At 32.5% G+C, this 94,203-nt stretch carries 91 protein-coding genes, 5 tRNA genes and 1 pseudogene (1 of these 97 only partly in view); 42 read left to right on the top strand and 55 right to left on the bottom strand.

Annotation, left to right across the window (positions count from 1 at the left end; all coding sequences use genetic code 11):
• Nucleotides 1-723 precede the first annotated feature (723 nt).
• The 4 genes from thrS to rplT all read left to right on the top strand — a co-directional run bounded on the left by thrS (nt 724) and on the right by rplT (nt 3,948).
• On the top strand, nt 724-2,658 hold the full coding sequence (gene thrS / locus AC2D6V_RS15310; protein WP_484649918.1) for a threonine--tRNA ligase: 1,935 nt from the start codon (nt 724-726) through the stop codon (nt 2,656-2,658).
• A gap of 37 nt (nt 2,659-2,695) precedes the next feature.
• The gene (infC, locus tag AC2D6V_RS15305; protein ID WP_484649937.1) at nt 2,696-3,235 is read left to right on the top strand and encodes a translation initiation factor IF-3; all 540 of its coding nucleotides are present in this window, start codon (nt 2,696-2,698) and stop codon (nt 3,233-3,235) included.
• Between the two features lie 68 nt (nt 3,236-3,303).
• Nucleotides 3,304-3,501 (top strand): 50S ribosomal protein L35, encoded by a 198-nt coding sequence (rpmI, locus tag AC2D6V_RS15300; protein WP_033955892.1) that lies wholly within the window; start codon nt 3,304-3,306, stop codon nt 3,499-3,501.
• Nucleotides 3,502-3,603: 102 nt separating this feature from the next.
• Entirely contained in the window at nt 3,604-3,948 is a 345-nt protein-coding gene (gene rplT, locus AC2D6V_RS15295) for a 50S ribosomal protein L20 (RefSeq protein WP_139000438.1), read from the top strand.
• Nucleotides 3,949-4,016: 68 nt separating this feature from the next.
• Here the strand turns inward: rplT and AC2D6V_RS15290 are convergent, their stop codons facing one another.
• Nucleotides 4,017-4,439 carry a secondary thiamine-phosphate synthase enzyme YjbQ gene (locus tag AC2D6V_RS15290; protein WP_484649914.1) on the bottom strand — a complete coding sequence of 141 codons (423 nt, stop codon included), beginning with the start codon at nt 4,437-4,439 and terminating at the stop codon, nt 4,017-4,019.
• A gap of 128 nt (nt 4,440-4,567) precedes the next feature.
• On the opposite strand from AC2D6V_RS15290, the gene AC2D6V_RS15285 reads away from it, so the two are divergent.
• Nucleotides 4,568-5,008, top strand: a complete 441-nt coding sequence (locus AC2D6V_RS15285; RefSeq protein WP_484649912.1) for a hypothetical protein — start codon at nt 4,568-4,570, stop codon at nt 5,006-5,008.
• Between the two features lie 10 nt (nt 5,009-5,018).
• Here the strand turns inward: AC2D6V_RS15285 and AC2D6V_RS15280 are convergent, their stop codons facing one another.
• The 6 genes from AC2D6V_RS15280 to tgt form a co-directional block, all read right to left on the bottom strand.
• A complete protein-coding gene (locus tag AC2D6V_RS15280; RefSeq protein WP_484649934.1) occupies nt 5,019-6,203 on the bottom strand; it encodes an asparagine synthetase B in 1,185 nt (394 codons plus the stop codon).
• 214 nt (nt 6,204-6,417) lie between these two features.
• Nucleotides 6,418-7,959 carry a replicative DNA helicase gene (dnaB, locus tag AC2D6V_RS15275; RefSeq protein ID WP_484649910.1) on the bottom strand — a complete coding sequence of 514 codons (1,542 nt, stop codon included), beginning with the start codon at nt 7,957-7,959 and terminating at the stop codon, nt 6,418-6,420.
• Between the two features lie 168 nt (nt 7,960-8,127).
• Nucleotides 8,128-9,081, bottom strand: coding sequence for an acetyl-CoA carboxylase carboxyltransferase subunit alpha (locus tag AC2D6V_RS15270; protein ID WP_484649908.1), 954 nt, complete (start codon nt 9,079-9,081; stop codon nt 8,128-8,130).
• Nucleotides 9,082-9,138: 57 nt separating this feature from the next.
• Complete coding sequence (locus AC2D6V_RS15265) at nt 9,139-10,035, bottom strand: DMT family transporter (protein ID WP_484649905.1); 897 nt, start codon at nt 10,033-10,035, stop codon at nt 9,139-9,141.
• The gene (locus tag AC2D6V_RS15260) at nt 10,022-11,098 is read right to left on the bottom strand and encodes an LptF/LptG family permease (protein ID WP_484649902.1); all 1,077 of its coding nucleotides are present in this window, start codon (nt 11,096-11,098) and stop codon (nt 10,022-10,024) included. The genes AC2D6V_RS15265 and AC2D6V_RS15260 overlap by 14 nt, the downstream gene beginning before the upstream one ends.
• Nucleotides 11,099-12,229, bottom strand: coding sequence for a tRNA guanosine(34) transglycosylase Tgt (gene tgt, locus AC2D6V_RS15255; protein ID WP_484649900.1), 1,131 nt, complete (start codon nt 12,227-12,229; stop codon nt 11,099-11,101). It lies immediately after the preceding gene.
• 169 nt (nt 12,230-12,398) lie between these two features.
• On the opposite strand from tgt, the gene AC2D6V_RS15250 reads away from it, so the two are divergent.
• The 3 genes from AC2D6V_RS15250 to AC2D6V_RS15240 all read left to right on the top strand — a co-directional run bounded on the left by AC2D6V_RS15250 (nt 12,399) and on the right by AC2D6V_RS15240 (nt 15,006).
• The gene (locus AC2D6V_RS15250) at nt 12,399-13,244 is read left to right on the top strand and encodes a transketolase (RefSeq protein WP_484649932.1); all 846 of its coding nucleotides are present in this window, start codon (nt 12,399-12,401) and stop codon (nt 13,242-13,244) included.
• 35 nt (nt 13,245-13,279) lie between these two features.
• On the top strand, nt 13,280-14,233 hold the full coding sequence (locus AC2D6V_RS15245) for a transketolase family protein (protein ID WP_484649898.1): 954 nt from the start codon (nt 13,280-13,282) through the stop codon (nt 14,231-14,233).
• Between the two features lie 227 nt (nt 14,234-14,460).
• Nucleotides 14,461-15,006 carry an outer membrane beta-barrel protein gene (locus AC2D6V_RS15240; protein ID WP_484649930.1) on the top strand — a complete coding sequence of 182 codons (546 nt, stop codon included), beginning with the start codon at nt 14,461-14,463 and terminating at the stop codon, nt 15,004-15,006.
• A gap of 41 nt (nt 15,007-15,047) precedes the next feature.
• On the opposite strand, the gene AC2D6V_RS15235 is transcribed toward AC2D6V_RS15240, so the two are convergent.
• Genes AC2D6V_RS15235 through AC2D6V_RS15225 form a run of 3 tightly spaced genes read right to left on the bottom strand, consistent with a single transcriptional unit; the run spans nt 15,048 to nt 18,389 of the window.
• Nucleotides 15,048-16,748: a sodium:solute symporter family protein gene (locus tag AC2D6V_RS15235; RefSeq protein ID WP_484649928.1), complete on the bottom strand. Its 1,701-nt coding sequence runs from the start codon at nt 16,746-16,748 to the stop codon at nt 15,048-15,050.
• Nucleotides 16,749-16,764: 16 nt separating this feature from the next.
• Entirely contained in the window at nt 16,765-17,022 is a 258-nt protein-coding gene (locus AC2D6V_RS15230; RefSeq protein WP_484649896.1) for a DUF4212 domain-containing protein, read from the bottom strand.
• Nucleotides 17,022-18,389, bottom strand: coding sequence for an alanine/glycine:cation symporter family protein (locus tag AC2D6V_RS15225; protein ID WP_484649894.1), 1,368 nt, complete (start codon nt 18,387-18,389; stop codon nt 17,022-17,024). Before AC2D6V_RS15225 ends, AC2D6V_RS15230 begins: the two co-directional genes overlap by 1 nt.
• An 88-nt stretch (nt 18,390-18,477) precedes the next feature.
• Here AC2D6V_RS15225 and AC2D6V_RS15220 point away from each other — a divergent pair, with 88 nt between their 5' ends.
• The 4 genes from AC2D6V_RS15220 to AC2D6V_RS15205 all read left to right on the top strand — a co-directional run bounded on the left by AC2D6V_RS15220 (nt 18,478) and on the right by AC2D6V_RS15205 (nt 23,661).
• Nucleotides 18,478-19,569 carry a heparan-alpha-glucosaminide N-acetyltransferase domain-containing protein gene (locus tag AC2D6V_RS15220; RefSeq protein ID WP_484649892.1) on the top strand — a complete coding sequence of 364 codons (1,092 nt, stop codon included), beginning with the start codon at nt 18,478-18,480 and terminating at the stop codon, nt 19,567-19,569.
• A 4-nt stretch (nt 19,570-19,573) separates the two neighbouring features.
• The gene (locus AC2D6V_RS15215; RefSeq protein WP_484649890.1) at nt 19,574-19,942 is read left to right on the top strand and encodes a TfoX/Sxy family protein; all 369 of its coding nucleotides are present in this window, start codon (nt 19,574-19,576) and stop codon (nt 19,940-19,942) included.
• Between the two features lie 109 nt (nt 19,943-20,051).
• Nucleotides 20,052-22,409 carry a TonB-dependent receptor gene (locus tag AC2D6V_RS15210; protein ID WP_484649888.1) on the top strand — a complete coding sequence of 786 codons (2,358 nt, stop codon included), beginning with the start codon at nt 20,052-20,054 and terminating at the stop codon, nt 22,407-22,409.
• A gap of 79 nt (nt 22,410-22,488) precedes the next feature.
• Nucleotides 22,489-23,661: an LETM1-related biofilm-associated protein gene (locus AC2D6V_RS15205; protein ID WP_484649885.1), complete on the top strand. Its 1,173-nt coding sequence runs from the start codon at nt 22,489-22,491 to the stop codon at nt 23,659-23,661.
• A gap of 103 nt (nt 23,662-23,764) precedes the next feature.
• On the opposite strand, the gene AC2D6V_RS15200 is transcribed toward AC2D6V_RS15205, so the two are convergent.
• The 9 genes from AC2D6V_RS15200 to AC2D6V_RS15160 form a co-directional block, all read right to left on the bottom strand.
• A complete protein-coding gene (locus AC2D6V_RS15200) occupies nt 23,765-24,520 on the bottom strand; it encodes a LytR/AlgR family response regulator transcription factor (RefSeq protein WP_484649883.1) in 756 nt (251 codons plus the stop codon).
• A 32-nt stretch (nt 24,521-24,552) separates the two neighbouring features.
• Nucleotides 24,553-24,936 carry a 2TM domain-containing protein gene (locus AC2D6V_RS15195; protein WP_484649880.1) on the bottom strand — a complete coding sequence of 128 codons (384 nt, stop codon included), beginning with the start codon at nt 24,934-24,936 and terminating at the stop codon, nt 24,553-24,555.
• Between the two features lie 42 nt (nt 24,937-24,978).
• Nucleotides 24,979-25,215, bottom strand: coding sequence for a 2TM domain-containing protein (locus AC2D6V_RS15190; RefSeq protein ID WP_484649878.1), 237 nt, complete (start codon nt 25,213-25,215; stop codon nt 24,979-24,981).
• 12 nt (nt 25,216-25,227) lie between these two features.
• The gene (locus AC2D6V_RS15185) at nt 25,228-26,568 is read right to left on the bottom strand and encodes a histidine kinase (RefSeq protein ID WP_484649876.1); all 1,341 of its coding nucleotides are present in this window, start codon (nt 26,566-26,568) and stop codon (nt 25,228-25,230) included.
• Between the two features lie 17 nt (nt 26,569-26,585).
• Nucleotides 26,586-27,209, bottom strand: a complete 624-nt coding sequence (locus tag AC2D6V_RS15180) for a hypothetical protein (protein WP_484649872.1) — start codon at nt 27,207-27,209, stop codon at nt 26,586-26,588.
• Between the two features lie 162 nt (nt 27,210-27,371).
• Entirely contained in the window at nt 27,372-28,097 is a 726-nt protein-coding gene (locus AC2D6V_RS15175) for an energy transducer TonB (protein WP_484649870.1), read from the bottom strand.
• A gap of 144 nt (nt 28,098-28,241) precedes the next feature.
• Nucleotides 28,242-30,395 carry a TonB-dependent receptor gene (locus AC2D6V_RS15170; RefSeq protein ID WP_484649868.1) on the bottom strand — a complete coding sequence of 718 codons (2,154 nt, stop codon included), beginning with the start codon at nt 30,393-30,395 and terminating at the stop codon, nt 28,242-28,244.
• Between the two features lie 194 nt (nt 30,396-30,589).
• Nucleotides 30,590-31,036 (bottom strand): hypothetical protein, encoded by a 447-nt coding sequence (locus AC2D6V_RS15165; RefSeq protein ID WP_484649866.1) that lies wholly within the window; start codon nt 31,034-31,036, stop codon nt 30,590-30,592.
• Nucleotides 31,037-31,274: 238 nt separating this feature from the next.
• Nucleotides 31,275-31,628, bottom strand: a complete 354-nt coding sequence (locus tag AC2D6V_RS15160) for a 4Fe-4S dicluster domain-containing protein (RefSeq protein ID WP_484649864.1) — start codon at nt 31,626-31,628, stop codon at nt 31,275-31,277.
• Nucleotides 31,629-31,726: 98 nt separating this feature from the next.
• Here AC2D6V_RS15160 and AC2D6V_RS15155 point away from each other — a divergent pair, with 98 nt between their 5' ends.
• The 8 genes from AC2D6V_RS15155 to AC2D6V_RS15120 all read left to right on the top strand — a co-directional run bounded on the left by AC2D6V_RS15155 (nt 31,727) and on the right by AC2D6V_RS15120 (nt 39,475).
• Nucleotides 31,727-32,785: an acyl-CoA reductase gene (locus AC2D6V_RS15155; protein ID WP_484649862.1), complete on the top strand. Its 1,059-nt coding sequence runs from the start codon at nt 31,727-31,729 to the stop codon at nt 32,783-32,785.
• A gap of 179 nt (nt 32,786-32,964) precedes the next feature.
• Nucleotides 32,965-34,029, top strand: coding sequence for a 3-phosphoserine/phosphohydroxythreonine transaminase (serC, locus tag AC2D6V_RS15150; RefSeq protein WP_484649860.1), 1,065 nt, complete (start codon nt 32,965-32,967; stop codon nt 34,027-34,029).
• Between the two features lie 96 nt (nt 34,030-34,125).
• A complete protein-coding gene (locus tag AC2D6V_RS15145; protein ID WP_484649859.1) occupies nt 34,126-35,076 on the top strand; it encodes a D-2-hydroxyacid dehydrogenase in 951 nt (316 codons plus the stop codon).
• Between the two features lie 141 nt (nt 35,077-35,217).
• Nucleotides 35,218-35,856: a DUF937 domain-containing protein gene (locus tag AC2D6V_RS15140; protein WP_484649858.1), complete on the top strand. Its 639-nt coding sequence runs from the start codon at nt 35,218-35,220 to the stop codon at nt 35,854-35,856.
• Nucleotides 35,857-36,057: 201 nt separating this feature from the next.
• Nucleotides 36,058-36,501, top strand: a complete 444-nt coding sequence (locus AC2D6V_RS15135; protein ID WP_484649856.1) for a DUF6146 family protein — start codon at nt 36,058-36,060, stop codon at nt 36,499-36,501.
• A gap of 36 nt (nt 36,502-36,537) precedes the next feature.
• Nucleotides 36,538-36,840, top strand: coding sequence for a DUF6787 family protein (locus AC2D6V_RS15130; RefSeq protein WP_484649852.1), 303 nt, complete (start codon nt 36,538-36,540; stop codon nt 36,838-36,840).
• The gene (locus AC2D6V_RS15125) at nt 36,840-37,178 is read left to right on the top strand and encodes a hypothetical protein (RefSeq protein ID WP_484649850.1); all 339 of its coding nucleotides are present in this window, start codon (nt 36,840-36,842) and stop codon (nt 37,176-37,178) included. The genes AC2D6V_RS15130 and AC2D6V_RS15125 overlap by 1 nt, the downstream gene beginning before the upstream one ends.
• Nucleotides 37,179-37,264: 86 nt before the next feature.
• The gene (locus AC2D6V_RS15120) at nt 37,265-39,475 is read left to right on the top strand and encodes a TonB-dependent receptor (protein WP_484649847.1); all 2,211 of its coding nucleotides are present in this window, start codon (nt 37,265-37,267) and stop codon (nt 39,473-39,475) included.
• Nucleotides 39,476-39,525: 50 nt separating this feature from the next.
• On the opposite strand, the gene AC2D6V_RS15115 is transcribed toward AC2D6V_RS15120, so the two are convergent.
• Both AC2D6V_RS15115 and folE read right to left on the bottom strand, forming a co-directional pair.
• On the bottom strand, nt 39,526-39,792 hold the full coding sequence (locus AC2D6V_RS15115; RefSeq protein ID WP_484649845.1) for a hypothetical protein: 267 nt from the start codon (nt 39,790-39,792) through the stop codon (nt 39,526-39,528).
• Nucleotides 39,793-39,836: 44 nt separating this feature from the next.
• Complete coding sequence (folE, locus tag AC2D6V_RS15110) at nt 39,837-40,424, bottom strand: GTP cyclohydrolase I FolE (protein ID WP_484649842.1); 588 nt, start codon at nt 40,422-40,424, stop codon at nt 39,837-39,839.
• 133 nt (nt 40,425-40,557) lie between these two features.
• On the opposite strand from folE, the gene AC2D6V_RS15105 reads away from it, so the two are divergent.
• The gene (locus AC2D6V_RS15105) at nt 40,558-41,223 is read left to right on the top strand and encodes an ABC transporter ATP-binding protein (RefSeq protein ID WP_484649840.1); all 666 of its coding nucleotides are present in this window, start codon (nt 40,558-40,560) and stop codon (nt 41,221-41,223) included.
• A gap of 11 nt (nt 41,224-41,234) precedes the next feature.
• Nucleotides 41,235-41,999 carry a TIGR02757 family protein gene (locus AC2D6V_RS15100; RefSeq protein WP_484649838.1) on the top strand — a complete coding sequence of 255 codons (765 nt, stop codon included), beginning with the start codon at nt 41,235-41,237 and terminating at the stop codon, nt 41,997-41,999.
• Nucleotides 42,000-42,021: 22 nt separating this feature from the next.
• Here AC2D6V_RS15100 and AC2D6V_RS15095 read toward each other — a convergent pair whose 3' ends face one another.
• On the bottom strand, nt 42,022-43,917 hold the full coding sequence (locus tag AC2D6V_RS15095; protein WP_484649836.1) for a leucine-rich repeat domain-containing protein: 1,896 nt from the start codon (nt 43,915-43,917) through the stop codon (nt 42,022-42,024).
• 419 nt (nt 43,918-44,336) lie between these two features.
• Here AC2D6V_RS15095 and AC2D6V_RS15090 point away from each other — a divergent pair.
• Both AC2D6V_RS15090 and AC2D6V_RS15085 read left to right on the top strand, forming a co-directional pair.
• Nucleotides 44,337-44,609: pseudogene (locus AC2D6V_RS15090) on the top strand (DUF2400 family protein); the annotation flags it as partial.
• Nucleotides 44,610-44,654: 45 nt separating this feature from the next.
• Nucleotides 44,655-46,142, top strand: a complete 1,488-nt coding sequence (locus AC2D6V_RS15085) for a S10 family peptidase (RefSeq protein ID WP_484649834.1) — start codon at nt 44,655-44,657, stop codon at nt 46,140-46,142.
• Between the two features lie 67 nt (nt 46,143-46,209).
• Here AC2D6V_RS15085 and AC2D6V_RS15080 read toward each other — a convergent pair whose 3' ends face one another.
• On the bottom strand, nt 46,210-48,102 hold the full coding sequence (locus AC2D6V_RS15080; RefSeq protein ID WP_484649832.1) for a M61 family metallopeptidase: 1,893 nt from the start codon (nt 48,100-48,102) through the stop codon (nt 46,210-46,212).
• A gap of 86 nt (nt 48,103-48,188) precedes the next feature.
• Between AC2D6V_RS15080 and AC2D6V_RS15075 the strand changes: the two genes are divergently transcribed.
• The 9 genes from AC2D6V_RS15075 (at nt 48,189) to AC2D6V_RS15035 (ending at nt 57,509) form a co-directional block, all read left to right on the top strand.
• The gene (locus tag AC2D6V_RS15075; protein ID WP_484649830.1) at nt 48,189-49,196 is read left to right on the top strand and encodes a glycosyltransferase family 2 protein; all 1,008 of its coding nucleotides are present in this window, start codon (nt 48,189-48,191) and stop codon (nt 49,194-49,196) included.
• A 76-nt stretch (nt 49,197-49,272) separates the two neighbouring features.
• Complete coding sequence (locus AC2D6V_RS15070; protein WP_484649827.1) at nt 49,273-51,198, top strand: vWA domain-containing protein; 1,926 nt, start codon at nt 49,273-49,275, stop codon at nt 51,196-51,198.
• Nucleotides 51,195-52,448 (top strand): dihydroorotase, encoded by a 1,254-nt coding sequence (locus tag AC2D6V_RS15065; RefSeq protein ID WP_484649823.1) that lies wholly within the window; start codon nt 51,195-51,197, stop codon nt 52,446-52,448. Before AC2D6V_RS15070 ends, AC2D6V_RS15065 begins: the two co-directional genes overlap by 4 nt.
• Before the next feature lie 4 nt (nt 52,449-52,452).
• On the top strand, nt 52,453-52,785 hold the full coding sequence (locus AC2D6V_RS15060; RefSeq protein WP_484649819.1) for a hypothetical protein: 333 nt from the start codon (nt 52,453-52,455) through the stop codon (nt 52,783-52,785).
• Between the two features lie 5 nt (nt 52,786-52,790).
• Nucleotides 52,791-53,447: an alpha/beta hydrolase gene (locus tag AC2D6V_RS15055; protein ID WP_484649814.1), complete on the top strand. Its 657-nt coding sequence runs from the start codon at nt 52,791-52,793 to the stop codon at nt 53,445-53,447.
• 220 nt (nt 53,448-53,667) lie between these two features.
• The gene (locus AC2D6V_RS15050) at nt 53,668-54,300 is read left to right on the top strand and encodes an MOSC domain-containing protein (protein WP_484649812.1); all 633 of its coding nucleotides are present in this window, start codon (nt 53,668-53,670) and stop codon (nt 54,298-54,300) included.
• 64 nt (nt 54,301-54,364) lie between these two features.
• Complete coding sequence (locus AC2D6V_RS15045) at nt 54,365-55,606, top strand: DEAD/DEAH box helicase (RefSeq protein WP_484649810.1); 1,242 nt, start codon at nt 54,365-54,367, stop codon at nt 55,604-55,606.
• Between the two features lie 10 nt (nt 55,607-55,616).
• On the top strand, nt 55,617-56,117 hold the full coding sequence (locus AC2D6V_RS15040) for a cupin domain-containing protein (protein ID WP_484649807.1): 501 nt from the start codon (nt 55,617-55,619) through the stop codon (nt 56,115-56,117).
• Nucleotides 56,118-56,180: 63 nt separating this feature from the next.
• Nucleotides 56,181-57,509, top strand: a complete 1,329-nt coding sequence (locus AC2D6V_RS15035; protein ID WP_484649804.1) for a hypothetical protein — start codon at nt 56,181-56,183, stop codon at nt 57,507-57,509.
• Here the strand turns inward: AC2D6V_RS15035 and AC2D6V_RS15030 are convergent.
• Both AC2D6V_RS15030 and AC2D6V_RS15025 read right to left on the bottom strand, forming a co-directional pair.
• Nucleotides 57,506-57,919, bottom strand: a complete 414-nt coding sequence (locus AC2D6V_RS15030) for a hypothetical protein (protein WP_484649801.1) — start codon at nt 57,917-57,919, stop codon at nt 57,506-57,508. The two genes, AC2D6V_RS15035 and AC2D6V_RS15030, sit on opposite strands and share 4 nt — an antisense overlap.
• Nucleotides 57,900-58,508 (bottom strand): RNA polymerase sigma factor, encoded by a 609-nt coding sequence (locus AC2D6V_RS15025; protein WP_484649796.1) that lies wholly within the window; start codon nt 58,506-58,508, stop codon nt 57,900-57,902. The genes AC2D6V_RS15030 and AC2D6V_RS15025 overlap by 20 nt, the downstream gene beginning before the upstream one ends.
• Nucleotides 58,509-58,629: 121 nt before the next feature.
• Here AC2D6V_RS15025 and AC2D6V_RS15020 point away from each other — a divergent pair, with 121 nt between their 5' ends.
• Nucleotides 58,630-58,971: a DUF6249 domain-containing protein gene (locus tag AC2D6V_RS15020; protein WP_484649793.1), complete on the top strand. Its 342-nt coding sequence runs from the start codon at nt 58,630-58,632 to the stop codon at nt 58,969-58,971.
• A gap of 58 nt (nt 58,972-59,029) precedes the next feature.
• Here AC2D6V_RS15020 and AC2D6V_RS15015 read toward each other — a convergent pair whose 3' ends face one another.
• Nucleotides 59,030-59,695: a M15 family metallopeptidase gene (locus AC2D6V_RS15015; protein WP_484649790.1), complete on the bottom strand. Its 666-nt coding sequence runs from the start codon at nt 59,693-59,695 to the stop codon at nt 59,030-59,032.
• Nucleotides 59,696-60,100: 405 nt separating this feature from the next.
• Here AC2D6V_RS15015 and AC2D6V_RS15010 point away from each other — a divergent pair, with 405 nt between their 5' ends.
• The 4 genes from AC2D6V_RS15010 (at nt 60,101) to AC2D6V_RS14995 (ending at nt 64,168) form a co-directional block, all read left to right on the top strand.
• Nucleotides 60,101-61,033, top strand: coding sequence for an alpha/beta hydrolase family protein (locus AC2D6V_RS15010; RefSeq protein WP_484649784.1), 933 nt, complete (start codon nt 60,101-60,103; stop codon nt 61,031-61,033).
• A 117-nt stretch (nt 61,034-61,150) separates the two neighbouring features.
• Nucleotides 61,151-61,885 (top strand): porin family protein, encoded by a 735-nt coding sequence (locus AC2D6V_RS15005; RefSeq protein ID WP_484649780.1) that lies wholly within the window; start codon nt 61,151-61,153, stop codon nt 61,883-61,885.
• Nucleotides 61,886-62,108: 223 nt separating this feature from the next.
• Complete coding sequence (locus AC2D6V_RS15000; protein ID WP_484649776.1) at nt 62,109-63,413, top strand: DUF819 family protein; 1,305 nt, start codon at nt 62,109-62,111, stop codon at nt 63,411-63,413.
• Between the two features lie 50 nt (nt 63,414-63,463).
• Nucleotides 63,464-64,168, top strand: coding sequence for a DUF4369 domain-containing protein (locus AC2D6V_RS14995; RefSeq protein WP_484649773.1), 705 nt, complete (start codon nt 63,464-63,466; stop codon nt 64,166-64,168).
• 84 nt (nt 64,169-64,252) lie between these two features.
• On the opposite strand, the gene AC2D6V_RS14990 is transcribed toward AC2D6V_RS14995, so the two are convergent.
• From AC2D6V_RS14990 to idi, 4 genes are all read right to left on the bottom strand, one after another.
• On the bottom strand, nt 64,253-64,522 hold the full coding sequence (locus AC2D6V_RS14990; protein WP_484649769.1) for a hypothetical protein: 270 nt from the start codon (nt 64,520-64,522) through the stop codon (nt 64,253-64,255).
• Between the two features lie 82 nt (nt 64,523-64,604).
• Nucleotides 64,605-65,576: a type I phosphomannose isomerase catalytic subunit gene (locus AC2D6V_RS14985; protein ID WP_484649765.1), complete on the bottom strand. Its 972-nt coding sequence runs from the start codon at nt 65,574-65,576 to the stop codon at nt 64,605-64,607.
• 2 nt (nt 65,577-65,578) lie between these two features.
• Nucleotides 65,579-65,992, bottom strand: coding sequence for a 6-pyruvoyl trahydropterin synthase family protein (locus AC2D6V_RS14980; RefSeq protein ID WP_484649761.1), 414 nt, complete (start codon nt 65,990-65,992; stop codon nt 65,579-65,581).
• On the bottom strand, nt 65,985-66,515 hold the full coding sequence (gene idi / locus AC2D6V_RS14975) for an isopentenyl-diphosphate Delta-isomerase (protein WP_484649926.1): 531 nt from the start codon (nt 66,513-66,515) through the stop codon (nt 65,985-65,987). The genes AC2D6V_RS14980 and idi overlap by 8 nt, the downstream gene beginning before the upstream one ends.
• Nucleotides 66,516-66,634: 119 nt before the next feature.
• Between idi and AC2D6V_RS14970 the strand changes: the two genes are divergently transcribed.
• A complete protein-coding gene (locus AC2D6V_RS14970) occupies nt 66,635-68,227 on the top strand; it encodes a peptide chain release factor 3 (protein WP_484649757.1) in 1,593 nt (530 codons plus the stop codon).
• 113 nt (nt 68,228-68,340) lie between these two features.
• Nucleotides 68,341-68,577: a (4Fe-4S)-binding protein gene (locus tag AC2D6V_RS14965; protein WP_484649751.1), complete on the top strand. Its 237-nt coding sequence runs from the start codon at nt 68,341-68,343 to the stop codon at nt 68,575-68,577.
• A gap of 65 nt (nt 68,578-68,642) precedes the next feature.
• Here the strand turns inward: AC2D6V_RS14965 and AC2D6V_RS14960 are convergent, their stop codons facing one another.
• From AC2D6V_RS14960 to rpsU, 18 genes are all read right to left on the bottom strand, one after another.
• On the bottom strand, nt 68,643-68,960 hold the full coding sequence (locus tag AC2D6V_RS14960; RefSeq protein ID WP_484649745.1) for a DUF3467 domain-containing protein: 318 nt from the start codon (nt 68,958-68,960) through the stop codon (nt 68,643-68,645).
• 91 nt (nt 68,961-69,051) lie between these two features.
• Nucleotides 69,052-73,353 carry a DNA-directed RNA polymerase subunit beta' gene (gene rpoC, locus AC2D6V_RS14955; RefSeq protein ID WP_484649740.1) on the bottom strand — a complete coding sequence of 1,434 codons (4,302 nt, stop codon included), beginning with the start codon at nt 73,351-73,353 and terminating at the stop codon, nt 69,052-69,054.
• 32 nt (nt 73,354-73,385) lie between these two features.
• A complete protein-coding gene (gene rpoB / locus AC2D6V_RS14950; RefSeq protein WP_484649735.1) occupies nt 73,386-77,198 on the bottom strand; it encodes a DNA-directed RNA polymerase subunit beta in 3,813 nt (1,270 codons plus the stop codon).
• A gap of 124 nt (nt 77,199-77,322) precedes the next feature.
• Complete coding sequence (gene rplL, locus AC2D6V_RS14945; protein ID WP_484649732.1) at nt 77,323-77,697, bottom strand: 50S ribosomal protein L7/L12; 375 nt, start codon at nt 77,695-77,697, stop codon at nt 77,323-77,325.
• 64 nt (nt 77,698-77,761) lie between these two features.
• The gene (gene rplJ, locus AC2D6V_RS14940) at nt 77,762-78,283 is read right to left on the bottom strand and encodes a 50S ribosomal protein L10 (RefSeq protein WP_484649730.1); all 522 of its coding nucleotides are present in this window, start codon (nt 78,281-78,283) and stop codon (nt 77,762-77,764) included.
• A gap of 20 nt (nt 78,284-78,303) precedes the next feature.
• Complete coding sequence (gene rplA / locus AC2D6V_RS14935) at nt 78,304-78,993, bottom strand: 50S ribosomal protein L1 (RefSeq protein ID WP_484649727.1); 690 nt, start codon at nt 78,991-78,993, stop codon at nt 78,304-78,306.
• A gap of 20 nt (nt 78,994-79,013) precedes the next feature.
• Nucleotides 79,014-79,451 (bottom strand): 50S ribosomal protein L11, encoded by a 438-nt coding sequence (rplK, locus tag AC2D6V_RS14930; protein WP_099562916.1) that lies wholly within the window; start codon nt 79,449-79,451, stop codon nt 79,014-79,016.
• Nucleotides 79,452-79,528: 77 nt separating this feature from the next.
• On the bottom strand, nt 79,529-80,083 hold the full coding sequence (nusG, locus tag AC2D6V_RS14925; protein WP_484649724.1) for a transcription termination/antitermination protein NusG: 555 nt from the start codon (nt 80,081-80,083) through the stop codon (nt 79,529-79,531).
• Between the two features lie 10 nt (nt 80,084-80,093).
• Entirely contained in the window at nt 80,094-80,291 is a 198-nt protein-coding gene (secE, locus tag AC2D6V_RS14920) for a preprotein translocase subunit SecE (RefSeq protein ID WP_298236905.1), read from the bottom strand.
• A 78-nt stretch (nt 80,292-80,369) separates the two neighbouring features.
• A tRNA-Trp gene (locus AC2D6V_RS14915) sits at nt 80,370-80,442 on the bottom strand.
• A gap of 70 nt (nt 80,443-80,512) precedes the next feature.
• Nucleotides 80,513-81,700, bottom strand: coding sequence for an elongation factor Tu (gene tuf / locus AC2D6V_RS14910; protein WP_484649721.1), 1,188 nt, complete (start codon nt 81,698-81,700; stop codon nt 80,513-80,515).
• Between the two features lie 68 nt (nt 81,701-81,768).
• Nucleotides 81,769-81,840 (bottom strand) — tRNA-Thr (locus tag AC2D6V_RS14905).
• Nucleotides 81,841-81,924: 84 nt separating this feature from the next.
• Nucleotides 81,925-81,997, bottom strand: a tRNA-Gly gene (locus AC2D6V_RS14900).
• Nucleotides 81,998-82,156: 159 nt separating this feature from the next.
• A tRNA-Tyr gene (locus AC2D6V_RS14895) sits at nt 82,157-82,238 on the bottom strand.
• 85 nt (nt 82,239-82,323) lie between these two features.
• Nucleotides 82,324-82,397 (bottom strand) — tRNA-Thr (locus tag AC2D6V_RS14890).
• A 100-nt stretch (nt 82,398-82,497) separates the two neighbouring features.
• On the bottom strand, nt 82,498-82,800 hold the full coding sequence (gene hpf, locus AC2D6V_RS14885) for a ribosome hibernation-promoting factor, HPF/YfiA family (protein ID WP_484649718.1): 303 nt from the start codon (nt 82,798-82,800) through the stop codon (nt 82,498-82,500).
• A 35-nt stretch (nt 82,801-82,835) separates the two neighbouring features.
• Nucleotides 82,836-83,726 carry a tyrosine-type recombinase/integrase gene (locus tag AC2D6V_RS14880; protein ID WP_484649716.1) on the bottom strand — a complete coding sequence of 297 codons (891 nt, stop codon included), beginning with the start codon at nt 83,724-83,726 and terminating at the stop codon, nt 82,836-82,838.
• A gap of 137 nt (nt 83,727-83,863) precedes the next feature.
• Complete coding sequence (rpsU, locus tag AC2D6V_RS14875) at nt 83,864-84,058, bottom strand: 30S ribosomal protein S21 (protein WP_484649713.1); 195 nt, start codon at nt 84,056-84,058, stop codon at nt 83,864-83,866.
• A gap of 221 nt (nt 84,059-84,279) precedes the next feature.
• On the opposite strand from rpsU, the gene AC2D6V_RS14870 reads away from it, so the two are divergent.
• The gene (locus AC2D6V_RS14870) at nt 84,280-85,971 is read left to right on the top strand and encodes an arylsulfatase (protein WP_484649712.1); all 1,692 of its coding nucleotides are present in this window, start codon (nt 84,280-84,282) and stop codon (nt 85,969-85,971) included.
• Nucleotides 85,972-86,047: 76 nt separating this feature from the next.
• Here AC2D6V_RS14870 and AC2D6V_RS14865 read toward each other — a convergent pair whose 3' ends face one another.
• The 6 genes from AC2D6V_RS14865 to AC2D6V_RS14840 form a co-directional block, all read right to left on the bottom strand.
• Nucleotides 86,048-87,214 (bottom strand): acyl-CoA dehydrogenase family protein, encoded by a 1,167-nt coding sequence (locus AC2D6V_RS14865; protein WP_484649710.1) that lies wholly within the window; start codon nt 87,212-87,214, stop codon nt 86,048-86,050.
• A gap of 2 nt (nt 87,215-87,216) precedes the next feature.
• Nucleotides 87,217-88,092, bottom strand: a complete 876-nt coding sequence (locus tag AC2D6V_RS14860) for a ComEA family DNA-binding protein (RefSeq protein ID WP_484649708.1) — start codon at nt 88,090-88,092, stop codon at nt 87,217-87,219.
• A 19-nt stretch (nt 88,093-88,111) separates the two neighbouring features.
• Entirely contained in the window at nt 88,112-89,710 is a 1,599-nt protein-coding gene (locus tag AC2D6V_RS14855) for an alanine/glycine:cation symporter family protein (RefSeq protein WP_484649706.1), read from the bottom strand.
• A 109-nt stretch (nt 89,711-89,819) separates the two neighbouring features.
• Nucleotides 89,820-90,839, bottom strand: a complete 1,020-nt coding sequence (locus AC2D6V_RS14850) for a potassium channel family protein (protein ID WP_484649704.1) — start codon at nt 90,837-90,839, stop codon at nt 89,820-89,822.
• On the bottom strand, nt 90,836-91,063 hold the full coding sequence (locus AC2D6V_RS14845) for a PspC domain-containing protein (protein ID WP_484649702.1): 228 nt from the start codon (nt 91,061-91,063) through the stop codon (nt 90,836-90,838). Before AC2D6V_RS14845 ends, AC2D6V_RS14850 begins: the two co-directional genes overlap by 4 nt.
• A 98-nt stretch (nt 91,064-91,161) precedes the next feature.
• Nucleotides 91,162-92,442 carry a DUF2851 family protein gene (locus AC2D6V_RS14840; protein ID WP_484649700.1) on the bottom strand — a complete coding sequence of 427 codons (1,281 nt, stop codon included), beginning with the start codon at nt 92,440-92,442 and terminating at the stop codon, nt 91,162-91,164.
• 97 nt (nt 92,443-92,539) lie between these two features.
• Between AC2D6V_RS14840 and AC2D6V_RS14835 the strand changes: the two genes are divergently transcribed.
• Nucleotides 92,540-92,935: a DUF2721 domain-containing protein gene (locus AC2D6V_RS14835; protein WP_484649698.1), complete on the top strand. Its 396-nt coding sequence runs from the start codon at nt 92,540-92,542 to the stop codon at nt 92,933-92,935.
• A gap of 37 nt (nt 92,936-92,972) precedes the next feature.
• Here the strand turns inward: AC2D6V_RS14835 and AC2D6V_RS14830 are convergent, their stop codons facing one another.
• Nucleotides 92,973-94,203 carry the 3' portion of a valine--tRNA ligase gene (locus AC2D6V_RS14830; RefSeq protein ID WP_484649696.1) on the bottom strand. It continues 1,403 nt past the right edge of the window, so 1,231 of the gene's 2,634 nt are visible here — the last part of the coding sequence; its start codon lies beyond the right edge, outside the window; it ends in the stop codon at nt 92,973-92,975.

Raw genomic sequence — 94,203 nt, 5'->3', positions numbered from 1 at the left:
CTTTGTTGATTATAATCGTTTCCAATTATAATCTTACGCTGTCAATTCAATATGTTTATGAACTTTTTTTGTCTTAACTTAAAGTCTTTCCTCCTTAAGCGGGTGCAAATATAAAACCCTTTTTTATTCCACACAATACTTTTTATGTCTTTTTTTAAGAAAATAATTATATCCCCTTAACTAAACTTTAAAACTACTATACTATATGAACTTTTTGCTTTTTAAACAGATTTTTTTATCCCCGTTTTAGCGGCTGCAAACATACTATCCTTTTTTAGTTCTGCAATGCCTTTTTTAATCTTTTTTATTACTTTTTTTTACCGCGCTCTTAACCCCCTTGTTTTCTGTGGTTTATAACATCTAATCTTATTAACATAACCTCTGTTCTTAACCGAATTTAACCCTTAATTTATCTTTAACCTTTTACCAAATAGAACCTTATATACATGAAAAGCGGTAACCTGAAAAATAAACCAAAATACTTAACAGCTAATTATTAGCCTTAAACACCAAAATCTACAAATAATATCACGCTTGAGATAGAAGTAGTAAGCCCACTAACAAACAAAGAAGGTTCGAGGACTTGGAACCCTTCGAATACCCTCACAATAAACTCAAGCCTCACCCTTAAAAGAGAACATCTTAATTAAAATTATACTTATATATATATTGTGTGGGTTTGTTTATACTATTATCTTTGCTCCCTGATTTTAATTTATATTAATGAGACATATAACGTTACCCGATGGCAGTGTTAAAACGTTTGAAGAAAACGTTACACCAATGGATGTTGCGAAAAGCATAAGTGAAGGATTTGCAAGAAACGTAATTTCTGCAAGTTTTAACGGTACAACTATTGAAACTGTGACACCCTTAACCACTGATGGTTCATTGGTTTTATATACCTGGAGGGATGATGAAGGTAAAACGGCTTTCTGGCATAGTTCGGCGCATGTTTTAGCTCAAGCTATTGAGGAAATATATTCTGGTGCTAAATTAACTATTGGTCCTGCTATTGAAAATGGGTTCTATTATGATGTAGATTTTGGGGAGCATGTAGTTTCGGAAAAGGATTTTAAGGCTATTGAAAACAAGATGTTGGAGATTGCTCGTGGAAAGTATGATTTTAATCTGAGAGCAGTTTCTAAATCAGATGCATTGTCCTTATATAAGGATAATGTTTTTAAAACTGAATTAATTGATAATTTAGAAGACGGGACTATTACATTTTGTGATCATTCGACATTTACAGATTTATGCCGTGGAGGGCACATTCCTAATACCGGCATTATAAAAGCTGTAAAAATATTAAGTGTTGCTGGTGCTTATTGGAGAGGAGATGAAACCAAACCACAATTGACTCGTGTATATGGTATTTCGTTCCCAAAACAAAAAGAGCTTACTGAGTATTTAGAATTACTAGAGGAAGCAAAAAAACGAGACCACAGAAAACTAGGTAAAGAACTTGAGTTATTTACCTTTTCACAAAAGGTTGGTCAGGGATTACCTTTATGGCTTCCAAAAGGGGCTGCTTTGCGCGAACGTTTAGAGAATTTTTTAAAAGCAGCTCAAAAGAAAGCTGGCTACGAAATGGTTATAACCCCACATATTGGGCATAAAGATTTATATATCACCTCGGGACATTACGCAAAGTATGGCGAAGACAGTTTTCAACCAATTACCACACCAAAAGAAGATGAGGAATTTTTATTAAAGCCAATGAATTGCCCACATCATTGTGAAATTTATAAGTCCTCGCAATGGAGCTATAAAGATTTACCTAAACGCTTTGCTGAATTTGGTACAGTATATAGATATGAGCAAAGTGGAGAATTACATGGTTTAACTCGCGTTAGAGGTTTCACACAGGATGATGCGCATTTGTTTTGTACACCAGACCAATTAGATAAAGAGTTTAAAGACGTTATAGATTTGGTGCTTTATGTTTTTGGTTCTTTAGGTTTTGAAAACTTTACTGCACAAGTTTCTTTAAGAGATCCTGAAAATCCGGACAAGTATATTGGTAGTCTTGAAAACTGGGAAAAAGCAGAACAAGCAATTATTAATGCTGCCAACGATAAAGGATTAGATTATGTTATTGAAACTGGTGAAGCAGCTTTTTATGGCCCAAAATTAGATTTCATGGTGAAAGATGCCTTAGGAAGAAGATGGCAACTTGGTACTATCCAAGTGGATTATACGTTACCTGAGCGTTTTGATTTAACATATAAAGGCAGTGATAACGAACTTCATAGGCCTATTATGATTCACCGTGCTCCTTTTGGAAGCATGGAACGTTTTGTAGCATTATTACTAGAACATACAGGTGGTAATTTTCCACTTTGGTTGATGCCAACACAAGCCATTATATTGTCAATTAGTGAGAAATATGAAAAATACTCTGAAAAAGTTTTAAATTTGCTAGAAAATGACGAAATTCGCGCCCTTGTAGACCATAGAAATGAGACTATAGGTAAGAAAATTAGGGAAGCCGAAATGCAGAAACACCCTTATATGATCATTATTGGAGAGCAAGAAGAAAAAGAAGATAAAATCACTGTGCGTCAACATGGTGGAGCAGATTTAGGCATGATTTCTGTAGAATCTTTTTCTGAAATAATAAAAGAAGATATTAAGAAAACGTTGAAATCGTTTTAAGAGAATAAGTATAATTTAAAAAGAAGAAACCATAGCAATTCGTAGAAGACAACAACCGAGAAGGGTTAAACAAGAGGATAAACATAAAATTAACTCTAAGATTATAGCACCAAATGTCCGCTTAGTTGGGGACAATGTAGAAATAGGTGTGTATTCTACAAGAGATGCCATCAAAATAGCTGATGACCAAGGATTGGATCTCGTTGAGATTTCGCCTAATGCAGAGCCTCCTGTATGTAAGATTATGGATTATAAAAAGTTTCTTTACGAACAGAAGAAACGAGACAAGGCTTTAAAATCGAAAGCTACTAAGGTGGTTGTTAAAGAAATTCGTTTTGGTCCTAATACAGATGATCATGATTACGAATTTAAAAAGAAACATGCCGAGAAGTTCTTAAAAGAAGGGGCAAAACTTAAAGCTTTTGTTTTTTTTAAAGGACGTTCAATCATATTTAAGGAGCAAGGACATATATTATTATTACGTCTAGCTCAAGATTTAGAAGAGTTTGGTAAAGTTGAACAGATGCCAAGACTAGAGGGTAAACGTATGACAATGTTTATTGCTCCAAAAAAGTAAAAATATATTGCTGATTTGTTCAGCAATTAAAGATAATTAAGCGAAATAATTAAAACTAGGAGAAGAAAATGCCTAAAATGAAAACAAAATCTAGTGCCAAAAAGCGTTTTAAGCTTACAGGTACTGGTAAAATTAAAAGAAAGCACGCTTTTAAGAGTCACATCTTAACAAAGAAGTCTAAAAAGCGTAAGCTTAAGTTAACTCATGATGGTTTAGTACATAAATCAGATGAGAACAATATTAAAACTATGTTACGTTTAAAGTAACATTGCTTTTAATCGGTTAAAACAATTTATAAACCCTGGAGTTAGGCAAAAATTTAAAAGTGTTGATTTATCAACCGCCTACTACAAAAAACAATTAAAATTATGCCAAGATCAGTAAATTCTGTAGCAAAAAGAGCCAGAAGAAAAAAGGTTCTAAAACAAGCAAAAGGTTACTTTGGAAGACGTAAAAACGTTTGGACAGTAGCAAAAAATGCGGTTGACAAAGCGATGCAATACTCGTATAGAGACCGTAGAAACAAAAAAAGAACATTCCGTGCTTTATGGATTACGCGTATTAACGCTGGAGCCAGAGAACATGGTTTATCTTACTCTCAATTTATGGGGAAATTAAAAGCCAATGATATTGAATTAAACCGTAAGGTTTTAGCAGATTTAGCTATGAACAACCCAAATGCTTTTAAAGCAGTTGTAGATAAAGTAAAATAAGGCGCTTAGCCTATTGTAAAACATATTATTCGCTTAATAAAAATCCGGTTCGAAAGAATCGGATTTTTTTATGTCCCAAAGACTGTAATAACAATTTTTCTTGGCCCACCATTATCTCGATGCTCACACAGATAAATACCTTGCCATATTCCTAAATTTAATTCACCATTAGTTATCGGTATTTGTAATGATGCTCCTAGTAATGATGCTTTAATATGCGCAGGCATATCGTCAGACCCTTCATACGTGTGTTCATAATATGGTGCGTTTTCTGGAACCATTTTATTGAAATGGCTTTCAAAATCTGTTCTCACAGTATAATCAACATTTTCATTAATAGTTAGACTTGCTGAAGTATGCTTAATAAATACTTGTAATTGTCCAATATTTATTTGTTTAATTTCTGGCATTTCATTTAAAACTTTATCAGTAATTAAATGAAAACCTCTTGCATATGGCTCTAATCTTAATTGCTTTTGGTTGAAATTCATTTAGCTAAAGTAATAAAGAATTCAAAAATAAAACAAAACCTAAAAGCTTCAATTTCAAACTTATTTATGTTAATTTTGACGCAACCATTTTATAAATACTTCATCTTATTATTAATACAAACTTAAAAATGAGAAATAAATTAATAATTGCTATTTCATTATTACTAATTTTAAACAGTTGTTCTGTGGATAATAATACAATAATAACACCAGAACAATCTTTTAAAAGCTATTGGCATTTAATAAGTGTTCAGGGTGGGATTTCTGGTGTTGATGATCAATTTGAATTAGGTATTATTAAATGGTCCTTTGATGAGGATAATGATGAAATAAATGTTGAAAACAACAATAATGATGACACCAAAGAAGATGGAATATTATCTGGCATTTACGCATATGAAATAGTTGTTTTTGGTTCTAAACAAATACTAATTATTGATGGGCAAGATCTTGGGGAAATATACTTGCAAACTCAGAATATTTTGATTGTTAATGAAAATGAGACTAGAGCAGGTTCTGGCTCCGATGGTTTTTTATATACATTTCAAAGAGTAATTAAAGCAGAATAATAATTTACTATTACGTTTTTTGCTTCTTTTTTCTAGCAGCAGGAAAAAGCACATTGTTTAAAATTAAACGATAACCTGGAGATGTTGGATGCAAATCAAGCTCGGTTTTTGAATCTCCTACTCTATGTTGATAGTCCTCTGGATCGTGACCTCCATAAAAAGTAAAAAACCCTTTACCCTTTATTCCATGAATATATTTGGCTTCGCCATTGGCCCTATTCTCTCCCATAACTAATACATTCGATTTAATTTCACCTCTTGTAAAAGCCGTTGTTTGCCCCATAAACCCCTTTACTAATGCTGTATGATTTTGGCATAACATAGATGGGATTGGGTCCCATTTTGCTGAAAATTCCATCAGCGTAAAGTAATCGGTCGTTTTTGGGATTCTACGTTTTCTTGTCATATCAATTGACGAAAACTCATAAATTATGGGGCTTCTTTCTAAAATAAAATCTTTAAAGGCAAAAGTTTTACCATAATTTATTTTGTTCTGATAACCTGGATCACTCCCGTCACCATCAAACATGGGTTCACAAATATCGATTCCTTCTGCAGATAAAGCAATATCGAAACTGTCGGTTGCACTACACATAGCAAACATAAAACCTCCTCCTACAACATAATCTCTTATTTTTAACGCAACATCTAATTTTTCGTTTGACACTTTAGAATAGCCTAATTTGGTAGCCAATGCCTCCGCTTCTTTTTTCTCTTGAATATACCATGATGTTGCTCTGTATGCGCCATAAAATTTACCATATTGTCCCGTAAAATCTTCATGATGCAAATGCAGCCAATCATAAAGTAATAATCCATCGTTTATTACTTCTTCATCATAAACTGTCTCATAAGGAATTTCGGCATATTGCAACACCATCGTTACGGCGTCATCCCAAGGCAAATTTCCTTTGGGTGTATAAACAGCAATTTTGGGTGCTTTTTCTAAAACTACCGCCTCCATGTTTTGACTCGGACTACTAATATCTTCTAAAATACGCTCAGCTTCAGTGTTTGATATTACTTCAAATGATACGCCACGGATTTGACACTCTCTCTGAATATTTTCTGTATCTGGCAACAAAAAAGATCCTCCACGATAATTGAGTAACCACTTTACTTTTAATTGCTTATCTAGTGTCCAATAAGTAATTCCATAAGCTTTTAAATGATTTTTTTGGCTCTCAACATCCATTGGAATTAGAACATAAGATGCAAATACATTAATGGATAATAGTACAAATAATATGAAAGATAACGTCTTTTTCATAAACCGAAAGATACTCAAAAATACTTTTACCAAACTTAGTTTAACAAGAGTTTAAATTTTGATTGATATCAAGTTTAAAACAAAAAATCCAGATTTAAATAATCTAGATTTTATAAAAGCTATAAAGTTTTAGTAGGACCTAGAAGGGAACATCACTCTCGTCCTCATCATTAAACGAGCTACCAAACGCTTGGTCTGGACTAGCTTTAAAATTATCTGCTTTAAATGTATCGTCATTAGCTGCAGCATTCATCTTAGAATGGAATTCAAAAGGTGAGTCGAAGTCATCAAGATTATCGAACTTACCTAAATGACCAATAAATTTTAACCTAATACTATCTAGCCCTCCATTTCTATGCTTAGCTACAATAAACTCAGCTTGCCCTTCTGTTGGAGAACGCTCGTCATCATCCCACTCATCAATTTTATAATATTCTGGTCTGTAAATAAAACTTACAATATCCGCATCTTGCTCGATCGCACCAGATTCACGTAAATCTGATAGTAATGGTCGTTTACTACCTCCACGTGTTTCAACAGCACGCGATAATTGAGATAGTGCAATTACTGGAACATTCAATTCTTTAGCTAAAGCCTTCAAATTTCGCGAAATCATTGAGATTTCTTGCTCTCTATTTCCACCATGACTACTCCCTCCCGTCATTAACTGCAAGTAGTCAATCATGATAAGTTTTATACCATGTTGTGATGATAGACGACGTGCTTTAGCACGCAAATCGAAAATAGACAATGATGGTGTGTCATCAATAAATAGTGGGGCTTTTTCTAAGCCTTTTACTTTTACATTAAGTTGCTCCCATTCGTGCTTTTCTAGTTTTCCAGTTCTTAATTTTTCAGAAGATAAGCCTGTTTCACTAGAAATTAGCCTTGTGATTAACTGAACTGATGCCATTTCCAATGAGAAAAAAGCGACAGGTATATTTTGATCTACAGCAATATTTCGAGCCATAGATAAAGTTAATGCCGTTTTACCCATACCAGGACGAGCGGCCACAATTATTAAATCGGATGGTTGCCACCCAGAGGTTAATTTATCAAGTTTATTAAACCCTGTAGGTATACCACTTAACCCCTCTTTATTAGAAATCTCTTCAATTTTCTTCTTTGCTTGTATAACTAAATCTTGAGCCGTTTCACTAGACTTTTTAATATTACCTTGAGTAACTTCATATAATTTAGCTTCGGCCTTGTCTAATAAATCGAAAACATCTTTAGTTTCATCATAAGAATCTTCAATAATCTCACTTGAAATTTTAATTAGACTTCGTTGAATAAATTTCTGTAAAATAATACGTGCATGAAACTCGATATGTGCTGAAGAAGATACTTTTTGTGTGAGAGAAATAAGATAAAAATCGCCTCCTGCTAATTCTAACTTCGCATCCTTCTTTAATTGACTAGAAACCGTTAATAAGTCTATTGGTTCACTATTTTCAAACAAATGAAATATAGCCTCAAATATATGTTGATGTGCTTCTTTATAAAACGCCTCGGGGCTTAAAATATCAATAACCTCATCGACACCTTTTTTATCAATCATCATTGCTCCTAACACAACTTCCTCTAAATCAATTGCTTGTGGCGGTATTTTGCCTTTTTCTAAATTAATTAAGGTGCTTTTATCGACTTTATAGCCTCGCATTTGGTTAGGTTGTTTCATAACTACGAAAGTAATTAAAAAGAAAGGTTTTATTTGATTGAACCTGATTTCTATTGTCAACCAATGGTTAACAATTTAACTGTTAATAACTTAATAATATTGTCAATAACCATAAAAAAATCTGAAGTGATTAGCTTCAGATTTTACTATGATATGATTTTTAATGGTTTACCCTTTGAATACACCCATTTGTGCATATTTATCCATACGCTGGGTTACCAAATCTTCTGGTGATAAGTTTTTAAACTCTTCAAAAGATTTCACTATCGCATTACTTACTATTTTAAATGTTTTTTCGCGATCTCTATGTGCTCCTCCAGAAGGTTCTTTAATAATTTCATCTACTAGTTTAAGTTTTTTCATGTCGGAAGCAGTTAGCTTTAAAGCTTCGGCCGCTTGTTCTTTAAACTCCCAACTTCTCCACAATATCGAAGAACACGACTCTGGAGATATCACTGAATACCAAGTATTTTCTAACATCATTACCTTATCTCCTACTCCAATACCTAAGGCACCACCAGATGCTCCTTCACCAATTACAACTGTAATGATAGGCACTTTTAAGCGTGTCATTTCTAAAATATTTCTTGCTATAGCTTCTCCTTGGCCTCTTTCTTCTGCTTCCAATCCTGGATATGCACCGGGAGTATCCAGTATAGTTACTACTGGGATCCCAAATTTTTCGGCAGATTTCATCAATCTTAAAGCTTTACGATAGCCCTCTGGGTTAGCCATACCAAAATTTCGGTATTGCCTAGTTTTAGTATTGAAACCTTTTTGTTGACCAATAAACATAAAACTCTGATCGCCTATTTTACCTAAACCTCCAATCATTGCTTTATCGTCTTTAAAACTTCTATCACCATGAAGCTCTAGGAAGGAATCACCACATATAGCCCTAATATAATCTAATGTGTAAGGTCTATTTGGGTGACGTGACAATTGTACACGTTGCCATGGCGTCAATTTTTTATAAATGTCCTTTTTGGCAGCTACGAGCTTCTTTTCTATTTGTGTACAAGTTTCACTTACATCTACATCGCTCTCCTCACCTATTATTTTACACTTTTGAAGCTGGTCTTCTAGTTCTTTTATTGGAAGTTCAAATTCTAAATATTCCATAAGAATTTATAATTTTAGTTAGCATACAAATATAAAAACTTTAATTAGGTTTAACCCTTATGAGTGTTTTCTTTTTAGCAGTCCTGTATTTTTTATAACGCCGTTTAATAAGACTGTAGAAATAATAATAATTGCACCGAAATAAAAGGAATTCGTCATAACTTCTTTCTCTGGGAATAAAATTACCGCCATAACTATACCATATACAGGTTCTAAATTATAAGTTAACACTACTGTATACGGACTAATAAGTTTCATCACATAAACCGCGGCAATAAAGGCATAAGCAGTACATACAGAGGCCAAAATAAAGAGATAACCATAATCTGAAACGCTCAATTTAAAAAAGTTTGTAGAAAAACCTTCTCCAATGAACCCTATAAAAATGGATATAAATATTACACCGCTTATAAATTCATAAAATGATATAACTGTAGCAGAATGTTGCTTTAAATATTTACCATTCAAAACAGCGAACATTGAAGATAAAAATGCAGACGAAATTCCTAAAATGATTCCTAATAGATATTTCATTTCACTCTGAGTAATAATAACGACTCCAATTATTACAAACAAACCAAAAAGAATTTCATACCAGATTATCTTTCTTTTATGTATAATAGGCTCAATGAATGAAGCAAAAAACGCACCAGTTGAAAACATGGCAAGCGCAATAGAAATATTAGCAACGTCTATTGCTGCAAAAAATGTTATCCAATGCAATGCAATAATAACTCCTGCCAGTGAAAATCTAAGAATGGCTTTTGGCGATGCTTTCAGCCTCACTTTGGCAATCTTAATATAAAAGAATATTAAAATTGATGCCATTACCATTCGAAACCAAACTAATGGAATTGCTTTAATGGTAATAAGTTCACCTAAAATAGCAGTAAAACCAGCTATAAAAACTAAGAAATGTAAGTGTAGATAATTTTTAAGCTTAGCGTTTGGCATTATACAACAGGTATATGGCTAAAATACCAAAAATGATATTAGGAAACCAAACTGCAATGATTGGAGGAAAATCGGATTGCTCGGCCATAACACCAAACACTTTATCGAAAAATACAAAAACCATGGCTATACATATTCCAACAGCTAAATTAACACCCATCCCACCACGTCTTTTAATTGAAGAAACAGCCACAGCAATAATTGTTAAGATAAAGATAGAAACAGGTAAACTCCACTTTCGATATTTTACCAATTTATACCGCCCTATATTGGAAGATCCTCGCAATTCTTCTTTTTGAATAAATTCATTTAATTCACTATAACCTAAAGTTTCAGCTATGTAAATTACAGGGGTTAAATCATCAACATCGAATGAGAAAAGGGTGTCTTTTCTTCTTTGACTTTCTATAATATCATTTACCTCACCAACAACACGCTTTGAATAGTTTGTTAAGCGGTACATAGTATCTGTTTCAATATATTTAATACTAGTAGCATTAATTTTATAAATAAGTTTGTTATCTTCTATATGCTCTAATGTGAAGTTACTCCCTTGATTATTCTTAACATCAAAACTGCTTACATATATAAAATCATTATCGTTAATTTGTCTATATACATTTTTATTTTCAACGGCACTCCTGCCCTTTTTTAAATATTTATAACTGAAATCATTAAATCCTTGACTTGCCTTAGGCGCTAAATACAAACCTAATATAATTGCCAAAATAGAAACGAAAAAGGCCCCTATCATATAAGGTCTTAAGAATCGTGAAAAAGAAACTCCAGAACTTAAAAAAGCAATGACTTCGGTATTATTAGCCAATTTAGAAGTAAACCATATAACAGATAAAAACAGAAATAATGGGAAAAGTAGATGTGCGAAATAAATAGTAAAGTCTAAAAAATAAAGCATGACTTCACCAAAAGGAACTTCATTTTCAAGTATTTTTCCAATTTTTTCAGCTAAATGCACTGTTATTCCAATAGGAACAAACAACAGAAGCATCATGAAAAATGTGAACAAATAGCGCTTAAGTATGTACCAATCTAATATTTTCACTTACAACCGTTTATCCATTTGTTTTACCATCTTCTCTTTCCATGTTCTAAAATCTCCATCTAAAATATGTTTTCTTGCTTCTCTAACCAACCATAAATAAAACCCTAAATTATGAATGGTTGCTATTTGAGCTCCTAATCTTTCATTTACAGTAAATAAATGTCTTAAATAGGCTTTACTATAGTCTGTATCTACAAACGTAATATCCATTTCATCTACAGGAGAAAAATCGTCTGCCCATTTTAAATTTTTAATATTTATCGTACCGTGTGCTGTAAACAGCATACCATTTCTGGCATTTCTTGTTGGCATTACACAATCGAACATATCAATACCTAACGCAATATTTTCTAAAATATTGATTGGTGTTCCAACACCCATAAGGTAACGCGGTTTATCTTCTGGTAAAATATTACAAACAACGTCGGTCATGGCATACATTTCTTCCGCTGGTTCTCCTACCGACAATCCTCCAATCGCATTTCCTAAGGCACCTGCATTGGCAATATATTCTGCAGATTGTTGCCGCAAATCTTTATAAGTACTTCCTTGAACAATTGGGAAAAATGCTTGGTTATAGCCATATTTTAACGGTGTCTTTTCAAGATGATTTATACATCTATCCAACCAACGGTGGGTCATATGCATAGACCTTTTTGCATAATTATAATCACAAGGATATGGTGTACATTCATCAAATGCCATAATAATGTCGGCTCCAATAGTTCTCTGAATTTCCATCACATTTTCTGGAGTGAACACATGGTAACTGCCATCTATATGAGATTTAAATTTAACACCTTCTTCTTTTATCTTTCTATTAGCAGATAATGAATAAACTTGATAACCTCCAGAATCAGTTAAAATATTTCTATCCCAATTCATAAACTTGTGAAGTCCACCCGCTTTTTCTAAAATTTTGGTCTGTGGTTTTAAATATAAGTGGTAAGTATTCCCCAGAATAATATCTGGATTAATATCGTTCTTAAGTTCTCGTTGGTGGACACCTTTTACTGATGCTACTGTACCTACAGGCATAAAAATTGGTGTCTCAATTACGCCATGATCTGTAGTAATACTTCCTGCTCTTGCTTTACTTTTTGGATCTGTTCCTTTTAATTCAAATTTCATATACTAAAATCATCGGTGGGCAAATATAAATAACAATATGCGATGTGCTTCTTAATAAAATCAAAATTGTTAGCAAAACATTATAAATCGTTAATAAATGGCATTAAACTCTTTCTTTAAGTCTATTTAAAACTTTACTTTTGTGGCTGAAAAATTTAAGAATTATAACATGCCAAACACAAAACTTTTAGAAGATTTAACCACCCAAGTTCGCAGAGACATTCTACGCATGGTACATAAAGTAAATTCAGGACATCCAGGAGGTTCCTTAGGTTGTGCAGAATTTTTTGTTTCTCTATACAATGAAATTATGGATAGGAAGGATGGTTTTAATATGGATGGTATTGGCGAAGACCTTTTCTTTTTATCTAACGGTCATATTTCACCAGTATTTTATAGTGTTTTGGCAAGATCAGGATATTTTCCAGTGGATGAGTTAAATACATTCCGTTTAATAGATTCTCGTTTACAGGGACACCCAACTACCCACGAAGGTTTGCCAGGAGTTCGGATTGCCTCTGGCTCTTTAGGACAAGGTATGTCTGTTGCAATTGGAGCAGCACAAGCTAAGAAATTGAATGGTGATAATCACCTCATTTACTCTTTACATGGTGATGGTGAACTGCAAGAAGGTCAAAATTGGGAAGCCATTATGTATGCTTCAGCAAAAAAAGTTGACAACCTTATTTGTACTATCGACTTAAATGGTCAACAAATTGATGGTTCTACAGATGATGTTTTACCTATGGGAAGTATAAAAGGTAAATTTGAAGCTTTTGGTTGGACTGTTTTAGAAATTGAAGAAGGGAACAATATAGACGCTATTTTAAAAGGAATGGCAGAAGCAAAATCGAAAACAGGACAAGGTAAACCTATATGTGTTCTATTAAAAACAGTCATGGGTAATGGTGTTGATTTCATGATGCACACGCACGCTTGGCATGGTAAAGCTCCAAACAATGAACAACTAGCCATAGGACTTGCACAAAACGCAGAAACTTTAGGAGACTACTAACCAAATTCAGATTGACTAATTACGATTTTAGATTTATGAAAACATATACATACACAGAAAAGAAAGATACAAGAAGTGGATTTGGAGCTGGTTTAGCAGAACTTGGTCGAGCAAACCCAAATGTAGTTGCACTTTGTGCCGACTTAATTGGATCTTTAAAGATGAATCAGTTCATTGACGAAAATCCTGAACGTTTCTTTCAAGTTGGGATTGCAGAGGCTAATATGATGGGAATCGCTGCAGGATTAACTATAGGAGGTAAAATACCTTTTACAGGAACCTTTGCGAACTTCTCTACAGGACGTGTTTACGATCAAATTCGCCAATCTATAGCCTATTCTGGAAAGAACGTAAAAATATGTGCATCGCATGCTGGTTTGACCTTAGGTGAGGATGGTGCAACACATCAAATTCTTGAAGATATAGGGTTAATGAAAATGTTACCAGGTATGGTGGTTATTAATCCATGTGATTATAATCAAACTAAAGCAGCAACTATTGCGATTGCAGATTATGATGGACCCGTTTACTTACGTTTCGGACGTCCTTCTGTACCAATATTTACAACTGCAAATCAAAAATTTGAAATAGGTAAAGCTGTTAATTTAACTGAAGGAAGCGATGTTACAATTGTAGCAACAGGTCATTTAGTTTGGGAAGCTTTAGAAGCATCAAAGACATTACTCGAAAAAGGAATTTCTGCAGAAGTAATAAACATTCACACTATAAAACCATTAGATGAACAAGCTATTTTAGATTCAGTTTCTAAAACTGGTTGTATTGTAACGGCTGAAGAGCATAATATTCTTGGTGGTTTAGGTGAAAGTGTTGCCAGAACACTTGCCCTTAATAATCCAGCACCACAAGAATTTGTAGGCACCAATGATACATTTGGTGAATCTGGTACGCCAGCACAATTAATGGATAAGTATGGTTTAAATGCTGCCGCCATAGTTTTAAAAGCTGAAGCTGTTATAAAGAGAAAATAGAAATATTTTTACCGCATATTAAAGGGCTCTTTTAAATTAAAAAGGGCCCTTTTCTTTTTTAATTATTCATCAAGAAAAGAATATTTTCCATTTGGCAACGTTTTTGATATTAAATATCAAATCTTAAAACGAATATTATGAACATTATGAAAAAACTTCACAACTACCGACCAAGTATGAGTGTAAGTAGCAAGTCTTATTTTTTAGTTCCAATATTTGCTCTACTTATGGCGACCAGTATTAATGCTCAAACAGCAACTGGTTTTGGCTTTAAAGGAGGTTTGAACTACAATGCTAACGGCAAGTATTTTGAATCTATTAGTAACAATGCACAAAACCCAGATAGAAATATTGGGTATCATGTTGGCCTTTTTGGAAAAATAGGTAATCAAGTATATTTTAAACCTGAATTGGTTTTTACTAGTACTAAAAGTGATTATGCTTCTAATACATTTAAAATGGAAAAGCTTGATTTACCGCTTTTAGTTGGGGTTAAAGTTTTAGGCCCTATTAGTGTTTTTGGAGGACCTGCATTTCAGTATATTTTAGATTCTGAATATGAAGGAATTTCAATTGACAATATAGAAAACGATTTTACCTTTGGTCTTAATTTTGGAATAGGGCTAAACATTAATAGAGTTGGTGTGGATATACGATACGAGCGTGGATTTAATAACAACGAAGCTACATTTATTGAAAACCAAGGTGTCATATCAAGTAGATTAGACACACGACCAGATCAACTTATATTAAGTTTGTCTTTTATACTATAATTTACTAAATCAAATAAAACATAAAATAGCCATTAACTGCGTTAATGGCTATTTACTTTTCCAACACCACTTGGTATTCTTATATTTTCGACAATTTCTTGAACATCTGCTGGAGGTGCTGGCGTAAACTTCATAATAGTAATAGATACAATAAAATTAAGGCACATGGCTATACTGCCAAAACCTTCAGGTGATATACCAAACCACCATTCACTTTTGTCAGGAAACACCTCATCGAACAAACCTAGTTTAAATTTAATCATATATAGCAACATTGCTGTTATGCCAACTACCATTCCCGCTATGGCACCCTCTTTATTCATACGCTTATAAAATATTCCTAATATAATGGCAGGAAAAAAAGAAGCCGCCGCTAAACCAAACGCTAAAGCTACTACCGCCGCAACAAATCCAGGAGGATTAATACCAAAATACCCAGCAACACAAACAGCACCAACTGCAGATAACCGAGCAGCAATCAATTCTCCTTTTTCAGATATTTTAGGATTGAATATCTTTTTTATGAGATCATGTGACACTGAAGCAGAAATAACCAATAATAAACCTGCCGCAGTTGATAATGCCGCTGCAAGTCCACCAGCAGCAACCAAAGCAATAACCCAATTAGGTAATTTTGCTATCTCGGGATTTGCTAATACCATAATATCTCTATCTATTACTAATTCATTTTGGTTTTTATCAGATACATATTGAATTAGTCCATCGTTATTTTTATCATTGAATATTATCAAACCTGTAGTTTCCCATTTTTTAAACCATTCAGGAACATTAGCATAAGGTTGATTAGAAACCGTCTCAATCATATTAGTTCTTGCAAAAACAGCTACTGCTGGAGCAGTTGAATACAATAAAACGATTAGCAACAATGCAATTCCTGCAGATTTTCTAGCATCCTTAACACGTTTCACAGTAAAGAACCTCACAATTACATGAGGCAATCCTGCCGTACCTACCATTAATGCTAAAGTAATTGCAAAAACATCTATTAAGGATTTTGATCCTTCGGTATATTCAGCGAAACCTAATTCGGTACTTAAGCCGTCCAGTTTATCTAATAAGTATGTACCTGAGCCATCAGTTAATTCACCTCCAAATCCTAATTGCGGAATTGGGTTACCTGTCATTTGAATAGATATGAAAATAGCCGGAACCATAAACGCAAAAATGAGCACACAATATTGCGCAACTTGTGTATAGGTAATCCCTTTCATACCTCCCAAAACAGCGTAAAATAATACAATGAGCATACCTATTATAACTCCCGTATTAATATCTACTTCAAGAAAACGTGAAAACACAATACCAACACCTCGCATTTGACCTGCTACATAAGTAAAAGACACCAACAAAGCACAAAATACAGCGACAATACGAGCTGTTTTAGAATAGTATCTGTCTCCAATAAAATCGGGTACTGTAAACTTTCCAAATTTTCGCAAATAAGGAGCAAGCAATAAAGCTAGTAACACATAACCTCCTGTCCATCCCATTAAATAAACAGCCCCATCATAACCTGCAAAGGAGATAATTCCAGCCATTGAAATAAATGACGCCGCACTCATCCAATCGGCCGCAGTAGCCATTCCATTTGCCAAAGGTGACACCCCTCCTCCTGCAACATAAAATTCTTTTGTAGAGCTAGCTCTGGAATAAATAGCAATGCCTATATACAAAGTAAATGTTAGTCCAACAAGAATGTAGGTCCAATTTTGAACACTAATACCTTCAATTAATAAACTACGCATCATAACCATACTTTTTATCAAGCTTATTCATTAATCTAACATAAACAAAAATGAGAATTACAAATATGTACATAGAACCTTGCTGTGCAAACCAAAAACCTAATTTAAAACCTGCTATTTTAAAATTATTAAGTGCATCTTTAAACAAGATACCAGCACCATAAGACACAGCAAACCATATAAGCAATAGCATGAGTACATATCTAATATTTTCCTTCCAATAGGCTTTGGCATTCTCTTTTTGCGTCATTAGTCTTCAGTTTTTAATCGATTAAAGTAGGCTTTAATTTCCTTCGTGACTCTGGGAGCCATAATAATGGTGGCCAACATAGTAGGAATAGCCATTAAAGCAAATGCGCCATCAATCAAGTTTAGCACCATACTAAAAGGTGTCATTACTGCTAATACAATACTTATGATATAAATATAATTATAATAATGTTTTTTATCTGCTCCAATTAAAAACGACATGCATTTGGTTCCATAATATGAATATGAAAATAATGATGATATACTAAAAATAAGGACACACACCATTAATAAATAGCGTCCATAAACAGGCATCGCGTTATTGAATGCCGCAGCTGTTAAACTTACGCCATTATCTGAAGTTGTTTCCCAAACACCAGTCACTAATATCGCTAAAGCGGTTAATGTGCACACAATCAATGTATCGATTGCAGGTCCCAACATGGCGACTAGTCCTTCACGCACAGGCTCATCGGTTTTTGCTGCGCCATGAGCCATGGGTGCCGTACCAATACCAGCTTCATTTGAAAAAGCTCCTCTTCGAATGCCTAATAAAATTAAGGCACCTAAAACACCGCCCATAAATGAGTCCCCTTTAAAATATTCACCAGCAAACGCATCCGTGAAAATCATCATGAAATATTTCGGAACCACGTCATAATTAGAGATCAAAATAAATAATACTAAAACAAAATATAATAGTACCATCGATGGCACCATTTTAGAAGCAGCGTTGCTAATGCGTTTTAGTCCACCAAGAATAATTACTGAGGTTAAAGTCACTAATATAGCTGCCAAAATAATATTTGATTTTACACCAACTTCAACGCCATTAGGAATTAAAACGATATCATTTATTGCTTGTGTTAACTGATTTACATTAACTACAGGTAATGCTCCAATCATTCCAAAAAGACTAAACATTACAGCGAGTGGTTTCCAAGATTTCCCTAAACCATGCATTATAAAATACATAGGACCTCCTTGTAATTTACCAACACTATCTTTACCACGATACATAATTGCTAGAGTTGATGTGAAAAATTTAGTAGACATACCAACAATGGCGCTTATCCACATCCAAAACATAGCACCTGGACCTCCAACTGAGATGGCTACTGCAACACCCGCAATATTACCCATACCAATAGTGGAAGACAAAGCCGTTGTTAAAGCTTTAAAATGTGAAATTTCTCCAGGATCGTTTGGATCGTCGTATTTACCTCGCAAGACTTGAATGGCATGCCCCAAATAACGAAATGGCAAAAATCGAGATAGTATTAACAGGTAAAGGCCTCCTCCTATAAGCAAAATTACTAAGGGTAAACCCCAAGCATAATCAGAAAATGCTTTTACTAATTCTTCCATTAATGCGTTATGAATTTATAAATATATCACTTTACAAACATTCTGATTCAATTAAATAAAAGTATATTTATAATTACTAAAGCAACCTATGCCAAAAACTAATCGCTTATATTTTATTGATGCTGTTAGAGCATTTGCCATCTTAATGATGTTACAAGGCCATTTCATTGATACGCTATTAACTCCTATTTACAGAAATGAAACGAACATAATTTATAACGTTTGGTCATATTTTAGGGGTATTACAGCACCTATTTTCTTTACAATTTCCGGATTAATTTTTGCTTATTTATTGCTGCGTGCATATGCAAAAGGTAACGACAAACCAAGAATTAAAAAAGGACTATTTAGAGGTTTCCTTTTAATTGCAATTGGTTATAGTTTACGCATAAATGTTTTTAGTTGGATATCAGGTTATTTTAGCATGTATTTTTTTTTGATTGACGTTTTGCAATGTATAGGTCTATCATTAATATTATTAGTCGGCTTGCATACTCTATTTAAAAAACACAGCTATATTTTTTCTATTGTTCTTTTTATTATTGGTTGTTTATGTTTTGCTAGTGAACCTCTTTATAGAAACTTAACTTTAGAAACAATATCACCAATTATAGGCAATTATATGAGTAAGTCAAATGGATCTGTGTTTACTATTTTTCCGTGGTTTGGCTATTCAGCGTTTGGTGCTTTTTTATCTACTGTTTTCTTTAGGCATGCTCATCGAGAACGCTTTAAAATAGCAACTATCAGTACTTTTTTTGTTGTTGGATACTTATTTATGTTTCATTCATCGTGGTTGCTAATAAAGCTATCAAGTTTTACAGGTATAGAATTATTACAAAGAAGTGCAGACTATAATTATCTATTTTCTAGACTTGGTAATGTCCTTATTTTATTTGGTGTATTTTATTCCTTTGAACGTTATTTGAAACACTCAATTATTGCACGTATTGGTGAAAAAACATTATCGATTTATGTTATTCATTTTATTTTGCTTTACGGAAGTTTTACAGGTTATGGATTAAAACGTTTTTTAAGCAAATCTCTAGATCCATTCGAAGCAATACTCGGTGCCATTTTGTTTATGATTGTTGTTTGTTTAATATCCTTCCACTATGCCAAAACCAATACTTTTGTTTATAACCTGATAAGCAAAACGATAGATAAATTCAAAAATTAAAATTATGGCTTACGATGAATATTTAGCAGATAGAGTACGGCTGCAACTTAAAGATAAAAATGTAGGTTATACAGAATTAAAAATGATGGGAGGTCTCTGTTTTAAAGTTGAGAATAAAATGCTATGTGGTATTCATATCGATAAAAAATATGGTGATAGTCTACTAATGGCTCGTATAGGTGAATCGGTTTATTTAAATGAACTCAAAAAACCTGAATGTCTTCCAATGGACTTTACCGGTCGTCCGATGCGAGGCTATATTTTTGTGACTCCAGATGGTTTTGACATGGATAATGACCTGTCTTATTGGATAGATTTGTGTTTGACTTTTAATCCTTTGGCGAAAGCGAGTAAATCCAAAAATAAAAATTGATAGGTGCATCAATTTTTTAAATTCTTAATTTAAAATCTAATAGTTTTTAAACCTTAGCTTTGTAAAACAGTCTAAAGATATTTATAGGTATATGTACAAATCAGGCCTTTTGGCATTTCTATTTTTCTTGTGCGCTGGTATTATTTTAGCGCAAAATCAAAATATTATTTTAACAGGTAAAGTTGTTGAAAGTAATAATAAGATACCCATAGAATACGCAACCATAGCTCTAATCGATAAAAATTCGAATAAACCAATTAGCGGAACAATTTCATCCGAAGACGGTACTTTTACTATTAAAACAGATAATGACAATTTTTATTTAGAAGTAAGCTTTATGGGTTATACAACACTAACCTTAAGGAATTTAGATCTCACAAAAAACAAAATTGATTTAAAGACACTAGTTCTACAAGAAAATATTCAATCTTTAAATGAAGTTTTTGTAAGAGCAGAAACTTCGCGAACTGAATTTAAATTAGATAAGCGGGTGTTTAATGTTGGCAAAGATTTAAGCTCTACAGGAGCTAGTGCTATGGAGCTTCTTAATAATGTACCATCGGTTAATGTAAATATTGAAGGTGAAATTAGTCTTCGTGGTAGCCAAGGTGTTCAAATACTTATTAATGGTAAACCTTCCGTTTTGGCAAGTGCAGAAAACAATGCTTTAGGAAGTATTACAGCAGACATGATTGATAAAATTGAAGTGATAACTAATCCCTCAGCGAAATACGATGCAGAAGGAACCTCTGGAATAATTAATATCGTTTTAAAAAAATCTGAAAAAAAAGGACTTAATGGATCTGCAACCTTAAATATAGGCGACCCCAAAAGTAATAGCTTTGGTTTAAGTTTAAATAAACGCACCGAAAAATTCAATTTATTCAGTCAAATAGGTATTGGTATTCGTCGTTTTCGCGATGACCGTGAGTCCATTAATCAAGATTTAACTAATAACACAACTATAAATAGTGAAGGTGAAAGTATTTTCGATGAAAAATTCAGCAACTTTCTTCTTGGTACAGATTATCATTTAAATGAAAGAAATATATTCACGTTAACAGGTTCTTATGCCTATGAACTTGAAGATAGAAATTCTGAAAATAACTTTAATCAATTAGTTGATTCCAATACTTTAACAGATAGCTGGCGACGCGATGAAATAACTGAAGCAAAAAATCCAAAAATTAGTTATGAATTGCAGTACAAGAAAGATTTTAAACGACATAAAGACCAAAACTTATTATTTAGCGCTTTAGGCAGTTCGTTTAGAAAGGACGAAACTTCAGAATTCCAAAATACAACCATAACAGGAACAAGTGACGATTTTCAGCAAAGAACTAGAACTGATTACACCCTGGCTGATTACACGTTTAAGTTAGATTACACACATCCCTTTTTAGAAAAATACACCATAGAAACTGGGTCGCAATATGTAATTAATGATGTGTCTAACGATTTTGCAGTAAGTGATTTAATAAGTAATGTATGGGTTAACAACCCTGATTTTACAAATATATTTGATTTCGACCAGCGTGTTTTAGGTATTTACACAACCGTAGCTTACGAAGGTGATATTTGGGGATTAAAACTAGGACTTAGGCTAGAAGACACCAACCTAGAAACTTTATTGGAGACCACTAACGAACGTAACACTAATAACTATACTAATCTCTTCCCCAGTGCACATACGTCCTATAAGATTAACGATAATTTTTCGCTCCAAGCAGGATATTCAAGACGTATTAGAAGACCAGGGTTAAGAGAATTAAACCCTTTCTCCAACATTCGTAATAACTTTAGTATTACTGCAGGTAATCCAGATTTATTGCCAGAATACACAAACTCATACGAGCTTACAAGTATTCATAAAATTGGAAAAGCATCTTTAAATTTTAGTTTATACAACCGTTATACCGTTGATGTGGTTGAACGTATTGCTACCTTTGAAAACAACATTAGTACAAGACGTCCTGAAAATGTTGGTACAAATAGCACCACAGGATTTGAAATGAACGGTAAGTACGCACCAACAAACTGGTTTTCTTTAACTGGTGATTTTAACATCAACTTTTTTAATAGAAAGGGAGAATTTGAAAATACCTCCTTTGATTTTAAAGGAGACCAATGGACTACTCAACTAACGACCAAATTTAAACTACCTAAAGACATCGATTTGGAAATCTCGGGCGATTATCGCTCAAAATTTGTAACCGTACAAAATGAAGTCGCTGAAAATGTATTTGCTGATATAGGCATTCGTAAAAAAATATTAAAAGGAAAGACTATTTTAAATTTAAGCATACGGGATTTGTTTGCTTCAAGAATAGATAAAACCACTACCAATCAACCTGACTTCTTCTTATTTAGTAGCCGCCAGCGTGGTCGATTCGTCACTTTTGGTATTAGCTATGCCTTTGGAAAAGGTGAAGCTATGGAGTTTTCTGGAGCTCGTAGACGTCGGTAATCATTAAAAAAATCATCCAATATTATATTGCTTAAATTAGTATAAAACTTCTTAATTTTACCTTATACTAATTAACACTATGAATCCGTCGGCATCAGGTTGGGTAAAAAAATTACTTCGCGAAGTTTCTAAAGATAAAGAGTTTTTAAATTTGAACGAAGAAACGCTTTATAATAAGTTACGCTCATGTGGATTCATATATGGTAGTAATGTCGAAATTTTATCTAAGCCTATTAACAGTAAAGACTTTACCGAAGAAGAACGCTCGAAAACAAACTTATGTTTGGGGTTACTTTATGTTCATGTTAATTCAAAATCCAAAATACCTTTTTCGGATAGTGTTATAGATTTTTACAAGGCTATTAACGAACTTAAAACATCCTTTTTTCAAGACATACTTGGTTCTAAAAAAACAAGTGAGCAATTAGAGAAAATAATCCATAAACGAATACAAATTGATGCCAATGTATTAACTAAGAATTTCAACTACTTCATTATTAATGCGCTGTTGTTTGTGGACATACTGGCATTTAAAAAATTCTTAGAAAAAGATACCATTTCAATTGACTATATTAAAGATTTAGAAAGAGCTATTGAATCTATTGCGCTAGATGTTCTTAACTCTAAAGTGACTAAAAACACTTATGATGAAAGTTTAATAAAATTATTCGAATCATCTTTGCGTTTCCAAAACAACCAACACCTTGATTATAAATCTGCCATAGAATTTATTAATACTGATTTAGAAAAATTTTACTTACTAGACTTGGCATGTATGGCAACTTGGGGTGACCGCATTATTGATACAGATGAACAGCAGTTTATAGAAAAACTTGGTGTCGAGTTAAATTTAGATAATGAGAAAACAGATGCTTCCATTGCTGCAGTAAATAATTTTTACACCCTTAATAAAAATAATATTGCCCTACTAAGTTCTAAAAATATTGTGCAGAGTTTTTATAACAACTCAAGTAAAATGGTTAGTAAGCTTATTACTAGAAATAGTAAGCGACTCTATCAAGAACTAAAAGACAGTAAGGAACTACTAGTTTTACTATCGCAATCTACGCGTCGCGATTTAAAACCAGAAGAACAAAAAAAAGTACAAGAGCAGCTACTCGATATTTTTAAATCCATACCAAGTCTTGCTATTTTTATATTACCAGGAGGTGCTTTATTACTGCCTTTAGTAGTAAAATTTATACCAAAATTATTGCCTTCTGCTTTTGATGACAATCGAATTGAGGAGTAAAATTAAGAATTGACTTTGTAAAAAATTTCGGCTATCTTCGTTTAAAAATATATTTTAATCATTAAACCGATTTCATATTGAGTCGTTAAACGAACCTAAAAACTCACTCCAACCAACCTTTAAAATCCTTAACACGTTCACGAGCAACTATTACCTCTTGCTCGTTGTAAGAACCCAGTTTTATTTGTAATCGAGAATTAGTATAACTAACCATATCTTTTATAGCATTAATATTTACAAAAAATTTACGATTTATACGAAAAAATGTTTGTGGCTCTAATTCGTTTTCAAGATACTCTAAAGTGGTATCTAAAAGGTAATTTCTCCCTTCGGTAGTATGTAAATAAGTCCCTTTATTTTCACTATAAAAACATTCGATCTCATCAATATTAATTAATTTTAAATGTTGTCCAATCTTTACTGAAAAGCGTTTTTTATATTCCCTATCTATTGGATTTACAAGAAGTTTTTTTATATCGTAAAAATCTAAAGTTACTGCTTGTTTCTGTGGCACTCGATCCTGATATTTTTTTACAGCAATTTCCAATTCGCCTCCATCAATTGGTTTTAATAAATAATCGATGCTATTCAATTTAAAAGCTTGTAAGGCATACTCATCGTATGCCGTTGTGAAAATAACAGCACTTTTAATTTCTATAGCTTCGAAAATTTCGAACGATAAACCATCACTTAATTGGATATCGAGAAATATTAAATCTGGATGTTCATTATTTTGAAACCAATCTATAGATTCTTCAACCGAATGCAACATAACTTGTGTTTGCATATTTAAGCTCTCAAGCATTCGTTGTAGGCGTCTTGCTGATGGTTTTTCGTCCTCTATTATTATTACGTTCATTGTTTAATATTATAAAATTGGGGTTATGAAAGTTACTCGAATCTAAAGTTATCTTTATCTCTTCTATCTTTTTCCATATACTCTCTCATCTTTCTTTCTTCCCAAGACTTACTAAAAAAGAGGTTCTTTCCAAATACACCTAAGGCATGAAAACCTAGACCTATACCCCAAAATAATGGTGTTGAAAAGGTTCCAAAATGCCATATATCACCATCTGAATTCGAAACAACCATAACAAATATAAAGATGTTTACCACAGCATACCAGAAGGCATGCCAATAGAAGCCTTTTATTTCTTTGAGTCGTTTTTGGGCACGTTTATATGCTCGCTCTTTAAGGTAATCACTCATTCCATTATTATAATCTATGTGTTCCATAATTCCTTTTTTATCTCCAACGTTGTTCCTTTTCTTCATGATCTATAAACTCTTGCAGTTTACGTTCTTCCCATTGGCGTCCTAAAAAGCCTTGTTTACAAATACGTGATAAGCGTGAAGACCAAGACCTATACCCCAGCCTCCTAATGGGAACCAAAACCATTGAAATCCCCATGATGTTTTATAATTTATGAATATTAAAAAAGGGATAACCAAACAATAGGTTACAAGGTTGCAATAAAATCCCTTTATATCCTCTACCCTTTTACGGGCTCTTTCATATTTATTGTCTATTTCTGAAATAGGTAATTTTTCCATAATTTCTAATTGTTAATTCCAACGTTTGTCATCTTCATCACGCATAAATTCTTCTATTTTACGATTTTCCCAGTTTCTACCAAAAGCACCATCGTTTACAAACACTCTAAAAGCCTGAATAGCCAACCCTAGTCCCCAACCAAACATTGGAAACCAAAACCATTGAAAATGCCACGAGGTTCTGTAATTAATAAATATTAAAAATGGCATTACTAAGCAATAGGAAATAAGACTGTAATAAAATCCTTTTAGCTCATCTACATAACTACGTGCACGCAAATAACTATCATCTTTTATTGTTCGTGATTGTTTACTCATAATTGATACTTGTTTTGTCAGCATGGGTATCGCTACCATAAACTTAGTAGCGGATTTATTTATGTCCATTTTTCTATCTGTTAAAAGTCTATAACGCTCCATAATATTACTTAAACCAACACCACTACTTTTTTTAACTATTTGTTTTGTTTGCAAATTATTTTCTACAACCAGAAAATTATCATCTTCATATATCTTTATGTGTAAAGGTTTATTTGATGTTACCATATTGTGTTTCACGGCATTCTCTAACAGTAGTTGTAACGATAATGGTACCACTTTACTTTCTGGGTTTTGAGCTTTTTCAGGCATGCTGAAAATAATGCTGTCTTCAAACCGCATCTTTAGAAGGGACATGTATGTTTTTGCAAATTGTAATTCTTCATCAACAGTTACTAATTCTTTGTTTTTTTGTTCTAAAACGTAACGGTAAACTTTAGATAACGATGTTGTAAACTGTTGTGCATTATCTGGATTTTCCTCAATTAAGCTTGTTAAAACATTTAAACTATTAAATAGGAAATGTGGATCTAGCTGGTTTTTTAAGGCATCAAACTTGGCGCTGGCAGTACCTGCAATTACCTTCTGTTCTTTTATTTTATTTTGTTGATACTTATTATAAAAGTAAATGACATAGAAAACACTTACTATTGACAGTGTAATCCATAATCCAAATTGATAGGATTCAAATTTTTCCCGAGTTAAGAAATCTTCAAAAGTACTTCCAAAATAAACAACAGAAGTAAATGCTCTCAGCATAAATAAACCAACAAGGGTAATTCCAACACACCCTAGAACACCTATCAAAATTCGTTTTAGAGTATCATTTTTACTCCAATGACGCTTCTCCAAATAATCGAAAAAATACATGTTGGAATAACCAAGAACAAAAGAATACAACTGATAAAAACTCATTTCAATTAAAAACTCTTTAGTACTATTGAATTGAAATCCATCGGATAGTAAATTGCCTATTACAAAGACAACTAACCCAATAACAACAGTGATAACAATTTTTTTAATTGAATTACGCATGATTTTAATTTAGTTTATTACTTCCCGCAAGATTCCAATATCTGTATGGCACGATCTTTTCCCCAATTAGGATGAAATGGTGTTTCTGGTTTAAAGTTAGCAAAAAGTTCTACGGCTTTTTCTAAATCTTTACAATATGGTGTGACATCTTGTCCAAAAAAACGAGCGCTTCCCATATTCCACTCTGCATTGCAATAAACAACTCTTGGATTATCTGGTGCTAGTGTTTGAGCTTTTACATATAATTCAACTACTTTAGGAGATAATGTCATACCATAAGTTGCTCCATCATAGGCAACCCAAGCGGTATGCAATAAGGCTTGCAATACTAAAACTTCTGCATTGTCTTTACTAATTGCAGTAGCGTCGTTAATTAAGTCTTGTGCTTTTTTTAATTTCGCACTCAGTTTTTGTTCATCTTTTTCTCCAAAACTTGATGTGATATTTACTTGTGCAGCATAGTATGCAGGCAACCAATTATCGGTTTCTGCATTGGCAATACGTTCAAATAAATTAGCTGCTTCCTTTGGGTTATTGCTCCCCCAAAGATCAAAGGCTTTTTGCATTCCTTTTTCATAATTAGTCTGAGCATTTACGAATCCCATAACTAACAGTGTTGCAATAATAATTAGATGTCTCATTTTTATTTCGTTTTTTAATTATAGTACAAATATGCAATCTAAAGTAGGTTTTTTTAAAAGATAATTACTGAATTGTTATTTATTAGAGATGAATTGTTGAAATAAAAAAGTCAAGAAATTTTAGATTTCTTGACTTTTAAGTGTTTTATTTTTAGTACTACATTATCCTTCCTGAAATTTGAAGAATATTGGAACGGCATAGGCTACTTTTACTGGTCTTCCTCTTTGCCTTCCTGGTTTCATTTTAGGTAGCAAACCTATAATACGTTCCGCTTCTTTTTCCAAAATTTTGTCTGGTCCTCTAGAACGAACACCTGTTATATACCCCTTGGAATCAATCACAAATATTACTGAGACTCTACCCTGTAATTGTAAGTCCAATGCCGTTTGCGGATAACTAAAATGCTTCTTAACATGCTGTCGCATTTTTTCTTGAAAGCATGCTTTGGATTCTTTTTTAGACTTCCCTTCACATCCAGGAAAAATTGGTACCTCCTCAATAACTGCAAAAGCTACCTGTACTTCTTCTTCTACTTCTTCAACTTCTACATCGCTTACCGCAACCACTTCTTCAATGGCATCATCTTGTCCTGTCTCGGTACTTTCGATCACCGTTTCTTCAATCTCTTCGACATCTTCAACAATTTGAATTGATTCTTGTACAGCGACAGGAGGCGGTGGCGGAGGTGGCGTATTAACATTAATTATGGGGATGTCCTCTTCAATCTCTTCCGTAACATCTAAAATATCCATAGTAATGTCGCTTTTCTCATAGGTTTTATGTTCTAGAGCTTGCCAAGAAAGAAATAACATAACATTCAATCCTATAGCAAAATAAAGACTACTATTTCTACCTATTTCAATTTCTGGGTTCTTTTTTGGTATCATGACTCTAATATTTTATACACTAAAATTATTAGAAATCATAAAGAATAACTATGACAATTATCATGTCAACCAAAGGCTCAAAACTTGACCCTTCATTAACATTGAATCTGTTTCTATTTTAAATAACATTTAAGAGAATATTTTTTATAGATTATCCAATTGGTTACTTTTTTTATCCTCGCTAATTGTCCAAAAGAAGCCTACAAAAAAGAATTGATCTGTTGCTGGTTGTAAGGCACGCCTATTAAAATTTCCGTTAATATCTGGTGAGTTAGCATATTGATAGCCATTTATATTTCTAAAGCCCAAAACATTGTTTACAGAGGCATAAAGTATTTTTTGTGGACTGATTAAATATGCCCAATTTATACTTAAACTATTATAACTTTTGGTTTTGTTATTTAAAAAGCCAACTTCATTTGGGTTAGTATAAGTTCTACCAGAAGCAAAAGCATAACTAAACCCAACTTGACTTCGCCAATCATTAATCCAATATTTTCCAACGACAGATAAGTTATGTGGATTTGCAAAATTAGGTCGTGCTTTTTCAGGAAAATTTTTATAATCTCGCTCGGTATCTAAGAAAGAATAGCTAACCCAATAATCTAAATTTTTAATACTTTTACTATCACGCCAAAAGAAATCTATTCCAGTAGCATAGCCCGAACCTTCATTGCTAAAAGTGCTATTAAAATCGGGGAATTCATTACCATACTTTACTAAGTCATCATAATTTTTATAATAAGCTTCAGCTCTAAATATTTTCCTATCTGCATTATATTGGTAATTAAAAATATAATGAGACGTACTTTGTGCATTTAGATCTTGACTAAACTTTAAAACGTTACTAGATGGATTTTGGTGAAAATTACCATAAGCCAATGACACCTGACTTCTTTCTGAAGTTTTATAGGCTAAAGAAAGCCTCGGTGCCAAAGTAAATTCTTTAAATAACTCACTATATTCTCCTCTCATGCCTGTTTTAAAAGCTAAATCCTTTGATATAAATATATCTGCTTCTGCAAATGCTGCGATAAGGTTATTTTTATAACCATATTCATCACTAACAATAGTAAGGTCTCTAAAATTTTCTTTAAAATCTGTGGCGAAGTATTCAGTTCCTAAGTATAATTTAAATCTATTGCTAATACGGTTTTTGAATTTCAATTTGGTATGAATAGAATTTTCGGTATCCTTAATTGCAATGTCATCAACATTAATTTTGTTATTAGCGAGTGTATAACTAAAACCTCCCTGCATAGACCAATTATCGTTTAAAACACCTTGATAGGAACCATTAAAATAAAGGTTTTTATTATTCAGTTTAAAATAAAGACCTTCCTCATTGTTAATATCTTCTTGTATTAGCTCAAAATTAGTAGAATCAAAAGCTCCATATAATTTAACTAACCCCGAATTCGTTTTCTTTCTAAAAACAGATTCTCCAGAAGCTGTTTCAAAAGGTTTTACCCAATCATTTCTATTAGGAAAAATGGCATTATAAGGTGCTAGATTAATATAAGAAGCATTGACACTCAATGAGCTATTTTTCCATTTTTGAGTATTCCCAAGAGTTGCTCCAACACTCATAATCCCAATATCAGTCTTTTCTTGATCGGGTTCATCAATTGTATTTAACAATAAAACACTTGATAAAGCTTGCCCAAATTCGGCCGAATAACCACCAGTAGAAAAAGTAATCCCATCAAATAAAAATGGTGAGTAACGGCCCCTTGTAGGAGCATTATTAGTTGTTGGTGAATATGGTGTAAATACTCTGATACCATCTATAAAAATTTGAGTTTCATTAGCATCACCACCTCGTACAAATAATCTGCCATCTTCTGCAACTGTTGTTGTTCCCGGTAATGTTTGTAAAGCACCTACGAAATCGCCTAAAGCACTTGCGGTTGTTACTACATCTAGGGGTTTTAGGACATTGACTTTACTATTGTCTCCTGCTTGAAAAGTACCTGCCGATAACACTACTGCATCCAAAGTATTAACGTCCTCGCGAAGTTTGATTTTTAAATCTTTCATGTAAGACACATCTCCTAGCATCGTAAAAGTTTCATAAGACAGATATGAAACAAGCAAGGTTTGGGTACCTTTTACAGTAGTAATAAATGAAAACACGCCATTCTCATCAGAGGTACTGCCATCGTAAGTACCCTCCAAATAAACATTAGCTCCAGCTACAGGTTCTTTTTTAGAATTAAATACTTCACCAGAAATAGTAGTTTGTGCATATATCCAACATGAAATTAATATTGCTATTATAGTGAGTAGATTTTTCATTTTTAAATTTTATCGGTTCTTTTATTGATATTGCAAATTTGCAACTGAAGTTTCATTACAAAAATTTCTCTTTACCGAACTGTAAAATATTAAAGATGAATTGAAGCATCATTTTTGATATACTCATAAGTATTAAACAAAAAAACCAAGCTTAGCTTGGTTTTAAATTCAAATTAATACGTTAATACTAATTTCTAATTTATCCTAGTGTATGTTTCTACATCGGTATATGTAATACCATCCTCAACATAAATATTTTCTAATTTAAGGGTAGTTGCATTCAATAAAGTTATCTGCACAATATAATCCTCTCCATCTATAGATGTAGAAATAGTGCTCCCATTTCTAATATAGGGTACTGGAGGTACAAGTTCATCTCTAACTTTAACACATCCATTCCCATCTTGAAAATCAAATGACTCTATATATTGATAAGTATTAGATGTAAAAATAATTTCAATTGGGCAATCCCTACTATCCAACAATTCCATTCCATTTGATTTAACCGAAACCAACTCCCAAGTCCCAATCAATTTAAATTCAATACTAAGACCCGCTCCTCCAGAAGAACTATCATCACTACTACAAGAAATTAAAAATCCTGCTACTATTATAAAAAAGATACTGGTTAATTTTTTCATTTCTTTCATATTATTTTTTTTAATTATTTATCAAAAATAAAAATTTTAGTTTTTAAAAAAGAATTTAAAGTGTTAAGAACAAAGATTTATTAGTATAAATATTATTTGATCAGCATTTCTCGACAATTTATATCAACTTTTACTAAAAAACTATCTTAATTTTCCAATTGAAGCAATAAACAAAAAAACCCCAAGCATAAGCTCAGGATTTATTTATAATTTAATTTCGATTATCAACTTATCCTTCAGGATGCATAAAACGTTGCTTAGCCAATAATTCTTCTTCCGTTTCTTCAACATCTTCATCTGGGATACAACAATCTACAGGACATACCGCCGCACATTGTGGTTCATCATGAAAACCTTTGCATTCTGTACATTTATCTGGTACAATATAATAAAGCTCATCACTTACAGGCTCCTGGGCTTCATCAGCATCCACTTCATTACCATTAGTAAGCACTACTGTACCTTCTAAACTAGTACCATCCTTGTAGCGCCAATCATCGGCACCTTCGTATATTGCTGTATTAGGGCACTCAGGCTCACAAGCACCACAATTTATGCATTCGTCTGTTATTATAATTGCCATAGTATTTTTTATCTTTTAAAATTTAAGAACTCTATCTGAGTTTGCTTAAATTTGCAGACGCAAAAATAGAGCCAAAACCATTCATAACCAAATTCAGCATGCAATTACAAGCAAGAATTAATGCTTTTGTAAAATTAGGAGATTTTTTAAAACAATTTTCTAATGAAGTTATCAAAAAAAATGATAAAGTTGAACACAATCAACTATTTTTTGATGGGTTTAAGCATCAATTAAAATTAACCGAAGAGCATAATGGATGGTTCACCCAAGAAAATATTAGATTCGCTATAAAGTCATGGTCGAATGCTTTAACGCACGATAATTTAAAAACTTGGCTTCAGAATTATAACATTAATATTACTGAACCTAAGCAGGTTGCTATTATAATGGCAGGAAATATTCCGTTAGTTGGATTCCATGATTTTCTATCAGTTCTCATTTCGGGTCACAATGTATTGGTTAAGCAATCTTCAAACGATAGGCATCTACTTCCCTACTTATCCAAATACTTGGAATATGTTGAGTCAAATTTTAAAGGAAAAATAATATTTACAGAAGGTAAAGTTGAAAACTTCAATGCTGTAATTGCTACTGGTAGCAATAATACTGCTCGCTACTTTGAATATTATTTTAAAGGAAAGCCTTCTATTATAAGAAATAATAGAAATTCTGTAGCTGTTTTAACTGGCAACGAAACTAAAGAGGATTTAAAAAACCTATCAGAAGACATTTTTAGGTATTATGGTTTGGGTTGTAGAAATGTATCTAAAATATTTGTCCCAAAAGGCTATAAATTTGATGCGTTTTTCGAAGCTATGTATCATTGGAATCCTATTATAGGAAAAGCAAAATATGCTAATAATTACGATTACAATAAAGCTGTCTATTTAATGAGTGAATTCGATATGCTGGAAAATGGTTTTTTCATGATTAAAGAAGATGAAAACTATGCATCACCCATAGCTACACTTTTTTATGAATATTATGAGAATATTAATCAATTGAAAGATAAACTAGAAAAAGACAATTCAAAAATTCAATGTATTGTTTCAAGCGGAATTATGGAAAATGAGATAACATTTGGAGCTACTCAAAATCCGCAACTTTGGGATTATGCGGATAGTGTTGATTCTATTAAATTTTTATTATCAATTTGACAAAATAATTATTGAATTCTTAACAAAAAATACTTAATTAATTAGGAACTTTGCATCTTTAAATATATCATCATTTATAACTCAAAATAAGTCGAGAAATTGATGAGAAAAACTAAATACTAATTTTAAATTACCCAATAATTCCTCTTTCCTTCGGAAAAGGTTTGGTATAGGAAAAAATGAAGAAACATAATTTTAGTGCAGGACCATGTATTTTACCACCTGAAGTGTTATTAAAAGCTTCTCAAGCTGTTGTCGATTTAGATGATAGCGGTTTATCTTTAATTGAAATATCTCACAGAAGCAAAGCTTTTGTAGACATTATGGAAAAAGCTAGAGCTTTAGCTTTAGAACTGCTTGGTTTAGAAGGCAAAGGTTATAAAGCTTTGTTTTTACAGGGTGGTGCAAGTACTCAGTTTTTAATGGTAGCATTAAATCTGTTAGAAAAAAGAGCTGGCTATTTAAACTCTGGTACATGGGCAGATAAAGCCATAAAAGAAGCCAAAATTTATGATGACATTTATGAAGTTGGATCTTCTAAAAGTGCAAACTATAATTACATTCCTAAAGGATATGAAATCCCGACGGATTATGATTATTTCCATTGTACTTCAAACAATACCATTTTTGGAACTCAAATGAAAGATTTCCCTAACTCCCCAATACCAATGGTTTGTGATATGAGTAGCGATATTTTTTCTCGTTCATTAGATTTTTCAAAATTCGATATCATTTACGCAGGAGCTCAGAAAAATATGGGGCCTGCAGGAACGACTCTGGTTATTATAAAAGAGGATGTTTTAGGGAAAGTATCTCGTAAAATTCCATCGATGATGGATTATAAAGTACACTTAAGTAAGGGCAGTATGTTTAATACACCTCCAGTATTTGCCGTTTACACATCTATGTTAACATTAGAGTGGTTAAAAAACATGGGTGGTATTGCTGGTATTGAAAAGGAAAATGAAAAGAAAGCACGTTTAATGTATTCTGAAATTGATCTTAATCCATTATTCAAAGGATTTGCGGTAAAAGAAGATCGTTCAAACATGAATGCTACATTTACTTTAGAGAACGAAAACTTAAAAGAAACTTTTGAAACTATGCTTAAAGAAGGTGGTATAAATGGGTTAAACGGTCATAGAAGTGTTGGTGGATATAGAGCTTCTATGTATAATGCATTGCCTCTAGATAGTGTAAAAGCACTTGTTGAGATAATGAGTGAATTAGAAAGTAAAGCGTAAGAAGACAGCTTTTTTATTTCTATGAAAATGGAAAACTCATGAAGCTAACAAATAATAAAAATATTTCCACCTCGAAGGAAAAAAAATAGAATTTTAATGAAAGTATTAGCAAACGACGGAATTTCACAAAGCGGTATTGATGCCCTAAAAAAAGGTGGTTACGAAGTAATAACAACAACGGTAGCTCAAGAGCAACTAATAAACTATATAAACGAAAAGGACATATCGGTTTTATTAGTACGTAGTGCAACTACTGTGCGTAAAGATTTAATTGATGCATGCCCAGGGTTAAAAATTATTGGACGTGGTGGTGTTGGTATGGATAATATCGATGTAGAATATGCCAGAGAACAAGGTCGCAATGTCATTAATACACCAGCAGCATCTTCGCATTCGGTTGCAGAGTTAGTATTTGGTCACTTGTACGGCTTAGCTCGTTTTTTACATAACGCTAATAGAGATATGCCTCTTGAAGGTGATAGTAACTTTAAAGGTTTAAAGAAGGCTTACGCTAAAGGAACTGAGCTTAAAGGAAAGACTTTAGGTGTTTTAGGTTTTGGTCGTATAGGACAAGCTACAGCAAAAGTAGCACTTGGTGCCGGTATGAAAGTAGTTGCTTTCGATCCATTTTTAGAAGCAGCAAACTTAGAACTAGATTTCTTTGATGGCCAAACTGTAAACTTTAATATTAAAACCATTTCAAAAGAAGACGTTTTAAAACAAGCAGATTTTATTACACTTCACGTACCTGCACAAAAAGAATACGTAATTGATGAAGCAGAATTTAACATGATGAAAGATGGTGTTATTTTGGCAAACGCAGCACGTGGTGGCGTACTTAATGAAGTAGCTTTGGTCAAAGCTATTGAAAACGGAAAAGTAGCCAGAGCAGCACTTGATGTTTTTGAAAAAGAGCCAAAACCAGAAATGCAATTATTAATGAATCCTGCCTTATCCTTAACGCCACATACTGGCGCAGCAACTAATGAAGCGCAAGATAGAATTGGCACAGAATTAGCATCACAAATCATTAATATCTTAGGATAGATATTCCCGTTTTAGCGAGAATAAATATTACAATTGTGACCTAAATAGAATTATTGAGTCCTAACTATAGAAGTTGGGACTTTTTTTGTACTTTGAGAACTCAATTTGATAAAAATTATTAATTAAAATATAACAATAACCATGTCTGGAATTTTAGATTTATTAAACAGTGACTTAGGAAAAACAATTATTAGTGGTGTATCTGGTCAAACCAATCAACCTCAAAATAAAACACAAGATGTTTTAACTATGGCACTACCTGTTTTAATGCAAGCCATGAAGCGTAACGCTTCAACACCTCAAGGAGCAGAAGGCTTACTAGGAGCGTTAAATAGCAAACATGATGGAAGTATTCTTGATAACCTAGGTGGCCTATTTAGTGGAGGTGTAGATTCGAACGTTATGAATGATGGTGAAAAAATCTTAGGACATGTTTTAGGAAATAAACAACAAAACGTACAAAATACTTTAGGTGCTAAAGCAGGAATGGACGCAGGTTCTGTTGCTCAAATTTTAAAAGTAGCTGCACCTATTTTACTGGGTGTTCTAGGAAAACAAAGTAGACAACAAAATGTGAGTAGCCCAAGTGGAATAGAAGGATTATTAGGTGGTTTGTTAAAAGGAAATTCACCTCAGCAAGAACAAAGTTTTTTAGAATCAATTCTTGATGCAGATGGTGATGGTAGTGTAATTGATGATGTTGCTGGAATGGTACTAGGCGGAAATAAAAAGAAAGGCGGCCTTGGTGGATTGCTAGGAGGCCTTTTTGGAGGCAAATAGAAATTTACCTTTTTAAGATATAAAATGCTGAACATTTATGTTCGGCATTTTTTGTTAAAATCATTTAAAACCAAAGTATTAAGGAATCATTTTTGTAGATTTATGTAAATCAATACCGTTTCCTTAAACAGAAAATGGTGTTCACTCATTGTCGTTTTAAAATTGATATTTTAAAATATACATTTGACTAAAATATGTCTTATGAAAACATTTATTAAAACCTTAATAGCTTGTTGTTTTATTGTTAGTTGCAATACTTCTAAACCTATGTCTACTGACAAGAACTCAAACGAAAAAGAATTAGCTCAAAAAAAGAGCGATACTGTAAAGATTGCCAATGACGAATTAGAATACGAAATTATTATTATTGAACCAGGTTTTAATTTTTGGGTACAAAGTAGAGCTAAACCTCGACAATATTATTCTCAACAATATTTAGAAAATAGAAATCAAATATATGTTATAGAATGGAATCAGCGTGTTTTACAACCACAACGGTTCGACACAAACCTATACGAAATGCAAATTGACTATCGCCAAGGTATTGATTACGGCTATGAAGTTAATTATTTACTCTATAATTATTTTGTTTATTTCCAAATAACCTATAATCAAAGATTGGGTCCATTTGTTCCTAGAATTTGAATTAAATTTTAATTACTTTTGCTTCAAATTGTGAATGTGAAAAAATTAAAAGATCGCTGGGGTATAAATAATAACTGGCAAATTGTTGTCATTTTAATTGTTTTTGCTATTACTGGTTCAACAGCTTCTTATATAGGCAAACCCATTTTACACTTTTTTAATATTACCATTGAAAACTTCGGCAGTTTTGGCTATTGGGTAACTCGTATTCTCCTTCTATTCATTGTATATCAATTCATGCTTGTTTTTTTTGGTTGGCTTTTTGGTCAATATAGGTTTTTCTGGAATTTTGAAAAAAAGATGCTTCGTAGAATAGGTCTAAAACGATTTGTAGATTAATGGAAAACTTAAAAGAACATATTGCTTTTAAGATTTTGGCTATTGCATTAATAATTACAATAGCTATTCCTTCTGTAATTAAGTTTTCTCATGTTTTTACGCATCATAAACACAAACACGAAATTTGTAAAGGTGAAAGAACAACACATTTACATGAAATAGATTTAGACTGCGAATTTTATAAATTTAAATTAAATAATAATTTTACACTTCCTCAATATTCTGCTGCAATATTTATTGAAAATAATCAGAGTAAAGAAGTTTCTAACCAATATTTATTTCTAAGCAATTATCAACGTTTACATTTTTCGCTGCGCGGACCACCTATGTCAATTTAATTTTTAGTGTACTGAACTAGTTTCAGTTAAAAACAATGTCGGTTTATATAAATCGTAAAAGAGTTAATACTTAATTAAATTGAAAAATGAAAAACACAATGAAATTGTTGCTTTTACTAGCAATTAGCAACCTGTATGCACAGCATACATTAACTGGAATTGTTATTGATGATTCCTCAAAAGAAGCTATCACATTCGCAAATATTTATTTACCTCAACTTGAAAAAGGAAGTACTACCAATAAAAATGGTTTCTTTATTCTAAACGATTTACCCACCGGGAATTACAGCGTACTAATTTCATTTATAGGTTATAAAAGTCAGTCATTTAAAGTCACTGTACCTACAACGGAAAAGTTAAATATAGCATTAAAACCTTCTGCCATTGAGATGGAAGACATTATAATTTCCACACCGTTTCATAAATTACAAAGTGATAATGTAATGAAAGTAGAGCGGAAATCTATTAAAGATTTACGTGCAAATGGAGCAGTTACCTTAGCCGATGGTATTACAAATATCGCTGGAGTTGAAAGTGTAACCACAGGTTTAGGCATTGGAAAACCTGTTATTCGTGGTTTAAGTTCAAACCGGGTTTTAGTTTACACGCAAGGCATTCGATTAGAAAATCAACAATATGGCGAAGAGCATGGTTTAGGCATAAACAGTGCAGGTATTGAAAGTGTCGAGGTTATAAAAGGTCCAGCATCTTTATTATATGGTAGTGATGCTTTGGGAGGTGTATTGTATTTGAATCCTGAACGCTTTGCAGCAATGAATACCGCTACTGGAGATATTAGTGCCAATTACTATTCCAACACAAACGGTTACAATACAAATGCCGGATATAAAACCTCAGTAAACAACTTTAAATTATTGTTTAGAGGAAGTATAACAGAACACTCTGATTATAATACCAATTCGTATCGTGTTACAAACTCACGTTTTAGTGAAAAAGATTTTAAAGCTGGCATAGGCTATCAAAAAGCAAATTTTAAAACAGAGTTTCGATATAATATGAACCAATCAAAAATTGGACTTCCTGAAGAAATTGCAGAACAATCAAAAAATAGAACACCACTTCTTCCCTTTCAAAATATTACAAATCATATTTTGAGTTCGAAATCGACTTTATTTTTTAATAACTCAAGTCTTGATGTTAGTTTGGGTTTTATTTATAATAACAGGAAAGAATTTGAAGATCATCACCATGACGAAGATGAAGAAGAACATGATGATGAAGATGAGGTTCTTGAAGCAGCGCTTCACATGAAATTACAAACCGCTAATTATGATATTAAATATAACCTACCCGTTTTAGGTAAATTTGAAACTATTATTGGTATTCAAGGGATGCACCAAACCAATAGTAATTATGGTGAAGAAGTTTTAATTCCTGATGCAACAACAAATGATATTGGCGTTTTTGCAACTTCACATATTCATTTTGATAATACAGATATTCAATTGGGTGCGCGTTTTGATAATCGTTCGGTTGAAGTTTTAAACAATTTGGACAGAACCTTTAATAGTTTCAATGGGGCTATTGGTTTTAAAACCGATATTATAGTAAATGTAACAGCACGAATAAATATTGCTTCAGGATTTAGAGCACCTAATTTATCTGAATTATATTCAGACGGAACTCATGAAGGTACAAACCGTTATGAAATTGGGAGTAGCGATTTAAAAAACGAACAAAATGTGCAGGCAGATTTAGCAATAGAGTTCAAAAATGAACATATTGAATTTTTTGCAAATGGGTTTTATAATATGATTAATGATTATATCTATTTATCTCCCAATGGAAATGTCATTGATAGCGACCCCGTATATGTGTATTTACAGGAAGACGCTAAATTATACGGTGGTGAATTAGGGTTTCATTTACATCCACATCCGTTAGATTGGTTGCATCTAGAATCTAGTTTCCAAGCCGTTACTGGAAAATTAGACGATGATAGTTTTTTACCCTTAATTCCTGCAAATAATATCACAAATACTGTAAGAATTGAATTCGAAAAATCTTGGATAAAACAGGGTTATGCTTTTGTGAAATTACAATCAACATTTGAACAAAATAATGTAAGTGATTTTGAGGCTTCAAACGGCAGTTTTAATTTATTAAGCGCAGGGGTTGGTGGTGCACTTAATTTGTTTAATAAAGAATTACTAATTACCGTTTCTGGAAATAACTTAACAAATGAGGAATATATAAATCATTTATCTCGCTTAAAATCTGATGGTATTTTCAATATAGGAAGAAATATTAACCTAGGTTTTACTTATAATTTATAAAACTAAAAACACCCTTTCTCTCAATATTATCTCGATTGAAAGGGTGTTTTTTAAACTTCAATAGTTGTCTCTTTAGTTTTAAAGACATAAGTGTATAACCACATAAGTGTAAATGTTGGTATAATATCTAACATTGGTAAGGCTTCTTCTATAAAAGAAATAACCGCAGCTATCTTGCCTTCTTTGCCTTTATAAAGTTTTGTCATAATCCATGCAGAAGCAGGAGCCCAAACAAAATCGAAAGGCGGAAATATAAAAGAAATATATCCACAGCCATCTAATAATAAGCTTAATCCTAATTTTTTGTATTTATTCATTCAATAATTAATTTAATTAATTGAAAGCAAGAAACATACCAAAATTATTTGCCGATAAGCTTTAAAAATTCATTTCTCGTTTCAATTTTCTCAAATTGACCACGAAAGCCAGAAGTAGTTGTTATAGAGCTTTGTTTTTGAACCCCCCGCATCATCATACACATATGAGCCGCTTCAATAACAACAGCAACTCCCTGAGGTTTTAAGGTGTCGTTAATACAATCTAAAATCTGTTCTGTTAAGCGTTCTTGTACTTGCAAGCGTCTAGCAAATACATCAACAATACGGGGTAATTTGCTAAGCCCAACAATATGACCGTTAGGGATGTATGCTATATGGGCTTTTCCGAAAAAAGGTAAAATATGATGCTCGCAAAGTGAATACAATTCAATATCTTTTACAATAACCATTTCGTTATAAGACTCCTTAAACATGGCACTTTTAAGAATATCAACAGGGTCTTGATCGTAACCTTGGGTTAAAAATTGCATAGCTTTTGCAGCGCGTTCAGGTGTTTTTATTAAGCCATCCCTATTTGTATCTTCTCCTAAATCTTCAATAATTTTCTTATAGCGATCTTTAACATCGTCTGTGACTTGTATATTGTACTCTTCAAATTTCTTGTAAGGCATAATTTTCTAATCTTTTAAATCTAGTTTTTCTTTTTGATTAAATATAAAGTTAAAACACGACTTTACAATAAAAAGCATTCTTAATTGTACGTCACAACTTAAAATAGTAAATTCACCATCAATATTTTTAGTTATGATTCAAGCAAAAAACATACACAAATATTACGACGAATTACAAGTTCTCAAGGGTGTCGATATACATGTAAAAAAAGGCGAAATCGTATCCATTGTGGGAGCTTCAGGGGCTGGAAAAACAACATTGTTACAAATATTAGGGACACTAGACAAAGCTTCTAAAACAGAATCATACAGCCTAAGCATAAACAATACCGAAATTAATTCACTCAACGATAAAGCCCTTGCAAAATTTAGAAATGAACATATTGGTTTTATCTTTCAGTTTCATCAATTACTACCCGAGTTTACTGCTTTAGAAAATGTATGCTTACCAGCTTTTATAAAAGGAACCAAAAAAGCAGATGCTGAAAACCGTGCGAAAGAGCTTTTAGAATTTTTAGGATTAGCACATCGCTACAACCATAAACCAAATGAATTATCTGGTGGCGAGCAACAACGTGTTGCTGTAGCACGGGCGTTAATTAACAATCCGGATTTAATCTTTGCTGATGAACCCTCTGGAAATCTTGACAGCGAATCTGCCGAAAATCTACACAACCTTTTTTTTAAGCTTCGCGATGAGTTTGGTCAAACCTTTGTAATTGTCACACATAATGAAGAGTTAGCTGATATGGCCGATAGAAAACTAGTTATGGTTGATGGGAAAATAATCAAAGATTAAATTCTACTATTTTGCATCAAAAAGAACTCAAAGAATTTCTAGATCTTAAAGTAATACAATATAACAATCCCAAATTTATTGAAAGTGACCCTATTCAAATTCCACATAGGTTTACAAAAAAAGAAGACATTGAAGTTTCTGGTTTCTTAACTGCTACTATCGCTTGGGGAAACCGTAAAAGCATCATAAATAATGCGAAGCGATTAATGCTTTTACTTGACAATTCTCCTTATGATTTTATTATTAATCATCAAAAAACAGATTTAGAAAAACTCCAACCATTTGTACATAGAACCTTTAATGGCGATGACTGTATTCAGTTTATTAAGTCTTTAAAACATATATACATAAACCATAATGGCCTCGAATCCGTTTTCTTTAATCATGCAGAAAGGAATTCACTACAAAAAGCTATTTCAGCATTTAAACACGTTTTCTTTGAAATTGAACACCTCCCACGAACTCAAAAACATGTTAGCGATCCCTTAAAAAATTCTGCGGCAAAAAGGCTAAATATGTATCTCCGTTGGATGGTAAGACAAGACAATGCTGGCGTTGATTTCGGCATCTGGAAAAGCCTCTCACCATCTCAACTATCGTGTCCATTAGACGTACATTCTGGTAATGTAGCCCGAAAATTGGGTTTACTCTACCGCAAACAAAATGATGCTAAAGCACTTTTAGAATTAGACACAGCCTTAAGGAAACTAGACCCAAAAGACCCTGTTAAATATGATTTTGCGCTATTTGGTGTTGGAGTTTTTGAAAATTTCTAATTTAAATTTTATTAATATAAAATCATTCTATAACTATCTTTTTAGTCGACTGACCCTGATTAGTAACAACCTCTACAAAATAAATACCGCTAGTTAGATTACTAACATTTAGTTTTGATGTTTTCACTGAATACAAATACTGGCTTAAAGTATTATAAATATTAATTTGTTTTAATTGTAAACCTTCGTTTAACTTAATATTTAATGCGTCTTTTACAGGATTTGGGTATATATTGATAGCAGCTTCTATATTAGGGTTTGATGTACTTAATGGTGCAAAATTACTGAAGTCTTGCCATACTGGTGCCGCTTGATATGCAGACTCTGTACCTGATGGCATTGTTAATATTGTGTAGTTTACTATGTGTGCTAAACTAAATACATTTTGGTTTATAGAAAGTGGGGTTGACCAATTTACAATAACATCTGTTAGACTACTACAATTAGCAAAAGCAGAATTTCCAATGCTAGTAACTGCATTTGGGATATTAATACTGGTTAGATTGCTACATAAATTAAAAGCATTATCTCCAATACTGGTAACTCCATCTGGGATATTAATACTTATTAGACTACTACATCGATAAAAAGCAACCTGTGGAATACTTGTAACCCCGTCTGGAATATTAATACTGGTTAGACTACTACAATCAACAAAAACACCATCTCCAATACTGGTAACAGCATCTGGGATAATGATACTCGTTAGGTTCATACAATCACGAAAAGCATAATCTCCAATATTGGTAACAGCATCTGGGATAGTAATACTGGTTAGACTACTGCAACCACTAAAAGTATAACCTCCAATACTGTTAATAGCATCTGTGATAGTAATACTCGTTAGGTTTATACAATCACCAAAAACAGCATCTCCAATACTGGTTACGGCATTTGGGATAATTATACTTGTTAGACTAATACATTGAGAAAAAGCATTATCTCCAATACTTGTAACAGCATCTGGGATAGTAAAACTTGTTAGACTATAACATCTTAAAAAAGCAAATGCTCCAATGCTTGTAACAGTATCTGGGATAGTAATACTTGATAGATTAGTGCAGTTATCAAAAACCCTATCTGGAATACTGGTAACTAAATCTGGTATAGTGATACTTGATAGACTTGTACATCCATAAAAAGCAGATGTTCCAATGCTAGTAACAGCATTTGGGATAGTGATACTAGTCAGGCTTCTACAATCATAAAAAGCATTATCTCCAATATTGGTAATAGTATTAGGGATATTGATACTAGTTAGGTCAAAACAATCATAAAAAGTATTATCTCCAATACTGGTAACAGTACCTGGGATAGTGATGCTGGTTAAAAACCTACATCTCTCAAAAGCAGATGTTCCAATACTAGTAACAGCATTTGGAATAGTGATATTTTCTAGACGATTACAATCATAAAAAGCAGAATTTCCAATACTGGTAACTGCATCTGGGATAATCATACTGGTTAGACCTATACAACCAGAAAAAGTACCATCTCCAATACTGGTAACAGCATCTGGGATAATCATACTGGTTATACTACTGCAATAAGCAAAAGCACCATCTCCAATATTGTTAACAGCATCTGGGATAGTAATATCTGTTATGTAACCACAATAATTAAAAGCACCATCTCCTATACTAGTAACAGCATCTGGGATAGTAATACCTGTTAGGCCGATACAATAATCAAAAGCACCATTTCCAATACTGGTAATAGTATAAGTTACACCTCCTTCATCTACTGTTGATGGAATAGTGAAATTTCCTGTTGGACATATATCATTGTATTTTGTAAACGATACATAGTTATTTGTGGCATCTATTACTGTATATTCTAAAATACCATCGTTAAAAGTTTGTGATTGTACTGCTATAGTACCTAGTAGACAAAATATTAAAAATATTTGTTTTTTCATTTACGCTTTTGTTAGGGTTAAAATTTATTATTAAAATAAAAATAGACCAATTGTGAGTTTTGTAATTTTTAAACAAAAAGCGCAACAAGAAAAATTAATATGTTTGTGTAAACATACAACTTTATATAGCGGTAAGCGCATATTATAAATCTTAAGCATTAACCCTTCAAATTCCAATAGTATTCACAAGGTTTATGGAATCTGAACCTGATAGAAAAGAATTTCTTTAATCACTAAACTAAAAACCATTGAACGGAAGTACCTATAGAATTTCAAAGTAGTACACATTTACAATTTGGTATTCTTGATATTATTGAAGTAAGCAAAGATGAAATGATAATATTTGATTAAAAATAATAGAGCTTTAAATATGCATATCTAATTAGATAGTCTTTTAATTAATTTATGCTATCTAAATTAAACGTATTAATATGTATCTCAGGTGGATGATTAGAAACGATAACGCTGGTGTCGATTTTGGTATATGGAAAAATCTTTCTCCAAATCAATTATCTTGTCCTTTAGATGTTCATTCTGGAAATGTAGCTAGAAAACTAGGGCTACTTAAACGAAAACAAAATGATGCCAAGGCATTATTAGAACTTGATACTTCTTTACGAAAATTAGATTCTGAAGATCCTGTTAAATACGATTTTTCACTATTTGGCCTTGGTGTTTTTGAAGGGTTTTAATATTTGTTTCAGTATCTTTAAACCATCAATCACAATCCAATTTTCATGAAATATTTTTTAGTTTTAATTTTTTCTGTTTTTACGTTGACAAGTTTTTCTCAAAATTTAAAAATTCCAATGGATACTATGGTTGTTACCAATCATAATGCCACAATTAAAGGTGCTAATATTTCCTATAAAGCTACTACAGGAACTCAGCCTGTTTGGAATAAAAAAGGAGTACCTATAGCAACATTATATTATACATATTACGAACGAAACGATATTAAAGATAAAACGAATAGACCTTTAGTTATTTCATTCAATGGCGGTCCTGGATCAGCTTCGATTTGGATGCATATTGCTTATACTGGACCGAAAATTTTAAAAATAGATAATGAAGGTTATCCAATACAGCCATATGGCATAAAAAATAACCCTAACTCGATCCTTGATGTTGCCGACATTGTCTATGTTAATCCTGTAAACACAGGTTATTCAAGAATGATAGAAGACAAAGAAGGAAAACTTCCTGAAAGGGAAACTTTTTTCGGTATAAATGCCGATATTAAATATTTAGCAGAATGGATTAACACATTTGTTTCCAGAAAAAACAGGTGGGAATCTCCAAAATATATCATAGGCGAAAGTTACGGGGGAACACGCGTAATGGGACTAGCCAATGAATTACAGAATAATCAATGGATGTATTTAAATGGTGTTATTTTAGTTTCTCCTTCCGACTATAAGCTTTATAATACAAATCAACCTGTGTACTCTGCTTTAAATTTACCTTATTTCACCGCAGCAGCTTGGTATCAAAAAATGCTTCCTCCCACACTTCAACAAAAAGATTTAGATGATATCTTACCTGAATCTGAAGGTTATGCTATTAATACTTTAATGCCAGCCCTAGCTAAAGGTGGATTTATTTCTGAAACTAAAAAAAATGAAGTTGCAAAGAAAATAGCTTATTATTCAGGTTTGAATAATAAAGTTGTTCTTCAGAATAATTTGGACATCCCAACCAGCTTCTTTTGGAAAGAATTATTAAGAGATAAAACAGGACATACTATTGGCAGACTAGATTCAAGGTACCTTGGGATTGATAAAAGAGAAGTCGGAAACCGACCTGATTATAGCTCAGAATTGACTTCTTGGTTACATTCCTTTACTCCCGCAATAAACTATTACATTCGCGAGCATTTAAATTTTAAAACAGATGTTAAGTATAATGTGTTTGGTGATGTACAACCATGGGATAGGAGAAATGATAATACTCGTGATGGCTTAAGACAAGCTATGGCTCAAAACCCCTATTTAAAAGTACTTGTTCAGTCTGGTTACTATGATGGCGCAACTACTTACTTTAGTGCAAAATATACTATGTGGCAAGTTGATCCTAGTGGCAAAATGAAAGACCGCTTTACTTTTAAAGGTTATAGAAGTGGACATATGATGTATTTAAGAAACGAAGATCTTATTTTAGCCAATGATGATTTAAGAGAATTCATGAAAGGTTCATTAAGCAATGGAAAATCAGCTAAATACTAAAACTCAAAAAAAAAACCTGCTAGTTTTAAGCTAGCAGGTTTTTTTATAAATTATGTCATTTGTTGAACTATCCTCTTAACCAAGCTTCGCGCAATGCTTTTTGAGCATCAGTAGCATCAGCTTGTTCCATAATGCCCTTACCAGTAGTATAGGTTTTTGTTGTTGCAGTTTTAATCAAAACTTCTTCCCCATTTCTATCCAAAATTACTTCAATATCATTTCCTGGTTTCCAGCTAAATACTTCTTGCAATATTTGATTCGCATTTGCTAAGGTCAAATCTTTTCCATTTATAGATTTAATAACATCATTTGGTTGTGCTCCTTGTTCTGCCCAAAAACTATTTTCTAAAACCATACCAGTAAAAAAGATGGTTCCTTTTTGACCATCGCCCCCTACAATTGGGGCACCATTCATTAAAATATAATTTGTTTCTACTTTTCCTTCACCTATCTTTAAACCAACTTTTGCAAAGAAATCAACATAGTTTATTGGTGTATCACCTATAACGTGTGTATCAAAAAATTCTCGCAGAGACGGGTACGTCATAGTTACAATTTCATCAATAAGTTTGTCGTCTTCAAATGGTTTATTCTTTCCGTATTTATTGGACAGCTCTTTCATTAAAGATAATATTCCACGGTTACCATTACTTTCTTCACGCATCAAGATATCGATACACATACCAATTAAAGCCCCTTTTTGATATACATTAATGTATTCTCCTTTATAAGGCTCTTTTAGTACATTCTCACTCATTATAGTAAAACTCATAGCATCATTCATTTGAGACGCCGATTGAATTTTACCCATCACTTTATTATAAAACGCTGCCTCTTCTACTAAGCCTTGGTTTACTTGAAACAATGTAGCAAAATATTCTGTCACACCTTCATACATCCATAAATGTTTCGAAAAAGTTGGGTTGTTATAATCGAAATAATGCACATCTTCAGAGTGCACACTTAACGGAGTTACAATATGAAAAAACTCGTGGGATACAATATCAATCATACTTTGGGCCATGGCATCAGCAGGTGAAGCTTCTGGCATAACTACAACCGTAGAAGTATGATGTTCTAAAGCTCCAAATCCTTTCGGAGAATCTTCTTTGCCTTCAGATAAATAAATATAAATATCATAACGAGAGGTGCTATTTATATCGCCTAAATATTTTTTTTGTGCCTGCATCATTTTAAAAAATGTGTCTTTAAGCGATTTGGCTGAATGTACTTTGTTTGGTGAATAAACACTTAGAACAATTTTAATATCGTCAACTAGAAATTCTTCTACATCCAACTTACCAAACATCATCGGGTTATCGGTAATTTCAAAATATCTATTTGCAAAATATGTTGTTGTTATATTTTTGCCATCTTCACTTGTTTTAGTTCCATTGTTTTGCAATGCAGAAGTACGTATATAATCTGATGATCCGGAAACCTCCAATTTGTACTGGTTATTTTTTAAAGAATCGAAATAACCAATAAATCCATGCAGATTCAATACATAATTTTCTGGTTCAATATTGGTTCCCGCAGGGGAAAATGGTGTATCCTTTCCAATACCTCCGTTAATTTCAATATCGTAAGTATCATTAACTAAATATGTAATTTTATCTAATTGCTTTGCATTATTGATTGTCCATGAATTCTCATCAATTTTACTTGTTTGCATCTCACTGCCATTATAATCAAAAGCCTTAAAATCGTCAACGTATTTACCAAAATTACTTACAGAATAGGTCCCTTGAATTACTTTTGGCAATCTGTATATAACTGTTTCAATCGTAAAACGTCCAGGATTAATAGTTACTGGTGCTTTATCGTCTGTAACTTTATCTAAATGGATCGCAGTTATAATGGGGTTACTAACTGCTAAATCGTTTGCTGTATTCTTTGTTGAACTACAACTGGCGAGTAAAATACCAACTAACAAGGTGGCTAAAATTCTAGTTTTCATAAATTGTATTTATTATTTCTTAAGCTGACGCCAAAAATAAGATTCTGTAACAGCTTATTTTCATAAGGTTATGTTAAATTCGCAACATGCAAAATCCGCTTGTAAGCATATTAACTCCATTTAAGAACACAGCAGTTTTTCTAGATGAATGCTTGCAATCCATAATAAATCAATCTTATACCAACTGGGAATTACTGATTGTAGACGATTCATCGACCGATTCTAGTTATGAATTAGTAAAAACGCATGCCAAACAAGACAGCCGAATTCGGCTTTTAAAAAACTCTGGAAGCGGCATTATTGACGCTTTAAAATTAGCATTTAAACATAGTGAAGGATCATTCATTACCAGGATGGATAGTGATGATATAATGTATCCTAATAAATTACAAGTTTTAGTAAATAACTTATTAAAGCATGGAAAGCAGCATATTGCTATTGGACAAGTAAACTATTTTTCTGAAACTGGTATTGGTACTGGCTATAAAAGCTATGAAAATTGGCTAAATGAATTAACTAAAACTGGATCCAACTATTCTGAAATCTATAAGGAATGTGTTATTCCATCACCTTGTTGGATGGCCTATCGAGAAGATTTAACTGCTTGTAATGCTTTTAATCCGAATGTATATCCTGAAGATTATGATTTAGCTTTTCGTTTTTATAAACACAATTATAAATGCATTCCTTGTAAAGAAGTTATTCACTATTGGCGGGATTATAGCACAAGATCTTCACGAACAGATTCTAATTATGCCGAAAATCATTTTTCAAGCTTAAAGATTACTAACTTTTTAGACATTGATTATGACCAACATAAGACATTGGTTATATGGGGAGCTGGAGCTAAAGGTAAAATAACAGCAAAGACATTAATTGAAAAAAGAGTCTATTTTCGATGGATTTGTGATAACCCAAAAAAAATTGGACGTGATATTTATGGTAAAAAGTTAGAGGCCTTTAATGCCTTAAAAGATATTAAAAATGCACAAAGCATTGTTACTGTTGCAAATAAATTAGCTCAAAAAGAAATTAGGCAGTATATGAATAGTTTAGGCTTAAAACCTATTGAAGACTACCTTTTCTTTTGCTAGTTGAAAAGGAATTTCATTTTATTCTATATCAAAAAAATCAAAAATTTTATGTAGGTTTGACAAATCTAAATACGACATGCAGTTTAAACACCCAGAACTTCTTTACGCTCTATTTTTACTGCTAATTCCTATAATTGTTCACCTTTTTCAACTTCGTAAATTCAAAAAAGTAGCCTTTACCAATGTGGCTTTTTTAAAGCAAGCTACTCTGCAAACCAGAAAAAGTTCTCAAATAAAAAAGTGGCTTATCTTATGTACAAGGATGTTACTTTTTGCGACTATTATTTTTGCTTTTACACAACCATTTATAGCTAAAACAGATTCATTTAATCAAAAAAAAGAAACTATAATTTACCTTGATAATTCTTTTAGTATGCAAGCTAAAGGGAATAAAGGGGAGCTCTTAAAGCGTGCTATCCAAGACATTATTAGTAATGTTCCAGAAGAAGAAAACGTGTCGCTAGTTACAAACAATCAAATATATAAAAATACAACTATTAAAGCAATTAAGAACGAATTGCTTCAATTGGATTATAGCTCCAATATGATGCCGCTTCAATCGGCTTTATTAAAGTGTAAAACCTTACTCAACAAGAACAAAGATGTTTTAAATAATATCGTTTTTATATCAGATTTTCAGCAAAGCGAAGAATCGTTTATTCCTCTTAAAGATTCATTAAGCAGTTTACATTTAGTGAAATTAGAACCTGTAAACACTAACAATATAGCTATCGATAGCACTTATATATCTTCGGCAAATGCTGGCGGCATAGAGCTTACAGTTACTTTGAAAAACAACGGTGATTACCAGGAAAATGTTCCAGTATCATTATATAATGACGACAATCTAATTGCTAAAACCAGTATTGTGCTAGACAAAACTGGAGAGACCACGTTTACACTACCTGGAAATACAATTATAAATGGTAAAATTGTAATTGATGATACTAGTTTAACCTTCGATAACGTAATGTTTTTCAACATTAATACACCTGTAAAGACTAATGTTCTTTCAATAAATAAAATTGATGATTCCTACTTAAAACGTATTTTTACTGACAAAGAGTTTAACTATTTATCTACAGAGATTTCCAATCTTAATTACAACGATATAAGTACCCAAAGTCTAATTATTTTAAATGAATTAAATAATATTCCAACCGCCCTTGCTTCTGCTTTGCAATCTTTCAATAAAGATGGTGGGTCTATATTGGTTATCCCTTCTAAGACTATTTCTAACCAGACATACAATACCTTCCTATCAAATTACAATATCACTTTAAGCAATATTATTAATGCAGAAAAACGCATAACTTCAATTAACTATTCGCATCCTTTATATAATAATGGCGTTTTCGAAAAAGAGGTGAGCAACTTTCAATATCCAAAAGTTAATAATTATTACGGACTCGTTTCAAATCAAGCTACAACTATTTTAGAACTAGAAAATGGAGCTTCATTTTTAAGTCAGAATAGCAATGTTTTTATTTTTACAGCATCTATAGCCGACGAAAATTCAAATTTCAAAAACTCGCCATTAATAGTTCCTACGCTATACAATATTGGGAAATTCAGTTTGAAAAATCCAAATTTATATTTCGCTATTGGAGAAACTAATAGTTTTGATGTTACAACTCAATTACAGCAAGATGATATTTTATCGTTAGCAAATAATAATGTGAATATTATTCCGAAACAACAACAGTTTAGCAATAAAATAGTTGTTACTACTTCAGAAACACCTTCTTTAGATGGTATCTATAATGTAAAAAACAAAGCAAGTTCTATTCTTAACGTGAGTTATAATTATAATAGAAATGAAAGTGATTTAGTCTATCAAAATTTATCAAATTTTGACAATCTAAAAACTGATGCTTCCATAACTGATGTCTTCAATTCTATAAAAAGTGACACAAAAGTTAATGCCTTGTGGAAATGGTTTGCTATTTTTGCACTGGCTTTATTGATTATTGAAATGCTCATCTTAAAATACTTTAAATGAACATACTTATAAAATCTGCTACCATAATAGATTCTAATAGTGAGTTTCACAATCAAACTCAGGATTTATTAATTGAAAATGGTAGGATTTCTAAAATTGGCAATAAACTAAAAAATCCAAAAAATTATAAAGAAGTTAAACTAGATAACCTTCATGTTTCTCAAGGTTGGTTCGACAGTAGTGTATGCTTTGGCGAACCTGGTTTTGAAGAACGTGAAACTATTGAAAACGGTCTTAAAACTGCTGCCAAATCTGGTTTTACAACCGTTGCGATGAACCCCAATACAAATCCAGTAATCGATTCGAATGCTGATGTTGCTTTTGTAAACTCAAAATCGGCAAATCACGGCGTTTCTCTTTTACCAATTGGCGCGCTTACTAAATCAGGTAAAGGAACCGATCTGGCAGAGTTGTACGACATGTCAAATGCGGGAGCTGTTGCTTTTTATGATTATAAAAAACCTATAGCTAATCCCAATCTTATGAAAATTGCATTGCAATATGCCAGTAATTTTGATGGATTAGTGTGTTCTTTTCCACAAGAAAATAAAATTTCGGGTAATGGTGTGGTAAACGAACATATTACAAGCACGAAACTTGGGTTAAAAGGAAATCCAGCCTTAGCAGAAGAATTACAAGTCGCACGCGATTTATTTTTACTTGAGTATACAGAGGGTAAATTACACATACCAACTATTTCTACGGCTAAATCTGTTTTCTTAATTAGAGAAGCAAAGAATAAAAAATTAAATGTGAGTTGTAGCGTGGCTATTCATAATTTATGTTTGACAGATGATGTACTCACAGATTTTAACACGAACTTTAAGGTACTACCACCTCTAAGAACACAAAACGATGTAGATGCTTTAATTGAAGGTTTAAAAGATGGCACTATAGATATGGTTACCAGTGACCACAACCCAATTGATATTGAGTATAAAAAAATTGAATTCGATCATGCCGATTACGGAAGCATCGGTTTAGAAAGTGCTTTTGGGGCTTTACAAAATATATTCACTACAAAAAAAACCATCGAAATACTTACTAAAGGGAAATCTAGATTTGGTGCTGAAGCGTCATCAATTAATATTGGTAACGAAGCGAATATGACGCTTTTTAATCCAGAGACTAAATACACATTTAGCAGAAGTGACATATATTCTAGATCAAAAAATTCCATTTTTGAAAACGCTTCCTTAAAAGGTAAAGCCTATGGCATTATTTCAAAGAATAAAGCGATTATAAATTAACTATATGACACAGCAAGATATTGACGAAGGAAAAGGTTTAGCCATTATAAGTTACCTAGCCATCATAGGAATTATAATAGCTTATTTTATGAATAGTGACAAGAATAATCAGTTCACAAATTTTCACATAAGACAATCATTAGGTTTATGGCTTATGTTTCATCTTTTAGGTTTTGTAGCAAGCTCATTCGATAGTTGGAGCGTTAGTTCTGGTTTCTACATTTTTTTTAGTGTCCTTTTTATTTATGGATTAATAGGCGCTATTAGTGGTAAAGCTCAAACTGTACCATTATTAGGCGATTTGTTTCAAAAATGGTTTGCTAATATTGGCAGATAAAATAAATGACTAATAATTTGTCTTCATTATACCATACTACCAGAAAATCAAGCCTTCCTGAAAACGCACCACTTCTAATCATGTTGCATGGTTATGGAAGTGATGAAAACGATTTATTTTCATTTGCAAACGAATTACCAGAAGAGCTTTTTATTATATCCGTAAGAGCGCCCTACCCAATGCAGCCATATGGTAATGCTTGGTATGCCATTAATTTTGATGCAGAACAGCGCAAATGGAACGATAACGACCAAGCCAAAGAATCTCGTGATATATTTTCCAACTTTATTGATGAAGTCGTAGCTCTTTATCCTGTTAATAAAGATAATATCACACTCTTAGGCTTTAGTCAAGGTAGTATCTTAAGCTATGCGGTAGCTTTCTCTTATCCTAAAAAAATTAAAAATATTATAGCCTTAAGTGGTTATATAAGTCATGAAATTTTACCTGAGAATTTAAACGAACTAGATTATACGCATTTAGATATTTATAGCTCACATGGCAGTGTAGACCAAGTAATTCCTGTAGATTGGGCACGACAGATAGCCCCTTTTTTAACTAGCCTAAATATAAAACACCAATATTCTGAGTTCCCTGTGGGACATGGTGTGGCGCCACAAAATTTTTATGAGCTCAAAGATTGGTTGATAAAACGTATTTAATTTTTTGTAGGAAAAAATAAATGTTTTTAAGGGATTTCGATAACTGAAAACTTAATATGTCCTGAGTTATTTGCGGGATTGATGTACTTCGAAAACATAACAACGTGTATAGTTCATTGCTCGGAAATTCCTCGCACTTTTACTATCTTGGTTCTTAATATGAAAACCCGAGAGGAATTTCACACAATGAAACCATACACAAAACCGTTAAACGAATCTTTTGAAAATCATCTCCACCAACATAGCAAAACCAACCACCATAATTTGGAATGGACAAAAAGTAACTACTGGTATATATAAAAAATCCGTTAATTCACCAATTCTATTAAGAAATCAAAGTGTTCAAAACGATGAGATTTCAGATAGAAATGTACATGGCGGCGAATTTAAAGCGTGTTATTTGTTTTCTAAAGATCAATATAACTATTGGAAAGATTTGTACCCAAATTTGGAATGGGAATGGGGCATGTTTGGAGAAAACTTAACAATTTCTGGATTAAATGAAAAAGATATTCATATAGGCGATATTTTTAAAATTGGCTCAACCCTTGTACAAGTAACACAACCGCGAGAACCTTGTTTTAAATTCGGCGTAAAATTTGGCTCTCAAGAGGTCTTAAAGCAATTTATAGACCACGGTTATCCGGGAACATATGTTAGTATACTTGAAGAAGGTTATGTGAAAACTGGAGAAACCTTAGAATTAGTTGAAAAAGCTAAGGAGAGCATAAGTACTTGGCAATTTTTTGATTTGTTATACAACAAAGAAAAAAATAGAGGCCATATTAATTTAATTATGGATAACAATGCTCTACCTAAAGGAAAAAGAGATAAACTGAAATCTTTTTTATAGCAGTTCTTTTTTTAATATCCCTTTGAACTCGATTATCATATCTTTGTTGCAAATAATCCTATAGATGTCTTTTAAAGATTTAAAAATAAGTAAACCCCTCTTGCGTGCTATAGCAGAGGCTGGGTATGACAACCCCACTTTAGTTCAAGAAAAAACAATCCATCTTGTTTTAAACAAAAAAGATGTGATTGTTTCTGCTCAAACAGGAACAGGTAAAACGGCTGCTTTTGCACTGCCAATTTTGCAATCATTATTAGATCAACAAGACACTCCTAAAAAGGGGAAAAAAATTAAAGCTTTAATTGTAAGCCCAACTAGGGAATTAGCTATACAAATTGAGAATAGTTTTAAAACTTACAGCACATATACCAACTTAAGAACAACTGTTGTTTATGGCGGCACATCCATAGAACCTCAAAAAGATATTTTAAAAAAAGGGGTTAATATTTTAATTGCTACCCCTGGACGTTTACTGGATTTACACAAACAAGATGTTATAAATCTTGATTATGTGGAAACACTTGTTTTAGATGAAGCCGATTTAATGTTAGATATGGGTTTTATTGATGATGTTAGAAAGATTGAACGCCTTTGCACTAGAGATAAACAGACTCTTTTATTTTCAGCGACGATTCCTCATAAAGTTGAATTTTTAGCCAATACTATTTTAAACAATCCAGAACGTGTTGAAGTCGCTCAAAATTCTTCAACTTCAAAGAATGTAAATCAATGGCTATACTACGTTCCCAAACGCAACAAAATTGAATTGTGTTTACATGTTTTGAGAAATACCATAAAAGGGAACATTATTATTTTTAGACGCACAAAATTTGGTGTGGACAAACTTGAAAAAACGCTATTGAAAAATGGATACAAAGTAGACAGCATTCATGGCGATAAAAGCCAAACAACAAGACAGGACTCATTAAATCGGTTTAAAAAAGGTGAAGTAAATATTCTAATAGCTACAGATGTTGCTGCTCGCGGAATTGATATTAACGAATTAGATGCAGTAATAAACTTTGATTTACCTAACATACCTGAAACCTACGTTCATAGAATTGGTAGAACGGCAAGAGCAGGAAACTCTGGGGCGGCCTATTCATTTTGTTCTGCTGATGAAAAAAATTATATAAAAGCCATACAACAACTTATTCAGATTCAATTAGATATAATTGAAGAGCATCCATATCCATTAGACCCTAAAGTAAAACCTATTATTCATAAGTCTACAAAAACAGGAAGCAAACACAAAAAAGGACGTAAAAGCGTTGCTTCAAAAAAGAAAAAAAAGCGTTGGTATTAAAAAGCGTAGAATGACTGAAATTGAGCAAATTGTAAATAAACTTCAATTAGTACCACATCCTGAAGGAGGCTTTTTTAAGGAAGTTTATAGAAGTAAGGGAGTAATAAATGCAGATAACTTAAATTCTGATTTTTCAGGTGAACGAAATTATTCTACATCAATTTATTTTTTACTAACCTCTGATAATTTCTCTGCTTTTCATAGAATAAATCAAGATGAGATTTGGCATTTTTACAAGGGCTCACCTATAAAACTTCATGTAATTTCTGAGGAGGGCAACTATTGGAATGTAATTATAGGTAGCAACATAGAAAATGACGAATTTCTTCAATATACTGTATTAGCAAATCACTGGTTTGCTGCAGAGGTAATAAATACAAACGATTATAGCTTGTTGGGATGCACTGTTGCTCCTGGTTTTGATTTTGAAGATTTTGAGCTTGCTACAAAGAATGCTCTAATTTCCAAATTTCCACAACATTCCGCACAAATATTAAAATTTACACGTTAGTGCTTATAATTTAGAATCTGCATTCTAACAAAAGTCGCTATATTAGAGGAAATATTTCTGTTTATGAGCAACGATTATACAAACCCAGCGTTTAAAAAATTATTGCAGAAACTACAAGAGGAGAGCTGGCAATTAGAACTAATAATATCGGGTTTTGCAATTTTTGGGTTAATTAGTGCTTACCCAAGTATTCAATTAAGTGTCCAAGAATCTGAAAATAGTGAACAAATTTATAAGTTTATTATTTCGCTAGTAGCTCAAATTTCTTGTGCCATTTTAATATTTAATTTACTACTTCATGTTCTCCTGCGTGGATTATGGATAGGTGCATTAGGCCTCCGCTATGTTTCTGGAGATATAAATTACGAAAGTTTAAAGTATAGTAAAAAATTCACAAAATATTTAGAAAAAAAGGTTGGTTCTTTTGATAGATATATTGCAACATTAGAAAATTATTGCAGTATTATTTTCGCCATTTCATTTTTACTTATTTTCTATGTTTTAGCTATTACATTTACAATTCTATCTATTGCTTTTGTTGGTAATTATATTATTGATAGTGAAAGTTTACCTGAATGGTTAGCAAAAGGTTTAGGAATTATGCTTCTACTTTTTATAGTTTTAGGAGCAATACTTACTTTTATAGATTTCTTGACTCTTGGTTTTCTGAAAAAGAAAAAATGGCTTTCTAAAATTTACTTCCCTATTTATTGGGTATTTAGTTTTATAACACTGTCTTTCTTATATAGACCCTTAGTTTATAACTTTTTAGACAATAAATTTGGAAGACGTTTAAGCTTCATTTTAGTGCCTTTATATATTCTTATTTTAATATCAACTTCATTAACCTACAATTATTCCAATTATCTAAATCCAGATAATTCATCAAATGAATATATAGCTAACAGCGAAAACTATGAAGATCTTTTAATTAAGAATAATGGTTTTATGAGAAACGCTATGATTCAATCTAAAGTAATCACAGATCCTTTTATAAAAGTATTTCTAGTTTTTTCAGATAATATTGAAGACAATATTTTCAAAATTAACCCAGGCCTTAAGCCAAAAGAAGATAATCGAGGCTTAGAGACCAACATAACAATAGGTGGGAGTAATCAATTTTACTTTTCTAAAAAAAGAGATAGTCTTCATAAAGAATATATAAAAACATTTAACTCGATTTATTATGTTATTATAGATTCTGTGAAGTATAATCCCGAATTTATATTATCAAAAAATTACAAGAATGAATTAGGTTTTGAAACTTATATAGGCACAAATAAACTAAAGGAAGGAAAGCATACTTTAAAAATAAATCGGCTACGTATTAGAAAAAGTGATACTATCCGATGGAATATTTCAAAGATTCCTTTTTGGCATTATAAAAATTAATTGGCTAGCCTTTTATCAAAATGATACTTCAAAAACGGTATTTGAATACAAAGCATCAAGCAAAAGAATATTATAGCGTAACTAAATGTTTTAGAAATTGTTATACCTGAAAATGCGTTTGTAATAGCATTATTTGATATAACACTAAAATCCAACATACTGAACCAATTAGATGTTTCCAATTGATTTCCAAAAAGTAAATAAAGCATTAAGGTTATTAGAGAAACACCAATTACAATCCAATATTTTTTAGAAATTAAAGGCTCATAAGTTGTAGCAGAGTTTTTACTAAACTCTGAAACTATAGACATAACCTTCTCTGTAAAATTAAAAGATGGGGTTTCTAGTAAGCCATTGCTTATAATTTTTTTTGCTAAATTGTCTAAATAATTATCTTCCTGCTCTTTCATAACTTTCAATTATTTCTGGTTCTAGGTGTTCTCTTAATACGGTTGCTAATTTTTTTCTTCCTCTAAATATTTTTACTTTTAAATTGTTAGCCTTTAAACCAACTGTTTTAGATATTTCTTCTAAAGATAATTCTTCAAAATAGTATAAGGTTAACAAAAATGCATCCTCACTTGACAATAAGGCTATACAATCTCGAATAGTTTTACTATATTCCTCCTGTTCCAAACTATCCAATGAATTATCAATTGTTTTTACTTCATGCTCAGTAAATTCATTAATTGGGACATCATTAAAATGTTTTCTATTTTTTTTCAATCTGTCCAAACATGTATTATAAGTTACTTTATACACCCATGTTGAAAATTTAGAATCTCCTTTAAACTTATTTAATGATTTATATATTTTTATAAAAGTATCTTGCGAAACTTCTTCAGCCTCCTCCCTATTCTTTAGCATACGCAACGCTAAAGTAAAAACTAAATCTTTATAGCGATCAACTAATACTGAAAAAGCATTAGAATCGCCATCAATTACTAAATTGATATAATGTTGGTCGTCGATGGTCATTTCATTAATGAGACGAGTCATTGTTATTTTAGGTTACAAAAAAAATTAAAAATATTTTTTTGCTAAAATTGTAACCAAAACTAAGAACTTATCGTCTTAGGCTATGAACACATTAAATTTAATCAATTAAAAACAAACAATTATGGAAGGAATTTTAATACCTATTAGTCTATTTATCGCGATATTCGGGATTGTTTACTTATACTTATCTACTAGAAACAAGGAACGTTTAGCGCTCATAGAGAAAGGAGCAGATGCAAGCATCTTTATGAGAGGAAGAAGTAATTCTCCTATCTGGAAAGTGCTTCTTTTAAATTTAGCATTATTGCTAATGGGAATTGGTATTGGTGTATTCTTGGCAATGCTGCTTACTGAATTTACAACATTAGAAGAAGGTGCTGTTTACCCTGCTATCATATTCTTTATGGCTGGTGCAGGATTGTTTCTTGGTTTTAAAATGACCAAAGACTTAGATAAAGAATAAAACTATCATCGATCAAAAAATACTAAAACCTGTTTTCTCATTTAGAAAACAGGTTTTTTTATTCAATAGGAAAATTAAAGTATGTATTAGAAAATGGTTCTCCGTTTAAAGTGAAATGCCACCATTCTTTAGGATAATTTCTAAATCCAAATTTCAGCATAACACTTTGTAAAAGTTGTCTATTAGCCTGCTGTTCTTCAGAAATATTAGTAAAATTTATCCAAGATTCTTTTCCAAAAAAATCATATTTGCTGCCCATGTCTATTGACAAACTCGTATTTCCGTCAATAATTGTTATGTCTACTGTACTACCTCTACTATGACCCGATTTTGAAGCTATATATTCTTCTTTAAACAAATCCTTTTTCTTTACATCTGGATAAAAAATATGCTTATTAAGGGTATCATTAATATCACGCGCCCAAACTAAAAAATGATCGACAGCACGTTGTGGTCTATACCCATCATACACTTTCAAGCATAAGTTTTTTTCTTGTAAATAGCTCTGCACTTTTTTAAGTGCTTCCGCAGTTTGTTTTGTTAGTATAAGTTTATTCGCATTATAGCCATTAATGGCTGTTCCAACAAAATTGTTTGATGAATAATACCTTAATTCTACATCAATATCTGGAATAACATCATCTGCATAAACAAACCCTTCAGGTAATTGTGCAAAACTAATAATGCAAAAGAATAGGCAATATAAATAACTACATAATTTCATAAACTTGAGTTACTAGCGAATTTATATAAAATAAGTTTATCCAGAGTTTTAAACACAAAAAAACCGAGTTCCCTCAAACTCGGTTTTTTCTTAATTTGCTTTTTACTTACGAAGTTAGATTTAGGGTCTCTATATCAACAACATAATGCAAATATTAATTAATTAATCCATTGAACTAAAAAGTATGTTATTTAGTACACACCAAAAGTAAAAATATAAATGAAACACAACGATAAAAAACATATAAAATCGATGAAATACACTTATTTTTAACATTTATCGTCGTAATAAAAGATATTATCGACGAAATGCATATCATTCGTGTAGAATAAAAAACAATAAAACATTATTTATTTAGTTACTTCTATTAGTAAATTTGATGTATTACTTAACCATGATATATAAATGAAAATTAAAGTATTAATATTCGCCTTCCTTTGCTATAATATGGGCTTTGCTCAAAACAAACCCTTTACAGAACAAAATTTATCAATAAATAAATATATCGAAGGAACCTTACTCCAACCTTTGGATAAAACTAATACCCCATTAGCAATTATAATTGGTGGTTCAGGGCCAACTGATAGAAATGGCAATCAAAATTTTCTAAAAAATAATTCCTTAAAAAAACTAGCAGAAACTTTATCAATTAATGGTATTGCAACCTATAGGTACGACAAACGGATTGTAAAACAAATAAAGCAAGGAATTATCGATAAGGACATTATGTTTGATGATTTTATAGATGATGCCATATCTACCATTAACTATTTTAAAAAGCGAAGATTCTTTAGTAAAATTTTTATAGTTGGTCATAGTCAAGGAAGTTTAGTAGGAATGATCGCTGCTAAAAATCGAGCTGACGGTTTTATTTCTTTAGCTGGTGCAGGACAAAGTATAGATAATGTTATTATCGAGCAGATTAATTTAACCGCTCCTCAGTTTAATGAAGATACCAAACGCATATTCACAGCCTTAAAAAAGGGAAAAACAGTTAAAGATTATCCTCAAGCCCTAACATCGATTTTTAAAGAAGATATTCAGGGTTTTATGAGAAATTGGATTCAATATGATCCAACAAAAGTAATTAAGAAATTGAAAATACCAATTCTTATAATAAACGGAGATAAAGACTTGCAAGTAAGTGTTGAGGAGGCTAATACATTAAAAAAAGCAGTTCCAGAAGCTAAACTGATTATCGTAGAAAATATGAACCATGTGCTTGTTCCTATAGCTGGTGATAACTTGGATAACTCAAAATCTTACAATGAACCGCTCAGAAAAATTTCCGATGAATTGACCAATAAAGTTATAAACTTCATAAAATCAAATAATTAGAGAATAGAGCAATGGATTTCTTCATTTCAAAGTAAATATTAACTTCTTGTCGTAATTTCATTCATATTTACTGTTTTAATTTTATATTTCGGTAAATTTTAACCAAATCGATTAATAATGAGACCCTTTTACCTACTAACAGTCTTTCTGTTTTTTCAATCTACTTTGCTGTTTTCTCAAGAATATGTCTTTGGAGTCAAAGCGGGTTTAAATACTAATACCATTGGTGATATTAATTCGAGAGGTGGTTCCATAGCTTCAGGAAAAGCTGATGAATTATTTTCTCCAACTAAAGATATTAGTTATCAAATTGGCGCCTATTTTATGGTTGAGTTTAAAAGTTTTTACATAAGATCAGAGCTAAACTACGTTTCTTTAGAAAATCATTATGAATTTCCTCGAAGAGATGCAAAATGGACAACCTCCAAAATGGAAATACCAATACTATTTGGACTTCAGGTTGCTAAACCTGTATTTCTATATGCTGGTCCTAGTTTTAATTTCTTTGATGATTATAAGTTAGAAGGTGTTCAAGCCACTTCTTTTAGTGATGGTTTTGACTTGGATAAGAATACTACTAGCTTGAATTTCGGAATTATGGTGCGTTATAATAGATTTAGCGTAGATTTAAGATATGAGGTTGGAACAAAAGAGCAAGTTGAAGGCACACCTGGAGAGCAAGTTGATTTAGACATGAATAATAATGCCTTTGGAATCAATTTAGCTGATGCAAAACCATATACGCCAAAAATGCTAAGATTAAGTGTTTCTATAGATATATTCCGAACAGATGGCACTAGTATCGCAGATATATTTAAAGGAAATAACAATAATTGTGGTTGTCCTTATTAAAGGCGCTAAACATATAAAATTAAAAAAGCATCCTAAATAGGATGCTTTTTTACTAACTAACCAACCAAAAATATGGATTACAATTCAAAAGTTTAAAGTAACCACTCAATAAACTTATTATAATGAATGTAATTACTATACATATATCAAATGGTGTGCCAAAGTAGAATAACTTGTTTTTTTATTTTAGCTATATTACATCTTCAAATTAACCAATATATTCATGAATAATCAACCTTTTTTTACAGATGACACTATTGTTTTTGGATTATTAATGCTTACTCTAGGTTTTGTTTTTTATACTTCGACAAGCAACAATTCCTTTTGGAAAAAATTCTATAAATATATACCTGCTCTTTTAATGGCTTACATGCTTCCAGGTCTATTAACAACCCTAGGATTAATATCTCCAGAATGGACGACTGTTTCTGAATCGGGAGAAATTACGACTCATACTTCTCAAGTATACTATATAGCAAGTAGATTTATGTTACCGGCTTCGTTAGTTCTATTAACATTAAGTATAGACCTTAAAGCTGTTTTCAACCTTGGACCAAAAGCTCTAATTATGTTTTTAACTGGTACAGTGGGTGTCATTATTGGAGGACCAATTGCCGTACTTTTAATATCCACAGTGTCACCAGAAACAGTTGGAGGCATTGGGCCTGATGCCGTATGGAGAGGCTTATCTACTCTTGCTGGAAGCTGGATAGGTGGTGGGGCTAATCAAGCTGCTATGCTCGAAATTTACGGATACAATACTGAAAATTATGCCAGCATGGTCATAGTAGATATTATAGTTGCAGAAATATGGATGGCTATTTTAATTCTAGGCATAGGAAAGACTGAACAAATAGACAGATGGCTAAAAGCAGATACATCTGCTATTGAAGAATTAAAAGCAAAAGTATCTTCTTATGCCGCCAAAATTGAGAGAAATCCAAGCTTATCAGACCATATGATTATTCTTGGTATAGCTTTCACAGTAGTTGGATTTGCACATTTTGGAGCAAATGGCATATCAGAGTTTTTAAAAACGAATTTTGAAGCTGTCAGTGATAAAAGTTCGGCATTGTCTTCATTCGGTTCGCAGTTCTTTTGGATGGTAACGATTGCTACTGCAATTGGAATTCTTTTATCCTTTACCAGATTTAGGAAATATGAAGGTGCTGGAGCTAGTAAAATTGGGAGTGTTTTTATTTGGATATTGGTCGCAACAATAGGAATGAAAATGGACCTAACAAAAATCGCAGATAACCCAGGATTGATTGTGGTTGGTTTAGTTTGGATGGCAATTCATGTGACTTTACTAATCTTAGTGGCTAAACTTATAAAAGCCCCCTATTTCTTTTTAGCTGTTGGAAGTAAAGCTAATATTGGAGGTGCAGCTTCAGCTCCAGTAGTTGCTGCTGCTTTTCACCCTTCATTAGCTAGTGTAGGTGTATTATTAGCCGTATTTGGTTATGTAGTAGGAACCTATGGCGCCATGATTTGTACAGAATTAATGAAAATTGCTGCTGGCGGGTAATATTTCAATATAAATTAGCATATTTGCGGTCTTAAAACCCTCATTAAAAAATGAAAAACATCTTATTATTTTTTGTAATTCTTTTTGCTGTAGCATGTTCAAAAGAACAACATGATTTAACCGTAAAAGGAAACGTTAAAGACCTAAAGAAAGGCACAGTGTACCTAAAGAAATATATTGACTCTTTACTTATAACTGTAGACTCTATTGAAATTAAAGGAAATTCACAATTTGAATTACATAGCGTTATTGAATCTCCTGAAATATTTTTCTTGGATTTAGACAAAAACAGTAGTGAAGATGACAGAATTACCTTTTTTGCTGATAAAGGTGTGATAGAAATAAATACAACACTTAAAAACTTTGTTTTTGACTCAAAAATAAAAGGTTCAAAGCAACAAAAAACTTTAGAAGAATATCAATTATTGATGTCTCGTTTAAACAATAGAAACTTAGACTTAATAAAGGAGAATTTTGATGCTCAAATAAATGGGGACTCATTAGCCGTAAAAAATTATGAAGAGAAACAAAATAGCCTAATAAAAAGTCGTTATTTACAAACTGTTAATTTTGCTTTAAACAATAATGATAGCGAAGTAGCTCCTTATTTGGCTCTGACCGAAATTCACAATGCCAGAGTTAAGTTTTTAGATACAATAAATAAAATGCTAACTCCAAAGGTAAAAGCTTCAAAATACGGTAAAAAATTACAGATTTTTATTGATGGAATTAAGAATCAAGAAAACTATAAATAATGCCCTAAAGAGCATTCATTAAAATTAAACAAAAAGACCTTTCTCATGAAAGGTCTTTTTGTTTATTACACGCTTATTATTAAACTATGCTAATTTATTAATTTTTTCGATTAAAGATCTTCCTTTTGATTCAAGGTCGTTACGAATAGCTTTAAAATGTGATTTTTTATTCTCCACACTTTTATCATTAGCTTTTGTAATTAATTCATCAAAAGTCTCTATAGCTTCATCTATAATCGCTTCGCTCTTTTTTGTGTCTTTATCTGTATTGGCATATTCCCAAACATATACTGCTTCAATAATATCGCCCAAAACATAATTTATATCTTTCTTTAGATCTCTAACATTTGCCATTTTTTCAGTTTTTAAAAGTTGAGACAAAAATAATTAAATTATTCATAACATCATTTTGAATATGCAACGAATTCAATTTATTTTAAACGTAGACTTCTAATAATTTTGAATCAGTTGCTTCTAGTTTGTAATTCTTAATTGTAGCTGGAAGTAATATAGTCTCACCTTGTTTTAATATTTCAGAAAAAGTACCAGTTGAAATTTGGGCTTCACCTTCCACACATATGTAGATTATAAAAGAATCGAAGGTGTTTTCTTTTGGTATGATTGTGTTTACCTTTAAATAATTCGTTGTAAAATAAGGGCAACTTACCATGTTATTTGTTTGATTAGCAATCTTAGAATAATTAACTCTAAAGTTATCTGGCATATCGAAATCGAAAGCATCAATAGCCAATTCGTTATGTAGTTCTCTTTCATTCCCTGAATCATCAACTCTATCCCAATCGTAAACGCGATACGTAATATCGCTTGTTTGTTGTATTTCAGCAACCATAACACCCGCACCAATCGCATGAATACGCCCTACTTCTATAAAATATGTATCGCCTTTTTTAACCTTTTCAAAATTTACAATCTCATTTAATGTTTTATTATCCAGATGCTGTAAATATTTATTTGGTGTCATTTCTTGATTAAAACCAATAATTAAATTCGAACCTTCATCAGCTTGTAATGTGTACCACATTTCGGTTTTTCCAAACGAATTGTGTCTCTTCTTAGCGAGTTCATCATTAGGATGTAACTGTATAGATAAGTCTTCTCGAGCATCTATAAACTTAACAAGCAAAGGGAATTTATTGCCAAAACTATTATAATTCTTTTCTCCTATTAAATCTGCCTTGAAAGTTTCTAATAAACCCTTTAAAGATTCTCCTTTTAAACTTCCGTTGGAAACAATAGAGGTGTCTCCTTCAACATCACTAATTTCCCAACTTTCTCCTATGTTATCCAAATCTGAATCTTTATTCAAAATAGATTTCAACTTTTGTCCTCCCCAAATTTTAGTTTTTAAAATTGGATTAAATTTAAAAGGATATAAAATATCACTCATAATTAATTTCCTGAATAGGTTACAAAATTTCTAGGTGTTTCGAAAAGTGTGATTTCCAATTCTAATTGTGAATCTAAGCGTGGTTTTATCTTATTATAAATTACAACAGAAATATTTTCAGCCGTTGGATTCAAATTTTTAAATTCTTCAACTTGCAGATTCAAGTTTTTATGATCAAAAGCATCTTCAACCTCTTCTTTAATAATTTCTTTCAAAATTTTCATATCAATAACATAGCCCGTGTCTGTATCAATACTTCCCGTAACACTTACAATGAGCTCGTAATTGTGCCCATGAAAATTGGGGTTATTACATTTTCCGAAGATTTCTTCATTTTGCTCATTGCTCCAATCTTTTCTATACAACCTATGAGCTGCATTAAAGTGAGCCTTTCTACTAACTGTTACTTTACTCATTTGAAGTTATGTTTATATGTTGGTAGAATTTTTTGAAAATAATTTTAAACCATTCTGTATAATATTGCGGATGCAACTCTATATCAACCTTTACATTTTCTAATGACATCCATTTCCAATTGGCTACTTCATCTAAATTAATCTCCGGCGATTGATTATATTTCCCAACCATAACATGGTCTAACTCATGCTCAGTCAATCCATTATCGAAGGGCGCCTTATAAATAAAAGATATAGTTTCTTGTAAATTTACAACAAACCCCATTTCTTCTTGTAAACGTCTTTTACCAGCTTCAATATTACTCTCTCCATCACGCTGGTGACTGCAACAAGTGTTAGTCCATAGTCCAGGGGAATGATATTTATGCAATGCTCTTTGCTGCAACATTAATTCATTGGCATCATTAAAAATAAATACAGAAAATGCACGATGCAACAATGCCTTTTCATGTGCTTCCAATTTGGGCATTAAACCTATTTGTTCATCTAGCTCATTAACTAGAATTACCTTTTCTTCTTCCATAGAAAACAAAAATACCAAGTAAAATATTAATATACTCATTCTTCTGTATAAAATCTGAAATCCCAATTCTGAAATCGTAAATTATAAAGTATCTTTGCAACCCATTTGCACAATTATTTATGAGTTTTTTAAAGGAAATACAACGTAGGCGAACTTTTGGTATTATTTCGCATCCAGATGCTGGTAAAACAACACTAACCGAGAAGTTATTACTTTTTGGTGGAGCAATTCAAGAAGCGGGTGCTGTTAAAAGTAATAAAATAAAGAAGGGTGCTACCAGTGATTTCATGGAAATTGAGCGACAACGTGGAATCTCTGTTGCGACATCTGTTTTAGCTTTTGAATACAATGGCATTAAAGTTAACATACTAGATACACCTGGACATAAAGACTTTGCTGAAGATACATTTAGAACACTTACTGCTGTAGACAGTGTTATTGTGGTAATTGATGTTGCAAAAGGTGTGGAAGAGCAAACTGAGAAGTTAGTTGAAGTTTGTCGTATGCGTAACATTCCTATGATTGTTTTTATTAATAAATTAGATCGTGAAGGTAAAGATGCTTTCGATTTACTTGACGAGGTAGAGCAAAAACTAGGTTTAAGTGTAACACCCTTGAGTTTCCCTATTGGTATGGGTTATGATTTTAAAGGAATCTATAATATATGGGAGAAGAATATCAATTTATTTAGTGGTGATAGTAGAAAAAATATTGAAGAAACTATAAATGTTTCCGATTTAGGCTCGAGTGAATTAGACACATTAATTGGAAAAGAATCTGCTGATGAACTTAGAGATAATTTAGAACTTATTGATGGTGTATACCCAAAATTCAACAAGGAAAACTACCTAAATGGTAATCTTCAACCTGTTTTTTTTGGATCCGCTTTAAATAATTTTGGAGTTAGAGAGTTATTAGACTGCTTCATTGAAATAGCACCAAAACCTAGACCGAAAGAAAGTGAGGAACGTCTTATTAAACCAGCTGAGGAAAAATTTACAGGTTTTGTTTTTAAAATTCATGCAAACATGGATCCTAACCATAGAGATCGTCTAGCATTTATTAAAATAGTTTCAGGAAAATTTGAAAGAAATAAACCTTATTTACATGTTAGAAATAACAAAAAAATGAAATTTTCCAGTCCAAATGCTTTTTTTGCTGAAAAAAAAGAAATCGTGGACGTTTCCTATCCAGGTGATATTGTTGGATTACATGATACTGGTAATTTTAAAATTGGTGATACACTTACGGAAGGTGAACAAATAAATTATAGAGGAATTCCTAGTTTCTCTCCAGAACATTTTAGATACATTAATAATGCAGACCCTTTAAAATCTAAACAGCTTTACAAAGGTATAGATCAGCTTATGGATGAAGGTGTAGCGCAGCTATTTACTCTTGAACTCAACGGTCGTAAAGTCATTGGAACTGTTGGTGCCTTGCAATACGAAGTAATTCAATATCGATTAGAACATGAATATGGTGCAAAATGTACCTACGAAAACTTGAATGTTTTTAAAGCTTGCTGGGTCGACCCTGAAGGTTCTCAAAGTGAAGAGTATAAAGAATTTGTTAGAGTTAAACAACGTTTTTTAGCTAAAGACAAACAAAACCAGTTGGTGTTTTTAGCAGATTCTTCATTTTCCCTTCAAATGACACAACAAAAATACCCAAATATTAAGTTCCATTTTACTTCGGAGTTTAATTTCTAAAGTGTATTTCATCTATTAATCGGAGTTTTTAAACTTTTGAACCAATATTTTTAACTCACCAACATCCTGTGCTTTACTTTTAAAAAGAATCATAACCCCAAAAATGATTAACTATGGAAATTAATGCTAAAGAGTTTAGTAATAATGACATTACTGTAACCTACGACCCATGTGAATGTACTTTGTCTGAAACTTGTGCTAGAGAATTATCTGATGTATTCAGTAACTCTGTAATACCCTGGATAAATTTAGATAATGCTAAAAAAACTGAAAGTGTTATCAAACAAATTAATAGATGTCCTTCTGGCGCTTTAAAATTTTACTTACACGATAAAAAACAAGCTAGTTAAATTCAATAAATAAGTGTTGATTAAAAAAAATCCTTTGAAATTAATTTCAAAGGATTTTATAAATATTATGCTTGCCCTGTTGGCCCAAAATTCAGGGGTATTGGTGGTTGCTCGTAATCTTTAATTTCACCATGAGCATTTTCAAATCTAGTTATATTATCTCCTAAGGCTTTAAGCAAGCGTTTAGCATGTTGAGGCGTTAATATTATTCTCGATTTTACTTTATTTTTAGGAACACCAGGCATGATGTTCACAAAATCAACAACAAATTCAGAAACTGAATGATTAATAATTGCTAAATTGGAATAGGTACCTTCGGCAACTTTTTCATCTAATTCAATATTTATTTGACTTTGTTTTTTATTGTCTTTTTCGTTTGCCATAACTTTTTTATGTTTTAAATATAAAAAGCCTTCAAGTTATTATACATGAAGGCTTTTATTTTATAGATTCCTACCTTCGCAGGAATGACAATTAATTATAATTTAACTCTTGCTTCACTTGCATCATTTCATCAAACTCTTCTTTTGAGCCAACAATAATGTTAGTATAGTTTCGCATTCCTGTACCTGCTGGAATTCTATGTCCAACAATTACATTCTCTTTTAAGCCTTCTAAAGTATCTACTTTACCTGCTACTGCTGCTTCGTTAAGAACCTTGGTAGTTTCTTGGAACGATGCTGCAGAGATAAATGACTTCGTTTGAAGCGATGCTCTTGTAATACCTTGCAAAATAGGCGTTGCCGTTGCTGGCTTAGCATCTTTAGCTACTACAAGTTGCTTATCTTCTCGTCTTAAAATAGAATTCTCATCCCTTAACTCACGAGGTGAAATAATTTGACCTGCATTAAGATTTGCCGACTCTCCTGCATCTTCGATTACTTTCATTCCGAAGATATCGTCATTTTCTTTAATGAAATCTGCTTTATGAGCCAATTGATCTTCTAAGAAAATAGTGTCACCAGAATCAATAATTCTAACTTTACGCATCATTTGTCTTACAACAACCTCGAAATGCTTATCATTAATTTTCACACCTTGTAAACGATATACTTCTTGTACTTCATTCACTAAGTATTGTTGAACAGCAGAAGGTCCTTTAATATTTAAGATATCGTTAGGCGTAATTGAACCATCAGACAATGGCATACCAGCTTTTACATAATCATTTTCTTGAACAAGAATTTGATTAGATAATTTTACTAAGTATTTCTTAACATCTCCTAACTTAGATTCAACTATTATCTCTCGGTTCCCTCTTTTAATTTTTCCGAATGAAACCACACCATCAATAGCACTTACAACTGCTGGATTAGATGGGTTACGTGCTTCGAATAACTCAGTTACACGAGGAAGACCACCTGTAATATCTCCTGCTTTTGCAGATTTACGTGGTATTTTAACCAAAATTTTACCAACTATAATTTTCTCACCATCATCAATCATTAAGTGTGCCCCAACTGGTAAATTGTACGAACGAATAATTTCGCCTTTTCCATCTTCAATATGAAGGGTTGGAATAAGTTTCTTATTTCTAGATTCAGAAATAACTTTTTCTTGGAATCCTGTTTGCTCATCAATTTCAACCTGATAAGTAACACCTTGCTCAATATTTTCGTATTTTACTTTACCCGCAAATTCTGAAATAATCACACCATTATATGGGTCCCATTGACATACAACATCCCCTTTACTAAGGTTTTGACCATTCTTAACATGAATAGTTGAACCATAAGGAATATTATTTGTACTTAAAACAATACCTGTTTTCTTATCTGTAAGTTTAAGTTCAGAAGTTCTTGAAATTACAATATCAATATCGTTACCATCTCCATCTTGACCTTTAACTGTTTTTAAATCTTCAATCTCAGCAATCCCATCAAATTTAACAGCTAATTTATTTTCTTCAGAAATGTTACCCGCAATACCACCTACGTGGAATGTACGAAGTGTTAACTGTGTACCAGGTTCTCCAATAGATTGAGCAGCAACTACACCAACTGCTTCACCACGTTGTACCATTTTGCCTGTCGCTAAATTACGACCGTAACATTTAGCACAAATACCTTGTAATGCTTCACAAGTTAATGCTGAACGCACTTCTACGCTTTCAATTGGTGATTCTTCAATAGATTTAGCTATATCGTCTTCAATTAATTGTCCAGCAGCTACTAGTAGCTCATCTGTTAATGGATTATAAACATCATTAAGAGAAGTACGACCAACTATTCTTTCTTCAAGATTTTCAACAACTTCATCATTCTTTTTTAATGGTTCAACTTCAACACCTCTTAATGTTCCACAATCTACGCTATTGATAATAACATCTTGAGAAACATCTACTAAACGACGTGTTAAATAACCAGCATCTGCAGTTTTAAGAGCGGTATCTGCTAAACCTTTACGAGCACCGTGAGTAGAAATAAAGTATTCTAAAATTGAAAGACCTTCTTTAAAGTTAGAAAGAATTGGGTTTTCAATAATCTCACCTCCACCTGCATTAGATTTTTTAGGTTTCGCCATTAATCCACGCATACCTGTAAGCTGACGAATCTGTTCTTTAGATCCACGAGCACCAGAGTCAAGCATCATAAACACCGAGTTAAATCCTTGTTGATCTTCACGAATACGTTTCATTGACAATTCAGTCAATTCTGCATTTGTAGAGGTCCAAATATCAATAACTTGGTTATAACGTTCGTTGTTGGTAATAAGTCCCATATTATAGTTACCCATAATACCATCAACTAAAGTGTTAGCTTTATCAATCATTCCTTGTTTTTCTGGTGGAATAATAATATCTCCTAAACTAAATGATAATCCGCCTTGGAATGCAAATTTAAACCCTAAAGTCCTAATCGCATCAAGGAAATCGGCTGTTTCTGGAACAGATGTTACTTTAAGAATATCACCAATAATATCTCTTAAAGACTTCTTGGTTAATACTTGATTGATAAATCCTGCAGCTTGCGGTACATGTTGATTAAATAACACACGACCAACTGTAGTTTCAACAATCATTCTATCTAGTTTACCATCATCATTAATATCGATAGTTCTTACTTTGATACCTGCATTCAAATCAACTCTTTTCTCATTAAAAGCAATTTCTACTTCTTCTGGAGAATAAAATGTTAATCCTTCTCCTAGAATTGGTACTTCTGGAGTAGACTTACGCAACTTAGTCATATAATAAAGACCAAGTACCATATCCTGTGATGGTACAGTAACTGGTGAACCGTTAGCTGGGTTCAATATATTATGAGATGCTAACATTAGTAGCTGACACTCTAAAATAGCCTCAGGTCCTAATGGTAAATGCACTGCCATCTGGTCACCATCAAAATCAGCATTAAATGCAGTACACACCAATGGGTGTAACTGGATAGCTTTCCCTTCAATTAATTTTGGTTGGAATGCTTGGATTCCCAAACGGTGTAATGTAGGCGCACGGTTTAGTAATACTGGATGTCCTTTAAGTACATTTTCCAATATATCCCAAACTACGGGCTCTCTTTTATCTATAATTTTCTTCGCAGACTTTACTGTTTTTACAATCCCTCTTTCAATTAATTTTCTAATTACGAAAGGCTTATATAACTCAGCTGCCATATTTTTAGGCAACCCACATTCGAATAATTTTAATTCTGGACCGACAACAATTACAGAACGTGCAGAATAATCAACACGTTTACCAAGTAAGTTTTGACGGAAACGTCCTTGCTTTCCTTTAAGTGAATCTGACAACGATTTTAATGGTCTGTTAGAATCTGTTTTTACTGCCGAAGACTTACGTGTATTATCAAATAATGAATCCACAGACTCTTGAAGCATACGTTTTTCATTACGTAAAATTACTTCGGGAGCTTTTATCTCAACCAATCTCTTAAGACGATTGTTACGGATAATTACTCGACGATATAAATCATTCAAATCTGACGTCGCAAAACGACCTCCATCTAAAGGCACTAATGGCCTTAATTCTGGTGGAATGATTGGCACAACTTTCATAATCATCCATTCAGGACGATTTTCTCTATTGTTATTAGATTCACGTAACGCTTCCACAACTTGTAAACGTTTTAAAGCTTCTGTTTTACGTTGTTTGGACGTTTCAGTATTTGCTTTATGACGCAACTCGTATGATAAGGCTTCTAAATCTATTCTAGATAATAACTCAATTAAACATTCAGCACCCATTTTAGCTAAAAACTTTTCTGGGTCAGAATCATCCAAATATTGATTCTCTTGAGGAAGAGCTTCTAATATATTTAAGTATTCTTCTTCGGTAAGGAAATCCATTTTTTGTAATGGCTCACCTTCTTCATTTTTTGCATTACCTGGTTGAATGACTACGTAACGTTCGTAGTAAATAATCATATCTAATTTCTTAGATGGTAATCCTAATAAGTATCCTATTTTGTTAGGTAAAGAACGGAAATACCAGATATGAGCTACAGGAACAACTAAATTAATGTGTCCTACTCTATCTCGACGTACTTTCTTTTCTGTTACTTCAACACCACAACGGTCACAAACAATACCTTTGTAGCGAATTCTTTTATACTTACCACAAGCACACTCATAATCCTTTACAGGACCAAAAATACGCTCACAGAACAAACCGTCACGTTCAGGTTTGTGAGTTCGATAATTGATAGTTTCTGGCTTTAATACCTCACCTCTAGATTCTGCTAAAATAGATTCTGGTGATGCTAAACCAATTGAGATTTTATTAAATCTCTTAACTGTATTTTTATCTTGTTTTCTTGCCATAATAAATGGTTGAAATGAATTTAATTAATTTACTACTCCTCTAATCTGATGTCCAATCCTAAACCTTTCAATTCGTGCATAAGTACGTTGAATGATTCTGGTAATCCTGGATCTGGCATTGGTTCTCCTTTAACTATACTTTCGTAAGTTTTAGCTCTACCAATTACATCATCAGATTTTACAGTTAAGATTTCACGTAAGGTACTTGATGCTCCATAAGCCTCAAGTGCCCAAACTTCCATCTCACCAAAACGCTGACCACCAAACTGTGCTTTACCACCTAATGGCTGCTGCGTAATTAATGAGTAAGGTCCAATAGAACGTGCGTGCATTTTATCGTCAACCATGTGTCCAAGTTTCAACATGTAAATCACACCAACTGTTGCCGGCTGATCGAAACGTTGTCCTGTTCCACCATCGTATAAATATGTATGACCGTATCTTGGAATTCCTGCTTCATCAGTTAAAGCATTTATTTGATCGATATTTGCGCCATCAAAAATTGGTGTTGCATACGTACGATCTAATTTTTGACCGGCCCATCCTAGAACAGTTTCATAAATCTGACCGATATTCATACGCGAAGGTACACCAAGTGGATTCAATACAATATCAACAGGCGTTCCATCTTCTAAGAATGGCATATCTTCTTGACGAACGATACGAGCAACAATACCTTTATTACCATGACGACCTGCCATTTTATCACCCACCTTAAGCTTACGCTTCTTAGCAATATAAACTTTAGCTAGCTTAATGATACCTGCTGGTAATTCGTCACCTACAGAAATGGTAAACTTCTCACGACGTAAAGAACCTTGTAAGTCGTTTTCTTTAATCTTATAATTGTGAATTAAATCTGCCACTAATTGATTAGTATGAGCATCTGTTGTCCATTTTCCAGAAACTAAATGTGCATAATCATCAACAGCATTTAACATTTTAAGTGTGAATTTTTTACCTTTCGGCAATACTTCTTCACCTAAATCGTTAAAAATACCTTGTGCAGTTTTACCATTTACAATAGCAAAAAGTTTTTCGATTAAAACATCTTTTAACTCATCAAACTTCGCATCGTAAATACCTTCTAATTGCAAGATATCATCTTTATCTTGAGCTCTCTTACGCTTATCTTTTACCGCTCTTGCAAATAATTTCTTCTCAATTACAACACCGTGTAATGAAGGTGATGCTTTTAATGATGCATCTTTTACATCGCCTGCCTTATCACCAAAAATTGCACGTAATAATTTTTCTTCTGGAGTTGGATCAGATTCTCCTTTAGGTGTAATCTTACCTATAAGGATATCACCAGGCTTAACTTCTGCACCAACGCGAATCATTCCATTTTCATCTAAATCTTTAGTAGCTTCCTCAGAAACGTTTGGAATATCATTCGTTAATTCTTCGTTACCTAATTTAGTGTCACGAACATCTAAAGAATATTCATCAATATGAATAGATGTAAATATATCTTCACGAACTACTTTTTCAGAAATTACAATCGCATCCTCAAAGTTATAACCTTTCCAAGGCATGAAGGCAACTTTCATATTTCTACCAAGCGCTAACTCACCTTTTTGAGTTGCATACCCTTCACATAAAACTTGACCCTTCGCTACTTTATCTCCTTTAACCACAATTGGTTTAAGGTTTATAGAAGTACCTTGATTCGTTTTTCTAAACTTTACTAATTCATAAGTTTTAATATCGCTATCAAAACTTACTTTAGCTTCATCTTCGGTACGTTCGTATTTTATTTTAATCTCATTAGCATCAACATACAGAACTTCTCCAGCTCCTTCAGCATTAATTAATACTCTAGAATCTGATGCTACTTGGCGCTCTAAACCAGTACCAACAATTGGTGCTTGAGGTAATAATAATGGAACTGCTTGACGCATCATATTCGATCCCATCAAGGCTCTATTCGCATCATCATGCTCTAAGAAAGGAATTAAAGATGCTGAAATTGAAGAAATTTGATTAGGCGCTACATCAGTATAATGTAATCCTTTCGGATCAATTACTGGGAAGTCACCCTCCATTCTTGCAATTACTTTATCATGAAGAATTTTACCATCGTCATCTACTTCAACAGTAGCTTGAGCAATTAACTTTTCTTCTTCCTCTTCTGCACTTAAATAAGTTGGTTCGTTTTTAATATCAACAACACCATCAGTTACTTTTCTATAAGGTGTTTCAATGAATCCCATAGAATTCACTTTAGCAAATACAGAAAGTGACGATATTAAACCAATATTAGGTCCCTCTGGTGTTTCAATTGGACAAAGTCTTCCGTAGTGTGTATAGTGAACATCACGTACCTCAAACCCCGCTCTTTCTCTTGATAATCCACCAGGTCCTAAAGCTGATAAACGACGTTTATGAGTAATCTCTGCTAATGGATTCGTTTGATCCATAAACTGAGATAATTGATTAGTACCAAAGAATGAATTAATTACGGACGATAAAGTCTTAGCATTAATTAAGTCAATTGGTGTAAACACTTCATTATCACGAACGTTCATACGTTCACGAATAGTTCGTGCCATACGTGCTAAACCAACTCCAAACTGAGAAGATAATTGTTCACCCACTGTACGTACACGACGATTAGATAAGTGATCAATATCATCAATCTCTGCTTTAGAATTGATAAGCTCGATTAAATATTTTATGATAGTAATGATATCTTCTTTGGTAAGTACTTGCTTATCCATGCCAATATCAAGACCCAATTTTTTATTCATTCTGTAACGACCTACTTCACCTAAAGAGTAACGTTGATCTGAAAAGAATAACTTATCTATAATACCACGTGCTGTTTCCTCATCTGGCGGCTCAGCATTACGTAATTGTCTATAGATATGTTCAACAGCCTCTTTTTCAGAGTTTGTTGGATCTTTTTGAAGTGTGTTATGAATAATAGCATAATCACCTTGTTCAGCACTTTCTTTATGTAAAAGAATGGTTTTAACACCAGCTTCAAGAATTTCTTCAATGTTTTCTTTATCCAGAATAGTATCACGATCAAGTACAATTTCGTTACGCTCGATTGATACTACTTCGCCTGTATCTTCATCAACAAAATCCTCATGCCATGTATTTAATACACGAGCTGCTAATTTTCTTCCTAAGTATTTTTTTAATCCAGATTTAGATACTTTAACCTCTTCAGCTAAATCAAAAATCTCTAAGATATCTTTATCACGTTCAAAACCAATAGCTCTAAACAAAGTTGTAACTGGTAACTTTTTCTTTCTATCGATGTAAGCATACATTACCTGATTAATATCCGTAGCAAACTCAATCCAAGAACCTTTAAAAGGAATTACCCTTGCAGAGTACAATTTTGTTCCATTCGCATGAAATGATTGACCAAAGAATACACCTGGAGACCTGTGCAATTGCGATACTACAACACGTTCTGCACCGTTGATAACAAATGTACCACTTGGTGTCATATAAGGTATAGTTCCTAAGTACACATCTTGAACAATGGTTTCGAAATCTTCATGTTCAGGGTCTGTACAATATAACTTTAACCTTGCTTTTAAAGGAACACTGTATGTAAGTCCTCGCTCAATACACTCATCAATAGCATACCTTGGCGGATCTACGAAGTAATCTAAAAATTCTAAAACAAATTGATTACGAGAATCTGTAATAGGGAAATTTTCCATGAAGGTATTATATAGACCCTCATCTCCTCTTTCTTCAGATTTAGTTTCTAATTGGAAAAAATCCTGGAAGGATTTTATCTGAATATCCAAGAAATCTGGATATTCTGTTCTATTTACAATAGAGGAGAAATTTAATCTTTCGGCTTGTGTTGATAACATCAATGGACGGAATTTTGATTAAAAAAAATAGTGATAGCGTATGTAATCATTATATACGCAAAATGGTTTAGGTCTTGAAGAACATTCTCCAGACCTAAACCTTTATGTTTTTGAGTTGTTAAGCTTACTTAAGCTCAACCTCAGCTCCAGCTTCTTCTAAAGATGCTTTTAAAGCTTCCGCTTCATCTTTAGTTACTGCTTCTTTAATAGCACTTGGTGCTTCGTCAACTAAACCTTTAGCTTCTTTTAATCCTAAACCAGTTAATTCTTTAACCAATTTTACAACAGCTAATTTAGAACCACCTGCCGCTTTTAAAATAACATCAAATTCAGTTTGAGCTTCTTCAGCTTCTCCACCTCCAGCAGGACCAGCAACAGCAACTGCAGCAGCAGCAGCAGGCTCGATACCATACTCATCTTTTAATATAGTTGCTAACTCGTTTACTTCTTTTACAGTAAGGTTAACTAATTGTTCTGCGAAATCTTTTAAATCTGCCATTTTTCTATCGTTTTAATAAATTTTTAATTTTAATATAATTGTAATAAAGTGCGTACTTTTTTGATTATCCTTCTTTTTCGGATAATGTTTTAATAATACCTGCTATTGTTCCTCCACCCGATTTAAGTGCAGAAATAACATTTTTAGCAGGAGATTGTAATAATCCGACAATCTCTCCAATCAATTCTTCTTTAGATTTGATATCTACTAACATGTCTAACTGGTCATCACCAATATATATAGCTTCTTCGATAAACGCTCCTTTTAATAAAGGCTTCTCAGATTTTTTTCTAAAAGCTTTTATAACTTTAGCTGGTGCGTTACCAGTTTCAGAATACATTACTGAAGTATTTCCTTTTAAAACCGTAGGAAGTTCTCCAAATTCTTTGTCTGAAGCTTCCATTGCTTTTTCAAGTAATGTGTTTTTAACAACTGCCATTTGTACGTTTGCCTTAAAAGCAGCACGACGTAAAGCAGATGTAGTACCTGCATTTAATCCTGAAATATCTGTTAAATAGATATTTGTATTATCAGTCAATTGTGCAGTTAAGTCTTGAATTACTTGCGATTTTTCTTCTCTTGTCATAATTTAAAGTTTTAACCTAATTAACCAATTTTAGGATCAATAGCTAAACTTGGGCTCATTGTAGAAGACATAAATATGCTTTTTACATAAGTTCCTTTAGCTGTTGTCGGTTTCAGTTTCATTAATGTAGTTAATAATTCATTTGCGTTACCCGCAATTTTATCAGCACTAAATGATGCTTTACCAATAGCCGCATGTACAATACCAGTCTTATCAACTTTAAAGTCAATTTTTCCAGCTTTTACTTCTGTTACAGCTTTAGCAACATCCATAGTTACAGTTCCAGTTTTTGGGTTAGGCATTAAACCACGAGGACCTAATACACGTCCTAAAGGACCTAATTTACCCATTACACTTGGCATAGTAACGATAACATCAACGTCTGTCCAACCACCTTTAATTTTATCAAGGTACTCATCTAAACCAACGTAATCTGCACCAGCTTCTTTAGCTTCCGCTTCTTTATCTGGTGTTACTAATGCTAATACTTTCATGTCTTTACCAGTTCCGTGTGGTAATGAAACTACACCTCTTACCATTTGATTAGCTTTACGAGGGTCTACGCCTAAACGTACTGCTAAATCAATTGATGAATCGAACTTTGTATTGGTAATTTCTTTTATTAAAGCTGATGCTTCATCAACAGAATAAATTTTACCTTTTTCAATTTTCGCTAAAGCTTCTTTTTGCTTTTTTGTTAATCTTGCCATTTTCTAATGTCTTTAATAGATTATGAAGGAAATTTTCCTGTTACAGTTATTCCCATCGATCTTGCTGTACCAGCAACCATTCTCATAGCAGACTCTGTTGTAAATGCATTTAGATCTACCATTTTGTCTTCTGCGATGGTTTTAACCTGATCCCAAGATACTTTAGCTACTTTTTTTCGGTTTGGCTCTCCAGAACCTTTCTTCACCTTAGCCGCTTCTAATAATTGAACTGCTGCTGGTGGAGTTTTAATTACAAAGTCAAATGATTTGTCTTTGTAAACAGATATAACCACTGGTAATACTTTACCTGGCTTATCTTGTGTTCTAGCATTGAATTGCTTACAGAACTCCATGATGTTAACACCTGCAGCTCCTAAAGCGGGTCCAACCGGTGGCGATGGATTCGCAGCACCTCCCCGAACTTGTAACTTAACTACTTTACCTAATTCTTTTGCCATTTTTAATAATTTAGTTCGATACGCTTCTTAATTAGTTGGAAGCTAAACAACGTATCATTTATATAGTGTAACAATTATTATACTTTTTCAACTTGCATATAACTCAGCTCTAATGGTGTTTTTCTTCCAAAAATCTTAACCATTACTTCAAGTTTACGCTTTTCTTCATTTATTTTTTCAATAGTTCCATCAAATCCATTGAATGGTCCATCAATTACTTTTACAGTTTCTCCCTTAGTAAAAGGTATTGCTACATTGGCACTTTCTTCAACAGATAATTCATCAACTTTACCTAACATTCTGTTAACTTCAGATTGCCTAAGTGGCACTGGGTCTCCTCCTTTTGTTTCACCTAAAAACCCAATAACGTTCGTTACCGATCTAATAATATGCGGAACTTCACCTGTTAAATTAGCTTGCACCATTATATAGCCTGGAAAAAACACTTTCTCTTTGTGTATTTTTTTTCCATTACGAATCTGGATAACTCTTTCTGTTGGTACAAGAACTTGATCAACATAATCTTGTAAACCTAAACGTTCAATTTCTCTCTCAATATAGGCTTTGATTTTGTTTTCTTGACCACTTACAGCCCTAACAACGTACCATTTTTTTTCACTTACTTCTGACATAAATTTGTTTTTAACCGTTAATCCAATCAAAGTAGAGTGTTATAATTTTGCTGAAAACTGTATCAACTCCCCAAATAGCAAGAGAAAAAATAATTGAGAATACGGCTACTAAAACCGTTAAACGCTGTGCTTCTGCCCATGGGGTCCAAGTCACATTATTTTTTAATTCTCCAAATGATTCTTTTATATAATTTACAAATCCAGCCATTTATCTATTTTTTATTTATACACTTTAATTTCACTCAGTGTAAACTTATTGAGAAACTATGTGTCTCCAATTTATTAGCACGGGTTGAGAGACTCGAACTCCCGACACCTGGTTTTGGAGACCAGTGCTCTACCAACTGAGCTAAACCCGTAAATATAAGCCAAAAGGCATCACGCTTTTAAGCATGATACCTTGACTCTATATTTATATTAAACTATTGTTTAGTCTAAAATCTCAGTTACCTGACCTGCACCAACTGTTCTACCACCTTCACGGATAGCGAAACGTAAACCTACGTTCATTGCAATTGGCTGAATTAACTCAACAGTAATAGTTAAGTTATCTCCAGGCATAACCATTTCAACTCCTGAAGGAAGCGCAATGTTTCCTGTTACGTCAGTTGTACGAACGTAGAACTGTGGACGGTAGTTGTTATGGAATGGAGTGTGACGTCCACCTTCTTCTTTTTTAAGGATATAAACCTCAGCTTTAAATTTAGCGTGTGGTGTTACTGAACCCGGTTTAGTAATTACCATACCTCTCGAGATTTGAGCTTTTTCAATACCTCTTAATAAGATACCTGCATTATCTCCAGCTTCACCTCTATCTAATATTTGACGGAACATTTCGATACCTGTAATAGTAGATGTTAACTTCTCAGCACCCATACCAATAATCTCAACAGGGTCTCCAGTATTAGCTACACCAGTCTCAATACGACCAGTTGCAACAGTACCACGACCTGTAATAGAGAATACATCTTCAATAGGCATTAAGAAAGGCTTATCCATATCACGAACAGGCTCTTCAATCCATTCATCAACAGCTGCCATTAATTCCATTACAGTATCTACCCATTTTTGCTCACCATTAAGTGCACCTAAAGCAGAACCAGATATTACAGGACCATTATCTCCATCGTACTCATAGAAAGATAATAAATCTCTGATTTCCATATCAACTAATTCTAGCAATTCTTCATCATCAACCATATCCACTTTATTCATGAATACAACAATACGAGGAATACCTACTTGACGACCTAATAAGATATGCTCACGAGTTTGTGGCATTGGACCATCTGTAGCAGCAACAACTAATATTGCACCATCCATTTGTGCAGCACCTGTTACCATGTTCTTTACGTAATCGGCGTGACCTGGACAGTCAACGTGAGCGTAATGACGATTTGCCGTTTGATATTCTACGTGAGAAGTATTAATTGTTATACCTCTTTCTTTTTCTTCTGGAGCGTTATCAATTTGATCAAATGATCTTGCTTCTGAGAAACCTGCATCAGCTAATACTTTAGTAATAGCAGCAGTTAAAGTTGTTTTACCGTGATCTACGTGTCCAATTGTACCAATATTTAAGTGTGGTTTTGAACGATCGAAAGTTGCCTTTGCCATGTTTTTTTAATAATTTAATCTTAGTTATATAATAATATTAGTGTATTCTATTTTAAACTCTTTTATAGAGCCAATGACGAGATTTGAACTCGTGACCTCTTCCTTACCAAGGAAACGCTCTACCCCTGAGCTACACCGGCGTAAAGTTTTTATTTCCTTTTCTTTCAAATAACCTTGCAAAGATTAATTGAAAGAAGAGATTCCTGCCTTCGCAGGAATTTTAGAGCGAGAGACCGGGTTCGAACCGGCGACATTCAGCTTGGAAGGCTGACGCTCTACCAACTGAGCTACTCTCGCAATTTCAACAAGCTTACACTTGTATGGTTTTCAATATTTCAAATTTTGAATTATCTCGCTAAGCTCGATGATCCTGTTCAGGGCAACCCTGAACAATAATTTTTAAAACACTGCTTTACAAGAATAAATTCTTGACAACAGCTTATTTAAAAACTATCGTGGGGAGAGCAGGATTCGAACCTGCGAAGACGTAGTCAGCAGATTTACAGTCTGCCCTCGTTGGCCGCTTGAGTATCTCCCCAATTAACTTATTTTCATCTTTTTAAAGAACTTTCTCAAAACATTTCAGGTGTTTTAAGACTCCCACTTTCGTAGAATTTTAAAAGAGCCGATGGAGGGACTCGAACCCACGACCTGCTGATTACAAATCAGCTGCTCTAGCCAGCTGAGCTACATCGGCTTTTTTTCACTTTTTTTGCATAAAAAAAGCCCGCTATTTCTAACGGACTGCAAATGTATATATTTATTTTTTTATTCAAAACATTTTTTGAAAAATTTTACTATAAATATGTTCTTAATTTTTCTTTTCGCTTTTTAAGTTGTCTTTCAAGCGAAGAAACTGCCATATCAGTACCTTCCTCAAAGCTTTTACATTGTTTTTTTACAACCAAACTATCTCCAGGTACACTTAAACGTGCTTCAAAAATCTTGTTTTCTTTATCACTAGTGTTTTCAACTTTCAAATAAACCTCTGATTTAATAACTTTATCATAAAACATATCTAGCTTATCCATACGCTTTTGAATAAAATCTAAGAGTTTTTGATCAGCATTAAAATTAACTGATTGTGTGTTTACTTTCATACTTCTACTTTTTGGTTAGACAATAATTTTCTTTACTATTTTTTACTTCTTGGATGTGCATTAACATGCACCTTCTTTAACTCTGCAATACTATTATGTGTATAAACTTGAGTAGCAGCTAAACTTGAATGTCCTAGAAGTTCTTTTACAGCATTTAAATCGGCACCTTGGTTTAGCAAATGTGTAGCAAAAGAGTGTCTTAAAATATGTGGGCTCTTTTTTACTTTTGAAGATGCTTTACTAAAATAATCATTTATTATTCTGTAAACAAGAGTTTCGTAAATTTTAATTCCTTTTTTTGTTAGAAACAACTTATCAGAATCTTTAATACTTTCTAATTCTCTTCTAAACTCTAAATAGGTATGCATCGATTTTACTGTAGATTCTAACAACGGTACAATCCGTTCCTTATTTCTTTTTCCTAATACTTTTAACGTTTTATTCTGAAAATTAATACTGGACAATTTTAAATCTACCAATTCTATGCGCCTTATGCCTGTAGAATAAAATAATTCAATAATTAATCGATCTCTTACTCCTTCGAAACTATTATCGAATTGCAAATCGTCCAAAACAGTTTCTATTTCTTTTTCCGAAAAAGGTACTTGAATTTTTTTACTAGTTTTTAAAGCTTTATGCTTCGCTAGTGGATTTAACTCGATATCACCTATTTTCAAAAGAAACTTATAGTACGTATTTAATGCTGAAATTTTCCTGTTGATACTTCGGTTTGAGATTTCTTTTTCAACCATTGAAACTATCCATCTTCTTATTTCTGGGTAATTAACATGATTAATATCGGTTGATTTGTATGCTTCCATTATGAACGTCGAAAAACTTTGTAAATCATTTTCATAAGCATTTACAGTTAAAACTGAATAGTTCTTTTCAATTAGCAAATAATCTGTAAATGATTTTAATGACATTTGAAGTGTTAAAAGCTTAAAGTTAAATGATTATGATTAATAGTACAACTTTAAAATGATTAAGTTAAATCATTAAAATAGAATGCAAAAAAATTCCCGCCAAGCGGGAATTTAATACTATTTAACTTAAGAAGCTATTATACTTCTTCTGCATCTATCAATGTTTGAATGTATTGTGCTTTTTGAACTTGCACTCTACGAGCAACTGAAGGTTTAGTGAACTGCTTGCGTTCTTGCAACTGGTTTTTAACTGTTGTTTTTACAAACTTTCGTTTATAACGCTTTAGTGCTCTATCTATATTTTCTCCATCTTTAACTGGAATTCTTAACATAGTGTCTTAACCTCCTCTCTTTTAGAATTTTCAAGGCGCAAATATAAAAAGTAATTTAGGATGTACAATAAAATAGATTACTATTTTCTGAATGAATTTTTTGAGTTTGACTTTGTCATAAAAAATGGCGAACTTCGTTTTATATATGATAAAAAACATTTAGGCGATTTTTATCAGTTTGTTGTGCTTCATTTAATTTAACCTGAGTTAAAATCAAACAAATGATAAAAATAGTATCGAAAAATAAGAGAATAAAATTAATGATTACCCACCAAAGTTTACCTCTTTACAATTGTGGTTTCCTTGTTTTGGTATTGATAGGTGCTTTAATTTCATGTTCAAATCCAAAAGAAAAAAACAAAGAAGACTTCAAACCTAATATACTTTTATTGGTAGCAGATGATCTTGGATATGCAGATTTAGGATGCTATGGTGGCGATATTGAAACACCCAATATTGATAGTTTGGCAACTCAAGGTATTAGATTTAGTAGGTTTCATACATCTCCTTTGTGCGCGCCTACCAGGGCAATGTTACTTTCTGGAAATGATAATCATATTGCCGGAATGGGTATACAATCAAATCAGAACAATGGATTCGGCTATGAAGGAAGGTTAACAGATCGAATAGTTACTATCCCAGCATTACTAAAAGCTAATGGCTACCATACCTACATGGCAGGAAAATGGCATCTAGGAAGAGACTCTTTATCTATTCCAATTAGTAATGGTTTCGAACGTTCTTTTGTTTGTGTTCGGGGGGCTGGAAATCATTATGACGATCAAGGGCTCTTTGCAGGAGATCCAATCACTCCATATATAGAAGATGGTAATCCTGCTAATTGGAACAATGGAGACTATTCTACCGATTTTTATACGGATAAACTAATAGAATACATAGACAGTAATAAAGAAGATAAAAAACCTTTTTTCTGCTTTGCAGCTTATACATCTCCTCACTGGCCATTGCAAGTGGATGAAAAATATTGGAAAAAATATAAAGGACGCTATGATGATGGGTATGAAAAATTAAAAGAAAGACGTCTTGAAAGTTTAAAAAGTGTAGGGATGGTTCCAAAAGATGCAGTGTTACCTCCAAATCATGAAAAAGTAATACCGTGGGATTCTTTATCATTAAATGAAAAGAAAAAAGAATCAAGAAAAATGGAATTATATGCTGGAATGGTAGATAATCTTGATTATAATATTGGGAGAATCATACAGCATCTAAAAGATATTGGTCAATTCGAAAATACATTAATCGTGTTTATGTCTGACAATGGTGCTGCAGCTGAAGATTTCTATTATCATGAAGAGTTAGGTCCATTTATAAGAGAGCATTTTAATAATGATTACGAAACCATGGGGCAGCCCAAATCATTTATTTCGTATGGCCCGCAATGGGCTGAGGCGGGATCCTCTCCTTTTCGACATTACAAAGGATTAACAACTGAAGGAGGCATTAATGCTCCTATGATTATTGCAGGCCCAAATATAGAAAGGAATAATGAAATTCATGATGATTTTGTAACCCTGTTGGATATTGCTCCTACATTTTATGAAGTAGCCCAAGCTTCGTATCCAGATAAATTTGAAGGGAATACAATTTATCCACTCAAAGGAAATTCATTGATTCCTTTTGTATCTGGTAAATCTGAACAAATACATTCTTCTCAATATGTATTCGGTTTGGAGCACAATAATTTTGCAATGATTAGAAAAGGAGATTGGAAAATCACTAATATAAAGCGCCCTTTTCTTGAGGAAAATTTTAACCTTTACAATATATCACAAGACCTTGCAGAACTTAATGATCTCAAAGAATCTGAACCTGAAAAATATAAAGAAATGCTAGATGAATGGAGGACATTTTACAATGAAGTAAAAGTGCAAGTACCGCCTCCTTCTTGGTAAAGTGCTTTAAAGATTAAATCTGTTATCCGTTTACTTATTAAACAAATTTTATAAATCGCTATGCGATTCTTATAATCTAAGTCGCTGGCTTATACTCTTTTTTATCTATTATTATTTTAGATATAATTTCTCGGAGTATCTCTGAAGTACCACCTCCTATTGGCCCTAATCGACTATCTCTTAATAATCGCGCCATTGGGTAATCTTCCATATAACCATAACCTCCTAAAAATTGCAGACATTGGTAAATAACATCGTCAGCCATTTTTGTAGATTTAAGCTTTGATATGGTTGCTTCTTTTACCACATAGTCTCCTTTATCCAATCTTGCAGTTACGGCATAATTGTAATTCTTACATATTTCCATATCGGCATATAATTCTGCAATAGTATGCCTAAGCGCTTGAAATTTATCAATTGTTTTACCAAAGGCTACACGTTCAGACATGTATTGTAATGCATACTCTAGAGCATATTCTGCTCGAGCATGTGCATTAACTCCCATTATAAGTCGTTCTAAAGAAAAATGCTGAACAATATATGAAAACCCTTTATTTTCCTCGCCCAACAAATTACCTGCTGGAACTTTCACATTATCGAAAGCTATTTCACCAGTATCTGATGCGCGCCAACCTAATTTATCTAACTTGGTTGCCGATACACCTTTCATATCTCTGTCAATAACAAACATACTTACGCCTTTATTTCCTAATTCAGGGTTCGTTTTTGCGGCAACTACCAAATAGTCACTATAAACTCCGTTAGTAATAAAAGTTTTAGAACCATTAATAATGTAACTATCACCATCCTTTACAGCAGTTGTTCTCATACCTGCAACGTCACTTCCTCCAAAAGGTTCAGTAACACAAAGACATCCTATTTTCTCGCCTGTGATACTTGGTGCTAAATAGCGTTGTTTTATATCTTCATTTCCTTCAGCATTTAGATGTGTCATGGATAAATAAACATGCGCCCATATTGCTGCTGCGAAACCACCTGAGTTCACCTTTTGTAGTTCTTCAAGTAATATTACGGTATAAAATAAATCTAAATTCATTCCACCATATGCCTCAGGATAATTAATGCCAAAGAAGCCCATTTCACCAAACTCTTTCCAAATAAACCTATCTATGACACCTGTTTTTTCCCAATTATCTATATACGGAACAACTTCTTTCTTTAAAAAGTGTTGAAGGCTTTTTCTAAAAAGATTGTGTTCTTCGGTGAAGTAAATGCTATTCATCTTTATTCTTTTTCAAGATGCAAATATAATTTAATTATCTCGATTTTATTTATTGGAAAGCCTTTAACTTTTGTTAATTCATCAAAGGATTTAAAACCCTCTCTTAACTGACGTTGCTCTATAATTTGATACGCCAAATCGTAATCTATATGCTGAATAGTTACCAACTCATCTATAGTAGCTTTATTTAAACTAATCTTATCAATTTTTCTAGGAGTTTTTACGGTAAAATGACTAGTAATATTTTCAATAACCTCTGGTGATAAACCATACACATCATAAAGCTGAACGTCAGCAATAAAACCACCAGCAAATTTGTTTCTGAATTTTATTATACGTTCAGAATAATATTCCCCTATCCCATTTATTTTCTGCAGCTGTTTTGCAGTGACATCATTTAAATCTTGCTTTTGCGCGAAGCTTTTAGGTGTTTTATTATAGCTATATTCTGAAGTGTTTGAAATTTTTGGATTAGTAATCCATTCTGGGAATTTAAAATATGGTGAAATAGTGTTAAGTAGAGAATCTGAAACTTCGGTGATTTGTTGAAATTGTTTTACGGAATTTATCCACTTGTTTTCTTTTCTAAATCGAAGTAACCTATCAATTTCTTCATTAGACAATCCAAGGTTTACTCCTTTAAAATCGGTAAGGTAATTTGGGTTGAATGGATAAATTTTTGGTTTTCTATTTTCAATAGATGCAAGTCGTAACGAGTCCATTTCTTTTTTATACTCGGAAAGCTCATCTTCGTCTATTTGAACTTTTTCCGAAGAGAAATCAATAAAAAAATAAATACATTGTATACTTATAATAAGTAATGCCAATAAAAAAATCCCTTTTCGCTGTTCTCTTGAAAACGTGAAATGGGATTTCATATAATTTTGTAATTAATTATTATGCTTTAGCCTCTTTTATGGCATCTAGGTATCTCTTAAGTTGTTTTTTAACAACAGGGAATAAGAAATATAATCCAATCATGTTAGGGAATACCATTGCAAAAATCATAGCATCAGAGAATGCCCAAATAGAATTCATACTTGCAGCAGCTCCAATAATAACAAAAATTAAGAATAATACCTTATAAGTTAAATCTGCAGCTCTACCTCTTCCGAATAAAAATTTCCAAGACTGCAAACCGTAATAAGACCATGAAATCATCGTCGATACAGCAAACAGCACTACTGCAATAGTTAAGAACACATTAGAATACGGAATATATTGAGCAAAAGCTTTAGACGTAATTCCTGCGCCTTCATAGGATATACCATCAATCATAACGGCACCTAAACCATCACCTCCGTACTCAAATGCTCCTCCAAAATTAAAAATGATAATAACAAGCGCTGTCATTGTACAAATTACAACTGTATCAATGAATGGCTCTAATAAAGCCACTAATCCTTCAGATGCAGAATATTTAGTTTTTACCGCTGAATGTGCTATAGATGCCGATCCAGCACCAGCTTCATTAGAAAAAGCTGCTCTTTTAAACCCAACTAATAAAACACCAATAACACCTCCAACTCCAATAGCCTTAGGGTTAAATGCTTCAGTAATAATTAATCCAATGGCGTCATCAATTACAGAAAAATTACTTAGAATAATATATAAACAAGCAACGATGTACAATACCGCCATAAAAGGTACCACTTTTTCAGTAACAGAAGCGATACGCTTAATACCTCCAATAATAATTATACCAACAACAACTGCCATTATTAAGCCAATTATCGCTCCAGCACTAGCGCTCTCTAACCCCATAAGCTCTTTAAGAACTACTGTCGCTTGATTTGATTGAGCTGCATTACCACCACCAAATGATCCTCCAATACAAAAGATAGCAAAAAATACCGCTGCTATTTTACCTAAAGTTGCAAAACCCTTTTCTTTAAGACCCTTTGTTATATAATACATTGGACCACCATAAACAGTACCATCTTCACCAACATCTCTATACTGCACACCAAGAGTACATTCTACAAACTTGGTAGACATTCCTAACAATCCACAAACAATCATCCAGAATGTTGCGCCAGGACCACCAAGTGCAATTGCCAATGCTACACCAGCTATATTGCCATTACCGACAGTACCTGAAACTGCTGTTGCTAGGGCCTGAAAATGTGACACTTCTCCTTCTTGGCTTTCGTCTCGAATTGTATCTCTTATATCTCCATCAATTGTCATTGACGTATCTGAAGCCTCATGCCCTCCTTCTATTTCATCGTACTTTCCTCTTACCGTATTAATTGCTTTTCCAAAGTATCTTATATTAGGAAATCCAAAATATAATGTAAAAAACAATGCACTACCAACTAACAAGATTAATACAAAGGGTATATCTGCTATTTCAAAAAATATAACATTACTAAAAAAATCTGATACTGGTTGAAAAGCAGCATCTATTTGTTGATCAATTCCTCCTTCTGCATCCTGTGCATAAGTTAAAAACGGAAATATTAATGTGAAAATTGAAAGAAGATATTTCTTCATGAGAATTTTGAATTAATTAGTGTTTATTGAAAAATCGCTATTAAAGTCGGCAAGATGCTAAAAATAATTGATTATTTAAAAAAAATGATTGTTAAATAGTAAGAATTCTCTATTCTATATTGTACTCAGAATTTAATGCTTCTATTTGTTCAGGTTTTCCCAAAACTATGATTCTTGAATTTAATGCTAACTCTAATTCTGCTCCTGGGTTTACAATATACTCCCCTTTTTCATTTTTATAACCAATAACTGAACAACCCGTTTTTTTTCGTAGGTCTAAATCCTTAATTGTTCTGGCTTTATTTGTCTTAAATAGTTTTTCAACATCAACTTCCTCAATATTGATATTTGATTTACCAACTATTGATAAATTGTCTATAAACTCCATTAAACCAGGAACAACAACTAAAGATGCCATATGATCACCGCCTATTTTATCTGGTAGGATTACATTATTTGCTCCAGCAAATTTTAGCTTAGCATAGGATGATTCATGTGATGCTCGACTAATAATATTTATATTTTTATTCATTTGTCTTGCTGATAAGACCACAAACAAATTATCGGCATCACTTGGTAGCGCAGAAATAAAATTTGACGCTCGATCAACTCCAGCTTGCAAAAGCACGTCATCTTCGTTTGCATTTCCTATAACATAAGGCACATTATCTAGCTGCAAACGTTCTTCCATTTCTTTATCCTTTTCAACAACAACGAAAGGTCTGTTATAAGCAGATAATTTTCTTACGGTTTGCTTACCGTTTCTTCCGTAACCGCAAACAACTACATGATTTTTAAAATCATCTATTTTTTTTTGCATCTTTTTATGTTTTAATTCTTCAATATGATCTTTACTCAAAATATATTCTGTGATTACAGAAAGTGCATAACCAACAATTACAATACTTCCTAAAATTAAAAAAATTGTGAAAATTTTTGATTCATCATCAAGAGGTACAACTTCTCCAAAACCAACGGTTGTCATGGTTATAACGGTCATATATAAGGCATCAATCCATGAATAGCCAGAAATCATGATATAGCCAATAACCCCAATTAGCATGATAACAACCAATAAAAATACGGCTGTATATATTTTAGTTCTAAAAAACTGAATTATTGGGTTCATAAATCAAATACAGATGAACGTTTTGTATAAACTAAGTCTTTAATTCGCATCCAAAAAGCTAAAAACAAATATAGCGCAAAACCAAAACCAACTGTAACAAAAGTGAGGTACATGAATGATGTTCTTACTACTTTTGCTCGAATACCAAATCTATCGGCAATTCGCTGACATACGTAATATCCATGCTTTTGAAAAAAAAGTAATGGCTTATAAATACTATTCATGCTGCAATTTAATTATAAATTTAATATTCCTTTGCCTTTTAATTGCACTATTTAAATAGTACAATAATTTATTTGTTTTATGACAATTGTTAAACAGGCTATTCATTATTACTTGATATTAATGAATTTCCTATAGCACAGTCTAAACATTTATTTTTTTGACAATATTTATTCTTTAACTGTAACAAAGACTGAGATTGCAAAGCAGAAATAGACACCTTTTTTAGGTTATTAAATTTATTTATAACATTGTTTTTTTCTGAAGCTATGTCATTAACTAAATTAATGATTTCTTCATCTAATTGCTTTCCTTGAAATTTTGCATAGGCAAATTTTATTGGAACAATCGTATTAATAATGAGTAAATCTATAAACGCCTTACTGAGCGTTTTCTGTGATTTTCTTGAAGTAGTTGTAAATGTATAATGTGATTGCCAATAGATGGATGTGGAAACAGAAAAAAGTTTATAAAATTCATTTAATGAATTTGTTTCAATTATTTTAGAAAACAAACCCTGTTCTTTTGAATATAAAGTTGCCAATTGCGACAAGCGAACAGTTGGAAAATTAGAAGGTCTTAATCTAAAAAATTGCACAGATAACACACCCCTATTAACTAGTTGAAATTTAGTTTGGAGAAATTTATATTCTTCCTTTAATTCAGAAAAATAGCTGTCTTGAATCTCCTTATCAAGTAATCCAGCTTGTCCAAAAAGTAGTGCTTCCATACCTACTTGATTGTTATATAACTTTCTTATAATTGAAAAATTGAAGGAGTTTGCTATACTTAAAAATGGTTCGCCATTTACTTTCAATCCAAAATTTTTAGACATCATTTTAAATAAGACGGCTTCCCAATTGTTATTAGATATTGACAACAATTTATCTATATCCTTTGCTTTCTGCTCTAATCTTTCAAAATACAATCGTTCTAGCCAATTTTGGATTAGAAAATCTTCAACATTAGAAAACTCATTTTCACAATTTATCCACTGTTTCGTGTTTGAAAATAGTTTATGGTAGTTGGCTAAAGCAATTTCTGATATATACTTTTTTAACTCTAATGTGGGTATTTGGGAATTATCGCTTCTAAAAACTTCTGTATCGTGTTCCCAAACCACATGAAGGATAACATTATCATAAGCTTTGTCTTGTTCATGATTATGAACAAACCAATCGGATGATTTTATATGAATTTCTAAGTTTCCCGCCCAAAGTTGATTTCCTATTTGTAATTGTGCATTAAAGAAATCGGGGCCTGCATTATGATTATGCTCCCCTACCGACTTAATAACTATAGATTCTTCCTGTACTGTCTTTAGTTGGTTGATTTGCATTTTTTTATACTTCCAGAGGTAATGTAAAAAGTCTTCTTGCATCGACGAAAGATAAAATTCCCATTTAAAAACGCCAAATTCCAAATGAAATTTATTGATTAATTATATAACTTAGTCGTTTAAAACAATAGTTATTTTTATGGAAGAATTAACACTTACAACCCCTGCTCTTTTGTTTTCGGCTATATCTTTAATTATGTTAGCTTACACCAATAGATTTTTAGCATATGCCTCTGTAATACGAAGTTTACATGATAAATATTTACAGAAGAAAGATTCGATATTAATAGCACAAATAAAGAATATTAAAAAACGTCTATACCTAACTCGCTCTATGCAAATTTTTGGAATAAGCAGCCTATTACTTTGTGTACTTACTATGTTTTTAATTTACATAGACCAGAACACCATTGCTATTTGGGTATTTGGATTAGCTTTAATTTTCCTCATTATATCTCTAGGGCTTTTAATTGTTGAAATTCAAATTTCTGTAAAAGCTTTAGAGCATCATATTAGTGATATTGAGGGAAATTAGTGAGATGCCATATCATTAAAGTAAATAAATCATGTGTTTATTCTAAACTAGCCAAACTAGCCTTTAACGTTTCAATTTTAGCCAAAGCATCTGCTTCTTTTTTCTTTTCGCTAGCAACCACTTGCTCTGGAGCTCCAGAAACAAAACGCTCGTTCGATAATTTCTTTTGAACCGATTTTAAAAAACCTTCTGTATATTTTAGCTCTTCAGTAAGTTTCTTTATTTCAGCTTCAACATCAATAGCCCCTATCATTGGAATAAAATACTCATTTGATTTTACTCTAAAAGTTAATGCGCCTTCTATTGCCTCACAAGTTTGTTCAATACTATTAAGATTTCCTAGTTTTTCAATAACGCCATTAAATGTACTATTCGCTTTTTCATTATTAATTACTGAAAAACCAATCGCATCTTTAAAAGAAATATTTTTTTGTTTTCTGATATTCCTTATGCCAGAAATAACTTCGGATGCAAATTCAAACTCAGTAATCAAATCTCCATTTATAGCTTTAGTCTCTGGCCATTCTGCAATAATTAATGCTTGTTCTGGAGTTCTTTCAGAAATAAATTGCCAAATTTCTTCTGTTAAAAATGGCATAAAAGGATGTAAAACCTTTAGATTACTTTCAAAAGCTCCAATAACAGATTCATAGGTTTTAACATCGATAGGATTTTGATATGCGGGCTTTATGATTTCTAATAACCATGATGAAAAATCGTCCATGATTAATTTATATATTGACATTAAAGCATCACTTAACCTATATTTGCTAAAATGATCTTCAATTTCTACTAAGGCTTTCTGAAACTTAGCTTCATACCATTCTAAACCTACTTTTGCAGTCTCTGGCTGCGGAATAGTTTCATCAATTTCCCAACCTTGAATTAATCTAAAGGCATTCCATATTTTGTTCCCAAAACCTTTTCCTTGTTGACAAAGGGCTTCATCAAACATTAAATCATTTCCAGCAGCAGAACTTAAAAGCAACCCAACACGCACGCCATCGGCACCATACTCATCTATAAGTTTTAAAGCATCAGGTGAATTTCCTAATGATTTACTCATTTTTCGGCGTTGCTTATCACGAACCAAACCTGTTAAATATACATTTTCAAAAGGCTTTTCATCTTTATACTCGTAGCCAGCAATAATCATTCGTGCTACCCAAAAGAAAAGAATATCTGGTCCAGTCACCAAATCATTTGTAGGATAATAGTACTTAATCTCTTCATTTTCAGGATTACGAATTCCATCGAACACACTAATT

This window comes from Algibacter sp. YIN40 (assembly GCF_057219435.1).
This window is presented reverse-complemented; position numbering and strand designations above follow the sequence as displayed.

What these genes read in the sequence shown, in the direction of transcription:
- thrS (WP_484649918.1), top strand. Translation starts at nt 724, where the DNA reads ATGAGACATATAACGTTACCCGATGGCAGTGTTAAAACGTTTGAAGAA.
- rpmI (WP_033955892.1), top strand. Translation starts at nt 3,304, where the DNA reads ATGCCTAAAATGAAAACAAAATCTAGTGCCAAAAAGCGTTTTAAGCTT.
- rplT (WP_139000438.1), top strand. Translation starts at nt 3,604, where the DNA reads ATGCCAAGATCAGTAAATTCTGTAGCAAAAAGAGCCAGAAGAAAAAAG.
- AC2D6V_RS15290 (WP_484649914.1), bottom strand. Translation starts at nt 4,439, where the DNA reads ATGAATTTCAACCAAAAGCAATTAAGATTAGAGCCATATGCAAGAGGT.
- AC2D6V_RS15285 (WP_484649912.1), top strand. Translation starts at nt 4,568, where the DNA reads ATGAGAAATAAATTAATAATTGCTATTTCATTATTACTAATTTTAAAC.
- AC2D6V_RS15280 (WP_484649934.1), bottom strand. Translation starts at nt 6,203, where the DNA reads ATGGATGTTGAGAGCCAAAAAAATCATTTAAAAGCTTATGGAATTACT.
- dnaB (WP_484649910.1), bottom strand. Translation starts at nt 7,959, where the DNA reads ATGAAACAACCTAACCAAATGCGAGGCTATAAAGTCGATAAAAGCACC.
- AC2D6V_RS15270 (WP_484649908.1), bottom strand. Translation starts at nt 9,081, where the DNA reads ATGGAATATTTAGAATTTGAACTTCCAATAAAAGAACTAGAAGACCAG.
- AC2D6V_RS15265 (WP_484649905.1), bottom strand. Translation starts at nt 10,035, where the DNA reads ATGCCAAACGCTAAGCTTAAAAATTATCTACACTTACATTTCTTAGTT.
- tgt (WP_484649900.1), bottom strand. Translation starts at nt 12,229, where the DNA reads ATGAAATTTGAATTAAAAGGAACAGATCCAAAAAGTAAAGCAAGAGCA.
- AC2D6V_RS15250 (WP_484649932.1), top strand. Translation starts at nt 12,399, where the DNA reads ATGCCAAACACAAAACTTTTAGAAGATTTAACCACCCAAGTTCGCAGA.
- AC2D6V_RS15245 (WP_484649898.1), top strand. Translation starts at nt 13,280, where the DNA reads ATGAAAACATATACATACACAGAAAAGAAAGATACAAGAAGTGGATTT.
- AC2D6V_RS15240 (WP_484649930.1), top strand. Translation starts at nt 14,461, where the DNA reads ATGGCGACCAGTATTAATGCTCAAACAGCAACTGGTTTTGGCTTTAAA.
- AC2D6V_RS15230 (WP_484649896.1), bottom strand. Translation starts at nt 17,022, where the DNA reads ATGACGCAAAAAGAGAATGCCAAAGCCTATTGGAAGGAAAATATTAGA.
- AC2D6V_RS15225 (WP_484649894.1), bottom strand. Translation starts at nt 18,389, where the DNA reads ATGGAAGAATTAGTAAAAGCATTTTCTGATTATGCTTGGGGTTTACCC.
- AC2D6V_RS15220 (WP_484649892.1), top strand. Translation starts at nt 18,478, where the DNA reads ATGCCAAAAACTAATCGCTTATATTTTATTGATGCTGTTAGAGCATTT.
- AC2D6V_RS15215 (WP_484649890.1), top strand. Translation starts at nt 19,574, where the DNA reads ATGGCTTACGATGAATATTTAGCAGATAGAGTACGGCTGCAACTTAAA.
- AC2D6V_RS15205 (WP_484649885.1), top strand. Translation starts at nt 22,489, where the DNA reads ATGAATCCGTCGGCATCAGGTTGGGTAAAAAAATTACTTCGCGAAGTT.
- AC2D6V_RS15200 (WP_484649883.1), bottom strand. Translation starts at nt 24,520, where the DNA reads ATGAACGTAATAATAATAGAGGACGAAAAACCATCAGCAAGACGCCTA.
- AC2D6V_RS15195 (WP_484649880.1), bottom strand. Translation starts at nt 24,936, where the DNA reads ATGAAGAAAAGGAACAACGTTGGAGATAAAAAAGGAATTATGGAACAC.
- AC2D6V_RS15190 (WP_484649878.1), bottom strand. Translation starts at nt 25,215, where the DNA reads ATGGAAAAATTACCTATTTCAGAAATAGACAATAAATATGAAAGAGCC.
- AC2D6V_RS15185 (WP_484649876.1), bottom strand. Translation starts at nt 26,568, where the DNA reads ATGCGTAATTCAATTAAAAAAATTGTTATCACTGTTGTTATTGGGTTA.
- AC2D6V_RS15180 (WP_484649872.1), bottom strand. Translation starts at nt 27,209, where the DNA reads ATGAGACATCTAATTATTATTGCAACACTGTTAGTTATGGGATTCGTA.
- AC2D6V_RS15175 (WP_484649870.1), bottom strand. Translation starts at nt 28,097, where the DNA reads ATGATACCAAAAAAGAACCCAGAAATTGAAATAGGTAGAAATAGTAGT.
- AC2D6V_RS15170 (WP_484649868.1), bottom strand. Translation starts at nt 30,395, where the DNA reads ATGAAAAATCTACTCACTATAATAGCAATATTAATTTCATGTTGGATA.
- AC2D6V_RS15165 (WP_484649866.1), bottom strand. Translation starts at nt 31,036, where the DNA reads ATGAAAAAATTAACCAGTATCTTTTTTATAATAGTAGCAGGATTTTTA.
- AC2D6V_RS15160 (WP_484649864.1), bottom strand. Translation starts at nt 31,628, where the DNA reads ATGGCAATTATAATAACAGACGAATGCATAAATTGTGGTGCTTGTGAG.
- AC2D6V_RS15155 (WP_484649862.1), top strand. Translation starts at nt 31,727, where the DNA reads ATGCAATTACAAGCAAGAATTAATGCTTTTGTAAAATTAGGAGATTTT.
- serC (WP_484649860.1), top strand. Translation starts at nt 32,965, where the DNA reads ATGAAGAAACATAATTTTAGTGCAGGACCATGTATTTTACCACCTGAA.
- AC2D6V_RS15145 (WP_484649859.1), top strand. Translation starts at nt 34,126, where the DNA reads ATGAAAGTATTAGCAAACGACGGAATTTCACAAAGCGGTATTGATGCC.
- AC2D6V_RS15140 (WP_484649858.1), top strand. Translation starts at nt 35,218, where the DNA reads ATGTCTGGAATTTTAGATTTATTAAACAGTGACTTAGGAAAAACAATT.
- AC2D6V_RS15135 (WP_484649856.1), top strand. Translation starts at nt 36,058, where the DNA reads ATGAAAACATTTATTAAAACCTTAATAGCTTGTTGTTTTATTGTTAGT.
- AC2D6V_RS15125 (WP_484649850.1), top strand. Translation starts at nt 36,840, where the DNA reads ATGGAAAACTTAAAAGAACATATTGCTTTTAAGATTTTGGCTATTGCA.
- AC2D6V_RS15120 (WP_484649847.1), top strand. Translation starts at nt 37,265, where the DNA reads ATGAAAAACACAATGAAATTGTTGCTTTTACTAGCAATTAGCAACCTG.
- AC2D6V_RS15115 (WP_484649845.1), bottom strand. Translation starts at nt 39,792, where the DNA reads ATGAATAAATACAAAAAATTAGGATTAAGCTTATTATTAGATGGCTGT.
- folE (WP_484649842.1), bottom strand. Translation starts at nt 40,424, where the DNA reads ATGCCTTACAAGAAATTTGAAGAGTACAATATACAAGTCACAGACGAT.
- AC2D6V_RS15105 (WP_484649840.1), top strand. Translation starts at nt 40,558, where the DNA reads ATGATTCAAGCAAAAAACATACACAAATATTACGACGAATTACAAGTT.
- AC2D6V_RS15095 (WP_484649836.1), bottom strand. Translation starts at nt 43,917, where the DNA reads ATGAAAAAACAAATATTTTTAATATTTTGTCTACTAGGTACTATAGCA.
- AC2D6V_RS15085 (WP_484649834.1), top strand. Translation starts at nt 44,655, where the DNA reads ATGAAATATTTTTTAGTTTTAATTTTTTCTGTTTTTACGTTGACAAGT.
- AC2D6V_RS15080 (WP_484649832.1), bottom strand. Translation starts at nt 48,102, where the DNA reads ATGAAAACTAGAATTTTAGCCACCTTGTTAGTTGGTATTTTACTCGCC.
- AC2D6V_RS15075 (WP_484649830.1), top strand. Translation starts at nt 48,189, where the DNA reads ATGCAAAATCCGCTTGTAAGCATATTAACTCCATTTAAGAACACAGCA.
- AC2D6V_RS15070 (WP_484649827.1), top strand. Translation starts at nt 49,273, where the DNA reads ATGCAGTTTAAACACCCAGAACTTCTTTACGCTCTATTTTTACTGCTA.
- AC2D6V_RS15065 (WP_484649823.1), top strand. Translation starts at nt 51,195, where the DNA reads ATGAACATACTTATAAAATCTGCTACCATAATAGATTCTAATAGTGAG.
- AC2D6V_RS15060 (WP_484649819.1), top strand. Translation starts at nt 52,453, where the DNA reads ATGACACAGCAAGATATTGACGAAGGAAAAGGTTTAGCCATTATAAGT.
- AC2D6V_RS15055 (WP_484649814.1), top strand. Translation starts at nt 52,791, where the DNA reads ATGACTAATAATTTGTCTTCATTATACCATACTACCAGAAAATCAAGC.
- AC2D6V_RS15045 (WP_484649810.1), top strand. Translation starts at nt 54,365, where the DNA reads ATGTCTTTTAAAGATTTAAAAATAAGTAAACCCCTCTTGCGTGCTATA.
- AC2D6V_RS15040 (WP_484649807.1), top strand. Translation starts at nt 55,617, where the DNA reads ATGACTGAAATTGAGCAAATTGTAAATAAACTTCAATTAGTACCACAT.
- AC2D6V_RS15035 (WP_484649804.1), top strand. Translation starts at nt 56,181, where the DNA reads ATGAGCAACGATTATACAAACCCAGCGTTTAAAAAATTATTGCAGAAA.
- AC2D6V_RS15030 (WP_484649801.1), bottom strand. Translation starts at nt 57,919, where the DNA reads ATGAAAGAGCAGGAAGATAATTATTTAGACAATTTAGCAAAAAAAATT.
- AC2D6V_RS15025 (WP_484649796.1), bottom strand. Translation starts at nt 58,508, where the DNA reads ATGACTCGTCTCATTAATGAAATGACCATCGACGACCAACATTATATC.
- AC2D6V_RS15020 (WP_484649793.1), top strand. Translation starts at nt 58,630, where the DNA reads ATGGAAGGAATTTTAATACCTATTAGTCTATTTATCGCGATATTCGGG.
- AC2D6V_RS15015 (WP_484649790.1), bottom strand. Translation starts at nt 59,695, where the DNA reads ATGAAATTATGTAGTTATTTATATTGCCTATTCTTTTGCATTATTAGT.
- AC2D6V_RS15010 (WP_484649784.1), top strand. Translation starts at nt 60,101, where the DNA reads ATGAAAATTAAAGTATTAATATTCGCCTTCCTTTGCTATAATATGGGC.
- AC2D6V_RS15005 (WP_484649780.1), top strand. Translation starts at nt 61,151, where the DNA reads ATGAGACCCTTTTACCTACTAACAGTCTTTCTGTTTTTTCAATCTACT.
- AC2D6V_RS15000 (WP_484649776.1), top strand. Translation starts at nt 62,109, where the DNA reads ATGAATAATCAACCTTTTTTTACAGATGACACTATTGTTTTTGGATTA.
- AC2D6V_RS14995 (WP_484649773.1), top strand. Translation starts at nt 63,464, where the DNA reads ATGAAAAACATCTTATTATTTTTTGTAATTCTTTTTGCTGTAGCATGT.
- AC2D6V_RS14990 (WP_484649769.1), bottom strand. Translation starts at nt 64,522, where the DNA reads ATGGCAAATGTTAGAGATCTAAAGAAAGATATAAATTATGTTTTGGGC.
- AC2D6V_RS14985 (WP_484649765.1), bottom strand. Translation starts at nt 65,576, where the DNA reads ATGAGTGATATTTTATATCCTTTTAAATTTAATCCAATTTTAAAAACT.
- AC2D6V_RS14980 (WP_484649761.1), bottom strand. Translation starts at nt 65,992, where the DNA reads ATGAGTAAAGTAACAGTTAGTAGAAAGGCTCACTTTAATGCAGCTCAT.
- idi (WP_484649926.1), bottom strand. Translation starts at nt 66,515, where the DNA reads ATGGAAGAAGAAAAGGTAATTCTAGTTAATGAGCTAGATGAACAAATA.
- AC2D6V_RS14970 (WP_484649757.1), top strand. Translation starts at nt 66,635, where the DNA reads ATGAGTTTTTTAAAGGAAATACAACGTAGGCGAACTTTTGGTATTATT.
- AC2D6V_RS14965 (WP_484649751.1), top strand. Translation starts at nt 68,341, where the DNA reads ATGGAAATTAATGCTAAAGAGTTTAGTAATAATGACATTACTGTAACC.
- AC2D6V_RS14960 (WP_484649745.1), bottom strand. Translation starts at nt 68,960, where the DNA reads ATGGCAAACGAAAAAGACAATAAAAAACAAAGTCAAATAAATATTGAA.
- rpoC (WP_484649740.1), bottom strand. Translation starts at nt 73,353, where the DNA reads ATGGCAAGAAAACAAGATAAAAATACAGTTAAGAGATTTAATAAAATC.
- rpoB (WP_484649735.1), bottom strand. Translation starts at nt 77,198, where the DNA reads ATGTTATCAACACAAGCCGAAAGATTAAATTTCTCCTCTATTGTAAAT.
- rplL (WP_484649732.1), bottom strand. Translation starts at nt 77,697, where the DNA reads ATGGCAGATTTAAAAGATTTCGCAGAACAATTAGTTAACCTTACTGTA.
- rplJ (WP_484649730.1), bottom strand. Translation starts at nt 78,283, where the DNA reads ATGACAAGAGAAGAAAAATCGCAAGTAATTCAAGACTTAACTGCACAA.
- rplA (WP_484649727.1), bottom strand. Translation starts at nt 78,993, where the DNA reads ATGGCAAGATTAACAAAAAAGCAAAAAGAAGCTTTAGCGAAAATTGAA.
- rplK (WP_099562916.1), bottom strand. Translation starts at nt 79,451, where the DNA reads ATGGCAAAAGAATTAGGTAAAGTAGTTAAGTTACAAGTTCGGGGAGGT.
- nusG (WP_484649724.1), bottom strand. Translation starts at nt 80,083, where the DNA reads ATGTCAGAAGTAAGTGAAAAAAAATGGTACGTTGTTAGGGCTGTAAGT.
- secE (WP_298236905.1), bottom strand. Translation starts at nt 80,291, where the DNA reads ATGGCTGGATTTGTAAATTATATAAAAGAATCATTTGGAGAATTAAAA.
- tuf (WP_484649721.1), bottom strand. Translation starts at nt 81,700, where the DNA reads ATGGCAAAGGCAACTTTCGATCGTTCAAAACCACACTTAAATATTGGT.
- hpf (WP_484649718.1), bottom strand. Translation starts at nt 82,800, where the DNA reads ATGAAAGTAAACACACAATCAGTTAATTTTAATGCTGATCAAAAACTC.
- AC2D6V_RS14880 (WP_484649716.1), bottom strand. Translation starts at nt 83,726, where the DNA reads ATGTCATTAAAATCATTTACAGATTATTTGCTAATTGAAAAGAACTAT.
- rpsU (WP_484649713.1), bottom strand. Translation starts at nt 84,058, where the DNA reads ATGTTAAGAATTCCAGTTAAAGATGGAGAAAATATAGATAGAGCACTA.
- AC2D6V_RS14870 (WP_484649712.1), top strand. Translation starts at nt 84,280, where the DNA reads ATGATAAAAATAGTATCGAAAAATAAGAGAATAAAATTAATGATTACC.
- AC2D6V_RS14865 (WP_484649710.1), bottom strand. Translation starts at nt 87,214, where the DNA reads ATGAATAGCATTTACTTCACCGAAGAACACAATCTTTTTAGAAAAAGC.
- AC2D6V_RS14860 (WP_484649708.1), bottom strand. Translation starts at nt 88,092, where the DNA reads ATGAAATCCCATTTCACGTTTTCAAGAGAACAGCGAAAAGGGATTTTT.
- AC2D6V_RS14855 (WP_484649706.1), bottom strand. Translation starts at nt 89,710, where the DNA reads ATGAAGAAATATCTTCTTTCAATTTTCACATTAATATTTCCGTTTTTA.
- AC2D6V_RS14850 (WP_484649704.1), bottom strand. Translation starts at nt 90,839, where the DNA reads ATGAACCCAATAATTCAGTTTTTTAGAACTAAAATATATACAGCCGTA.
- AC2D6V_RS14845 (WP_484649702.1), bottom strand. Translation starts at nt 91,063, where the DNA reads ATGAATAGTATTTATAAGCCATTACTTTTTTTTCAAAAGCATGGATAT.
- AC2D6V_RS14840 (WP_484649700.1), bottom strand. Translation starts at nt 92,442, where the DNA reads ATGCAAGAAGACTTTTTACATTACCTCTGGAAGTATAAAAAAATGCAA.
- AC2D6V_RS14835 (WP_484649698.1), top strand. Translation starts at nt 92,540, where the DNA reads ATGGAAGAATTAACACTTACAACCCCTGCTCTTTTGTTTTCGGCTATA.